The sequence below is a fragment of the Barnesiella sp. An22 genome (assembly GCF_963931395.1).
Classification (GTDB): Bacteria; Bacteroidota; Bacteroidia; order Bacteroidales; family Barnesiellaceae; genus Barnesiella; species Barnesiella merdigallinarum.
This window is the reverse complement of the sequence record NZ_OZ007014.1, coordinates 2672501-2787843: the sequence shown is the minus strand read 5'-3', so window position 1 is coordinate 2787843 and position 115343 is coordinate 2672501. Positions and strand designations below refer to the sequence as shown.

At 55.4% G+C, this 115343-nt stretch carries 102 protein-coding genes, 3 tRNA genes and 1 rRNA gene (1 of these 106 cut by a window edge); 52 read left to right on the top strand and 54 right to left on the bottom strand.

The window, feature by feature from the left end; all coding sequences use genetic code 11:
• The first annotated feature begins 6 nt into the window (after positions 1-6).
• Positions 7-501 (top strand): RNA polymerase sigma factor, encoded by a 495-nt coding sequence (locus ABGT88_RS11595; protein WP_346702243.1) that lies wholly within the window; start codon positions 7-9, stop codon positions 499-501.
• Between the two features lie 157 nt (positions 502-658).
• Here ABGT88_RS11595 and ABGT88_RS11590 read toward each other — a convergent pair whose 3' ends face one another.
• From ABGT88_RS11590 to ABGT88_RS11570, 5 genes are read right to left on the bottom strand one after another with little or no spacing between them, the layout of a single operon-like run.
• Complete coding sequence (locus ABGT88_RS11590) at positions 659-3181, bottom strand: TonB-dependent receptor domain-containing protein (protein WP_346702241.1); 2523 nt, start codon at positions 3179-3181, stop codon at positions 659-661.
• Positions 3182-3226: 45 nt separating this feature from the next.
• Positions 3227-4054 carry a hypothetical protein gene (locus ABGT88_RS11585; RefSeq protein ID WP_298664018.1) on the bottom strand — a complete coding sequence of 276 codons (828 nt, stop codon included), beginning with the start codon at positions 4052-4054 and terminating at the stop codon, positions 3227-3229.
• Positions 4051-4443, bottom strand: coding sequence for a GntR family transcriptional regulator (locus ABGT88_RS11580; RefSeq protein ID WP_087408393.1), 393 nt, complete (start codon positions 4441-4443; stop codon positions 4051-4053). The genes ABGT88_RS11585 and ABGT88_RS11580 overlap by 4 nt, the downstream gene beginning before the upstream one ends.
• Before the next feature lie 2 nt (positions 4444-4445).
• The gene (locus ABGT88_RS11575) at positions 4446-5318 is read right to left on the bottom strand and encodes a hypothetical protein (RefSeq protein ID WP_346702238.1); all 873 of its coding nucleotides are present in this window, start codon (positions 5316-5318) and stop codon (positions 4446-4448) included.
• Between the two features lie 7 nt (positions 5319-5325).
• A complete protein-coding gene (locus ABGT88_RS11570; RefSeq protein ID WP_087408395.1) occupies positions 5326-6174 on the bottom strand; it encodes an ATP-binding cassette domain-containing protein in 849 nt (282 codons plus the stop codon).
• A gap of 178 nt (positions 6175-6352) precedes the next feature.
• On the opposite strand from ABGT88_RS11570, the gene ABGT88_RS11565 reads away from it, so the two are divergent.
• The 3 genes from ABGT88_RS11565 to proS all read left to right on the top strand — a co-directional run bounded on the left by ABGT88_RS11565 (position 6353) and on the right by proS (position 9194).
• The gene (locus ABGT88_RS11565) at positions 6353-6670 is read left to right on the top strand and encodes a hypothetical protein (protein ID WP_258327109.1); all 318 of its coding nucleotides are present in this window, start codon (positions 6353-6355) and stop codon (positions 6668-6670) included.
• Positions 6671-6681: 11 nt separating this feature from the next.
• A complete protein-coding gene (locus tag ABGT88_RS11560; protein WP_087408397.1) occupies positions 6682-7380 on the top strand; it encodes an OmpA family protein in 699 nt (232 codons plus the stop codon).
• 332 nt (positions 7381-7712) lie between these two features.
• Positions 7713-9194 (top strand): proline--tRNA ligase, encoded by a 1482-nt coding sequence (proS, locus tag ABGT88_RS11555; RefSeq protein ID WP_346702235.1) that lies wholly within the window; start codon positions 7713-7715, stop codon positions 9192-9194.
• 160 nt (positions 9195-9354) lie between these two features.
• Here the strand turns inward: proS and ABGT88_RS11550 are convergent, their stop codons facing one another.
• The gene (locus ABGT88_RS11550) at positions 9355-10518 is read right to left on the bottom strand and encodes a hypothetical protein (protein ID WP_346702233.1); all 1164 of its coding nucleotides are present in this window, start codon (positions 10516-10518) and stop codon (positions 9355-9357) included.
• Positions 10519-10826: 308 nt separating this feature from the next.
• Between ABGT88_RS11550 and ABGT88_RS11545 the strand changes: the two genes are divergently transcribed.
• Positions 10827-12194: an MFS transporter gene (locus ABGT88_RS11545; RefSeq protein ID WP_346702231.1), complete on the top strand. Its 1368-nt coding sequence runs from the start codon at positions 10827-10829 to the stop codon at positions 12192-12194.
• Positions 12195-12281: 87 nt separating this feature from the next.
• Here the strand turns inward: ABGT88_RS11545 and gadC are convergent, their stop codons facing one another.
• A complete protein-coding gene (gene gadC / locus ABGT88_RS11540) occupies positions 12282-13916 on the bottom strand; it encodes a putative glutamine/gamma-aminobutyrate antiporter GadC (protein ID WP_258327113.1) in 1635 nt (544 codons plus the stop codon).
• Positions 13917-14023: 107 nt separating this feature from the next.
• Here gadC and ABGT88_RS11535 point away from each other — a divergent pair, with 107 nt between their 5' ends.
• Positions 14024-14728 carry a potassium channel family protein gene (locus ABGT88_RS11535; protein ID WP_346702228.1) on the top strand — a complete coding sequence of 235 codons (705 nt, stop codon included), beginning with the start codon at positions 14024-14026 and terminating at the stop codon, positions 14726-14728.
• A gap of 80 nt (positions 14729-14808) precedes the next feature.
• On the opposite strand, the gene glsA is transcribed toward ABGT88_RS11535, so the two are convergent.
• Positions 14809-15774, bottom strand: a complete 966-nt coding sequence (gene glsA, locus ABGT88_RS11530) for a glutaminase A (protein ID WP_346702226.1) — start codon at positions 15772-15774, stop codon at positions 14809-14811.
• 5 nt (positions 15775-15779) lie between these two features.
• Positions 15780-17222: a glutamate decarboxylase gene (locus ABGT88_RS11525; RefSeq protein ID WP_346702224.1), complete on the bottom strand. Its 1443-nt coding sequence runs from the start codon at positions 17220-17222 to the stop codon at positions 15780-15782.
• Between the two features lie 223 nt (positions 17223-17445).
• Here ABGT88_RS11525 and ABGT88_RS11520 point away from each other — a divergent pair, with 223 nt between their 5' ends.
• Positions 17446-18645, top strand: a complete 1200-nt coding sequence (locus ABGT88_RS11520; protein WP_346702222.1) for an MFS transporter — start codon at positions 17446-17448, stop codon at positions 18643-18645.
• 5 nt (positions 18646-18650) lie between these two features.
• The gene (locus ABGT88_RS11515; protein WP_346702873.1) at positions 18651-19589 is read left to right on the top strand and encodes a DMT family transporter; all 939 of its coding nucleotides are present in this window, start codon (positions 18651-18653) and stop codon (positions 19587-19589) included.
• On the opposite strand, the gene ABGT88_RS11510 is transcribed toward ABGT88_RS11515, so the two are convergent.
• The 4 genes from ABGT88_RS11510 to ABGT88_RS11495 all read right to left on the bottom strand — a co-directional run bounded on the left by ABGT88_RS11510 (position 19572) and on the right by ABGT88_RS11495 (position 23669).
• A complete protein-coding gene (locus ABGT88_RS11510; protein WP_346702220.1) occupies positions 19572-20543 on the bottom strand; it encodes a DMT family transporter in 972 nt (323 codons plus the stop codon). The genes ABGT88_RS11515 and ABGT88_RS11510 overlap by 18 nt on opposite strands.
• 134 nt (positions 20544-20677) lie before the next feature.
• Positions 20678-21766: an aminoglycoside phosphotransferase family protein gene (locus tag ABGT88_RS11505; protein ID WP_346702218.1), complete on the bottom strand. Its 1089-nt coding sequence runs from the start codon at positions 21764-21766 to the stop codon at positions 20678-20680.
• A gap of 10 nt (positions 21767-21776) precedes the next feature.
• Positions 21777-22697, bottom strand: coding sequence for a sugar phosphate isomerase/epimerase family protein (locus ABGT88_RS11500; protein ID WP_346702216.1), 921 nt, complete (start codon positions 22695-22697; stop codon positions 21777-21779).
• Positions 22698-22760: 63 nt separating this feature from the next.
• A complete protein-coding gene (locus tag ABGT88_RS11495) occupies positions 22761-23669 on the bottom strand; it encodes a PHB depolymerase family esterase (RefSeq protein WP_346702214.1) in 909 nt (302 codons plus the stop codon).
• 413 nt (positions 23670-24082) lie between these two features.
• On the opposite strand from ABGT88_RS11495, the gene ABGT88_RS11490 reads away from it, so the two are divergent.
• The 6 genes from ABGT88_RS11490 (at position 24083) to ABGT88_RS11465 (ending at position 29114) form a co-directional block, all read left to right on the top strand.
• Complete coding sequence (locus tag ABGT88_RS11490) at positions 24083-24895, top strand: purine-nucleoside phosphorylase (RefSeq protein ID WP_346702212.1); 813 nt, start codon at positions 24083-24085, stop codon at positions 24893-24895.
• Positions 24896-24956: 61 nt separating this feature from the next.
• Complete coding sequence (gene thiL, locus ABGT88_RS11485; RefSeq protein ID WP_087408409.1) at positions 24957-26000, top strand: thiamine-phosphate kinase; 1044 nt, start codon at positions 24957-24959, stop codon at positions 25998-26000.
• Positions 26001-26213: 213 nt separating this feature from the next.
• Positions 26214-26286: transfer RNA gene (locus ABGT88_RS11480), tRNA-Phe, on the top strand.
• 104 nt (positions 26287-26390) lie between these two features.
• The gene (locus ABGT88_RS11475; RefSeq protein WP_346702210.1) at positions 26391-26714 is read left to right on the top strand and encodes an Arm DNA-binding domain-containing protein; all 324 of its coding nucleotides are present in this window, start codon (positions 26391-26393) and stop codon (positions 26712-26714) included.
• Between the two features lie 165 nt (positions 26715-26879).
• Positions 26880-28265 carry a transposase gene (locus ABGT88_RS11470; protein ID WP_346699851.1) on the top strand — a complete coding sequence of 462 codons (1386 nt, stop codon included), beginning with the start codon at positions 26880-26882 and terminating at the stop codon, positions 28263-28265.
• 225 nt (positions 28266-28490) lie between these two features.
• Positions 28491-29114: a hypothetical protein gene (locus tag ABGT88_RS11465; RefSeq protein ID WP_346702208.1), complete on the top strand. Its 624-nt coding sequence runs from the start codon at positions 28491-28493 to the stop codon at positions 29112-29114.
• Between the two features lie 547 nt (positions 29115-29661).
• Here the strand turns inward: ABGT88_RS11465 and ABGT88_RS11460 are convergent.
• From ABGT88_RS11460 to ABGT88_RS11410, 11 genes are all read right to left on the bottom strand, one after another.
• Positions 29662-30570 (bottom strand): hypothetical protein, encoded by a 909-nt coding sequence (locus ABGT88_RS11460; RefSeq protein WP_346702206.1) that lies wholly within the window; start codon positions 30568-30570, stop codon positions 29662-29664.
• Between the two features lie 3 nt (positions 30571-30573).
• On the bottom strand, positions 30574-30939 hold the full coding sequence (locus ABGT88_RS11455) for a LytTR family DNA-binding domain-containing protein (protein WP_087408413.1): 366 nt from the start codon (positions 30937-30939) through the stop codon (positions 30574-30576).
• Between the two features lie 151 nt (positions 30940-31090).
• Positions 31091-31939 (bottom strand): endonuclease/exonuclease/phosphatase family protein, encoded by an 849-nt coding sequence (locus tag ABGT88_RS11450; RefSeq protein WP_346702203.1) that lies wholly within the window; start codon positions 31937-31939, stop codon positions 31091-31093.
• Positions 31940-31957: 18 nt separating this feature from the next.
• Entirely contained in the window at positions 31958-32800 is an 843-nt protein-coding gene (locus tag ABGT88_RS11445) for a DUF4886 domain-containing protein (protein ID WP_346702201.1), read from the bottom strand.
• A 155-nt stretch (positions 32801-32955) separates the two neighbouring features.
• Complete coding sequence (locus ABGT88_RS11440) at positions 32956-33480, bottom strand: hydrogenase maturation protease (RefSeq protein ID WP_346702199.1); 525 nt, start codon at positions 33478-33480, stop codon at positions 32956-32958.
• Positions 33461-34222 carry a Ni/Fe-hydrogenase, b-type cytochrome subunit gene (gene cybH, locus ABGT88_RS11435; protein ID WP_087408417.1) on the bottom strand — a complete coding sequence of 254 codons (762 nt, stop codon included), beginning with the start codon at positions 34220-34222 and terminating at the stop codon, positions 33461-33463. The genes ABGT88_RS11440 and cybH overlap by 20 nt, the downstream gene beginning before the upstream one ends.
• Positions 34223-34249: 27 nt before the next feature.
• The gene (locus ABGT88_RS11430; protein WP_346702197.1) at positions 34250-35968 is read right to left on the bottom strand and encodes a nickel-dependent hydrogenase large subunit; all 1719 of its coding nucleotides are present in this window, start codon (positions 35966-35968) and stop codon (positions 34250-34252) included.
• Positions 35969-35987: 19 nt separating this feature from the next.
• A complete protein-coding gene (locus ABGT88_RS11425) occupies positions 35988-37169 on the bottom strand; it encodes a hydrogenase small subunit (RefSeq protein WP_087408419.1) in 1182 nt (393 codons plus the stop codon).
• 22 nt (positions 37170-37191) lie between these two features.
• On the bottom strand, positions 37192-38232 hold the full coding sequence (gene hypE, locus ABGT88_RS11420) for a hydrogenase expression/formation protein HypE (protein WP_258327683.1): 1041 nt from the start codon (positions 38230-38232) through the stop codon (positions 37192-37194).
• A gap of 13 nt (positions 38233-38245) precedes the next feature.
• Entirely contained in the window at positions 38246-39334 is a 1089-nt protein-coding gene (gene hypD / locus ABGT88_RS11415; RefSeq protein WP_087408421.1) for a hydrogenase formation protein HypD, read from the bottom strand.
• Complete coding sequence (locus ABGT88_RS11410) at positions 39324-39572, bottom strand: HypC/HybG/HupF family hydrogenase formation chaperone (protein ID WP_087408422.1); 249 nt, start codon at positions 39570-39572, stop codon at positions 39324-39326. The genes hypD and ABGT88_RS11410 overlap by 11 nt, the downstream gene beginning before the upstream one ends.
• A gap of 84 nt (positions 39573-39656) precedes the next feature.
• Here ABGT88_RS11410 and hypF point away from each other — a divergent pair, with 84 nt between their 5' ends.
• From hypF to ABGT88_RS11390, 4 genes are read left to right on the top strand one after another with little or no spacing between them, the layout of a single operon-like run.
• Positions 39657-41942, top strand: coding sequence for a carbamoyltransferase HypF (hypF, locus tag ABGT88_RS11405; protein ID WP_346702193.1), 2286 nt, complete (start codon positions 39657-39659; stop codon positions 41940-41942).
• Between the two features lie 13 nt (positions 41943-41955).
• Entirely contained in the window at positions 41956-42315 is a 360-nt protein-coding gene (locus tag ABGT88_RS11400) for a hydrogenase maturation nickel metallochaperone HypA (protein WP_087408424.1), read from the top strand.
• A gap of 18 nt (positions 42316-42333) precedes the next feature.
• Positions 42334-43083, top strand: a complete 750-nt coding sequence (gene hypB / locus ABGT88_RS11395) for a hydrogenase nickel incorporation protein HypB (RefSeq protein WP_346702191.1) — start codon at positions 42334-42336, stop codon at positions 43081-43083.
• Complete coding sequence (locus tag ABGT88_RS11390; RefSeq protein ID WP_087408426.1) at positions 43080-43709, top strand: trans-aconitate 2-methyltransferase; 630 nt, start codon at positions 43080-43082, stop codon at positions 43707-43709. Before hypB ends, ABGT88_RS11390 begins: the two co-directional genes overlap by 4 nt.
• On the opposite strand, the gene mnmD is transcribed toward ABGT88_RS11390, so the two are convergent.
• Positions 43696-44382, bottom strand: coding sequence for a tRNA (5-methylaminomethyl-2-thiouridine)(34)-methyltransferase MnmD (gene mnmD / locus ABGT88_RS11385; protein WP_346702189.1), 687 nt, complete (start codon positions 44380-44382; stop codon positions 43696-43698). The two genes, ABGT88_RS11390 and mnmD, sit on opposite strands and share 14 nt — an antisense overlap.
• 239 nt (positions 44383-44621) lie before the next feature.
• On the opposite strand from mnmD, the gene ABGT88_RS11380 reads away from it, so the two are divergent.
• The 7 genes from ABGT88_RS11380 (at position 44622) to ABGT88_RS11350 (ending at position 51551) form a co-directional block, all read left to right on the top strand.
• Positions 44622-45269 carry a DUF47 domain-containing protein gene (locus ABGT88_RS11380; protein WP_087408427.1) on the top strand — a complete coding sequence of 216 codons (648 nt, stop codon included), beginning with the start codon at positions 44622-44624 and terminating at the stop codon, positions 45267-45269.
• Between the two features lie 12 nt (positions 45270-45281).
• Complete coding sequence (locus tag ABGT88_RS11375) at positions 45282-46298, top strand: inorganic phosphate transporter (RefSeq protein WP_087408428.1); 1017 nt, start codon at positions 45282-45284, stop codon at positions 46296-46298.
• Between the two features lie 266 nt (positions 46299-46564).
• A complete protein-coding gene (gene hisG / locus ABGT88_RS11370; RefSeq protein ID WP_346702186.1) occupies positions 46565-47416 on the top strand; it encodes an ATP phosphoribosyltransferase in 852 nt (283 codons plus the stop codon).
• A gap of 1 nt (position 47417) precedes the next feature.
• Positions 47418-48734 (top strand): histidinol dehydrogenase, encoded by a 1317-nt coding sequence (gene hisD, locus ABGT88_RS11365; RefSeq protein WP_346702184.1) that lies wholly within the window; start codon positions 47418-47420, stop codon positions 48732-48734.
• A complete protein-coding gene (hisC, locus tag ABGT88_RS11360) occupies positions 48718-49779 on the top strand; it encodes a histidinol-phosphate transaminase (protein WP_346702182.1) in 1062 nt (353 codons plus the stop codon). The genes hisD and hisC overlap by 17 nt, the downstream gene beginning before the upstream one ends.
• The gene (hisB, locus tag ABGT88_RS11355; RefSeq protein WP_346702180.1) at positions 49776-50903 is read left to right on the top strand and encodes a bifunctional histidinol-phosphatase/imidazoleglycerol-phosphate dehydratase HisB; all 1128 of its coding nucleotides are present in this window, start codon (positions 49776-49778) and stop codon (positions 50901-50903) included. The genes hisC and hisB overlap by 4 nt, the downstream gene beginning before the upstream one ends.
• A gap of 162 nt (positions 50904-51065) precedes the next feature.
• Positions 51066-51551: an SPOR domain-containing protein gene (locus tag ABGT88_RS11350; RefSeq protein WP_346702178.1), complete on the top strand. Its 486-nt coding sequence runs from the start codon at positions 51066-51068 to the stop codon at positions 51549-51551.
• Positions 51552-51858: 307 nt separating this feature from the next.
• Here ABGT88_RS11350 and ABGT88_RS11345 read toward each other — a convergent pair whose 3' ends face one another.
• Genes ABGT88_RS11345 through ABGT88_RS11335 form a run of 3 tightly spaced genes read right to left on the bottom strand, consistent with a single transcriptional unit; the run spans position 51859 to position 55421 of the window.
• On the bottom strand, positions 51859-52284 hold the full coding sequence (locus ABGT88_RS11345) for a GtrA family protein (protein ID WP_346702176.1): 426 nt from the start codon (positions 52282-52284) through the stop codon (positions 51859-51861).
• On the bottom strand, positions 52281-53858 hold the full coding sequence (locus tag ABGT88_RS11340; protein WP_087408434.1) for an NAD(P)/FAD-dependent oxidoreductase: 1578 nt from the start codon (positions 53856-53858) through the stop codon (positions 52281-52283). Before ABGT88_RS11340 ends, ABGT88_RS11345 begins: the two co-directional genes overlap by 4 nt.
• A 3-nt stretch (positions 53859-53861) precedes the next feature.
• Positions 53862-55421 (bottom strand): phospholipid carrier-dependent glycosyltransferase, encoded by a 1560-nt coding sequence (locus ABGT88_RS11335; RefSeq protein ID WP_346702174.1) that lies wholly within the window; start codon positions 55419-55421, stop codon positions 53862-53864.
• Here ABGT88_RS11335 and ABGT88_RS11330 point away from each other — a divergent pair.
• The 3 genes from ABGT88_RS11330 (at position 55396) to ABGT88_RS11320 (ending at position 57857) form a co-directional block, all read left to right on the top strand.
• Positions 55396-56301: a hypothetical protein gene (locus tag ABGT88_RS11330; protein WP_346702172.1), complete on the top strand. Its 906-nt coding sequence runs from the start codon at positions 55396-55398 to the stop codon at positions 56299-56301. The genes ABGT88_RS11335 and ABGT88_RS11330 overlap by 26 nt on opposite strands.
• 174 nt (positions 56302-56475) lie before the next feature.
• A complete protein-coding gene (locus tag ABGT88_RS11325; protein ID WP_346702170.1) occupies positions 56476-57084 on the top strand; it encodes a hypothetical protein in 609 nt (202 codons plus the stop codon).
• 38 nt (positions 57085-57122) lie between these two features.
• Positions 57123-57857, top strand: a complete 735-nt coding sequence (locus ABGT88_RS11320; protein WP_346702168.1) for a hypothetical protein — start codon at positions 57123-57125, stop codon at positions 57855-57857.
• A gap of 267 nt (positions 57858-58124) precedes the next feature.
• Here the strand turns inward: ABGT88_RS11320 and ABGT88_RS11315 are convergent.
• A tRNA-Met gene (locus tag ABGT88_RS11315) sits at positions 58125-58199 on the bottom strand.
• A 244-nt stretch (positions 58200-58443) separates the two neighbouring features.
• Between ABGT88_RS11315 and ABGT88_RS11310 the strand changes: the two genes are divergently transcribed.
• Both ABGT88_RS11310 and fabG read left to right on the top strand, forming a co-directional pair.
• Complete coding sequence (locus ABGT88_RS11310; protein ID WP_087408438.1) at positions 58444-59022, top strand: TetR/AcrR family transcriptional regulator; 579 nt, start codon at positions 58444-58446, stop codon at positions 59020-59022.
• Positions 59023-59079: 57 nt separating this feature from the next.
• Entirely contained in the window at positions 59080-59826 is a 747-nt protein-coding gene (gene fabG, locus ABGT88_RS11305) for a 3-oxoacyl-[acyl-carrier-protein] reductase (protein ID WP_346702166.1), read from the top strand.
• A 127-nt stretch (positions 59827-59953) separates the two neighbouring features.
• Here the strand turns inward: fabG and ABGT88_RS11300 are convergent, their stop codons facing one another.
• Entirely contained in the window at positions 59954-62143 is a 2190-nt protein-coding gene (locus ABGT88_RS11300) for an outer membrane beta-barrel protein (RefSeq protein ID WP_346702164.1), read from the bottom strand.
• Positions 62144-62334: 191 nt separating this feature from the next.
• On the opposite strand from ABGT88_RS11300, the gene ABGT88_RS11295 reads away from it, so the two are divergent.
• The 4 genes from ABGT88_RS11295 (at position 62335) to ABGT88_RS11280 (ending at position 64924) form a co-directional block, all read left to right on the top strand.
• On the top strand, positions 62335-63216 hold the full coding sequence (locus ABGT88_RS11295) for a decaprenyl-phosphate phosphoribosyltransferase (protein WP_258327673.1): 882 nt from the start codon (positions 62335-62337) through the stop codon (positions 63214-63216).
• A gap of 1 nt (position 63217) precedes the next feature.
• Complete coding sequence (locus tag ABGT88_RS11290; RefSeq protein WP_346702162.1) at positions 63218-63817, top strand: HAD family hydrolase; 600 nt, start codon at positions 63218-63220, stop codon at positions 63815-63817.
• Between the two features lie 2 nt (positions 63818-63819).
• Complete coding sequence (locus tag ABGT88_RS11285; protein ID WP_289541982.1) at positions 63820-64170, top strand: EamA family transporter; 351 nt, start codon at positions 63820-63822, stop codon at positions 64168-64170.
• Positions 64171-64237: 67 nt separating this feature from the next.
• Entirely contained in the window at positions 64238-64924 is a 687-nt protein-coding gene (locus ABGT88_RS11280) for an RNA pseudouridine synthase (RefSeq protein WP_346702159.1), read from the top strand.
• Between the two features lie 186 nt (positions 64925-65110).
• On the opposite strand, the gene ABGT88_RS11275 is transcribed toward ABGT88_RS11280, so the two are convergent.
• Together ABGT88_RS11275 and ABGT88_RS11270 are read right to left on the bottom strand one after the other, a co-directional pair.
• On the bottom strand, positions 65111-66445 hold the full coding sequence (locus ABGT88_RS11275; protein WP_346702157.1) for a DEAD/DEAH box helicase: 1335 nt from the start codon (positions 66443-66445) through the stop codon (positions 65111-65113).
• Positions 66446-66947: 502 nt separating this feature from the next.
• Positions 66948-68132 (bottom strand): hypothetical protein, encoded by a 1185-nt coding sequence (locus ABGT88_RS11270; RefSeq protein WP_346702155.1) that lies wholly within the window; start codon positions 68130-68132, stop codon positions 66948-66950.
• A gap of 365 nt (positions 68133-68497) precedes the next feature.
• Between ABGT88_RS11270 and ABGT88_RS11265 the strand changes: the two genes are divergently transcribed.
• Positions 68498-70846, top strand: a complete 2349-nt coding sequence (locus tag ABGT88_RS11265; RefSeq protein ID WP_346702153.1) for a PKD domain-containing protein — start codon at positions 68498-68500, stop codon at positions 70844-70846.
• Positions 70847-71065: 219 nt separating this feature from the next.
• Positions 71066-72262 carry a TPR end-of-group domain-containing protein gene (locus ABGT88_RS11260; protein ID WP_346702151.1) on the top strand — a complete coding sequence of 399 codons (1197 nt, stop codon included), beginning with the start codon at positions 71066-71068 and terminating at the stop codon, positions 72260-72262.
• A gap of 405 nt (positions 72263-72667) precedes the next feature.
• On the opposite strand, the gene ABGT88_RS11255 is transcribed toward ABGT88_RS11260, so the two are convergent.
• Genes ABGT88_RS11255 through ABGT88_RS11240 form a run of 4 tightly spaced genes read right to left on the bottom strand, consistent with a single transcriptional unit; the run spans position 72668 to position 75120 of the window.
• Positions 72668-73249, bottom strand: a complete 582-nt coding sequence (locus ABGT88_RS11255; RefSeq protein ID WP_087408447.1) for a Maf-like protein — start codon at positions 73247-73249, stop codon at positions 72668-72670.
• A 22-nt stretch (positions 73250-73271) separates the two neighbouring features.
• A complete protein-coding gene (locus ABGT88_RS11250) occupies positions 73272-73796 on the bottom strand; it encodes an HAD family hydrolase (RefSeq protein WP_087408448.1) in 525 nt (174 codons plus the stop codon).
• Positions 73793-74578 carry a DUF2520 domain-containing protein gene (locus tag ABGT88_RS11245; RefSeq protein ID WP_346702148.1) on the bottom strand — a complete coding sequence of 262 codons (786 nt, stop codon included), beginning with the start codon at positions 74576-74578 and terminating at the stop codon, positions 73793-73795. The genes ABGT88_RS11250 and ABGT88_RS11245 overlap by 4 nt, the downstream gene beginning before the upstream one ends.
• A gap of 11 nt (positions 74579-74589) precedes the next feature.
• Positions 74590-75120 carry a nitroreductase family protein gene (locus tag ABGT88_RS11240; protein ID WP_087408449.1) on the bottom strand — a complete coding sequence of 177 codons (531 nt, stop codon included), beginning with the start codon at positions 75118-75120 and terminating at the stop codon, positions 74590-74592.
• A 256-nt stretch (positions 75121-75376) separates the two neighbouring features.
• Between ABGT88_RS11240 and ABGT88_RS11235 the strand changes: the two genes are divergently transcribed.
• Positions 75377-77791 (top strand): TonB-dependent receptor, encoded by a 2415-nt coding sequence (locus ABGT88_RS11235; protein ID WP_346702146.1) that lies wholly within the window; start codon positions 75377-75379, stop codon positions 77789-77791.
• Between the two features lie 9 nt (positions 77792-77800).
• On the opposite strand, the gene ABGT88_RS11230 is transcribed toward ABGT88_RS11235, so the two are convergent.
• Positions 77801-78316 (bottom strand): DUF308 domain-containing protein, encoded by a 516-nt coding sequence (locus ABGT88_RS11230; protein ID WP_087408451.1) that lies wholly within the window; start codon positions 78314-78316, stop codon positions 77801-77803.
• Positions 78317-78589: 273 nt separating this feature from the next.
• Between ABGT88_RS11230 and ABGT88_RS11225 the strand changes: the two genes are divergently transcribed.
• Entirely contained in the window at positions 78590-79558 is a 969-nt protein-coding gene (locus ABGT88_RS11225) for a diacylglycerol kinase family protein (protein ID WP_346702144.1), read from the top strand.
• Between the two features lie 52 nt (positions 79559-79610).
• Here the strand turns inward: ABGT88_RS11225 and ABGT88_RS11220 are convergent, their stop codons facing one another.
• Entirely contained in the window at positions 79611-80117 is a 507-nt protein-coding gene (locus ABGT88_RS11220; protein WP_289542003.1) for a metallophosphoesterase, read from the bottom strand.
• Between the two features lie 89 nt (positions 80118-80206).
• Between ABGT88_RS11220 and ABGT88_RS11215 the strand changes: the two genes are divergently transcribed.
• Positions 80207-80279, top strand: a tRNA-Gly gene (locus ABGT88_RS11215).
• Positions 80280-80643: 364 nt separating this feature from the next.
• On the opposite strand, the gene ABGT88_RS11210 is transcribed toward ABGT88_RS11215, so the two are convergent.
• The gene (locus ABGT88_RS11210) at positions 80644-82188 is read right to left on the bottom strand and encodes a bifunctional GNAT family N-acetyltransferase/carbon-nitrogen hydrolase family protein (protein WP_258327659.1); all 1545 of its coding nucleotides are present in this window, start codon (positions 82186-82188) and stop codon (positions 80644-80646) included.
• Between the two features lie 251 nt (positions 82189-82439).
• On the opposite strand from ABGT88_RS11210, the gene ABGT88_RS11205 reads away from it, so the two are divergent.
• Genes ABGT88_RS11205 through ABGT88_RS11195 form a run of 3 tightly spaced genes read left to right on the top strand, consistent with a single transcriptional unit; the run spans position 82440 to position 83969 of the window.
• Positions 82440-83099 (top strand): DUF6249 domain-containing protein, encoded by a 660-nt coding sequence (locus ABGT88_RS11205; protein ID WP_346702141.1) that lies wholly within the window; start codon positions 82440-82442, stop codon positions 83097-83099.
• Between the two features lie 14 nt (positions 83100-83113).
• Positions 83114-83659 carry an RNA polymerase sigma factor gene (locus ABGT88_RS11200; protein WP_300132431.1) on the top strand — a complete coding sequence of 182 codons (546 nt, stop codon included), beginning with the start codon at positions 83114-83116 and terminating at the stop codon, positions 83657-83659.
• Positions 83643-83969, top strand: a complete 327-nt coding sequence (locus ABGT88_RS11195; RefSeq protein ID WP_346702139.1) for a hypothetical protein — start codon at positions 83643-83645, stop codon at positions 83967-83969. The genes ABGT88_RS11200 and ABGT88_RS11195 overlap by 17 nt, the downstream gene beginning before the upstream one ends.
• Positions 83970-84060: 91 nt before the next feature.
• On the opposite strand, the gene ABGT88_RS11190 is transcribed toward ABGT88_RS11195, so the two are convergent.
• The 8 genes from ABGT88_RS11190 to ABGT88_RS11155 all read right to left on the bottom strand — a co-directional run bounded on the left by ABGT88_RS11190 (position 84061) and on the right by ABGT88_RS11155 (position 93436).
• Complete coding sequence (locus ABGT88_RS11190) at positions 84061-84822, bottom strand: LytTR family DNA-binding domain-containing protein (protein ID WP_346702137.1); 762 nt, start codon at positions 84820-84822, stop codon at positions 84061-84063.
• An 18-nt stretch (positions 84823-84840) separates the two neighbouring features.
• Positions 84841-85908 (bottom strand): histidine kinase, encoded by a 1068-nt coding sequence (locus ABGT88_RS11185; RefSeq protein WP_346702135.1) that lies wholly within the window; start codon positions 85906-85908, stop codon positions 84841-84843.
• A 37-nt stretch (positions 85909-85945) separates the two neighbouring features.
• Positions 85946-87166 (bottom strand): ABC transporter permease, encoded by a 1221-nt coding sequence (locus ABGT88_RS11180; RefSeq protein ID WP_346702133.1) that lies wholly within the window; start codon positions 87164-87166, stop codon positions 85946-85948.
• Positions 87167-87179: 13 nt separating this feature from the next.
• Positions 87180-87926 (bottom strand): ABC transporter ATP-binding protein, encoded by a 747-nt coding sequence (locus ABGT88_RS11175; RefSeq protein WP_087408460.1) that lies wholly within the window; start codon positions 87924-87926, stop codon positions 87180-87182.
• Between the two features lie 18 nt (positions 87927-87944).
• Entirely contained in the window at positions 87945-89144 is a 1200-nt protein-coding gene (locus tag ABGT88_RS11170) for an efflux RND transporter periplasmic adaptor subunit (protein WP_346702130.1), read from the bottom strand.
• 36 nt (positions 89145-89180) lie between these two features.
• Positions 89181-90524 (bottom strand): TolC family protein, encoded by a 1344-nt coding sequence (locus tag ABGT88_RS11165; RefSeq protein WP_087408462.1) that lies wholly within the window; start codon positions 90522-90524, stop codon positions 89181-89183.
• A gap of 221 nt (positions 90525-90745) precedes the next feature.
• Positions 90746-92422 carry a putative transporter gene (locus ABGT88_RS11160; RefSeq protein WP_087408463.1) on the bottom strand — a complete coding sequence of 559 codons (1677 nt, stop codon included), beginning with the start codon at positions 92420-92422 and terminating at the stop codon, positions 90746-90748.
• A gap of 285 nt (positions 92423-92707) precedes the next feature.
• Positions 92708-93436 (bottom strand): HAD family hydrolase, encoded by a 729-nt coding sequence (locus tag ABGT88_RS11155; protein ID WP_087408464.1) that lies wholly within the window; start codon positions 93434-93436, stop codon positions 92708-92710.
• Positions 93437-93864: 428 nt separating this feature from the next.
• On the opposite strand from ABGT88_RS11155, the gene ABGT88_RS11150 reads away from it, so the two are divergent.
• Positions 93865-94524 (top strand): HAD family hydrolase, encoded by a 660-nt coding sequence (locus tag ABGT88_RS11150; protein WP_087408465.1) that lies wholly within the window; start codon positions 93865-93867, stop codon positions 94522-94524.
• Positions 94525-94766: 242 nt separating this feature from the next.
• Here ABGT88_RS11150 and ABGT88_RS11145 read toward each other — a convergent pair whose 3' ends face one another.
• The 7 genes from ABGT88_RS11145 to ABGT88_RS11115 form a co-directional block, all read right to left on the bottom strand.
• Positions 94767-95525, bottom strand: a complete 759-nt coding sequence (locus ABGT88_RS11145; RefSeq protein ID WP_087408466.1) for a nitroreductase family protein — start codon at positions 95523-95525, stop codon at positions 94767-94769.
• 12 nt (positions 95526-95537) lie between these two features.
• A complete protein-coding gene (gene folK, locus ABGT88_RS11140; protein WP_087408467.1) occupies positions 95538-95948 on the bottom strand; it encodes a 2-amino-4-hydroxy-6-hydroxymethyldihydropteridine diphosphokinase in 411 nt (136 codons plus the stop codon).
• The gene (locus ABGT88_RS11135; protein WP_346702126.1) at positions 95945-98074 is read right to left on the bottom strand and encodes a Tex family protein; all 2130 of its coding nucleotides are present in this window, start codon (positions 98072-98074) and stop codon (positions 95945-95947) included. The genes folK and ABGT88_RS11135 overlap by 4 nt, the downstream gene beginning before the upstream one ends.
• Positions 98071-99261: a metallophosphoesterase gene (locus ABGT88_RS11130; RefSeq protein WP_158096848.1), complete on the bottom strand. Its 1191-nt coding sequence runs from the start codon at positions 99259-99261 to the stop codon at positions 98071-98073. Before ABGT88_RS11130 ends, ABGT88_RS11135 begins: the two co-directional genes overlap by 4 nt.
• Before the next feature lie 83 nt (positions 99262-99344).
• Positions 99345-100511, bottom strand: a complete 1167-nt coding sequence (locus tag ABGT88_RS11125; protein ID WP_300132407.1) for an acyltransferase — start codon at positions 100509-100511, stop codon at positions 99345-99347.
• 73 nt (positions 100512-100584) lie between these two features.
• On the bottom strand, positions 100585-101646 hold the full coding sequence (locus ABGT88_RS11120; RefSeq protein WP_087408471.1) for an RluA family pseudouridine synthase: 1062 nt from the start codon (positions 101644-101646) through the stop codon (positions 100585-100587).
• An 18-nt stretch (positions 101647-101664) separates the two neighbouring features.
• Positions 101665-102243 (bottom strand): PASTA domain-containing protein, encoded by a 579-nt coding sequence (locus ABGT88_RS11115; RefSeq protein WP_158096849.1) that lies wholly within the window; start codon positions 102241-102243, stop codon positions 101665-101667.
• 328 nt (positions 102244-102571) lie between these two features.
• Here ABGT88_RS11115 and ABGT88_RS11110 point away from each other — a divergent pair, with 328 nt between their 5' ends.
• From ABGT88_RS11110 to ABGT88_RS11070, 9 genes are all read left to right on the top strand, one after another.
• Complete coding sequence (locus tag ABGT88_RS11110) at positions 102572-103465, top strand: hypothetical protein (protein WP_087408473.1); 894 nt, start codon at positions 102572-102574, stop codon at positions 103463-103465.
• Positions 103466-103683: 218 nt separating this feature from the next.
• Complete coding sequence (locus ABGT88_RS11105; RefSeq protein ID WP_087408474.1) at positions 103684-105138, top strand: TolC family protein; 1455 nt, start codon at positions 103684-103686, stop codon at positions 105136-105138.
• A 36-nt stretch (positions 105139-105174) separates the two neighbouring features.
• On the top strand, positions 105175-106176 hold the full coding sequence (locus tag ABGT88_RS11100) for an HlyD family secretion protein (RefSeq protein ID WP_258327645.1): 1002 nt from the start codon (positions 105175-105177) through the stop codon (positions 106174-106176).
• Positions 106177-106216: 40 nt separating this feature from the next.
• Complete coding sequence (locus ABGT88_RS11095) at positions 106217-107398, top strand: ABC transporter permease (RefSeq protein WP_346702122.1); 1182 nt, start codon at positions 106217-106219, stop codon at positions 107396-107398.
• A gap of 18 nt (positions 107399-107416) precedes the next feature.
• The gene (locus tag ABGT88_RS11090; RefSeq protein ID WP_346702120.1) at positions 107417-108637 is read left to right on the top strand and encodes an ABC transporter permease; all 1221 of its coding nucleotides are present in this window, start codon (positions 107417-107419) and stop codon (positions 108635-108637) included.
• A gap of 164 nt (positions 108638-108801) precedes the next feature.
• Entirely contained in the window at positions 108802-110853 is a 2052-nt protein-coding gene (locus ABGT88_RS11085) for an endonuclease (protein ID WP_346702118.1), read from the top strand.
• A gap of 66 nt (positions 110854-110919) precedes the next feature.
• Positions 110920-112803, top strand: coding sequence for an endonuclease (locus tag ABGT88_RS11080; protein ID WP_346702116.1), 1884 nt, complete (start codon positions 110920-110922; stop codon positions 112801-112803).
• A gap of 1 nt (position 112804) precedes the next feature.
• Positions 112805-113767 carry a T9SS type A sorting domain-containing protein gene (locus ABGT88_RS11075; protein ID WP_346702114.1) on the top strand — a complete coding sequence of 321 codons (963 nt, stop codon included), beginning with the start codon at positions 112805-112807 and terminating at the stop codon, positions 113765-113767.
• A 258-nt stretch (positions 113768-114025) separates the two neighbouring features.
• Positions 114026-115343 (top strand): 16S ribosomal RNA (locus ABGT88_RS11070); it runs 214 nt beyond the window's last position.

The following is a 115343-nucleotide window of genomic DNA, read 5'->3' as shown; positions in this document are numbered from 1 at the left end:
CAAATAATGATTCAAGAAGATTTTGAGCAGCATGTGGTAAAACTGCAAGGTGCTCTGTTGGGCTTTGCCAAGAGTCTGACCCACAACGACGACGAGGCAAAAGACCTGTTGCAGGAGACGGCTCTGAAAGCCCTGGTAAACAAAGAACTTTATCACGATACGGGGAGTTTCAAGAGCTGGCTGTGCACCATCATGTTCAATCTCTTCCTGAATTGCCGCCGTCTTTCTTCCCGCCAGCAGGCCATGATAGCCGATTTCCAACTGGACGCTGCCGACGACATGGAGGAGGCAATCAATGCCGAATGTGCCATATCGGCCACCGATATTCAGCAGATCATGAATCTGTTGCCGGCCAAGTGCCGCACGCTCTTCTCCCTCTATCTGCAAGGATACCGTTACGACGAGATAGCCCAACGCCTGAATATGCCGGTGGGTACGGTGAAGGTCCAGATATTCCGCATCAAGAACCGGTTGAGAGCCTGCAAAAAGCAGATTTTGTGACAGGCAGGTCCCGCGCTTTCGCCCGTAAGGCCCGACGGTATTTCCTCTCCTCTCGCCCATACGCACCGGTAAAAAAGATAGACCCGCACCTCTTCGCAGAGATACGGGCCTTTTTCGTTTATTTAAATCAGGAAGTTAATACGTCGTATGTCGTTCGTTACATGCCCGTGCCGCTGCCCGAGCCTCCCATGCCGCTGGCTGCGCCGCTACCGGCACCGCTGCCGCTGCTCTTGAGGTCGTCGTTGTTGATACTGCGGCGGGCCTTCTTCACGGCACTCTTCATCTGGCCGAACGAGTAGGTTATACCCAGCCGTACATACTGGCAGGGGTTGTAGTTGTAGCTGTCGATGCGGTAGTCGTCGTTCTTGATGTGCATGACAAACTTGCGCTCTTTCGAGAAGGGGTCGCTGGCCGAGAGGTTCACCTGCAACCGCTTGTTGAAGAACGACTGGCTCACGCTGAAGCCGCAGAAGGCAAAGGGAGCCGTGGTTCCCACCAGCATGCGGAATCCCGAATAGTAACCCACGTTGGCACTGATGGCACCGTCTTTCCAGGCATTCCAGCGGGCACCCAGAAAACCGTTGTAGTCCCACCCCTTGTTGGAGTAACCGGCCCGGGCCGAGCTGTAGTCGCTGTATCCGCCCGAGAGGTTGGTGTAGAGGTTGAGCGTGGGCAGCACGTTGCCCGAGAAGAATACGTTCAGCTTGCCCTCGCGCACCCGGCCTATGTTGTCGTAGGTGACGTTGGCGATACCGTTCTCGTCCATGAAGATGGTCTGCTCGATACCGTTGTTCTGCACGCGGCCGTTCAGCTCGGCGGCCAGGCTCATGCCCGTGGCGGTAAAGAGGGTATATCCCAGCGAGAAGGTGTGCGAAATCTCGGAGTCGAGGTTGGGGTTACCATAGGTCACCTGCATGGGGGTAGAGGTATCCTTGAAGGGGTTGAGTTGCCAGATGCCCGGACGGCTGAGCCGCTGCGTGTAGGAGAGCTTGACGGTCTGCATCTCGCGCGGTTGCCACGAGAGGGTCACATAGGGTACCACGTTGAAGAAGTCGTTGTCGAAGCGGGTCTCTTGTGTACCTCCCTCGGCGTTGTGGTTGGTGGTGCGGCCGTCGTTCCAGGTCGATTCGAGCCGGGCACCCACCTTGCCGCTCCACTTCTTGATCTTCAACACATAGCCGGCATAGAGGCCCAGAATGTGCTGCGTGTAGTCGAGGTCGTTGACCGGCAGCAGCACGTCGCTCCAGGTGTCGGTAGGCTCGTCCCACAGGCTTTGGGTGCGGTTGCCGTCGCTCACGTTGCAGCGCATGATGTACTTGGCGCCGGCTTCGATCTGGTGCATCTCGGTGAGGGGGTCGAAGTAGTCGATCTGTACGGTCTGTTCGGTACCGTGAGCCTTGTTCTTGCTGCGTTCGATGTAGCTGTTCCAGTTGATGAGGCCGTTGCTCTCGGTGGTATAGTCCGAGTTGTTGGGGTTGTATTCAAACTGGTACGAAGCCGTGAGGGTGCGGTCTTTCTTGGCGAACGAGCGCTGGTAGTCGAGCGTACCCGACACCGAACCGTAGTCGCTGCTCGAGCGGGTGAGCGACTGGTATTGGCTGCTGATGTCGTTGGCCCGGTTGTAGTAGGTGTAGTCGAGGTTGGAGTTGGACTTGTTGTTGCCCAGCCAGCCGAAGGCCGAGAAGCTGATGAGGTTGAGGGTGTCGATTTCGTAGCTGGCCTCGATCGAGAGGTTGTGGCCGAGCCCTTCGAATCGCGACTTGCCGTAACCGGCCGAGTGGTTGAACTCGTCGCTGCCGTAGGTCTCGGAGAAGGCTTTCGAGCGGCCTCCGTGGCCGTTGGTGTAGCGGCTGCCCGAGTAGCGGCCCGAGAAGGCAAACTTGCCAATTTGCGAGGAGAGGTAGACGTTGCCGCCGAATCCGCCGCGGTTGTCGGCATTGGCCCCCACGCTGCCCACTATGCCGTTGGAGTCGCGTCGCGACACGGTGACGATGTTGATGATACCGCCCACGCCCTCGGCCTCGTATTTCGACGAGGGGTTGGTGATGACTTCGATATTCTTGATCGAGCTGGCCGGCATGCTCTTGAGTACCTCCTTGAGGTTGTCGCCCGACATGATGGCCGAGCTCTTGCCGTTGAGCAGCACCTTGTAGTTGCTCTGTCCGTTGAGCCGGATGTTCTCCTCGGCATCGACGGTAATCATGGGCACCTTGCGCAGCATGTCGAGGGCGTTGTTGCTCGTGGCCTCGGGGTCGGCCTCCATGTCGTAGGTTATCTTGTCGATGTCGCTCTTGATGAGGGGGCGTTGGGCCACGACGGTTACCTCAGAGAGTTCGGTCCCTTCGGTGAGGGTGAGGTTGCCCAGGGCCTTGGTGCGTTCGCCCGGTTCGATGGCTACCTCTACGCGGTTGGTCGCATAGCCTACCGACGAGATGGCCAGCGTATAACGGTTGCCGGCGGCAGCCGTGGCGGTGAAGCTTCCGTTCACGTCGGAGGCCACGCGGGATAATACCTTGCCGTCGCTGTTTTCTACCCCTACGGTCACGAAGGGGATGGCCTCGCCACTGATCGAGTCGGTCACGGTGCCGCTTATTTTGCAATCGGCCGCAGCGGCGTGGGCCATAGTGAATGCCGAGAGTAGCATTCCCAGCAGAATACCCAGTTTGAAAACTCGTTTCATCTGTTTTAGTCAATTAAAATGTGTGATGAATAGATCGGTCTGTTCTTATTTTTTCTCTTTTTTATCCTTGTCGTCGGAGGTGTATTTCATACCGATGCCGAAACTCACGGCGTCGATACTGTCGTTGTCGATCGACTTCGATAGGTTGAACTCCATGAGGTCGATAGTGCCGGTCACACCAATGTTGTTGCCCTCGATCGACAGGGTGTTGAGCGCCTTGGGAAGGAAGGCGGTGCCTATGTTGTTTTTCGAGAGGCTCAACGAACATTTGTCGTTAAGGTATGCAAATAGTGTGCCGATATTGCATTGCTGGCAGGCAGTCCCACTGTGGCCTATGCTGTCCTGCACGACGAGCATGCCCACGTTCGATTCCCGCACGACCACGTCGCCTTGCGATTGAACGATGAGTTTATCGAAGTTGCTCTCCGAGAAATGGAGCGTGACGTTGGGGTTGTGGTTCTCGACGATGAGTTGGGTATTATGGTCGTAGTCGAGAGTCTGTTTGCCGAACCACGACTGGGGTATCGAGTCGTTTGAGTCGTCGGCCGACGGCTGCTCCAGCCACTGGTCGGTGAGGTGCAGGGTGTCGCCCGTGTAGTTTTCGCCGTTGGCAAAGACGATACCCTTCCGGGAATCTTTCTTGTCGCGGGTCGAGATGAAGATGCAGATGCAGGAGTATACCGAGTCATTGTCGGTATCGTCGATAACGAGGTACCGCACGGGGGCGTTGGCATTTTCATTATAATCCAGCAACTCTTTCAGATTCTTCAATTTCGTTTCGGGCGAGAGGTTGCTGATGACTTTGATGGCGATGATGGGGGCGAATATCATCACGGCCAGAACAATTAACAGGACTATGGTCGAGCGTTTCATGATGCTTGGTTTGAGGGGTTTGACGTGAGGTTTTCGATAAATTCCCGGTACATGGAGTCAATCTCGTCCATGGGGATGTGCAGGGTATAGAGCTGCATGAAGAAGCGTGGCAGTTCGGTCTTGAGGAATTCGTTTCGCCGGTATTCCGTGATTTTGTGTTTGGCGTCGGGCGAGACGAAGAAGCCGATTCCCCGCTTGTTGAAGATGATACCCTGGGTCTGCAAAAATTCATAGGAACGCATCACCGTGTTGGCGTTTACCTCCACGAGGGCCGCGTATTCGCGCACCGAGGGTATGCGGGCCCCAATGGCATAGTGGCCCAGCAGTATCTCGTCGCTGATGCGTTCGGCGATTTGCAGGTAGATGGTTTGGTTCTCTTTGAATTGCATACTTATCGTTTGGTTTCGTTTATTTCGAGTTCTTTCATGCGCATGTATCCGATGTATCCGAACAGCAGATATTCTACGGCGCTGATGCCGTTGAGTATCCACACGAAGTCGTTGTTGTTGAAGCTGTCGAAGTAGTTGCCTACGACCAGGTAGGTGAACATCGACTCCAGCTCTTCCTTACCCAGCAGGGTGGTGTAGAAGATGATGACGATGATGCCCAGCAGGAAGCAGGCGGCAATGGTCTTGAGAAAACTGTTTTTCTGCCACAGCGTAGCTCCCAGCGTGAAGGTAACGATAATATTGATCGTGTAGTTCACCAGGAACGAGGTGCTGTACATGTTGTTGTTCCAGAAGGTGAGCAAGCCTTGCAGCGGTGTGCCCGGGTTGAAGGCTTCGCCGCGTATCATCGACGAGGCTGTCTCCGAGACATACTGGGCCACCAGGATGGCTGCGAAGAAGAGAATGGGGTAGAGCACGATGGTCCACAGCAGGTGGGCGATATACTTCTCGGCGGTCGAGGCGGGAACCACCAGGTAGAGCACCCGTTTGGAGCGGCGGCCTATCTGATCGGCCAGGCTCGAAGCACTCTTGGCGATATAGACAAAGAAGCCGAGCCAGATAATTATCTGTATGCCTGTCGAAGCGATGGAGGGAATCAGTCCCTCTTCGTCGGTCGAGTGGAAGAGGAACATCAAGAGGGTGTAGATGCCTGCCAGCGAAAAGAACTGGAGCAACAGTCCCCGTTTCCACTCGTGTATCTGCTTGGAGCAGTAGCGTCCGAAGCGTTTCAGACTGAAGAAGTTGGAGGCCGTCGGGCGTGAGGCTACCGAGGCGGCTGCCTCTTGGGCGTTGGGGGTTATGTCATATTCGTTCATGGTCGTCTTATTTTACAGGGTTGGCAAATATACGTTCGATTTCCGCCGGTTTTTCGATGGCGTAGTTGAAGAGCATCTCGATGTCGAGCGGCGTCTCTTCGCCCGTGGGGTTGGGCAGGATGGCGCTGTATCCGGCAATGGTCGAGACCGAGTAGAGAGCCCCTTCGATGTCGGCCTCGCCGGCTCCCTTGATAAATCGCAGGTGCGAGGTGATGTCGGCCGTGTCGCTGTCGAGCAGCAGGCGGCCGCCCTCGAGAATGTCGATGCGGTCGATCATGTTTTCGAGGTCGCGCACCTGGTGGGTCGAGATGACGATGCTCTTCTGCTCGTTCATGCCCGAAGCGATGACCTTGCGGAACTGGCTCTTCGAGGGGATGTCCATGCCGTTGGTAGGCTCGTCCATGAGCAGCAGCGGGGTGTTGGTGGCCAGGGCAAAGCTCACCAGGTATTTCTTTTTCTGTCCCATCGAGGTCTTGGACAGGTTCTTGACATTCTCCAGTTCGAAGTCGGCCAGATACCGGTCGAACTGCTCGCGGTCGAAGCGGGGATAGAAGACGCTGTTGCGGCGTACGTAGGCATCGACCGAGATAGGGGGAAGGTCGAACTCCTCGGGTACGAGGAAAATCTTCTCGAGCGTTTCGGGGCGGCGGTGGCGCACCTCCACACCGTCGAGCGTGATGCGTCCCTTGTGGGGAAACATCAGGCCGCACATCATATAGAGCAGGGTCGATTTACCGATTCCGTTTTTACCCAGCAGCCCGTAAACCGAACCCGGTTGTATCGTCAGGCTTATGCCGTTGAAGATGGGGGCCTTCTTTTTGTGATAACTAAATTCAAGATTCTCAATCTGTAACATAGTATTTCGGGATAAAATTGTTTTACTGTTTTGGTGTATTAGTTTAATAGTACACTGCAAATGTAGATAAACTTTTTGAATCTGCAACAAAAAAACTTATTTTTTTTCTGTCGATTTGCAAAAGCCGTTAATGATTTGTACTTTTACCCAATCAAATAACCCCAAAAACATAGAAAAAATGAGCCAAAACGAAGATATATTTGCCTACGACGAAGACAAGGCTGTAGAGTATATAAAGAATGTATTGCCCCAGGAACTGAAAGAGAAGTATAGCTACGACGATATTGTCTACATTACCGATGTCGTGTACGACTATTACGAACAGAAGGGGCTCTTCAACGAGGATGCCGGCGACGAGGTGGAACTCGACGAAGACGACATCATCGACTTTGCCCGCAAGTGTGCCCACAAGGACGGCGTGAAAATCGACGACGAGGATATGCCTTTCCTGGTACGGGGTGAATTGGATTACGAAGAGTCGCTGGGTGTTTTCTGAGGAGGCGAGTGATGAACAGGAAAACAGGATTTATCATATTGCTGGGTGTAGCCGCGTTGCTCCCCGTCGAGGCGGCCTCGCAGAATGTCTTTCAGAAGGCGGCCAACACGGTGTCGTCGTGGTTCTCGTCGGACAAGTCGAAAGGCGAAGTGGCCCCGACCGAGCATATCGACCTCACGCAGTTGACCCTCGACGAGAATATCTCGATACCCGAGCTCGACAAGGAGGCCCGCAAGATACGCACCGCCCAGTCGCGTGAGATGCGCCGCTTGCAGAAGGCCCGTCTCACCGACCTGAAGCTGGTGCGCAACTACGAGGTAATCAAGGCTACCATAGCCGCTTCGAACCTCTTCCTGCCCAACGATACGGTGCTGAGCGAGAAGGCCGACATTTTTCTGCGTCCCTTCCTGGCCGACCTGCGCATACCCGATTACTACCATGTGATGCTGGTCATGCACAGCGACGATACCGGCTCGGAGGCTTACAGCCTCGACCTGACCCGCTCCCGGGTACAGGCCGTGCGCGACTGGTTTGCCCGCAACGGGGGCAATACCGACTTTGTGGTGACGTATGAGGCCGGTGCCTTTTCGCCTATCGCTTCGAATCGTACCATGGAGGGGCGGGCCAAGAACCGGCGGCTCGAAATCTATCTGATACCGGGCGAGAAGATGATCGATATGGCTCGCCGCGGTCAGCTCGACAAGCGGTAACCTTTCGGTTGTAAAACAAGTTCTCGGTCGGGGCAATTCCATTTGGAACTCTGGGTTTCATTTGTTTTTGCTCTCATCTTTCTTGTATCTTCGGATAAGACAGGATACGGTTCGGGATAGTCAAAAACTGAAAAACTCCGTTTTTCTTTTGACTCTCCGCTCACCTTTCACTATCTTTGCACACTGCAAAATAGAATGTGGCCGGGCATGGTCAAACAGTGGAAACGGCTGTTTCCGCTTGACTCTGTACCCGACTTTCGCTATTGGGGCAAATCCTTTGCTTGGGGCAGGGGAGAAGTTTTTTCGTGTCAATAAACAAACAGCATAAAATAATGGCAAAAGAGTTGAAAGAATTGACCAAGCGTGCCGATAACTATTCGCAATGGTACAACGACTTGGTGGTAAAGGCCGACTTGGCAGAACAGTCGGCCGTGCGGGGCTGTATGGTAATCAAGCCCTATGGATATGCAATTTGGGAGAAGATGCAACGCCAGCTCGACGACATGTTCAAGGCGACGGGCCACGTGAATGCCTACTTCCCGTTGTTGATTCCGAAATCGTTCCTGAGCCGCGAGGCCGAGCACGTAGAGGGCTTTGCCAAAGAGTGCGCCGTAGTGACTCACTACCGCTTGAAAACCAACCCCGACGGCACGGGCGTAGTGGTAGACCCCGCCGCCAAACTCGAGGAGGAGCTCATCATCCGTCCTACCTCCGAGACCATTATCTGGAACACCTATAAAAACTGGATTCACTCCTATCGCGACCTGCCCATCCTGTGCAACCAGTGGGCCAACGTGTTCCGCTGGGAGATGCGTACCCGCCTCTTCCTGCGTACGGCCGAGTTTTTGTGGCAAGAGGGGCACACCGCCCACGCTACCCGCGAGGAGGCCGAGGCCGAGGCTCGTCGCATGCTCGAGGTTTATGCCGACTTTGCCGAGAACTTCATGGCCGTGCCGGTAATCAAGGGTGTGAAATCGGCCAACGAGCGTTTTGCCGGTGCCCTCAATACCTATACCATCGAGGCCATGATGCAGGACGGCAAGGCCCTGCAGTCGGGTACGTCGCACTTCCTGGGGCAGAACTTCGCCAAGGCATTCGACGTGCAGTTCATCAACAAGAACAACGAGCTCGAATATGTGTGGGCTACCTCGTGGGGCGTATCTACCCGTCTGATGGGTGCCCTCATCATGACCCACAGCGACGACAACGGTCTGGTGTTGCCGCCGAAACTGGCTCCCATCCAGGTGGTGATTATCCCCATCTACAAGAATGCCGAGCAACTGCACGCCATCGACGTGAAGGCCGACGAAATCGCCGGCAAGTTGCGCGCCATGGGTATCTCGGTCAAATACGACAACGCCGACAATAAACGCCCGGGCTTCAAGTTTGCCGACTATGAGCTGAAGGGTGTGCCCGTGCGTCTGGTCATGGGAGCCCGCGACCTCGAGAACGGCACCGTAGAGGTGATGCGCCGCGATACGCTCGAGAAAGAGACGTTGCCCGTCGACAACATCGAGCAGGTTGTAAAAGGTCTGCTCGACGAGATACAGGCCAATATCTTCCAGAAGGCTCTCAAGTTCCGTCAGGAGCACACCATTACGGTCGACAGCTACGACGAGTTCAAAGAGAAGATCGAGGAGGGCGGCTTTATCCTGGCTCACTGGGACGGCACGACCGAGACCGAGGAGCGCATCAAGGAGGAGACCAAGGCGACGATTCGCTGTATCCCGTTCGATGGCGATACCACGCCGGGCGTCTGCATGGTTACCGGCAAGCCGTCGGCTCGCCGCGTGCTCTTTGCCCGCTCGTACTAATCGAGACGAATACAAGTTCAACCATACTGCACAGGGCGGTTCCGACAGCGGGGCCGCCCTTGTTGTTTGCGTTTGCAGGGAAACAGGGGGGGAGGATGTGACCGCAGACTCTCTCTCTGCGCGGCCGATACGGGAGACTCCGTTGCGTGAGGGGCAGGGGTTAGGGGGTGACAGACGAGCTAGGGGTGGGGTAGTTCCCGTCGGATTGCCGGGCGTCCCGAGCCTGCTCTTTGGGACCGAAGGCCCGGTTCCATTCGATGATTACTCCCTCGCGGCTGAAGTGGAGGGTAAGTACCCCGTTGTCGCCTATCATGGCCTTTACCCCCTCTTTGAGCGGTTTGTGTTCGGCATCGAACCAGGTGACGTCGAAGAGGTTGGCGAGTCCTGTCGGTCGCAGTACCGCCTTCACCATGCCCGCTTGCCATTGGTCGTTGAATCGCTGGGCCCCGCTCTCGTAGACGAGCAGGTAGTTGGTCCCGTTAGCCACCAGGGCCAACCGGTAGTTGCCGCCCAGTCGGGTGTTGAGGCTCGACGAGGAGGCTTGCAGGAATTCATAGACCCCTTCGGTGGGGTCGGTGCTGTGGCGCAGGTACTCGTTCAGGGCTTCGGGTTCCCAGACGACCTGTCGTTCGGGATATTCGCACGGTGTAACCTTCCACGACTTCAGCTCAACACAGGCTCCGCGCCCCACGTAGATACCCGCCCGGTCGCCAAAGAGGCGGTCGTCGCGGCAAAAGCCGATGCGACATTCGCGCTCGTCGCCCAGCAAGATTTCGTATCCGCCCTGGGTAGGGACAATGTGCAGCCGGTTGTAGTCGGTCTCGGGGCGGATGGCCGATGAGGCGATTCGCTGCCAATGGGAGTGAACCAAGGTGTCGCCATCGGCTACGGTCAGGATGGTAAATTGCAGTTCGGGCAGCTGGTAGCCGTAGAAGTCGTCGTTTCCGGCCCGCATCAGTACGGCGTGGTAGTTTTGGTTATCGCGGTATCCCCATACCACGCCCCACACCGGTCTCTTCACCGAACCAGCCCGCCGGCTCTTCCCGGAGTCGTCGACCCGATAGACTGCATACTTTCTGCCCGTTCGGTTGTGGCGATTGGCCAGCTCGACCGTGATGGACGGACGCATTCCTTCGCCCGGAACAATGCCGGTAGATACTACGTTCACCACATCGCCGTCGGCATTGCGGTTACAATCCGATAAAACATCTTTTTGAATTACAGCCCGGCGCAGCGGCTCCTCACCCGTGTACCACGATTGGGCCACGCACGAACCGGCACAAAGCATGGTAACCAGAATAGTAAGGAGGAGATGTACATTCATGGTTTTGCTGTTTGGGGCAACCTGTTTTGCTTGTCAAGGTCACCACTTCAAAGATAAATCAAACCGGGCGAAGAACAAAGGAAAAAGAAGGTTTTTCGTTATCGGTTTGTGTCGTAGCACTCTGCAATCGCTGCATGGAGAAAAAGGTTGCTTATACCTGAGGCTTGGAGAATTGTGTCCGATGAGTATATTTCGAGGAGAAAGATAGCCCGATTGTCAGGTATATTTTTTATATTTGCGTATAAAACGAAACGAAAGCGAAAAGCAACGAAACACACATTATTAAATCTGATTAAAGCGCTAGAGAAATGTTGAAAAAAATGCTGGGAAAAGTCGTCGACTTTTATCGGGCCTTGCCCCCGGCCGAGAGGCCGGCATCGCTTACCGATGAAGAGGCTGCCAAGTTGACGAAGAAATTGAGATTGCAAAGTTTTTTTGCGGGAACCCTGGGGTATAGTTTGTATTATGTATGTCGCACCGGGCTGAATGTGGTGAAGACTCCTATTGTCGAGAGCGGAATGCTCAACGACCAACAGCTGGGCATCGTGGGCTCGGCGTTGCTGTTTGCCTATGCCATCGGTAAGTTTGTGAACAGTTTCATGGCCGACCACTCCAACATCAAGCGGTTTATGGCTACGGGGCTCATTGTCTCGTCCATAGCCAACCTCATCGTGGGGGTGTTGGGCTTGGCCAAAGGTATCATCGGACTTTCGTCGATGGCCTTCTTTGTCTGCTTTTTCATCATGTGGGCCCTCAACGGTTGGTCTCAGTCGATGGGTGCCGGCCCTGCCATCATAGCCCTGTCGCGCTGGTTTTCGCCCAAGGAGCGGGGAACCTACTACGGGTTCTTCAGTGCAAGCCACAATCTGGGCGAGTTTTTCTCCTTCATCTTCGTCGGGTCGGTCGTCGGTTGGCTGGGCTGGCAGGCCGGGTTCATGGGCTCGTTCATAGCCGGGGCGATAGGGGTGCTTATCATCATCTTCTTCCTGCACGACAGCCCCGAGAGCAAGGGGTTGCCCCATGTGGGCAATCCGCCCAAGGAGTCGACCGACAAGGCGCAGAAAGGTGTTCTGCGCAATCCCTACGTGTGGATTCTGGCTCTGGCCAGTGCCTTCATGTATGTGAGCCGCTATGCGGTGAACAGTTGGGGCGTGCGTTTTCTCGAGATGGAGAAGGGCTATTCGCTCGAACTGGCCACGACGGTTATCGGCATCAATGCCCTGCTGGGTATCTTCGGCACGGTGCTTTCGGGGTGGTTCTCCGACAAGTTTTTCAAGGGCAAGCGCAACATGCCGGCCTTTATCTTCGGGGTGCTCAACACCATAGGGCTCTCCCTCTTCCTGCTGGGCGGCGACAGTCTGGTGCTGAATGTCATCAGCATGGTGCTCTTCGGGGTGGCTATCGGGGTGCTCATCTGCTTCCTGGGCGGACTGATGGCGGTCGACATCGTTCCTCGCAACGCTACGGGGGCAGCCTTGGGTGTAGTGGGCATGGCCAGCTACATAGCCGCCGGTCTGCAGGATGTCATTTCGGGTACGCTCATCGAGAACTTCAAAACGGTATCGGGCGATGTGGTCACTTACGATTTCCTGCCCGTATCGATTTTCTGGATAGGAGCTTCCATCCTCTCGTTTGTGCTGGCACTCTTTGTGTGGAATGTCAAGCCGGCCGAGTGATGGCATAAGGATCATTGAACGCATGAAAAGCCGACGTCTTCGAGAAGAGGACGCCGGCCTTTTCGTATGGGTTTGTAGCGAGACCGTTTACGGTTGAGGCGGGGTAGAGCCTTTCGTTCCGGCATTCGGGTCGGTTGTCGGTGCGGTCGGTTTCGAATGAGGTTGTGATGCCGGAGTCGGTTGGGCTGAAGCGGTAGCCCCTCGACCGGATGCCGACGGAGTAGCCCCTGTGGGTTGCGAGTTTTGGGGGTGAGTTGTGGTCGGGGCAGCGGTCTCCTCCCAGTGGAAGGGTTCGAACTGGCTCTCCTTGTTGGTCCAGCTGGGTTTACGCGACGCGTAGATGATGAAGGGGGCAATCACCACGACGAGGGTACCGATAATGAGCACCGAGAACCACACGGCGTTGCTGCCTACCGAAATCTGGCTGGGGGGTATGAAGCTGAGCACGAAGGCCAGCAGGGAGCCCAGGAATCCCAGGCCGCCGATGAACCACATCATGCCGTTGCCTTTGCTGCCGATGCGGAACGGGCGGTTGCTCTTCTTCATGTTGTACCGCAGGTAGATGGCAGCCGAGAACATGAGCATGTACATGATGAGGTAGAGCACCACCGTGAGTTGCGACATGATTTGGTAGAAACTCTGTACCGAAGGCATCACGACGAAGAGCAGACTCAGCAGCGTGACGGCGGCACCTTGCAGGTAGAGGATGTTTTTCTGTACGCCTATCTTGTTGGTCTTCTGGAAGAAAGGGGGCAGATACCCGGCGCGGCCCACGGCAAAGATACCTTTCGAAGGGCCGGCCACCCAGGTGAGCACACCGGCCAGCACACCGAAGGCGAGTGCGATGGCAATGACCGGCGAGAGCCACGAGGCCTTGATGAAGTTGAAATAGTTGTCGAATCCGACCAGCAGACTCTGGGTGAGGTTGATGTCTTTTTGCGGGATGATGATACCCAGTGCAAAGGTACCCAGCACAAAGATGAGCACTGTGATGGCCGAGCCGATGAATACCGCCTTGGGGTAGTTTTTCGAGGGGTTGTTGATGTCTTTCACGTGGATACCGCCCATCTCCATACCGGCATAGAAGAGGAAGATGCTGGCGGCCAGCACCAGGTTGTCGAAGTTGGAGAAGTCGGGCAGGAAGCTCCCCGAGAAGTCCATCTGCGACTTGCCGCCCATGGCCAGATAGACGATGGCCAGAACCACCAGCAGCCCGGCCGGAATGATGGTACCCACCAGACCGCCCACCTTGGCCACCTTGCCTACCCAGTCGAGCCCCTTCAGCGAGATGAAGGTGGCCAGCCAGTAGATGAACAGCACCACCGCCAGGGTGTAGAAACGGTTCGAGGCCAGCAGCATGTCGCCCGTGTGGTCCATGCCGATGAAGGCGATGGCCACGGCGCCGAAGGTCAGTACCGTAGGATACCAGATAGTACTCTCGATCCATTGCAGCCAGATGGCCAGGAAGCCGGCCTTCTTGCCGAAGGCTTCGCCCACCCAGCGGAACACACCGCCCTGCTTGTCCTGGAACATGGCGGCCAGTTCGGCGGCTACCAGAGCCGTGGGAATGAGGAATACCAGTGCGGCAAATAGATAATAGAAGGCCGAGCTTACGCCATATTCGGCCTCGGCCGGCAGTCCGCGCAGCGAGACGACCGCCGTTACATTCATGATAGCGAGCGTAAATACGCCCAGTTTGACAGATTTACCGATGTTTGCCATATACGTTTTGAATTAAGTTTGTCGTGGTGGAGCAGCCACATTCATGCAGATAAACAAACATCGGGCGGTTGTTGTTTTACCGGCATGAAATTATAAAGAAAGAAAAAATGGAAAAACAAACTTCTCCGTCGGGGTGGCGACGGTACGAATCGAAAGTCTACGGCGCCCTGCACATCGCTATTCTGGTGCTGTCGGTGTTTCTCATCATTACCATTTCGGTCGATACGTTTCGCAACCTCTCGTTCCTCAATCAAGGCAGCTACATGACCGTGCAGCTGTGGGTGTGCACCTTCTTCATGTTCGACTTCCTGCTCGAGCTGGTACTCTCGCCTCACAAGTGGCGCTATCTGAAGAGCCACTTTGTCTTCTTCCTGGTATCGATTCCCTATCTCAACATCATCACCTTCATGCACGTCGACTTCTCGCCTCAGGCCGGCTACTTCCTGCGGTTCATCCCGCTGGTGCGTAGCGGCTATGCGCTGGCCATCGTGGTGGGGTGGTTCACACGCAACCGGGCGTCGAGCCTGCTGGTGTCGTACCTCACCATGCTGTTGGCCACGGTCTACTTCTCGAGCCTGCTCTTCTTTGTCATCGAGCACGATGTCAATCCGCTGGTCGTGCACTATACCGACGCTCTTTGGTGGGCCTTTATGGATGTGACTACCGTAGGGTCGAATATCTATGCGGTCACGGCTACCGGCAAGATTCTGTCGGTCGTGCTGGCGGCTCTGGGCATGATGATGTTTCCCATCTTCACCGTCTATGTGACCAACTGGGCCCAGCAGGCGACCCGGCGCAAGGGCGATGCGTAATCCTTTGGCCTTCCTACAAGACAAGAGAGCCGGGTGCCATCGCACCCGGCTCTCTTGTCTTGTAGGAAGGCGATTGCCGGTCAGGCCGAGACAATCACCGAGTCGCCGCTGAATACCGAAAGGCCCAGCTTGTTCATGATGTAGCGAATGGCCAGTTGGGCCTTGACCGAGTTGCCGGCCTCGTCGATAGGCGGGGCAAAGGCCGAGATGCCCATCACGCCCGGCAGTACGCCCAGGATGCCGCCGCCCACGCCCGACTTGGCCGGCAACCCCGACGTGTAGAGCCAGTCGCCCGTGTGCTCGTAGAAACCTACGGTCGAGATGAGCGAGGTAATCTTGGAGGCCAGTGAAGCCTCGAACACCTGTTGGCTCGTCTTGGGGTTGACCCCTTTGTTGGCGATGGTGGCTCCGCAGATGGCCAGCTGTTGGGCGGTGATGCCCAGCGAGCATTGGCGGGTGTAGAGGTCGAGCGACAGGTCGGGGTCGTCGTAGATGCGACTGTAGTTTTTCAACAGCCAGGCGATGGAGCGGTTGTTGAAGTTGGTGTCCGACTCCGACTTGTAGAGCTCGTCGATCAGGACGGGAGCACTGCCCGAGAGTTGAGTGATGTTCTCGACGATGGCCTCCCACTTGGCCTGGGCGTTGCCGGTCGGCTGCACCATGCTGCACGCCGATATGGCACCGGCGTTGACCAGCGGGGTAGAGGGGTGGTCGTTCTCGAGCAGGATGGCCACAATCGAGTTGAAGGGCAACCCTGTGGCATCGGCCCCGATCATCGAGAGCAGTTTGTCGGCCCCGTACTGGCGCAGCACCAGAATGGCGGTGTGTACCTTCGAGACCGATTCGATGCCGAACCGGTACTGGGTGTCGCCCACCTCGATGAGGTGCCCGTTGGTGAGGCACACGCTTATGCCGAACAGCTGGCTGTCGATGCCGGCCAGATAGGGAATGTAGTCGGCATTCTTGCCGTCGTGGTTGTTGCGGTAGAGGTTGTGGGCCTCGTGCAGGGTTTGCTCGATTTGAGCTATCGAAATAACCTTTTTCATAACCGTTACTTTTTGGATTTGCGGCGATAGCCCGTGTGGGTGAACATGGTGCTTTCGATCTCGATATTTTTCTCCTGGGCGATGCGGGTGGGGGTAGGATACTCGAGTTTCTCGAGGTCGGCCACGGCGTCGCAGATGTCTTTGAGCAACATGTCGGCCATGTCGCGGCTGAAGCCCTGGCGCACGACGATACGCATGACCACGTAGCTCTCTACGCTCTTGGGCAGCGAGTAGGCGGGTACCATCCAGCCGCTTTGGCGCAGACGGTCTTGCAGGTCATACAGGGTCCACTTGGCATTCTTGGCATAGTCGGGGTGCATGTACCAGATGAAGAGCGGGTTCTCTACCCGGTCGCTGTAATTGACAAAGGGTTTCATCTTGCCGATTTCGTCGTGCAGGTATTGGGTAATCTGAATGCTGTTGTACTGGATGGCCTTGTAGCCCTGGAATCCCAACCGGATGAACTGGTAGTACTGGCCCAGAATCTGTGCGGCGGGACGCGAGAAGTTGAGCCCCACTTGCGTGATGTCGGCACCCAGGTAGTTGACGCTGAACGACATGTCGTCGGGCAGATACTTCTTGTCGCGCCATACGACCCAACCCAGACCGGGATAGACCAGGCCGAACTTGTGGCCCGAGGTGCTGATGGAGAGTACCCACTTCAGGCGGAAGTCCCACTTCTTGTGCGGTTCGAGGAAGGGCAGGATGAATCCGCCCGAGGCGGCGTCGACGTGTATGGGGATGTCGTAGCCGGTCTTTTTGTTATAGGCGTCGAGCAGGTGGTCGAGTCGCTCCACGTCGTCGTTCAGGCCCGTCCAGGTAACTCCCTCGATGGGCACGATGCAGATGGTATTCTCGTCGCACATCTTGAGGGCCTCTTCCGGGTCGAGGGTAGGCTTGTCGAGCGTGAGCGGAACCTCGCGCATCTCGATTTGCCACAGTTGGGCAAACTTCTCCCACACAATCTGGTAGGCCGATGAGATGACAAAGTTGGGCTTGTCGGTGGGTTTGCCCTGGGCCTGACGTTTCTTGCGCCAGCGCAACCAGGCGGCCACACCGCCCAGCATACAAGCCTCGGACGAACCTATGGCCACGGCGCCGCTTTTCCATTTGGCCTCCTCGGGCGAGTTCCACAGGTTGGCCATGATGTTGATGCACTTGGCGTTCATCACGGCAATGCGGGGATACTCCGTCTCGTCGATGTAGTTGATGTTGATGGCCTCGTTCATCAGCTTGGTGGCATACTTGTCCATGTAGGTGGTGACGAAGGTGGCCAGGTTGAGGCGGGGTTGAGTCTGGGCAAAGGTCTCGTCCTTGACCATCTGGTAGGCGATTTCGGGGGTGGTAGGTGCATCGGGTATGCGCTCTACGGGCGAGGGTTTCAACATTTCGTCGGACCCGAAGATGCTTGTTTTGGCATCTCCTTCTCTTAAACTAAAATCTCTCATTGTATAAAGTTTTTAATGAATTAAACCTGCGAAACCGGCACTCCCGGGGAGGACGGCTTCTGCATGAGACAACAGTCCCGACCGGGTGAATGTTTAGTGCGCGGGGGCAATTCCTGCACAATTTGGCACTTGTTAAAAAAGGGGGCGATAAACTTTCGGGGGTGTAGATTGTTCTCACCCTGTAAACGGGTCGGCAGGGATGCCGACCGAAAACTGCAAGACTATGAAAATTGAAACCGGGCGGGGTACGATTCCGCTCATTACACTGTTGGGGATATGGTCCATATCGGCCTTGAGCGCTTTGCCGGGGCTGGCGGTTTCGCCCATTCTGGGGCAGTTGTCCACCATCTTTCCCCACGCGTCCGAGTTTGACATACAGTTGCTCACCTCGTTGCCTTCGTTGCTGACGATACCCTTCATCCTGCTCTCGGGCAAACTCACCGAGCGGGTGAACAACGTGCTGCTGTTGCAGGTGGGGCTGGTGGTCTTTGCCTTGAGCGGGGTGCTCTACCTCTTCTCGGGGCAGATGTGGCAGTTGATTGCCGTGAGTGCCCTGCTGGGTATCGGGGCGGGCATCATCGTGCCGCTCTCGACAGGCCTCATCTCGCGCCATTTCACGGGGCGATACCGCACGCAGCAGTTCGGGTTGAGCTCGGCCATCACCAACGTCACGCTGGTATTGGCCACGATGCTCACCGGCTATCTGGCCGAGGTGAACTGGCACTTGCCCTTTGTCGTCTATCTGGCTCCCGTGCTTTCGCTGCTGCTCTCCTTCTCGCTCAAGGGCGATTCGACTTCGGCCCGGCCGGTGGCCCAGAGCTCGACCGGACGCATCGACACGGGGCGGCTCGTGGGGCTGATGGCCTTCTATGGACTCATCACCTATCTGGTGATTATCGTCAGCTTCAACCTGCCCTTCCTGATGAAAGAGTACCATTTCGATACGGGGGCGTCGGGCTTTATCATCTCGCTCTTCTTTCTGGCCATCATGTTGCCCGGCTTCTTCCTCAATCCCGTGTTGTCGTTTCTGGGGTCGCTCACCAAGTTTACGAGTCTGGTCAGCATTGCCATAGGGCTGTTGCTTGTTCTGCTGTCGTCCAGCGAGTGGGTATTGGCCGTCGGGGCGGTATTCATCGGGTTGGGCTATGGGGTAATGCAACCCGTCATTTACGACCAGACTACCCGGGTGGCCGATGCCTCGCGGGCAACCTTTGCCCTGGCGCTGGTCATGGCCATGAACTACCTGGCCATACTGCTTTGCCCGGTGATTATCGATGCCCTCCAGTCGCTCTTCCACATTCGCACCCAGCGGTTTGCCTTTGAACTCAACCTGGGTATCACGCTGCTGGCGGTGGTGTGGGCCTATTGGAAACGGCACTCGTTCCTGTTCGACGATGCTCCCGCTAATCCCATACAGACATGAAGATGATGCGTAGTAAAGTAGCGATGGCCAACTGGGCCATGGTGGTGTCGAAGGTCTTCGGCGGCTTGAACGTGAACGCCCTGCACTACCTGTTGCCCCTGTGGCTTGCCCCGCTTACCGGGGCTACCTTCCGGTGCGTGTTTGCCGCCGTGGCTTTCTGGATTCTCGGCTTTTTTGCCCGGCCCGAAAAGGCCTCGACCCGCGACAAGTGGATACTCTTCCTGCTGGGAGCCGTGGGCATCTATGGCTACATGTTTTCCTATCTGATGGGGCTGAGCAAGACTACCCCGGTCTCGGCCGCCATCTTTACCTCGATGCAGCCCATCTGGGTCTTCGTCATATCGGTGCTCTTCATGCACGAGCGCATCACGCTGCTCAAGGTGGTGGGTATTCTGGTGGGGTTGGGGGGCGCCATGCTCTGCATCCTCACCCAGAAGAGCGACGACCTCGCCTCCGATGCGTTGGCCGGTAATCTCTTCTGCCTGATGAGCTCGGTCATCTATGCCATCTATCTGGTGTTGAGCAACCAGTTTCTGAAGCGCACGGGTACCTATACCCTCATGCGCTACACCTTTTCGGGGGCGGCTGTGTCGAGCTTGATTGTGATGGCCTTTACCGGCTATGATGCCCCGTTGTTCGAGTCGCCGCTTCACCTGTGGCCGCTGGCGGCGTTGCTGTTTGTGCTGATATTCCCCACGGTGCTGAGCTATCTGCTGGTGCCCGTCGGGCTGCGGTATCTGAAGACGACGGTGATCGCCATCTACGGCTATCTCATTCTCATGGTGGCTTCGATTGTCTCGTTTCTCACGGGACAGGACCGTTTCAGTTGGACCCAGATTCTGGCCATGGTGCTCATCTGTGTCGGGGTTTACGCGGTAGAGATTGCCGAGAATCGCGGCAGCCGTGCCCCCACGTCGCATTTGCATTCATCGCCTCATGCGTGACGACCCTTTGCGGAACCATCGCGGGGCCCGTTGCCACACCTTTTTCAGCTCTTCGGGATTGCGGGCCACGATAACCGTGGTGACGGCCACGAGTATGATGCCGATACCCCAGTCCTGCACACGGCTGCAACTCTCGCCCAGGAAGAGGATGCCCATGACCACGGCGGTGAGCGGCTCCATGCAGCCCAGCACGGCGGTGGTGGTAGAGCCTATATGTTTGACGGCCAGGATGAGGGTGAGGTTGGAGATGAGTGTGGGCACCAACGCCAGCATGAAGAGGTCGATGCCGCTCTTCCACGACGGGATGGGAGCCAGCCCTTCGCCTCGCACCAGCAGGTTGACGAGGAAAAAGAGACTCCCGGTCGAGAGGATGTAGAAGGTGAGCTTCAGGCTGTCGATACGGCCGATGCTCGAGCGGTTGAGCCCCACGATATACGAGGCGTAGGTGAGTACGGTAGTCAGCGCCAGGGCCATGCCCGTAGGGTTCACCTCACTGCCGTTGCTCCCGCTCAGCAGGTAGATGCCGCCCAGGGCCAGCAGCGTGGCCACGGCAACGGGCACCGAGAGCCGCTCCTTGAAAAGAACGACCATCAATATCGTCACCAGCACCGGGTAGAGAAAGTGCAGCGTGGTAGCCAGTCCGCTGGGTATGTAGAGGTACGACTGCGTGAGCAGGAACGAGGTGGCGGCATAGAGCAGGGCAAAGCCGGCAATGACCGGCAGTTGCCGCTTTGCGATACGGAAGCTCTCGCGTCGGGCCAGCAGCACGAGCCCTACCAGCAGGGCCGATATGGCAAACCGGTAGAATACTACCGAGTTGACCGAAACCCCGGCCTTCAAGGCAGGTATGGCAAAGAGGGGCACAAGTCCGAATGTGGCCGACGATACCACGGCATAAATCAGACCTCTGATCGATTTTCTCTTCTCTTCCGTCATCACGCTATCTTTAAGCATCTGAAATAATCTTTTTGTCGGGCGAACGATGATGCGGGGCCGCATGGAAAACCGATGTTTCCGATACGGCCCCGTATGTTTAGAAACTCATAATCCGCTACAACGGTTCACGACCGCAGGACGGCGGTGGGGAATCACCTCCCCAGGCACTCGTCGATATAGGCTTTCATGGCTGGTACGGCAGCCTCGGCACTTTGCAGCAGCTTGAACTGCGCGCGGGTACGCACCAGGTTGTGGTCGGGATACTTGATTTTGTAGTAGGTATCGCCGTTGATGTAGTCGGCGAGGAACCGCACGGCCTGCATGTAGGGGAAGAGGGTGGCGGCGTAGGGCAGGTTGTCGATTTCGACATCGATCAGGAATACGCGAGCCGTCTCCAGGTAGCCCTTGGTGAAGGCCTTGAAAATCTCCATGTTGAAGTTGACGTGGTCCAGATTCTTGTCGTCCTCCTCGCCGGTGTTGGCGGCGGTGCGCATGAAGTCGCCGAAGTCGGAGAAGATGTAGCTGGGCATCACCGTGTCGAGGTCGATCACGCACAGCACCCGGCCGTTCTCGTCGAACATCATGTTGTTTACCTTCGTGTCGCAGTGGCAGATGCGCTTGGGTAGCTTACCCTCGCGGTGCAGACGCTCGGCCAGACACATGGCGTCGGCCCGTTTCTCGATTTCGTCGAGCAGCGGACGTACCTCGGCTACGCGCCCCACGGGGTCGGCGGCTACGGCTTCGCGCAGTTGCTTCAGGCGGAACTCCATGTTGTGGAAGTCGGGAATCGTCTCGCCCAACTCGACTGGTATGTCGGAGAGCATGGCCTGAAAATCGCCGAAGGCTTGGCCGGCATAGTAGGAGTATTCGGGCGTGACAGCCTCGTAGCTCTTGGCGTTGTGGATAAAGATGAGCACCCGCCAGTAGCTCTCGCCGTCGAAGTAGTAGAGCTTATGGTCTTTCGTGGGGATGAGGGTGAGCACCTTGCGGTCGATATCGGTCTCGCCCCGGGCTTCCAGTTTGTGACGGATATGGGTCGTCACCTGGTAGAAGTTGTTCTGGAGCATATCCACGTTGGTGAAAATCGTGTGATTGATGCGTTGCAGCACATAGTCGGGAGCCTCGGGGGGAGTGGTCGTCACTTTATACGAGTCATTGATGAGGCCCGCACCCAGCGGTTTTATTTCGGCAACTTTGCCTTCCAAGGCAAAGTGCGACAAGATGCTGCTCAAATCTTTCATAGGTCGTTATTTATTGTTTCTGTTGAATCGATTCGATGAACGCACGATAGAGCATTTGGTAGCACTCGTAGAGCTCTTGCGGATTGTTGTACTCTTTTGAGTTGACCTCGTACATGAAGGGCCCCGTGTATTCGGCGTTATAGAGAGCCTGTTGTATCAGGTTCCAATCGTTGTCGCCTTTCCCGCTGCAGGGGTTGGGCATGTAGTGGCATTCGGCCCGGCCGTTCCCGTCAGAGACATGTAGAGTCTTCACCCGGTTGCCCATGGCTTCGATGAGCCGTTCGGGGTTGTCGATGTGGTTCATGTCGACGGCCGAATAGACATCGCTGGGCATCTGTTTCATAATCAGCTCTACCTCTTCGACCGTACGGCACAACGGACGTTCGTATTTCTCGTTGCGAAGCAATTCGTGACCGAGCATATTCTCGATGACCATGATGGCGCCGGCTTCTTTGACCAAGGGGTTAAGTTCGTTGACCGAGCGCAAGAGTTGGGCGATGCGTTTGGGGCGTTCGTTGAGTCCCAAATACCAGCTGGGGTGAAAGAGGATAACCCGGGGTTGCAGTATCTTGCAGAACCGCAGAATACGCCGTTGCAAGGCTACGGTGCTTTGTCTTATCGACTCGTCGCTTTGCGAGAGGTCTATCTCTTTGCCGAAGGGCATGTGTATCGACCAGATTTCGATACCGGCCGAGTCGGCAGCCTGTCGGGCGCTCTTCATGCGGGCCGTAATCTCTTCGTCGCTTTTCTCCTTATTGGTAAAAATTCCGGCACCCAACGATATCTCTATACAGTCGATGCCGGCCTCTTTCATGGTTTTGAGACGGTTGTAGTCGACTGCGTTGAAACCGATGGAACAGCCCACCCGCAAGGGGGGATATTTCTCTTTCCCGCTGGCCGGAAGGGATAGGGAAAGAACGGCTAAAAGCACAAATAAGCATTTGATTTTTGTGAACATGATGAATTTTATTTAAGAATGATAATTGAATAGTCGTTAGCGTGTTGCCGGCTGGGGTACTGCCGTTTTTTCGGGTTCGACAAAGCGGCTGAAGAATTGCCAGATGTGTTCGCCCGTGACCAGGTCTTTCTCGCCCCATGAGTGGGTGCCGCCCGTGATTTCATAGAGCCACACCTCGTGGTTGTCGGTTCCGCCGACATATCGGTGGCGAACAATCGAATGTCCCGACTCGGGATTGAGCGAGGCAATCGTGTCGGTCTCCTCGTGGGTGCATCGGTTTTGGGCCGCCCAATAGCCTACGGCCAGGGGTACGGCAATGTATTCGCCCCAGCCGCCTCGGTTCTCGGGGTCGCCGTTCCACATCGAGGTCTTGTCTTTCGTCCCGTGAATTTCGAGCAGGGGGACAGGAGTGTCGGCAGCCAGCTCGCGGTACATCCATTCGAGTGTGAGTCCCGCAATGGGAGCCACTGCCTTGAATACCTGAGGGGCCTTGTAGGCCAGCAGATAGCACATTTCGCCACCGTTGGAATAGCCTGTGCAGAAGGTGTTGCGGGCACTCAGTCGATAGGTTTGTTGCAGGTGTTGTGCCAGTTCGCACAGAAATGCCACGTCGTCGATGGTCATATCGTCCTGAAAGGGGTAGCCCACATTCCAGCATGTCTTGCCCCGCTTGTCGCGCTCGCCTTGGGGATAGCACACGGCAAACCCGTATTTGTCGGCGATGGAATCCATGCCGAATCTCTCGGGGTCGGCACTGCCGCCGTAGCCGTGAAGCACGAAAACCAGCGGTGCCCCGGGCGATAGATGGGCCGGGCGATAGAGTTTGTAACTGCGATTGATGCTTCCCGATTCGAATTGTAATTCGGTCAGTGTACCGCCCATGCTGTCGGCAAGGAGTATATGCCCCCATATCAGGGCTACGAGACCGAGTAGAATACGTTTCATCTTCGATGGTATTATCTTTATGGAAGATAGAAAGCGGCTTGGCAGAACAACTCTTGAATTACGGCGATTCTCTCCTGTTTACACCCGCTTTTCACTATCTTTTGTAAAGATAGCGAGAAAAGACTTTATCCGGTGATTATTTATTGAAATTTAAGAAAAAAGAGAATCGGGTCTCTTCAAAAACATCGCCGCAGGCGTTATGTGGGGAGCGAAGAGTCCTCTGTCTTTTTTTGCAAAATCAAGGAACGTCGGGCTTTGCTGTGCTCATTATTATATATGTAGAGGATATGGAATCTCGTTTAAAATCCGATTTGGAGGGAGCACGAAATTTGAAAACCTGTTATTCTATTTGTCTTTGCGCTCACCATTCACTATATTTGCAATCTTGGTTATTTATTAAAATAGTTACTGCGATGATTGAAAAGATTAAAGAAACAGCTGCCTACATTGCCTCGAAGGTGCAGGTACTGCCTAAGACCGCTATCATATTGGGTACGGGGTTGGGCGAGTTGGTAAACCATATTACCGACAAGACCGAAATTCCCTATACCGAAATCCCCAATTTCCCCGTGTCGACTGTCGAGGGGCATCAGGGAAAACTTATCTTCGGGAAGCTCGGTAAAAAAGATGTGATGGCTATGCAAGGCCGTTTCCATTTCTATGAGGGATATGACATGAAGCAGGTGACTTTCCCCGTGCGGGTGATGAAAGAGTTGGGCATCGAACACCTCTTTGTCTCCAACGCGGCCGGAGGCATGAACCCCGACTTTGCCATCGGCGACATCATGATTATCCGCGACCACATCAACCTCTTCCCCGAGCATCCGCTGCACGGCCGCAACTACAACGAGCTGGGCGTGCGTTTCCCCGACATGAGCGAGGCCTATTCGCATCGACTCATTGCCAAGGCCCTCGAGATTGCCGAGAAGAACGGCATCAAGGTACAGCAGGGGGTCTATGTGGGCACGCAAGGTCCCACGTTCGAGACACCGGCCGAGTATCGCTACTTCCGCATCATCGGCGGCGATGCCGTGGGCATGAGCACTGTGCCCGAGGTAATCGTGGCCCGTCATGCCGGTATCGAGGTATTTGCCGTGTCGGTCATCACCGACCTGGGCGTCGAGGGCATTGTGGAGAAGTGCTCGCACGAGGAGGTGCAGAAGGCCGCCGCTGCCGCTCAGCCCAAAATGACCTTCATCATGAAGGAACTGGTAGAACAATTTTAAGTATCAACCGATAAAAACAGAGCAAAGCCCATGAGCATCGTGGGCTTTGCCGGCTATACCTATGGAAGAAAAACGAACCGAAATAGCTACGTTGGGCGAGTTTGGACTGATTGACCACCTGACGAAGCAGATACAACTCAAAAACGCCTCGTCGCTGAAAGGGGTGGGCGACGATGCCGCCGTGCTCGACTATGCGGGCAAGCGCGTGCTGGTCACCACCGACCTGCTGCTCGAGGGGGTCCACTTCGACCTCACCTACGTGCCCCTGAAACACCTGGGGTACAAATCGGCCGTAGTCAACTTCTCCGACATCTACGCCATGAACGGGACCCCGCGGCAGATAACCGTCTCGCTGGGCGTGTCGAAACGCTTCTCGGTCGAGAATCTCGAGGAGCTCTACGCCGGCATACAACTCGCCTGCGACATCTACGGAGTCGATCTGGTGGGCGGCGACACCTCGGCCTCGATGACCGGCCTCACCATCAGCATCACCTGCATCGGCGAGGGCGACCCCGATAAGATTGTCTATCGCAACGGCGCCCGCGAGAACGACCTCATCTGTGTGAGCGGCGACTTGGGTGCCGCCTACATGGGGTTGCAACTGCTCGAGCGCGAGAAGCGCGTCTTTGCCGGCGAGACCGATTTCAAACCCGCATTCGAAGGTCACGAATACCTGCTCGAACGCCAGTTGAAACCCGAGGCCCGCAAAGACATTATCGAAGAGCTCGACAAGGCCGGAATCGTGCCCACCGCCATGATGGACGTCTCCGACGGCCTCTCCTCCGAGCTACTCCACATCTGCTCGCAGAGCCATGTCGGGTGCCGCATCTACGAAGACCGCATCCCCATCGACTACCAGACGGCCACCATGGCCACCGAGTTCAACATGAACCTCGTCACCGCCGCCCTCAACGGAGGCGAAGACTACGAATTGCTCTTCACCGTACCCCTCGAGAAGCACGACACCGTCGCCGCCATCCCCGGCATTCGGGTGATAGGCCACATCACCAAGCCCGACTTGGGCTGTTGCATGATTACCCGCGACGATGTCGAGATAACCCTGCGGGCTCAAGGTTGGAATTCGCTCGCCGAAGAGGAAGAGTAAGCCATACCGGCCGCTGTAAAATATACCCGGGAGAAGAGGCGAGATTAAAAACTTACGCTCTTCTCTCGGTACTGTTATAAGACTGATAAACAGATTATAGGCTCGTTCTTGTCTTCCTTTTAGTGCCCTGTGGTTTCGCTTTTCGATAGAAAAGTAAACGATAAATTTGGTAGATTCAAACAAATCCATTACCTTTGCACACGCAAAAATAAAGGTGCCATAGCTCAGATGGTAGAGCAAAGGACTGAAAATCCTTGTGTCCCCGGTTCGATTCCTGGTGGCACCACTTGAAAATCAGAGAGTTACAGCAATGTAGCTCTCTTTTTTGTTGTTTTTACCCCCTTGATTTCGCCCCAATATACGCAGTCTGTGTAAACCAGCGTGTAAACCGTGGGAATTACAGTAAAAGCAGTTTGTTACAAGTCTAAGGTACTTAGTAACAATGAATCACCTCTAATGTTGAGGGTGACAAAAGACAGAAAACGGAAATATGTCAGTCTTGGCATATCCGTAAATCCTGCACATTGGGACTTCTCCAAGAATGAACCAAAGACAGATTGCCCCAATCGTGAGTACATTGAAATGCTCATAGCGGATAAAATCAAAGAATACTCCGCTAAAATCATTGAGCTTAAAGCAACCAATCAAGAGTTTACCTCCACCTCTCTTGTGGAGAAAGTCAAGGATCAACGTAAAAACCTGAGGGATTTATAAGATTAAGCATAAATTTTAGCTAGGGACTGTCGTAAAAAGAATAAAACTTTATAACGAATTGATTGCCAATGTAATATAAAATTTGTATCTTAGCTAAAGATAAAAAGAATACCTCCAATTGCCCTAGAAAAGCCAAATTTGGAGGTATCGCAAAAATTAATCTGCATGGCTAAGGTACAAAATTTCTCTGAAATATCACCCGATCTTCCTTTCACGGAGTTCGATTTTTATGAATTGTATAGGCGGACGTTCGAGACTAGCGAGCTGGGAAAAATCAGGAAGAGGCTGCCGCTTGGTGAGATGGCAGAGAACTTTGGACTGATAAGCAAGAGCATGAGAGCGAAGAAAGGGCGAAAAACATACTTCACCCCGGAGGGCAAGGTTGCGCTGATGTTCCTGAAGATGTACACAGGTCTGAGCAGCCCGAAGTTGATGGAGCATCTTAACGGCAACGTCCACTATCAGCTCTTCTGCGATGTGAGAATAGACCCGATGCATCCTCTGACGAACTACAAACTTCTGGACGACGTGTTTTCGGAGCTGGCCCGCGGGCTGAAGATCCAACAGCAGCAGGAGATACTGGCAAGAGCCTGGAAACCGTACATGAAGGACCTGGATACGATGTATACGGATGCGACCTGCTACGAGAGCGAGATGCGCTATCCTACGGATGCGAAGCTTCTGTGGGAAGGAATAGAGAAGTCATATGAGATAATGTGCACTCTGAGTGCCAAGCTGAATGTGCACCGTCCGAGGACGAAGTACGTAGACGTAGAGAAGGCCAACCTGTCGTACAGGAAGCGGCGCAGGCATACGAAAGTCCAGACCAGGAAACTGACCAGACGCCTGCTCAACCTTTTGGGGAAGATACTGAAGGAGACCCGCACACTGGAGAGGGAGAATGCAGGCGCGGAGAAATTGCTGACAGCCAGACAGAAGAGCGATATTGAAATCATCACAAGAGTGTACCGCCAGCAGAAGGCCCACTTCGAGAACAACAATCCTCGCGAGAGTGTCAAGGACAGGATAGTGAGCATCAGCAAGCCGTATGTGAGGCCAATCGTGAGAGGCAAGGAAGTGAAGAGCGTAGAGTTCGGTGCGAAGTGCAACAACATCCAGGTTGACGGACTCTCATTCATCGAGAAGCTGTCATTCAATGCCTTCAACGAGGGAACCAGGCTTACGCACTGCCTGAAGATGCACCGAAAGCTCTTCGGTGTGGACGCGAAGAAGGTTGGAGGAGATGCAGGCTATGCCGGCAGCGCCAACAGGGGGTACTGCAAGGATAGAGGAATACAGACGTCATTCGTCAAGCGTGGCCGTCCGTCCTTGGAAAAGAAAGAGAACGACATCATCCGCAACGAGCTGGCGAGGGTGAGGGCAACGAGGATGGAAGGCTCGTTCGGAACGCAGAAGGAACACTATGGCCTGAAACGCATCAAGGCAAGGACGAAGTTGACCGAAATCCTGTACATCTTCTTTGGCATCCACACGGCGAATGCAGTACAGCTCGTCCGGCGGGAAGTCAACGAAATTGCTCAGGCTGCCTGATGTTCGAGGTGAGTGAGAAACGGCCCTTTCACTGGAGTATTGGCTCCAGTTGGGTCCAAAAATGAAAAAAGGGGCTCCGAAACGGAGCCGAAAATATAAAAAGATGAGTTCGATCGGAAAAATTACCGGGACAGTCTGCCGATTGACTCATAATGACGGAATTAAACGACTGTCCCTAAATTAGCGATTCAAACATCTTCTTTTGTCGAAAAGTTGACAATGCTTTTGAAATATACAATATATTTTCCCCTAAACTCTCCATATAATCAGATTACTTATAGGAGCATTCGTATTATTGATATTAGAGAGATGCCTAAAGGTTGGAAGTCTAATATTGATGATGTAGAATCTTTTTTAAAAAAAACGCGTTCTTCCTATATAAGTGTTACTTGTTTCCCTGAAAATAGGTATATGCCAATTTCTGCATTGAATGAGATTCAAACCGCTCTTAATAATTATGATAACTTGAATGAGGAAATAAAGGATTTAATGGCTGTTCATAATAGTGCTGTAGAAGCAGATGTGCGTTCCTGTTTTCTTATATTGGGTAAGGTTATAGATATGATTAACTATTTATATCCATTGAATGGCTCTCTTCGTAATAAAAAAGATACAAGAATTGACGAATATTTCCCAGAATTACATCCTTTCTTTGGTGAGACAACGATAAAAGACTTGATGAGTATTGCAAATAACAGAAAGGAGACAAGGCATTACAATAAGGGAAAGGATCAGGTTCACGAATCGTTAAATGGGAAAGAAGCAGAATTGTATTATCAGAGAATAGATATTTTGGCTACAGAAATTATAAGGACGGAGCTAAAGTTACCACCTATTGTTGCAAGTTAGAGTCTTATTAGAGATTTTATTTCCTCTCCTCGTACCGATAAAGCGGGGGTGCGACCCCGGTGTGGAGTGCGCACCCCGCTGCTGACTCGAACGAGGGCCCCCGGTGGAATGGGGGGCGTAAACAGGTAGGATAAGTGTAACATCCTCGAGTTCGAGTCGAGGTCCCCTCTGGACTCTTTTTTATGAATAGACGTTGCGTGAGTTGTCGCTCAGTCCCCTTTTTTATAGCCCGTGTGCCGTGCCGGTTGCTGCCGGAGGCGGGTGGCGGGCTTGTTTTCTCAGTCGTTTGTTGATATAGAGGCGTGAGGTGGATGATTTCTATCTACCCCCGGCCGATTTTTATTTACCGGAATAGCGAAGGGTGTGGGCAAAAGCGCAAACGGGGTGGCGCTTTATGCCGGGCCGAATCCTGTCGTCGTGACACAAAGATGATAAAAAGATGACCGATGGAAAAGTCGGTGAAAGGGGAGTGTATGAAATGGCGGCGGGGGTGTATGAAATGGACCTTCGCCTGGCATTTGATACAAGGGGTGCGGGGTGGTGCGGATTAGCGTTTGCGCCAGAGGATGTAGCTGGTGTTGGCGGGCATGCGGTACGACTTGCGGCCGAAGGTGTGGCGCTGCCCTTGGGCATCGGTGCTCCAGCCGTAGGAGAGGCTGCCTACCAGGTAGATGGCGTGGGTGACGCCGAGGTCCTCGAGGGCTTGGGCGAAGTCGTGGAACGACTCGTTCGAGAGGGTCTCGACGACCATGATTTCGCCGTTGCGGTCGCACAGCGAGCGGCGTATCGATTTGTTTTTGGGCTCGTTGTCGACCAGTTTGCCGTTGTCGACGAGCGGATATTGGCGGAAGAAGTAGCCGCCGGTCTCGGTGGCCCGCTCGAAGAGCGGGGAGTTTTCGGCCACGCCTACGGTGATGGTGTCGTGTATGATGGCACAGTAGCCGATTTTGGCTTTGCCCCAGGCCAAGGGTTCGCCCTTGAGCACGAAGGCGCCCACGATTTTGCGGTTGTCGCGACGGATGTCGGCGGCCTGGGCTACGAAGATAATCGACGAATCCCGTTCGTTCAGAGCTCCTACCTGCAGCGAGGGGATGGCCCCGTGGGGGATATGGATGCGCAGCGGGATGTCGTTGATGGTGGTGTCGATTGTCTGGGTGTAGGGCGTGGCGAGGGTATCGGGGCAGGAGCCCAGCCGGTCGACCGCCCGGGGTTCGGGCACCGTGGCCGTGGAGGGCTGTTGCTCGAAGTAGGAGATGTCCTCTTCGTCGGCCTCGGGGGCCTCATTCCCGGGCGAGAGCAGCAGAAGCAGCGCAATGACCACCCCGATGAGGATAACGATGGCAATCACCCAGCGCAACCATCGGCTGTCGTTTTGGGGACCGTTGGGGGCCGTGGCTCCCGAGTCACCGATAATCCGTATTTCGTCGTCTCTGATATTGTCTTTGAAGTCTGTCATCTTTTATTCCCTTTCCGATTCAACGAGTTCTTTCAACTGTTTGAGCGCCTCGCGCGAGGGCGTCACCGTATATTTGTTCGAGCTGTTGTCCGACAAGATTAACTGCTGTTTGGGCAGATTGATGTAGTAGATATACCTGCGATTGATAATCAGTTGCTTACCTATCCTGATGAAGGCTTTGCCCGACGAACTACCCAGTTGTTCGGCGATGAGTTTCTCGATTTGCCCCAACTGGTAGGTCACTAACCGGGCCTCCCCGTCGGCCAGAATCAAGGTAGAGTAGTTCCCGTCCGACGAGATATAGATGATGCGGTCTTGTGCGATGCGCACCAGATCGGTCGAAGTCGATATGATGAGGTAGTCAGACATCTCTCTTTCGTCGAGAACAAATGTAAAGAAGAATTTTTTTCGGGACAAACGAATCGGTCGCGAATGTATCAACCGCGGGGTGGAGTGTATGAAATGGCCCCTCGGGCGGACGAAATGGCCCGGAGCGGTCGCGCTCCCCCCCGATGTCGGGCTACTCGGTGGGGAGTAGCTCTACATCGACGTAGATGGGCAGATGGTCCGATGCCTGGGTGACGTCGCCCGAGTGGAATCGGGTGGCGATTTGTGAGTCGGTCACCCGGCAGGGCACGCCGTTGTTCAGTTGCAACACGTAGTCGATGCACATCTTCGGCTCGCGCGACGAGTAAGTATTGCCTTCGACCGAGAGCACCGTCCAGTGCTGCTTGAGGGTCTGCAGGGTCGGTGAGTCGGGCTGTGCGTTCAGGTCGCCCAGCAGGAATACCGGCTTGTTGCTCTCTCCGTATCGTTCGGTAAAGATTCGGTTGATGTATTCGGCTTCACGCACCTGGGTCTCGGCCTGCAGGTCGAGGTGGGTCGAGGCTACGATGCAGTCGTCGAGCTCGACAACCGCCACGGTGCGAGGTTCGCCGCCCGGCGGCAAGGCGATGGTGTAGTGGTGGCCGATGCGATTGCGGCACACCACCCCGATACCGTACGAGCCACCCCGGTAGGGCATGGCGGGGGCATAGGCATAGTGCCACCTCATGAGGCGGGCCAGACGGTCTATCTGGAAGATGCCGCCCGTGCGGGTGGTGCAGCTGTCGAGCTCTTGCAAGGCCACGGCGTCGGCATCGAGCTCCAGCATCATCCGGGCTATCGAGGCGTAGCTGCCCGAGGTGTATTTGGTGAAGGCCCCCACGTTGTAGCTGACGAGCCGTATTGTGTTCGGGGCTTTGGGGTAGAGTGCGGTGGCTTGGGGGCTGCCGGGGTTCGCTTTGTGCACTTCTTGGGCCTGGCCCTGCAGCGGGAGAACGAGCAGCAGAGCCAGCAGGAAGGCCATCCGTATATCGGTTGTTTTCATGGTTGTACGGGTAGGGGGTTAATAGTTCGACATGTCGGTGACGGCCGTGGGGCAGAGTATGGCGGCGTGGGCGGCGTGCTGGGCAATGGCGGCCTGTTGCTCGGTAACTCCGTCGGGGCGATAGGCGATGCCAATCGACGATTCGCCGAAGAAGGTCTCGAACCAGGCACAGGCAGCCGTGTAGCGGCCATACTTCAGATTCAGGTGGTAGCCGTCGCGGCAGAGGGTGTCGCCCAGGCTGCTGCTGCGGGCATTCTGTATGGCGGTGCCGGTGGGGATAACGATGGTTATGTGCAGACGCTTGGCCACCTGGTCGTAGGAGAATACCACGTCGTCGTACATGGCCTGCTGGTTCTTACCATAGCGGAAGAATCCCGGGTGTGTCGAGTTCTTGGCGTAGGCCCAGGTCTGCTGCAGGGCATATTGTACGTGGGGGTTGGTCGCATGGGCACGAACGTAGTCCATGAGTTCGGCCAGGTCGGGGAAGTAGGTGCTGTACTGCCCGGCCAGGGAGCTCACCTGCTGGAATACGATGTAGTCCCACTCCTCGTCTTTTAGGGCTTCGAGTAGGGTTGTGCCACGTTCTTCGGAGTATTGACCGTCGACATTTTTGCGGTAGTGATAGGCGGGGCGGTCGTGGCGGGCGTTGTCGAGGTGGCGCTCGATGGAGCATCCGCCTATGTAGGTGTTGGCCACGATGATATGTTTCCCGGCCGAGCGGGCTACCTCGTCGAGGTACTCGATGCCGTCGTCGGCAAAGCTGTTGCCGATGGCCAGTATCTTTACGGTGTCGTTTTGAGCCTGAAGTGCTGCCGACAGGAGCAGGCACAAGGCGAGCAGAAGGGTGTGTTTGGTTTTCATAAGTGATGAATGTGTTTTATTGGATTTCGGGGAGCCAAATTACACAATTTTTTTGTCACGACGATACAAATGGACCCAATTTTTGAACCGAAAAAAGCGCGGCGTACCGGAGTGAGAGTCGTTGTCTTGCGGGTGCGGGCGAGTGCGATTACGCATTATCCCAGCGTAATCGAATAGCGGCCGTGACGCAGGTCTTTGATAATCTCGAAGACCAGTTGCAGAATCTGGGGAATGGCTCTCCTGATTTCGGGCGAGAGGTGCATGCCCAGGCTGTGGCAGTTGCGCACGCTCACGGCCAGCAGTTCGATTTGCGGAGCCTCACCCAGGAGCAGCATGGCGTCGATCATCTCTTTCAGTCCTATTTCGTGGGCGCTCAGCAGGGGCGGGTAGTCGCGGGAATATCGGGGAGAGAGTCTTCGTATGGTCCCGACCGGACTGTTGTCGAGGGCTGCATCTACGAGAATGATGCGAGGATAGCTTTGCAACGTCTCCAGCAGGGCCAGTCCCCCGGTCCCCCCGTCGAGGACATCGACGCCGAGAGGCATCTCCATTTGGCTGAGGGTATGTACGATGTGTATGCCTATCCCCTCGTCGTTGAGCACGAGGTTTCCTATTCCCAGCACGAGGATAGGTTCGCTGTCGGGGGCCGTTTGGCGGGGCCTATTTTCGTTTCGTTTCATGGCTTATCTCTTCTTTTTGTCGGTGTATCTGTTGTTGCTGGTTTTGCTCGGTTTCATACTCCTCGGCCAAATCTTCCCGGATGAACTTCCACCCGCCGATAATCGATGAGGCGATGCCGTTGCGCTCGATGTAGTCGTGGTAGAAGACCAGATAGATGTGTGCTATGGAGAAGAGGATAAAGGCCCACATGGCCAGGTGGTGAATCTGCCGCACGACGAAGAATCCGCCGCATAGTTGGAGTATCCACGAGAAGAAGGGCTCCATCACGTTGTTGGTCGATACGCAGAACATGGCCAGACCGGTGACAGTCTGGATGATAAACAGCACGAATACCCCGAAGTAGGTAAAGGCGGCCAGGCTGTTGTGTCCGATGTCGTAGAGGGGTTTGGGCGAGAGTAGCAGCACGTCGACCTTGGTCGTGTCGCGTATGCCCCGCCACTGCTTTCGGGTGAGGGGCAGGTAGTTGTTCCAGCGTGCAAACGAGTTGCCGGCAAAGGCCCAGTAGAGGCGTACGAGAAAGTTGAGGATAAAGACAAAGGCGGCTACGAAATGGATAAACCGTACCCAGCCAAACCAGTAGTTGGCCTCGGGGGGCGTGGCGTGCTGGATGGCCGGTGGATTGCCTATGAGGTAACCGGTCACACACAGTACGACAATGGCGACTGCATTGGCCCAGTGGAAGATACGCACGGGTAACTCCCAGACGTATATCTCGCGTAAGGATTTTCGACGGCTTATCATAACAGTTTCTTTTTTTTGAGGTTATCGTTATATCAGTTCACAGCGGTGTATGTGTTCGCCCCGCTCGTCGTAGAGATGTACGGCGCAGGCCATACAAGGGTCGAACGAGTGTATGGTGCGTATGATTTCGAGCGGAGTTTGCGGGTCGGCGACCGGGGTGCCGATGAGCGAAGCCTCGAAGGCCGACCGTTGGCCGCGAGTATCGCGGGGCGAAGCGTTCCAGGTGGTGGGCACAATCATCTGGTAGTTCGACACTTTGCCATCCTTGATGTTTACATAGTGGGCCAGCGAGCCGCGGGGAGCCTCGGTGAGGCCTACGCCCTGTGCCGTCTCGGGCCAGGTGCGGGGTTCCCACTTGACCCCGTTGAACATGCGGTAGTCGCCGTTCTTGATATTTTGCAGCAGGGCAGTGTAGAAGTCGGTTTGCCAGTCGGCCAGCAGACTGGCTTCGATGGCTCGGGCCAGGGTGCGACCTGCGGTGGAGTACATGGCTTCGTAGCCGACTCCCAGCTGGTCGAGACATCGGGTGGTGATGGCTCGGTAGGTTTCGTCGCCGCAGGCGTGTGCCACGATGTTGCGGGCCAGGGGACCTGTCTCCATGGGCATGCCTTTGTAGCGGGGGGTTTTTATCCAGCTGTAAGGCTGGTCGCGATCGAGGTACTGGTAGGGGGGTGTGGCTCCGGTGTAGTCGAGATGCGTTTCGCCTACCGAGGGGTGCAGGCCCACCTCCTTGCCCTGCGAATAGGAGTACCACGAGTTGTTCACAAACTCGAGCAGACCGTCCATGGCCCAAGGGTCGAACTCGACAACCCGCGACAGGTCACGGTCGACGACGATACCTCGGGGGCTCTTGTAGGTCGACAATTCGCCGTAGTGCCCCATGGGGTAGTCGCCGTAGGCGATGTAGTTGTGCAGGCCTCCACCGATGCGGGTCCACTCGGGATAGTAGGAGAGGATGGCCAGCACGTCGGGCAGGTATACCTGTTGCACGAAGGTCTGAGTGCGTTCGATAATCTGGGCTACGTAGTTGAGCCGCTCCATGTTGAGGGCGTTGGGGTCGTTGATGTTGATGGCACAGGCCATACCTCCCACCAGGAAGTTGGGGTGCGGGTTCTTTCCGCCGAAGATAGTCTGTATCTTCACCATCTCCTTTTGCACGTCGAGAGCCTCGAGATAGTGAGCCAGAGCCACGAGGTTGACCTCGGGCGGCAGTTTGTAGGCGTGGTGTCCCCAGTAGCCGTTGGAGAAGATGCTGAAGCGGCTGGTCTCGATGAACCGCTCGATGCGTTCCTGTATCTCGACAAAGTAACCTATCGAGTTCTTGGGCCAGGGCGAGAGGCTTTGGGCCACCTCGGCCGCTTTGCGGGGATCGGCTTTCAAGGCCGACATCACATCGACCCAGTCGAGAGCCTGTAACTGGTAGAAGTGGGTCACATGGTCCTGTATGGTTACGGCCGACTGCATGAGGTTGCGCACCTGCTCGGCATTGGGGGGTACGACGATGCCGAGGGCATTCTCGACCGCCCGTACCGAACAGAGCGAGTGTATCGAGGTGCATACGCCGCACACGCGCCCTACATAGGCCCACACGTCGCGGGGGTCGCGGTCTTTGACAATAATCTCGATGCCGCGTATCATGGTGCCCGAGCTGAAGGCGTCGGTGATGACGCCCCCTTCGATGTCGGCCTCGATGCGCAGGTGGCCTTCGATTCGGGTGATGGGATCTACAACAATTCGTTTGGTCATGGTTCGGTGTTTTTAGCGGTTAGTCTTTCTCCTGTTCCAGGTGGTGCGCCTTCCGTTCGAGAGTTCTCTCCTGTTGCTCGATTTGCCGTTCGTCGGCGGCGAAAGCCTCGCGGTTGGGTTCGTCGTTGTCCATCTGGTTTTTAATGAGTTTACGTTTCTGTATATTGGTTACAACGGCATGAGCCGCCACACCGGCCGCAGCTACGGCGGTGAGCCCCAGTCCTATCTGGTCGGCTGTGGCTTCGATGCCGAATCCGTTGACATCGGGCAGGTGGTGATACAGGGGTTCGGCATCCCAGAATCCGGGTTCGGCACAACCGATGCAGCCGTGTCCCGACTGGATGGGATAGCTTACCCCCTCGTTCCATTTGATGACGGCACACGAGTTGAAGGTGTTGGGGCCTTTGCACCCCATCTTGTAGAGGCAATACCCCTTCTTGGCATTCTCGTCGTCGAAGGCTTCGACAAAGAGTCCGGCATCGAAGGCTGGCCGGCGGTAACAGGTGTCGTGTATGCGGCGTCCGTAGAAGGTGACGGGTCGCCCCATGGCATCGAGTTCGGGTAGTCGGTCGAAGGTGAGGATGTAGGTGATGACCCCGGCCATGACATCGGCGATGGGCGGACAGCCCTGCACGTTGATGACCGGTTTGCCCGATATGATTTTATGCACGGGTTTCGTATCGGTGGGATTGGGATAGGCACCCTGCACGCAGCCCGACGAGGCACAGTTGCCCCAGGCGATGATGGCGCTCGCTCCTTGGGCGGCCTCGTCGAAAATCTCTTTGGCCGAACGGCCGGCAATGGTGCAGTAGCCGGGATTGCCCAAGGGTATGGAACCTTCGACAATCATAATGTATTTGCCCCAGTTGGCTTTCATGGAGCGGTCGCGCACGGCTTCGGCCTGGAAGCCGCTGGCCGCCATGAGGGTGTCGGAGTAGTCGAGCGAAATCATCTCGAGCAGAATTTGCCCCACGAGCGGATGCGACGAGCGCAGAAACGACTCGCTGCAGCAGGTGCACTCCTGAAAGTGAAACCAGAGTACCGGTTTGCGGGGCTTGGACTGCAGGGCATCGACCACCTGGGCCAGACCGCTTTGCTGCAGTCCCAGCATGGCTCCCATGATGCCGCAGAATTTGAGAAACTGGCGGCGGGTATAACCCTTCGCCTTCAGCTCTTGGTAGAATGTTTTTTCTTTTCCCATGACAGATAGGTGTTTGGTCGTTTCAACAAATGCGCGGCAGTTGCTCACCGCTCAGCATATCGAGAACCCGGGTTTGCCCCAGGGCAAGTTGCAGTAGTACTTCGGGCCGACGGTCGTCGGTCACGTGGCCGATGAGGCGGGCCTCCTTCCCGTGCGGGTCGTTGTGGATGAGGCGCAGGGCCTGTTCGCTATACTCGTCGGGCAGGAATACGAGCAGAATGCCTTCGTTGGCCACATAAAGGGGATCGAGCCCCAGCAGGTCGCAGGCCGCCCGTACCGACGGGGCAATGGGCAGAGCCTCTTCGTCGAGGGTGATGGTTACGCCGGCCCCCTCGGCTATCTCGTTGAGGGTGCTCGACAGGCCTCCCCGGGTGGGGTCGCGCAGCATGTGCACGTCGGGGACTCCGGCCAGCAGGTTCGACACGATGTGGGTGAGGGCGGCCGTGTCGCTCTCGATGGTCGTCTCGAATCCCAGATTTTCGCGCGTGGAGAGAATCGACACCCCGTGATTGCCTATCGGGCCGGTCACGATTATGGCATCGCCTTTCTTCACTCGGTGAAGGCCTATTTCGATATTGCCGGGTACGACGCCTATGCCCGAGGTGTTGATGTAGAGTCCGTCGCATTTGCCATGCTCCACCACTTTGGTGTCGCCGGTGACAATCGACACTCCGGCTCGTAAGGCAGCCTGGTGCATGGCTTCCACGACTTTCCGCAGAGTGTCGAGGGGCAATCCCTCTTCCAGGATGAAGGCGGCCGAGAGGTAGAGCGGCGTCGCTCCACAGCAGAGCAGGTCGTTTACCGTGCCGTTTACGGCCAGGTCGCCAATGTTACCTCCGGGGAAAAAGAGGGGCGACACCACAAACGAGTCGGTGGTGAACGCTATGCGAGGTGAGGCGATGGTGAGGGTGGCTCCGTCGTGAGCCTGCTCGAGCCAGCGGTTGGCAAAGGCCGGATAGAAGAGGGTCTCGATGAGCCGGCCGGTCATGCGTCCGCCCCCGCCGTGAGCCAGGGTAATGCAGTCGTTGGGCTGCGTGGGTAGAGGGCAATCGGGTATATTCATATTCTTCTTTTTTTTAAGCGGTTCGGTAGCGGTAAAATGCGGCGCAGGCACCTTCGCTCGATACCATCGAGGGGCCCAGCGGGGAGTCGGGGGTGCAGCCTCGACCGAAGAGCGGACATTCGCAGGGCGAAATCTGTCCCTTCATGATTTCTCCGGCCCGGCAGGGCGAGGTGTCGGCAGAGTTTTGTATCGCACAGTGAAAACGGTTTCGTGCTTCATATTGTTCATAGGCTGGGCGCAGTTTCAACCCGCTGCCGGCAATGGTTCCCAACCCTCGCCAACGGGCATCGCAAGGGGTAAAATAGCGGGTTGTCTCGCGGCGGGCACGCACGTTGCCCTGAGGGGCGACAGCCCGAGGGTAGGCGTTGACGACCCGGGTCTCTCTCCGGGCCCGGAGTTGTACGGCCCGGTAGATGCCGTAGAGCAGATCGGCCGGTTCGAAGCCGGTAACGACGATGGGACGTCCCGTCTGCCGGGCCAGTTGCCGGTACTCTTCGAGGCCGGTAATCGAGCAGACGTGTCCGGCCGCGAGCAGGGCGTCGATACGGCATTCGGGATCGCGGGCCAGCTGTTCGATTGCAGCGGGCAGGGTGAAGAGCGAAGTGAGCAGCGAGAGGTTATCACGTCTGTCGGCGATGGTTTCACTCAGCAGCAGGGTGTAGAGCGGGGTAGTGGTCTCGAAGCCGACAGCCAGAAATACCACTTGTCGGTGCCGGTTCTCGCGGGCAATCTTCAGAGCGTCGAGCGGTGAGTAGACGATGCGGATGTCGTGCCCTTCGGTACGCAGATGTTGCAGGCTGATGCCCTCGGTATCGGGCACACGCATCATGTCGCCGAAGGTGCAGAGTATCGTGTCGGGCATGCGGGCTATGGCCAGCGCCTGAGCTACGGTCTCGGCCGGGGTGACACATACGGGGCAGCCCGGGCCGTGAATCATCCGTACGGTATCGGGCAACAGCTCTTCGATGCGGTAGCGCGACAGGGCATAGGTCTGTCCGCCGCACACCTCCATGATGCGGATCGGCTGTACGGCCTCCTGCCGGATGGCCCGAAGCAGGGCAGTGAGGTTGCGGGGATCCCGGAAGGGGCTGTCATACCACATGGCTCTCGGGGTTCAGGTGACGGGCCAGTGTTTCGAAGTCGGCCAAGGTGGCTTCGGCCTCCTCCCGGTCGAGCCGGGCAATGGCCATACCGGCGTGGGCCAGGATGTAGTCGCCTGTCGAGACGTCGGTATATTGAATGCAAATCTCTTTGTACACGCCGCCGAAATCGACGGTTGCCATACGCAGGGTGGGTGAGTTGTCGATGGCGACAATCTTCCCGGGAATAGCCAGACACATGTTCGTTCGTTTTTTCGAGTATGCCCCATGAACAACTTACCGGCCTCGATTGTTTAAGGAGGAGTCTGAAAAAAACATTTGCAGATGAATCAGTATCACATACATGTCAGGGGGCTTGTACAGGGTGTGGGATTCCGCCCCTGCGTCTATCGCCTGGCTACCGAAATGGGTTTACACGGCTATGTAGATAACAGCAACGACGGTGTACTCGTTGTATTGCAGGCGACCGAGGAGCAGAAAGATTGTTTCGTGAGGGCGTTGCCCGAAGCGGCTCCGGCAGTCGCTACCATCGAGCGAATCGATGTCGAGACTCTTCCGGCTACTACGACGTACGATTGCTTCGAGATTGCTCCCAGTCGCAGCGACGGCAACGAGATTACCCGCATTAGCCCCGATATAGCCATCTGTCCCGAGTGTTTGCAAGACCGTCGTCGACAGCCCCACCGTATCGATTACCCCTTTATCAACTGTACTCACTGCGGCCCCCGCTTTACTATCATCAAGGCTCTGCCCTACGACCGTGGGGTGACCACCATGAGCGACTTCGAACTGTGCGACACCTGTCGCCGCGAATATGCCGATGTGAGCGACCGCCGGTTTCACGTCCAGCCTATTGCCTGCAATCGTTGTGGCCCCGTGTATACGCTGCGCGACTCGAGCGGAGAGCTGGAGCGCGACTACCGTCGTCTGGTAGAGCGTGTGGCATCGACCCTGTCGGGCGGTGGACTGGTTGCCCTGAAGAGCATGGGCGGGTACAACTTGTTGTGCGATGCCGACAATGCGCAGGCGGTGGCCCGCCTGCGCAAGTTGAAGGGGAGGTACGCCAAACCGTTGGCCGTGATGTATCGCGACGAGGCTACCGCCACCGACGACCTGGCCCTCACCGACGAGGAGCGTCGGGCCCTGACTTCGTGGCGCCGTCCCATCGTCGTGTCGCACGAACGGGCTCACCATGCCTCCTGGCTCAACGAGGGGTATCGCTCATTGGGAGCACTTTTGCCCTATATGGCCATTCATTACGACCTGTTCGAGGCGGCCCCCCGGTTGCGGCGTATGGTTGTTACCAGTGCCAACCTGAGCGGAAATCCTATTGTCATTGCCGATGGTGAGGCTCATGACCAGTTCGACTCGCAAGTAGAACTGGTGGTGTCGTACAATCGCGAGATTTACAACCGGATAGACGATTCGGTGGTGTGCGAGTATGACGGCTTGTGCCGTCCCGTGCGTCGGGCCCGGGGGTATACGCCCGAACCGTTGCACAACCTGCAACCCACCGAAGGCATTCTGGCCGTGGGGGCCGAGCAGGTTTCGAGTTTTGCCGTGGGCAAACACGACGATATTCTGCTGGGGCAGTACATTGGCGAGTTGTCTTGTCGCGAGAATCTTGCCTTTTTCGAAGAGTCGTTTTCGCATTTTGCCACGCTGTTTCGTTTCACACCCCACTGTGTGGTGTGCGACCTGCACCCCGACTATGCGGCTACGATGTGGGGCGAACGGTATGCCGCCGAGCAGCATATACCCCTCTATCGGGTACAACACCACCACGCTCATGCCGTGGCCGTGATGGTCGAGTATGACCTCGAGGGCGAGGTGTTGGCCTTGTGTCTCGACGGCACGGGTTACGGCGACGACTGTACGATTTGGGGCGGGGAGCTGTTGCGCTGCTCGCGTACCCGATACCGCCGTCTTTCGCATCAGCCCTATTTGCCTATGCCGGGAGGCGATGTGGCTGCCCGTGAACCGTGGCGCATGGCCGTGTCGCTGCTCTATTCGCTCTACGGCGAGGCGATGCCTTTGCCTCCCGATTTCGTGGAACGGGTAGGAGCCGACCGTATCAAACTGATAAGTCGCCTGATAGCCCGCCGTATCAACACCCCGCTGAGTTCGGGTGCGGGCCGGCTCTTCGATGCCGTGGCTTCGCTTCTGGGGGTAGCCGATTACAACCGCTATCAGGCCGAGGCTCCGCAGAAGCTGGAGCAGTTGGCCGACGAGTCGGTGACGAAGGTCTATCCCTTCGACCATAATAATCCTCTCGATATCTCGTGGCTGGTGGTGGCTATGGTGAACGACCTGCGTAACGGCGTATCCCGGGGTGAGATAGCCATGGCCTTTCACAACACCTACGCCGCCATGTGGTGTGCCGAGGTGGCCCGGCAGGCTGCCCGGCAGAAACTGTCGCGGGTGGTTCTCTCGGGAGGTGTTTTACAAAACAGGCTCTTGACCAATCGGCTGATGGCCCTGTTGCGTCAAGTAGGGTTGCAGCCCTATTTGCCGGCTCTCGTGCCATGCAACGATGCCGGTATTGCCGTGGGGCAGATGGCTGTCGCTGCGGCGTGGCTGGAGCGGAGTGCGATTTTGAAAACCGATTGAAGAGGGTGACGTTATGCACGAATTGTCGTTGGCTTGCAGTGTGGTCGAGTTGGTCGGTAGCGAGTTGTGCCGGCATGGCGGCGGTACGCTACGAACCGTCGAGGTGACGGTGGGCGAGCTGTCGGGGGTCGATAGTGAGGCTTTTGCCTATGCCCTGCAGATGGTACTCGATCGCAGTGACTATGCCGGTGCCCGGGTGGCACTCACCCGGGTGTCGCCCCGTTCGCGATGCCGGGCTTGCGGTGCTGTTTTCGCTCCCGCATCGCTCTATGCGCCTTGTCCGCAATGCGGTGGCTACGATACCCGGTTGGAGGCCGGGCAAGAGTTTCGCCTCACGTCGTTGACGGTCGAGTCTGATGAAGATAAACCTTAAAAACAAAACAATAAAACTATGTGTACCACTTGTGGTTGTGGCCATCGGGAGATGAGCCACGAAGAGATGCACCGTCGGGGGTTGCCTCATGGGCACGACACGGCGGTCAATATTGCCGTAGAGCAGGATATATTGAGTGACAACAATCGGGTGGCCCGGCAAAATCGGGCTCGCTGGAGTTCGATGGGGTGTGTGGCCATCAATCTGGTCAGTTCGCCGGGATCGGGCAAGACCGCATTGCTGGAACAGACCCTCGTCCGTCTGGACGAGCGGGGATTCCGGCGAGTGGCAGTTATCGAGGGCGACCAACATACCGACAACGATGCCGGCCGTATCCGTCGACTGGGTGTTCCCGCCGTCCAAATCAATACCCACAACGGTTGTCACCTCGATGCCCGCATGGTGGCCGAGGCGTTCGACGAGCTGCAAGTCTCCGACTCGCTGCTCTTTATCGAGAATGTAGGTAATCTGGTCTGCCCCGCCATGTTCGATTTGGGTGAGCATCTGCGGGTTGTCTTGCTGAGTGTAACCGAGGGCGACGACAAGCCGCTGAAGTATCCCTATATGTTTGCCGGGGCCGACATCTGTGTAATCAACAAGATCGATTTGTTGCCCTATGTCGATAGTCGTATAGACCGGCTGAAAGAGAATGCCTTGAAAATCAACGCAGATATTCGGTTTTTTGAAACATCGGCCACTCGAGGAACGGGGCTCGACGCGTGGTGCGACTACCTTGGCTCGTGTCTCGAGAGAAAGGAGGCAATATGAATTTCTTCGACGAGATGGCCGGCGTGTGGGACCGCACCAGTCGCCCCGATGCCGCAAAAATAGCGTCGTTGCTGTCGCTCTTGAGGCTTTCGCAGGGCGAGACGGTGCTCGATGTAGGTACGGGTACAGGTGTGATGATACCCTATATTCGTGAACGGGTAGGCTCCTATGTGCCGATTGTGGCCGTAGACAGTTCGGCCAAGATGTTGCATGAGGCTTCGTTGCGCTATGCCGGCGAAGGTGTACATTTTATTCAGGCCGATGTGGAGCGTGACCGGTTGGCCGGTCGCTTCGATGCCATTCTGCTCTATTCGGTTTTTCCACATTTTCGTTATCCGGTCGACACGATAGCCCGGTTGGTAACCGACAATCTGCGTTGCGGCGGGCGTCTGCTCATTGCTCATGCGCAAGGGCGTCGACATCTCAACCAGATACACGAGCGACTCGTCTCGCAGGTCTTTTCGCGCAAGCTACTCCCCGTAGCCGAGCAGGTCGAGCAGTTTACCCGGGTGGGACTCACGGTCACCTCGTTCGATGAGACCGACGAGAGCTATCATATCCTGTTGCAACGGGTGGGAGTAGGAGATGAGTTGAGTGTCTCGGTGGCCGAGGCTATTTATGAGTAGGTCCGTTAGGTTTGCTGGCTCGCAATATCTCCCGCTTGCCGTGGGGTGGGCCCGGCAGTCGCTCGACGGTGAAGCCGATGGACTGCAACCGTCGCCTGATTTCGCCTTTGGCGCAGTAGGTGGTGAGTATGCCGCCGGGAGCCAGATGGTCGTAGAGGGTGCGGAATATCGACTCGCTCCACATCTCGGGCTGTTTCTCGGGGGCGAAGGCGTCGAAGTAGACCACGTCGTAGAGCCCATCGACCGGGGTGCGGGTGAGGTCGGCGTGACGTTTGAGCAGGGTGAAGTTCGGAGCAATTTCGACCGGGCGGTCCCACTCGCAGCGGTGCAGCCGGGCAAAGGCCGGGCTCTGTTGCGGGGCGATGCGGGCGGGATAGTCGAGTCGGTCGGCAACCTCGGGGTCGAGCGGATAGAGCTCAAATGCGGTGTAGCGGATGTGCAATCCTCGCTCCTGGGCCTCGAGCAGAGTGAGCCAGGCATTCAGGCCGGTGCCGAATCCCACCTCGAGCAGGTCGATATTGCGTTTGTCCCGGGCCCGCAGAGCCATGTCGATGTAGACGTGGCGCGCCTCGGTCAGGGCCCCTTTGGTCGAGTGGTAGTGCTCGTCCAGCCCGGACAGGTAGAGGGTAGGCACCCCGTCGTCGGTCGTTTGTATGACTATCGTGTCGCTCATCGGTCGGTTGTGTACAGATGTGGAACAAAAGTAAGACAATCTTTCCGATAAAGCGAGCCGGAGAAAAAAATTTAGGTAGTGTAAAAATTTAAAACAAATGTAATATCCTGTCTATCTTCGACCAGCTATCTTTGTAGCGGACAATCATACAGCGAGTTTTCGCCCTCGCTTTGTCTCGAAGGGTATCGACCGATGCTCTCTTGAACATAGACAGTGTTAAATATCTATACAATACGACGATGAAAAATTCCTTTTTTAGCCGATTCACCCCCAAAGAACCCAAGTTTTTTCCTTTGTTGAAACAGTTGTCCGAGGTGCTGGTTGCCTCGTCGGCCGTACTGGTGGAGAGTATGGACCACGACAAATCCGACGAGCGCGATGCCTACTACAAACGTATTAAAGACTTGGAGCGTGAGGGCGACCGCCTGGCGCATCGTATCTTCGACGAACTGGGTACCACCTTCATTACCCCCTTCGACCGGGAGGACATACAGGCGTTGGCTTCGCACATGGACGATGTAATCGACGGCATAAACAGTTGCGCCAAACGTATCTCGATTTACAACCCGCATGCCATTGGGGCAACCGGCAAGGAGTTGAGCCTGCTGGTACAGCAGGAGGCCGATTGCATCTGCAAGGCGATGGACGAGCTCGAGCGTTTCCGCAAGAACCCCACCCGGTTGCGCGAGTACTGCTCCCGGTTGCACGACATCGAGAACCAGGCCGACGATGTGTATGAACTCTTCATCAAACGGTTGTTCGAGGAGGAGAAAGATTGCATCGAACTGATCAAGGTGAAAGAGATCATGCAGATACTCGAGAAGACTACCGACTCGGCCGAGCATGTGGGCAAGGTGTTGCGGACGTTGATTGTGAAATATGCCTAACGACCGGGTGCCATGGAGTTGCTGATTATTATCATAGTTCTGGCGCTGTTGTTCGACTTTATCAACGGCTTTCACGATGCCGCCAACTCGATAGCGACCATCGTATCGACTAAGGTGCTCACCCCCTTTCAGGCGGTGTTGTGGGCGGCCTTCTTCAACTTTGTTGCCTTCTTCATAGCCAAGTACATCATCGGCGGATTCGGTATTGCCAACACCGTGTCCAAGACGGTAGTCGAGGAGTTTATCACCCTGCCTATCATTCTGTCGGGTGTCATTGCCGCCATCATCTGGAACCTCTTCACCTGGTGGAAAGGCATCCCCTCCTCGTCGTCGCATACCCTTATCGGCGGCTTTGCCGGGGCGGCCATCATGGCCAGCGGCTTCGGGGCCATACAGCTCAACATCATTCTCAAGATAGCTGCCTTCATCTTTCTGGCTCCTTTTATCGGTATGGTGGTAGCTTTCGGCTTCACGATACTGGTGTTGCATATTTGCCGCCGGGCCAATCCGCACAAGGCCGAGGTGTGGTTCAAGCGGTTGCAGCTGGTCTCGTCGGCCATGTTCAGCATAGGCCACGGCCTGAACGACTCGCAGAAGGTGATGGGTATTATCGCCGCCGCCCTCATTGCGGCTCACTCGCTGGGGCTGGGTGCGGGTATCGACAGCATAGCCGACCTGCCCAACTGGGTAGCCTTCTCGTGCTTCACGGCTATCTCGCTGGGTACCATGTCGGGCGGTTGGAAGATTGTCAAGACCATGGGTACCAAGATTACCAAGGTGACCCCGCTCGAAGGGGTGGTAGCCGAAACGGCCGGAGCCTTTACCCTCTACCTGACTGAGTTCCTGAAGATTCCGGTGAGCACGACCCATACCATCACGGGTGCCATCATCGGCGTGGGTGCCACCAAGCGGCTCTCGGCCGTGCGTTGGGGTGTGACCAAGGACCTGTGGGTGGCCTGGATTCTCACCATCCCGGTGAGCGCCCTGCTGGCTGCCGGCATCTATTGGGTGGTCTCTCTCTTTGTGTAGTGGCAAATATTGCAGATATTCGAATATAAATTTACAATTTGAATAAAAAGTTGGAAAATAATTTGCATTTTGTTTTTAAAGCGCTATATTTGTCGTGAATTATAATTGAGCATTATGTTGTTTCTATCGTTGCATCATCACCATCATTTGCATATTCCTCGCAGAGGGGTACGGTGAGTCGTGCATGTAGAAATGGCATGGAGAATATTTATATAGGCTTACCGTAGTTGCGGTAAGCCTTTTTTCTTTTAAAAAAGAGTTGAAGCATGTTGCGAATTGCCATTCAGTCGAAGGGGCGCCTCTATGAAGAGTCGATGGCCCTGTTGGAAGAGGCCGGCATCAAGTTGCCGGGCGGAAAGCGAACCCTGTTGGTCTCGGCGCGGAACTTCCCGGTCGAGGTGTTGTTTTTGCGAGACGACGATATACCCGAGTCGGTCGCCTCGGGGGTAGCCGATGTAGGTATCGTGGGTTTGAACGAGGTGTTGGAGAAACGCTGTCCCGTAGGGGTGCTCAAGAAGTTGGGCTTTGGACGATGCCGCCTTTCGCTGGCTATCCCGCAGGACGTGGACTACCCGGGCCTCGGTTGGTTTTCGGGGCGCAAGATAGCCACCTCGTATCCCGGTATCCTCTCCGATTTTCTGCACCGCAACGGCATCGAGGCCGATATTCACGTGATAGCCGGGTCGGTCGAGATTGCCCCCGGCATTCGCCTGGCCGATGCTATTTTCGATATAGTGAGCTCGGGCAGTACGCTGGTGAGCAACCGGCTGAAGGAGGTAGAGCAGGTGGTCGAGTCGGAGGCGGTGCTTATCGGTACCGATTCGCTGTCGGACGAAAAACAGGAGATTCTCGACGAGCTCCTCTTCCGTTTCGAGTCGGTGCAGGCGGCCGATGGCAAGAAGTATATCCTGATGAATGTGCCGCAAACGCGGCTGGCCGACGTGCTTGCCGTGTTGCCGGGCATCAAGAGCCCCACGGTCATGCCTTTGGCCGATCCGTCCTGGTGCTCGGTGCATACGGTACTCGACGAGAAGCGCTTTTGGGAGATAATCAACCGTTTGAAGGGCGCCGGTGCCGAAGGTATCGTGGTGCTCGATATTGAAAAGATGATTTTGTAGTATGGCAGTAAAGATATATGACAACCCGCCCCGCGAGCAGTGGGCGGAGATTGTGGCCCGGCCGAAGATTGACCTGGCCGACTTGTCGCGTGCCGTGGCCGAGGTGTTGGAGGCGGTGCGGGTCGAAGGCGACGAAGCGTTGCGGCGTTACGAGCGCCGGTTCGACGGGGTGGAGTTAGCCGGTTTTCAGGTAACTCCCGATGAAATCGAGGCGGCGTCGGCCGCCGTGTCGCCCGAGCTGAAGGCGGCCATCGGGCAGGCTATCGACAACATTACGAAGTTTCACGCCTCGCAGGCCGTGGCCCTGCACAAGGTCGAGACTACACCCGGGGTATGGTGCTGGCAGAAGGCCGTAGGCATCGAGCGGGTGGGCATCTATGTGCCGGGGGGCACGGCGCCCCTCTTCTCGACGGTGCTGATGCTGGCCGTTCCCGCCCGGTTGGCCGGGTGCCGCGAGGTGGTGATGTGTACGCCGCCGGGACGCGACGGACGCGTTGCCCCGGCTATCCTCTATGCCGCTCGTGCCACGGGGGTAGACCGCATCTTCAAACTGGGGGGTGTGCAGGCCATCGGGGCCCTGGCTTTCGGTACGGCCAGCGTGCCTGCGGTGAGCAAGATTTTCGGGCCGGGCAACCGCTATGTGATGGCGGCCAAGCAACAGGTGCAGATGCAAGGCGTGGCTATCGACATGCCGGCCGGACCGTCGGAGGTGATGGTGGTGGCCGATGCCGGGGCCGACCTCCGTTTCGTGGCGGCCGATTTTCTGTCGCAGGCCGAGCACGGGGCCGACAGCCAGTCGGTACTGGTGACGTCGTGTCGCGACCTGGCCGACCGTTTGCCGGACGAAATCGAACGCCAGGCTTCCCGGCTTCCCCGGTACGAATGGATAGCCAAGTCGCTTGCCCACAGCTCGATTGTGCTGCTCGACGACGACCGGGAGCAGCTCGACCTGGTCAATGCCTATGCCCCCGAGCACCTGATTGTGCACCGGGCCGATGCCGAGGCGTGGGCCGCGGGTGTGGTCAATGCCGGCTCGGTATTTCTGGGCTATTACTCTCCCGAGAGTGCGGGCGATTACGCCTCGGGTACCAACCACACGCTGCCCACGAGCGGATATGCCCGGGCTTACAGCGGGGTCAATTTCGACAGCTTCACCCGCAAGATAACCTTTCAACACATCTCGCCCGAGGGGCTGAAGAATCTCGGCCCCGTCATCGAGACCATGGCTGCCGCCGAAGAGCTGGAGGCTCACCGTCGGGCGGTGACCATACGTTTGCAAAACCTGAATAAAGCGAATGACCATGACAACCCCGAGTAAATCCATAGAGCAGTGGGTGCGCCCCAACATCCGTCGGTTGCAGCCCTACTCGTCGGCCCGAAACGAATTTTCGGGCGAGGCTTCGGTGTGGCTCGATGCCAACGAAAGCCCTTTCAACACTCCCTACAACCGTTATCCCGACCCCTTGCAGTGGGCCGTGAAGCAGCGCCTGGCCCGGCAACGCGGCGTAACGCCTCAGCAGATTTTCCTCGGGGTGGGGAGCGACGAGGCCATCGACCTGCTCTACCGCATCTTCTGCACGCCGGGCAGGCACAATGCCTTGTCGATAGCTCCCACCTACGGCATGTATCGGGTGTGTGCCGACATTAACGACGTGGCCTATCGCGAAGTGCCCTTGAATGCCGACTTTTCGCTCCCGGTCGAGGCTATTCTGGCTGCGGCCGATGCCGACAGCCGGCTGCTCTTCGTCTGTTCGCCCAACAACCCCACGGGCAATGCCTTCCCCGAAGAGGAGATTGAAAGGCTCCTGACCGGTTTCGAGGGTATCGTGGTGGTCGACGAGGCGTATATCGACTTCTCGTCGCGCCCTTCGTGGCTCGGCCGGTTGGCCGAGTTTCCCAATCTGGTGGTGCTGCAAACCCTTTCGAAGGCGTGGGGCAGTGCCGGGGTGCGGTTGGGCATGGCCTTTGCCGCGCCGGTGATTATCGACTATTTCAATCGGGTGAAGTATCCCTACAACCTCAGCGCGCCTGTGCAGCGCTATGCCCTCGAGATGCTCGACCGGGCCGACGAGGTGAGCCGCTGGGTGGCCGATACGCTGGCGGTGCGCGACCGTTTTGTCGGGCAGTTGGCTGCGTTGCCTCTGGTGCAGCGGGTCTATCCCAGCGATGCCAATTTCGTGCTGGTGCGGGTCGACGAGGCCACGGCCGTGTACCGTTGGCTGCTCGACGAGGGCATTGTGGTGCGCAACCGCTCGTCGGTGCGGCTGTGCAACGATTGTCTGCGCATCACCATCGGCACGGCCGACGAAATGAATCTGTTGTTTCAGGCGCTAAGCCGTTATCCTAAAAGAATGAGTCTATGAAACGAGTGCTTTTTATCGATCGCGACGGCACGCTGGTAGTCGAGCCGCCCGTCGACTTTCAAATCGATTCGCTGGAGAAGCTGGAGTTCTGTCCCCGGGTGTTCCAGAGCCTGGCCTATGTGGCGGCCCGTCTTGATTTCGAGTGGGTGATGGTGACCAATCAGGACGGTATGGGTACCCCTTCGTTCCCGGCCGAGACCTTCTGGCCGGCGCAGCAGAAAATCGTGCAGGCCCTGGCCAACGAGGGTATCTGTTTCGACCGGATCTGTATCGATACCTCGCTGCCCGAGGAGAACCGCCCCACCCGCAAACCGGGCACGGCCATGCTCACCCGCTATACCACGGGCGAATATGACCTGGCCCACTCCTACGTCATTGGCGACCGTCTGACCGATGTGCAACTGGCAGCCAACCTGGGTTGCCGGGCCATCTATTACGCTCCGGCCGAACGGGGCGTGGCCGAGGTCGAGACAGCCGGTCTGGCCGGGGTGTGCGAGGCGGTGACCGACGACTGGTGGCAGGTGGCCCAAGTGGTGTGTGCCGCTACCCGACGGGTGACGCTCGAACGCCGTACGGCCGAGACCGAGGTGCGGGTCGAGCTCAACCTCGACGGGACGGGCCGCACCGATATTCACACCGGCCTCGGATTCTTCGACCACATGCTCGACCAGTTGGGTCGCCATGCCGGGGTCGACCTCACGGTACACACCCGAGGCGATTTGCAGGTCGACGAGCACCACACCATCGAAGATACGGCCATCGTGCTGGGCGACGCCTTTGCCCGGGCGTTGGGCGACAAGCGGGGGATTGCCCGCTATGGTTTTTCGCTGCCCATGGACGACGCCTTGTGCCGCGTGGCCCTCGACCTGGGCGGGCGTCCGTGGCTGGTGTGGAAGGCCGATTTCCATCGCGAGAAGATAGGCGACATGCCCACCGAGATGTTCCTCCACTTTTTCAAATCGTTCAGCGATGCCGCCCGCATGAATCTGCACATCGAGGCCGAGGGGGTGAACGAGCATCACAAGATCGAAGGCATCTTCAAGGCCTTTGCCCGGGCATTGAAGATGGCCATCCGGCGAGACCCCACCGACGACCGGCTGCCCTCGACCAAGGGCATGCTGTGATGGAGCCTTTGCGTTGCCGGGCGGAGGTGAGGGAAAATATCTTTTTTAACAGGTAAGATTGAGACAGTCAATGTGGTTTATTTGTTACTTTTGCATTATCTTCGCAGCGTGAAGTAAAATCGAAAAAATAGAACAAATCTTTAAAACAACTTATAAAGTCCTATGAGAAAGAATTGGATTTGGGCTTTGTCCCTTTTGTTGATTGGCGGTATGGCTTCGTGTAAGTCGAGCCAAAGCGCCTATCGGGCTGCCTATGAAAAGGCCCAGGAGAAGAAAATCGAAGAGGCTGCACCCGCACCGGCCGAGACCGTGGTAACGACTCCCTCGACAACCACTACGACTACTCCCTCTTATTCCGCACCCGTGCGCGAGCAGAGCGAGCGCATCAGCGCCGTCGACGGCAACGATGCTCTGCTCAAAGAGTACAATGTAATCGTGGGCAGTTTCCGTCAACGTCTCAATGCACAGAGCCTTTGCGAGCGTCTGCGCGCAGATGGTTATCCCGCTGTGTTGGCACAGAATGCCGCCGGTTGGTATCGTGTGGTAGCTTGTTCGTTCGACAATCGTCCGTCGGCCGTTCAGGCACGCGAGGCTTTGCAGGCCCGCTATCCGCAGTTTACCGATGCCTGGTTCCTGATTAACAAGTAAAAAACGTATTGAATCGACTGTTGCAGGGGTGCTGCCCGTTGGGGCGGCTCCCCTGTTTTGTTTTCGGGTCACTCTGCCGTTCTGTCACCCCGCACAACGATGCGGGGTCCAGTGAGGGGAGGCGTTGTAAACTGTTGCGGGTACTCCTGCCCGGGTATTCCTGGATACCGCGTCGTAGCGCGGTATGACGTACGTGTCACCCCGCACAACGATGCGGGGTCCAGTGAGGGGAAGGCGTTGTAAACTGTTTCGGGTACTCCTGCTCGGGTATTTCTGGATACCGCGTCGTGGCGCGGAATGGCGTGTATTACCGAAATACCAGATATTTGCGGGCGAAGAAGTTCCACAGGTAGACCATGGCGGCGGCTACGATTTTGGAGAACATGTAGTGGGTGCCGATGCAGTCGGTAAAGAGCCAGATGAGGGCGTCGTTGAGTGCCAGCCCCACCACGCCGATGGCGGCGAAGAAGAGAAACTCGACCAGTCGGTTCTTGAATTTCGAGCCGTTGAATACCCACAGGTAACTGATGATGTAGTTGACCAGCAGACCCGCAATGAACGAGAGGGTGGCCGAGAGCAGGTAGTGCAGCCTGGCATACTCGGTGAGGATATAGAGCAGCCCGAAGTCGACGACAAAGGCAAACCCGCCGACAAAGAAGTAGCGCACGAACTGAACGAGCAGCTTGTCGGTAGAGCCGTAGAAGAGCTTGTGGAACAGGTCGGTTACTTTCATTTGCTTTCGTGATATTCTTCTTCGGTGTTGACCGACCACACGGCACTCTTGTCGGGGTTACCGGCGGCAATGTGGTCGACGGCTACCATGGCGGTCATCATCGAGTGGTCCATGTTGTTGTAGCGGTGCTGTCCGTTACGGCCGATGCACCACAGGTTTTCGATGCCGTCGAGGAACGCCTTCACCCGGTCCAGTTCGTAGTAGCTGCCGAAGTAGGAGGGGTAGGCCTTTTTCACCTTGATACGTACCGAGTCGAGCACGTCGGCCGGGTCGATGATGCCAATTTTGGCCAGTTCGCCCACCGCCATGTCGATAAACTCCTTGTCGCTCATCTGCCAGAAGGCATCGCCTTCGGTACAGAAGTATTCGAGCCCTATCCACACGGTGTTCTCGTAGTCCTTGACCAGGTAGGGCGACCAGTTGTTGAAGACCTGCAGGCGGCCAATGCGCACGTCGCGCTCCTGTATGTAGATCCAGGTATCGGGTATGCGGTTGGCAAAGGTCTTGATTTTGGTCTGGTTGTCGATGGCGAGTTTTTTCATCAGCAGCCCCACGGTGATGAAGTCGCGGTAGGGCAGCCCCTCGGCGATACGTTTCACCTCGTCGGGTACCTCGATGCCGCGAATCGACCGGACGAGGTCTTTGAGGGGAAGCGATGAGAGCAGGTAGTCGCAGGGCACGTCGCGACGGCCCCGGGCATCCTCGACGGTCACGTGGGTCACGCGGTTGTCGGCGATATGAATCTCTTTCACCGGGGTCTCGGTAATCACCTCACCCCCGTGCCGGCGCACCTCGTCGGCCACGGTCTCCCACAGTTGGCCCGGTCCCAGTTTGGGGTAGACAAACTGCTCGATGAGTGAGGTCTCCACCTCTTTGATATTCTCTTTCTTGGAGAAACTCTTCTTGAGCATGTCCTTGAGAATGGCAAATACCGACAGCCCCTTTACCCGCTGGGCACCCCAGTCGGCCCCAAGTTTCGAGGGGTGAACGCCCCACACCTTTTCGGTGTAGTCTTCGAAAAACATGCGGTAGAGCGGTTTGCCGAAACGGTTGATATAGAAATTCTCGAGCGAGGTCTCGGGCTTTTTGAAGAATACCGACCACAGGTATCCGCAGCCCGCTTCGATGGTACGCACCAGCCCCATGTTGGTGAAGGTTTGCAGCTTGAGCGAGATGGGATAGTCGAAAAACTTGTGCAGGTAGAAGATGCGCGAGATGCGGTTGCGCACCAGCATCACGCGGTCGGTCGTCTCGGGGTCGGGACCGCCGGGGGCGAAAGGTTTGTCGGTGGTGTGCAGCAGCCGGTCGTCGAGCGAGGGCGAGCCCTGCAGGGGCATAATCTCGTTCCACCAGTCGGTCACCCGCTGGCTCTTGGAGAAGAAGCGATGCCCCCCGATGTCCATGCGGTTGCCGTGGTAGCGCACGGTGCGCGAGATACCCCCGATTTCGTTCGACTCCTCGAATACGACGGGGTGAATATCGGTATGTTTCAGCAGTTCGTATGCGCCGGTAAGTCCCGCAGGACCGGCTCCGGCAATGACTGCCTGTTTGGATTTCTTGTCGGTTGCACTCATGATTTAGGGGTTGGTTTGTGACAGTTTCTTACGGGCCGCCTCTCGGTCGAACTTCAACAGATAGGTGTCGGGGGCGGGTATGTGAGAGGCGACGAAAAAGAGGTCGTCGTTCTTCTGAATAGCCGGGTAGAGGTAACGGTAGGTCGAGCTGTATCCCAGTTGGTCGAGGATGACATACTCCACCCCGTCGTCGAGCATCTTTTGTATCACGGCCCGGTCGTCCTGCGAGAAGGCGTAGCCGGTAACCCGTGTTCCCGAGAACATGTAGAGCAGTTCGCCTTTGCGCGAGGCTACCACCGTCTCGGGCGATACATGCTCCTTCAGCACGGCTCCCATTCTGAAAAAGTTCTGATAGGCCGGCGGGAAAGGCATCCGGTTCATGGCATGCAACTCCTTGATGTTGCCCACGCTCGTGAGCAGCAGCAGGGCGAGAATCCAGGGCGAGAAGGCCAGTTTCGAGCCCATGCGGCGCAGGGCCCAGACGACAACCTCGTAGAGCCCCACGAGCAGACCCATGTTCAGGAAGGGGATAATGGAGGTGAGGTAACGGTTTTCGCTGGGGGTGCTGAAGATGGAGATGAGGCCGAAGGTGAAGACCGTGTAGCCGATGAGAACCCAGCGGTATTTACCGAACGACCAGAAGCCGCGCACGATGAGGGCCACGAGCACGATGGCTGCGACCCACAGCAGGAATCCGGCCGAGACCTCGGGCGTGTAGTCGACCTTGAAGTAGGGAATCACCGAGTTGGGCAATGCCTTGGATACCAGCATGGCCAGCGTGTCGAAGAAGCGGCCGACGATACCTCCCAGGTCGAGCGAACCGTCTTCGGGTCGCCACGGGTTCACCTGAGCAATGGACTCGAAATAGCGGCTCTGTCCCAGGCCCAGCGCCTTGTTGCGCAACACCCACGGCAGGCAGCCCACAACGAATCCCGCCACCGTACCCGCTGCCTCCTTCCACTTTTTGGAGCAGAGGAAGAAGAGCACCACGGCGGCAAACAGGGCAACTCCCTGGGTACGTATGTGGTAGCAGAGCAGTACCATCACCAGCATGCCGTAGAAGGCCCAATCTTTATAAAAAGGTTTCTCCTCCTTCATCAGCGTCAGCAGATAGATGGCCGCCGCCGAGACAAAGAAGCACGACATCTCGCTCATCATCATGGTCGAGAAGTGGAGCACCCGGTCGCTCAGGATAGCGGCACAGGCCCCCACCAGGGCCAGACTGTCGGGCAACTTGCGTTTGACCATCAGAAAGAAGAGCAGCAGCGCACCCCCCAGCAGGAACAACCCGTTGAGCACCTTTTGGGCCACGACACTGTCGGTGAAAAAGCGCAGCGGCATCATCAGCAGCGGGTATCCCGGCGGAAATGCGTTGGTGGGGTGGGGTGTAGGAGCCGAGATGTCGGTATACCCTTGACCCGTGGCCAGAGCCGTCGCATAGGTGTAGTAGCGGCAGTTGTCGCCGTTGACGTCGATCTTGGCATTGAAAATGTAGAAGTAGGCAAAGGCCCACACCAAGGCCACCACTCCTATGTATATGGCGCGATTTTTAGGCATTTTCATAATTGTCGTAAATAATATTAAAAACAAAAATAAGCTATTTTTCTTACTGTATGAAATTTTTCGATGGAATTATGGAAATGCCTGTTATAATAGATTGATAAATAGGAGTTTAAATTGTTTTAAATCAATTGTTGTCGTCGTTGTCATTCGGGATAACCGAATCCTTCGGGTCGTTTGTATTCTCTTTGTTCATCCAGATACGGATGGCCGACATGCGCGGCAACAGACGTTTTACCGGCAGACGGGAGTGCTTGAAGCCAACGTGCGGCAGTTGCAGACCGAGCGGCAACAGGCGGAACGGCAGCTTGACGAAGTGCGGAAGGAAATCAAGTCAGAGAAGCTGGAAGCCGCCAAGACCGAGGCAAAAGCGGCACTTGTGGCAAAGGTCGGTTCTCTTTTGGGCAGCAATAAGTTGAAAGTGGAAAGGGAAGAATTGCAGCAACGCATATCCGCACTTGAAAGGCAGAACGAAATGTTGGTACAGCATATTGAAACAATGGAACAGGAACATAAGGAAGAACGCACCAAGTTCAACGAGTATATAGACAAGATACAGCGGTATTTCCCTTATGTGGAAAAGCTGTTACCGTTGATTGACTTCTGCCGAAATACCTTGAAGTTCTCTGAAAGAGTAATCCTAGAGTTATGCAAGTTGAAGAAGGTTAGATTAAAAGGTGATTTCTATTCCCCCGAGTTCAACCGAAAGTTCCGTGATGAAAATGCAACTTTCTCATTTGAAGAGGACAAGAATAGAAAAGGGCACTACCACATATACGTGAATGATATTCCGCTTGTGCAGTGGTTTAAGGAGAAAGCACATGAATGGAGAAAGGGATTAGGCTTTATATCCACTAAACATGGTAAAGGGTTGAAAATATAAAATACACTCTAAAATCCATTCCTAAAACAAATAAAGACATTAGAAGATAGGGGATTATCACAAAAATCCCCTATCTTTGTAATCGAATTGAGGCAGCATTCGTGTATGACTCCGTGTCCATGTATTTCTGCAAAGTAAATATACGCCTACTGTTGATTAATATAACAAATTGACATGATTAGAAATTATACATTTTATCAACATAATGAAAATGAGATTGGTTATAAGAAAGGAAAACCTACGAGAGAAGATCGTCTATATGAAAATATAGAAGCTTCCCTGAAAAGAATAGACAGTAAGTTAAGTCTATTTGATGAATCATATGAATGGAATCTTTATACATCATATGGAAAGGGTTTTATGCAAACTGGTGAAAATAAACATGAAGGTTATGAGTACGAGAAAAGTTGGGATTATAATTTGATAATCATAGAAAGAATAAAACCATCTCGCTATTTTGGAGAAACGCAAAAAGATTGGTTTATCTTTCAAAATGGTGGATATTCGGAACTTTATCCAGAATTAAAATCTTATGATGGCTGTTTCCAATGGTCTTCAAAAGAGTATTCAGAAAAAGATATAATTGTAATTGCTAAAAAAATAGCATCATCAATTAATGATTTTTATATCCAAAGGGAGAAAAATTATAGAGAACAAATGGCATTTGAACAAGAATGTTTTGATAATGAAAATTTCTATGGCGGGCGGTCAAATTGGGATGATGAGAACCGTGAATTTAATGACATGATGGATGATTTTGACGCTTGGGGAAATATTGATTAGTCATTATTACGCGTTTTGACTTTTAATACAAAAGTCTTATGATTGATTTAGAAAAGGCATATATCGCAATAAAAAAGCGAGTTGAAGAAATTGCTGTAATATTAATGTGTCATGAGGACAAAGACTTTTGTTTAGCACAAGTTGCCCCTCAATCTTGGCGATTCATTTCATATAAGATTGAACAAAATGTTGAAAACTATTTTGTTATAGTTCCGAGTCCTGCTTTCTGTCGTTTTATCCTTAATCGAGAGTATTTGAAAATTGTAGATTTACATCCTGAATGTTTTGGACAAAATGATGACAGATTAATTGTTAGGGCATTAAAAGAATACGACAAACATAAATTAATACGAGAATATACAGACGAAGAATTCTTAGAATACCTTCGAGGAGAAACCATGGCATATGTGTTCAAGGTGGAAAAAGACAGTTCTATTTCTAATCGAATACTCCGACTTGATTTGTGTAGAGGCATTAATGAAAGCTATCAGTTTCAAGGGGGAATATTTCATGTCCTCAAACATTTTACCATTGAAGGATATTCAACCTTATCAAGTAATAGAAAAGAGTTTCAGGTAGAAAATTGGTCTGAAATCTATAAATATATCATTTTGAATTTCTTCATAGGTAAGACGGAAAACGACAAGAGGGAGAATTATTATATTGCTACGTCTTGTTTAAAAGATGGACATATATTAAGAGGGGTCTATTATAAGGAAAATGATATTCCTGTTTCATTCATTAGTTCGATGCGTATAGATACCCCTAAATGAACGATATTTAAAATATTCTTTTTATTTTTGCATCCGTAAGAGTTACCCGAACAGGCAAAGCGATGCAGACCACAGCAAATTGAACGGTTGCCAACCCATTACCCAAAAACGAAGTAAATTCTCTAACCATCTTAATTTCAAGCAGGTATATTCCTTTTGCAGAATTACGGAATAATTTTGTATCCTCTGAATATTTTCGGGAGGCCGACATAAGAGAAGGGGGAGGGGTAGATACGAAAAAAGGGTCGCTGTTGCGACCCTTTGTCTTGGTTGCGGGAGCCGGACTCGAACCGACGACCTTTGGGTTATGAGCCCAACGAGCTACCACTGCTCCACCCCGCGGTGTTTGTGAGTGCAAAGGTACGGAGAATAATTGAAAAAGCAAATGTTTGGATATATTTTTTTTGTCTGATTCGATGATTTTGAATTAAAATATTGTGTGTCAGATTGTTATTGTTATGTTAAAGTTTTTAGCACTTCGTGCGGTTTGAAAAACGAAGTGCATACTTTGGTTTTTAATAATAAAAATATGTAATTTCGCACACGTTTTGCACGATTGTGCAACTGAAAAAAAAGAGACAGGTTTATGGTTCGTACGCGTGAATTGCTTATCGATGTGGCTCGCCAGTTGTTTGCCCGCAAAGGGGTGGCAGCTACGACGATGAACGATATAGCCGAAGCGTCGGGGAAAGGGCGTCGCACGATCTATACCTATTTCAAAAACAAGAACGAAATCTATTGGGCCGTGGTCGAGGCCGAGTCGGAGCACCTGTATGCTCGGCTCGAGGGGCTTGCCAACCGCGACTTGCCGCCCGAGGAGAAGTTGCTCCACTACATCAACACCCGGCTGGAGGCGGTCAAGGAGGCGGTGGTGCGCAACGGTACGCTGCGGGCCGAGTTCTTCCGCGACATCTGGAAGGTGGAGAAGGCCCGGCGCAGCATCGACATCCGCGAGGAGGCGCTCTTGCGGAGCATCCTCACCGAAGGGGTCGAGCAGGGGGTGTTTCATATCCCCAATGTGACGGCTACCGCCTCGGTGCTGCACTATGCGTTGCGGGGGCTCGATGTGCCCTACATTCGCGACAACTTTGCCGAGTCGGGCATCGAGCGGTCGCGGCTGAAGGATTACATCCTGGATTTCATCTTGTACGGGATAAAACGATAATTTTATTAACCGAGGGCGGCGAGGCGACTTGCGGCCCTGCATATAAACAAGAAAATTATGAAATTACTGGAAGGAAAAGTTGCTGTCATTACTGGTGCAGCACGGGGTATAGGAAAAGCTATCGCCCTGAAATTCGCTTCGGAAGGAGCTGATATTGCATTTACCGACCTCGCCATCGACGAGAACGGAAAAGCTACCGAGCAAGAGATTGCCGCTCTGGGTGTACGTGCCAAAGGGTATGCTTCGAATGCCGCCAACTTCGAGGAGGCTCACAGCGTGGTTGCCGAAATCGTGAAGGACTTCGGCCGTATCGACATCCTGGTAAACAATGCCGGTATCACTCGCGACGGTCTGATGATGCGTATGACCGAGCAACAATGGGATATGGTTATCAACGTAAACCTCAAGTCGGCTTTCAACTTCATCCACGCCGTTACGCCCGTTATGATGAAACAGAAGGGCGGAAGCATCATCAACATGGCTTCGGTGGTAGGTGTATCGGGTAACGCCGGACAGTGCAACTACTCGGCATCGAAGGCCGGTATGATTGGTTTGGCCAAGTCGATTGCCAAAGAGCTGGGCTCGCGTGGTGTACGTGCCAACGCTATCGCTCCGGGCTTCATCATCACCGACATGACGGCCGCTCTCTCCGACGAGGTGAAAGCCGAATGGGCCAAACAGATTCCTCTGCGTCGTGGCGGAACGCCCGAAGATGTGGCCAACGTGGCTACGTTCCTCGCATCTGACCTGTCGTCGTATGTAACGGGTCAGGTTATCCACTGCTGCGGTGGTATGAACATGTAATTCGGAAACCTGCATAAAGAACGGGGCTGTATCGCGCAAACGATACGGCCCCGTTTTGTTTCTGTTGGATGCCAGGCCGGGAACCTGTTGGCCGCGGGGGGGGAGGGGCCGGCCCGACGGACAGGGGTTATTTGCCGGCGGCATTGACACCACCGCCGCCTATCGCGTTGTTGATGCGCTGCTCGCCAGCCTCGTATCGGCGGCCCCAGTTGAGGTTCCAGCTCACGCTGACGACAACCAGTTGTTTGACCATGTTCGAGGTCATTGTCTGTTGGTATCCGGCGTAGCGGTTCCAGTTTTCGCTTTTCACTTTGTAGTCGTTGACGAAGGGGTCGAACACCATCACCCCGAAATTCCAGTCCTTGTAGTTGTAGGTGAGTTTGAGGGTGTGTACATTCTCCCCGCCATTGAGTGTTTCGCCCCAGAACCGGTTGAAGTTGGTCTCGAGCATTCCCTCGAGCGAAAATCCCCAGTGCGACAGCTCGAAGGTGGCGTAGCAATAGAAGTTGTTGTAGACGTGGGTGTAGTTGTTGCCCCGCATCCAGTAGCGGTGCCAGGCGGGTCCGACGCTGAGGGTGAGCCAGTTGGGGATGGCCGTTACCCGGGTATCGAGGTAGAAACGCAGCTCTTCGGCATTTCGCTGGTTGTTGTAGCGGGTGAGAATTTTGTCGCCTACCCACACCTTTTCGGGCATGATGGCACCCGGGGCATGGGTATAGAAGGCTCCCAGTTTGCCGTAAAAGATACCGCGGTTGTACTGGTATTGCAGGTCGTATTTGTAGGTGGCATAGGGCTTGATGTCGGGGTTGCCGGTCGATTGCTGTATGCCGTCGACGTCCTGTACCACGGGGCTGAGCATGTCGAGGCTGATGACGCTGCCCATACGCACGAAGTTGAACCGCAGCGACGAGTGGTCGTCGATGGTGTATCGGGCCGAGATACGGGGGCGCCAGATGGAGTAGAGGTGCGACTCCCGGTCGCGCGGCACATAGGAGTAGAGGCTGTAACCGACGCCGGCCGAGAAGTCGAAATGTTTTCCCAGCCGCATCCAGTATTCACCGAAGATGTAGCTGTTGCCCTGGTTCATGTGGTCGTCGACGCCCTGCGCCACGTAGTCGTTGGTAATCCACGACTGCGTGTGGCGGATACCGGCCGTCACGCGGCTGTTTTTCCACCTCTTTTCATAGTCGACTTCGCCCAGTATCGAGTAGGTGCGGCTCTTGATGAGGTTGTCGATGTCGACCAGCGACGAGCCGGTGGTAAAGCCGTTGTCGGTATAGATGAGTTCGTCCTCGGTATAGATGCGGTGGCTGTTGGGTCGCTCGTAGCTGGCCACGACGTTGGCCATGAGCAGCTGGTCTTTGTCGAAGTTGTATTGATAGTAGAGGTTAAGCGAGGGCCTGATACGATGCGTTTTCGAGTCGTCGAGCATGAGGCTGGTCGTGCCGCCGGGCGAATGGTCGGTGAGGATACCTCGGTAAAGGTTCTCTTGATGACCATAATAGAAGTTGAGCGAGGCATTGAACATCTGCTTTTGAGGGTCGAGGTAGTTGTAGTTGAGCGAATGGCCGTTGGTCCACTGTTCGAATTTGTTCCCGTCGAGACTCTCCTCGGTGCGGGTATAGCGGGTGCCGTCGGGCAGTTCGTAGTGTTCGGTATTGTCGCGCAGCATCTCTATATTCCAACGGGGCGAGCACCAACCCGAGTAGGAGAACTCAGACTTGCCGCTGTTCACCTTGGCTGCGAGCCAGTATTCGCCGAATCCCCGGTTGACGCTTTGGCTGATGTCGCCCATGAAGCTGCCGCCCGAGGTGGGGTTCTTGACGATGAAATCGATTACGGCACCCACCTCGCCGTAGCGCACGCCGGGATTGTCGATGTACTCGACGCGTACAATCTGCTCGGGCGAGAGGGCCTGAATCTCCTTGTTGTCGGCGGGGCGGCCGTTGATGCGCAGGCTCACCTCACTCTTGTCGGCCAGGGCAATGCTTTGGTCCGAAGGGTTTATGATGACGCCGGGAATCTGCAACTTCTGGAGCAACTGCAAGCCGTTGCGCGATTGCTTTATCTGCTGGGCGTTGGGAAATAACAGGTTGCGGTCGGCCTTCTGCACCCACGACGATGCCTCGACAGTCACCTCGTCGAGGTCGACCTGCTTGAGCGAACTTTCGATAGAGTCGACATTCAGGCCGGTGGTATCGGCATAGACTACGGCGATGGAATCGTCTGCATGAGTCGAAGTTTCGGGGGTGGCACCGTGTGCGCACAAGGTAGAGAGAGCCACCGCAAGCAGGGTGGCCGGGATCGTCTGTTTCATTCGGTATCGTCTTTTCTCATATAGACGTAAAAACTTCGAGTTTCGTTACAAAAAACGGCTTGGAAACGAAACTTTTTTTAGGATGGATATGACAATGTGTTGTAAATAATTCTTGCAGATAAAGAAGGTGATATTTGTGACTGTAAAATTTTACATATACTTTTGTTTTTAGTCTAAATATTTTTTTGAAGATGAAAGATTTTATTCTTCTACTGCGGCCTCACCAATGGATAAAAAATGGATTTGTTTTTCTTCCCTTGTTCTTTTCTGGGCAAATTCTTCATTACGACTATTTCTTGGCAACAGTGGTTGCTTTCTTTGCATTCAGTTTTATGGCAAGTTCGATTTACTGTTTCAATGATATATGGGATGTTGAGGCAGACCGAAGGCATGCCAAGAAGCGCTTTCGTCCTATTGCTTCGGGGAGAGTCTCGAAGAATATGGGTTATTGTCTAATGGGGGTAATGGCAGTTCTATCCATATTGTTGACTTGCATTTATTTCCCCCAAGCTCTTTTTTATAAAGTAGCAGGGGTGTTATTGACCTATTTTATAATGAATGTCGTCTATTGCATAAAACTTAAAAATGTAGCAATAGTCGATGTTTTTATCATTGCTACAGGATTTGTTTTGAGAGTCTTGTTGGGTGGATTGGTTACGGGTATATGGATTTCACATTGGATCATATTGATGACATTCCTGTTGGCTCTCTTTCTGGCTTTTGCCAAGCGTCGTGACGATGTAGTGGCATTTGAAGAAACCGGAGTAGTATTGCGGAAAAATGTGAGCAGGTATAATTTGGCTTTTATAAACCAAGTCATAACCATTCTGGCAACCATAATTATGGTGTGTTACATCATGTACACGGTGTCGGAAGAGGTGGTTTCTCGTATGGGAACTCCCTATTTGTATGTTACGTCGGTTTTCGTGTTGGCCGGACTTATTCGCTACTTGCAGCTGACAATTGTCGATGTAAAAAGTGGAAGCCCTACTCGTGTATTGATGCACGATCTGTTCATCCAACTCTGTGTTGTGGGATGGATACTTTCTTTCTTTGTAATTATATACATCTGATATGAAAAAGAGGACTGTGGCGACGTTCGATTTCGATGGAACGATTACTCGCAAAGATACCTTATTGGAATTTATTAAATTTGTAAAGGGTGCACCTGCTCTTTACGGAGGCCTGTTGTGGCATGCCCCTCTATTGGTGGCTTATAAATTGAGGATGTATCCCAACTGGAAAGTGAAGCAGAAGTTTTTTTCTCATTTCTTCAAAGGAATGTCGTATGATGAATTTTGCCGTTGGGGCGAATGTTTTGCCGATACTGTAGACCAGATGATAAAGCATTCGGTTTTTCAAAAGTTGTTGCAGCATCAACGACAGGGCGATACGGTTTATATCGTCAGTGCCAGTGTGAAAGAGTGGATTTTGCCATGGGCACGAAAGTCGGGTATATCTCATGTGATTGCGACCGAAGTGGAGGTCGATGACCAAGGTCGGTTGACGGGGCGATTCTCTTCTCGGAATTGTTACGGGCAAGAGAAAGTAAACCGATTTCTGGCAGAGGAACCTCGGCGGGAGAGCTATTGTTTATATGCCTATGGCGATAGTCGGGGAGACCGGTATATGTTGGATTTGGCCGATCGGGCTATCTGGTGTAAAAAGATGTAAGTATGATTTATCTGTTGGCCTTTATCAGTATTTTGTTGGGAGCCGTTGCCCAGTATTTTTTGAAGATGGGCATGACAAATTGGTCCTTGAAGGGTTCTGTGGTTGAGATGCTCCGGCTCCTTTTTCACAATTATTACCTGTGGAGCGGCATTCTTTGCTATGGCGTGAGTATGCTCTTTTGGCTTTATGTGCTGTCGCGAATGGAGTTGAGCAAGGCCTATCCGATGGTGAGTCTGGGGTATGTTATTACGTTGCTGATAGGATATTTCTTATTGAATGAGCCGTTGAATGTCCCTAAGGTAGTAGGCATATTGCTGATTGTTGCGGGCGTGTGTTTCATAGCTCGAGGTTAGCGTTTTCTCGGGTTGCATGCTTGGGAGGTTTGCACTATCTTTGTGCCGGAAACAAAACGGGATAACTATGGAGGTACTCTACGAAGACAATCATGTGATTATCGTCAACAAGACCTGCTCCGAAATCGTGCAGGGCGACAAGACGGGCGACATGCCGCTGAGCGAGATGCTGAAGGCTTGGCTCAAGGAGAAGTACAACAAGCCGGGCAATGTCTTCGTGGGGGTAACTCATCGCCTCGACCGCCCCGTGAGCGGTGTGGTGGTCTTTGCCAAAACGAGCAAGGCACTGGCCCGGTTGAACGAGATGTTCCGCAACGGCGAGGTGAAAAAGCAGTATTGGGCTATCGTGAAGCATGCCCCCGAGCAGGAGAGCGGCGAACTGGTGCACTACCTGGTGCGCAACGAGAAGAGCAACAAGTCGGTGGCCTATGACCGGGAGCGGCCGGGGGCCAAACGGGCGGTGCTCGACTATCGTGTGTTGGCTCACAGCGACCGCTATACGTTGCTCGAGGTGAATTTAAAAACGGGGCGTCACCACCAGATACGCTGCCAGCTGGCCAAGATGGGGTCGCCTATCAAGGGCGATTTGAAGTATGGGGCCGAACGCTCCAACCCCGACGGCGGCATCTCGCTCCATGCCCGCCATGTCGAGTTTGTCCATCCCGTGTCGAAACAGCTCATCAGCGTAACGGCTCCCGTGCCCGACGACAGGTTGTGGAAGGCTTTCGAGCAGATGGTCGAGGCCGGTAAATAAAGGGGAAATACCTGCAAGACTTATTGCTGAAGATTGTCTCTGGACCCCGCATTGGAGTGCGGGGTGACACGCACGTCATACCGCGCTGCGACGCGGTATCCAGGAATATGTGCAAAGGAGAATTCCCCCAAGAGGCACTTTGCAGGACTCCTTATCGGGGAGTGGGGGCAGAGGGGCGTGGAGCCATCAGTAGCTGAACGAAATCTTTACCTTTTTGCCTTTTATCTTTTCGTCGCGAAGGCGGCGCAGCGTTTCGTGTGCCTTGTTGCGCGCCACGGCGGCGTAGCTGTAATGGTCTTTTACCTCGATGAGTCCTATCTCGTCGGCCGTCAGTCCGCCCTTCTGGGTAAGGAATCCCACGATGTCGCCCTTGCTTATCTTCTCCCTCTTGCCGGCGGCAAAGTGCAGGGTGGCCATCGGCGGCGTTTGCAGCCAGTTGGCCTTGGGGTCCAGCCTGAAGTCGGTCGCTTGATTGGCATACTCGGGCAGTTGCTCGGTGGGGCCCACAATCAGGAAGGCCTCGCCCTCGGCGTGCATGCGGGCGGTGCGGCCGTTGCGGTGGGTGAAGCTCTCGAGGTCGACAGGCAGGTGATAATGGATGATATATTTCACCTCGGGGATGTCGAGGCCGCGGGCGGCCAGGTCGGTCGAGATGCAGATGTAGCTGCTGTGGTTGCGGAATTTACAGAGGGCCCGTTCGCGGTCGGCCTGCTCCATGCCGCCGTGAAACGATTCGGCAATGATACCCCGGTCGGTGAGGAATTGCTGCACCCGCTCCACGCTCTCGCGCTGGTTGCAGAAGACGAGCGTAAGCCCCGGCTTCAGGTTGCGCAGCAGGAGCAGCAGGGTGTCGAGTTTGTCCTTCACGGGCGAGTCGATGCGGTAGAGTGTCAGCCGCTCGTTCGTGCTCTCCTCGCTCCGTTTCGAGCCCAGAAAGTCGAGCTTCACCGGGCGGCGCAGGGCGGTGAATGCCGGCAGCGATTCGCTGTCGGTAGCCGAGGTGAGAATCTTTTTCTTCACTCCCTCGAGCGGAGCGATAATCTCTTTCATCTCGTCGTGGAAACCCAGGGCGAGGCATTTGTCAAACTCGTCGAGTACCAGCGTATCGAGGGTGTCGAGCGACAGGCGTCCGCGGCGCAGGTGGTCGGCAATGCGGCCCGGAGTCCCCACCACGAGGGCCGGAGCCACCTCGAGCGACTTGCTCTCCTCGCGCACCGAGTGGCCTCCGTAGCAACATACGATTTTGATGCCTGCGGCAATCTTGCGCAGCACGCTCTCGATTTGCAGCGCCAGTTCGCGCGACGGTACCAGCACCAGCGCCTGCACACCGGCAGCCCGTGGGTCGATGCGCAGCAGCACCGGCAGCAGGAAGGCCAGTGTCTTGCCCGACCCGGTGGGCGATAGCAGGATGATGTCGTTGGGGCGTTGCGCCGTCTCGAGCATTTGTTTCTGCATGCCGTTCAGCGAATCGATGTTCAGGTTGCGGCACGCCTTTTCGATGAGTGACTGTGATTCTTTCATGGCTGCAAAGATACGACATATCGCCACACCGTGCAAACCGCCTGACGTTTGCCTCTTACTGCAAGGAGTAAAAATGGTTTGCCGCATCGTTGGTTGGTTTGTCGATACTTAAATAATATTAAATCGGTATGAAATATGCTTGAAAATTATGTTGTATAACAGAAAGTGCCTATATTTGCACTGTGTTTTTCATAGTATTAGATTAAGATTAAGGTTAACAAAGATTGGTTGTCGTGAGACAATCAATTTTTTTTTGTACCTGTTCGAACCCTTTTCTCGATATGTAATCAGTTTATATACAATTGTTTATGTCTTAAATTTGCGTAGCTGGGCCTCGTGATGTGTAGCCCGGTAGATTGTCTATCGTCGGTAGTTTTGTGGGTATTCCTGGATACCGCGTCGTGGCGCGGTATGACGAGGGTGTCACCCCGCACTGTGATGCGGGGTCCAGAGATGTGTAGCTGGGTAAAATCCTTTTTGCTGGTAGTTTTGCGGGTATTATTCATCGGGCATCAAATTCGATGCAGGCGCGGTATTGGCTGTCGGGTAGAACCGGGGTAAGGGCAAAGTATCCGCCGGCGAAGCGGCCGTCGACAATCCGGGCGGGGTGTTGGTGGAGGCGCTCCAGGTGGTCGCGATAGAGGGTGCCGGGCCGGGGGAAATAGTCGATGCGGTAGTGCCCCTCGTAGCCCGGAGCCACGAAGCGGTCGGCGATGCGGCGGGCCACCACGCCCATATTCATGCGCAGGTTTATTTCGACGAAGGGGTGCAGCCGGGTTGTGCCGTCGGGGGCGAGGTAGGTCATCATGTCGACCCCGAGGTAGCCGGTATAGACCGGGGCAATGCGTTCGGTGAAGAAGCTGGCAAGGACCTCGCGCACGGCCGTGACGACGTGGGTGCCGACGGCCGCACTGAGCTCCTTGTGCAGGCGGTGATCGGTGGTGAGCCGGTTCTCCTTGTAGGCTCCGTGGTTGTCGGTAAGGAACGACGAGTATCCGGCAAAGGTCACGCGGGTGCCGTCGCTGTAAAACTCCATGGCCCAGTCACGCTCTTTCTCGTAAAAGGGTTCGCCCATCAGTACTCCCTGCTTTTGCAACACGCCGTTGCTCCATTGTGCCAGCGAGGTATCGTAGCCGTAGAGGTTCCAGTAGAGGCCGCGTCCGCTGCCCGACCAGGGCGCCTTGAGTACCTTGCGGTCGCTCTGCTCGGTAAAGGCCTGCACCTCGTCGGGTGTATGCAGCTCGACCGGCAGCGGGGGCATGGGGTAGTCGATGTGCGAGGCGAGGTATCGGCCCGCCTCGGTAGCCAGGCGGCGATGGGCCAGGCGGCGCAAGTGGTTGCACTGTTCGGGCGAGGGGAGCAGCCGATTGTCCACGCCGGCCTGATGCAGGTGGTGAGCCAGGGCGAGGTTCCACCCCCACACCTCGATGCGGTCGAAGGACAGTTCGCCGATTTGCTTGAACGCGACGGTCGAGACCGCGAGCCCCAGCGGCTCGAGGCTGCGGCGGAAGTCGTCGGGCGCCGGCTCGGCAGAGCATATCGTCGTCTCCTCCCCCTCGCGGGCATACCACAGCGGCAGCAGGGCCAGCTCGCGCGCGATGCGTTGGGCGGCAGGGGGCGGCGTGTAGTTGATGCCGCCGAAGGCCAGGGCCAGGTCGTTCTCGGGGTTGAAGATATAGAGGTTCACAGTGGGCGATATTTTCGAGCGACAAAGGTAGTAAATGTATGCACCCGGTGCAAGCGGGTAGAGTATGGAGTGCAGGAGCTTATGGAGCGAGTTGCAGGGCAGAGAACAAATTGCCAGAATAAGATGCAAAATCTATTATATTTTTTTAGAATGTAATCCTATTTTATTTTCTAATTAAAAAAATATCGTCAATAATATTTTCAAATTGTAAATTTTTACTACCTTTGAGTTTTGTAGTCCTGCCGATATTAGATAGCTATGAAAAAACTTCATCTACATATTATGCCATACGGCCTGCTGGATAGCGGGTGGGAGATTTTGCAACGAATCAAATTCATCCAATAATTTTTTAATCGTGTAAGTGTATGAAAAGCGTTATTGTAAACCTGATCTTGACTACTGCGCTCTGGGCCGTTTGCCCGGTGGGAGCGCAGCAATGGGCCAACGAACGGGTGCACGATCGGGTAGCCCCGACCGAAGAGGCACCGCACATTTCGTTTGCCGGGAAACAATCGATGAAGAAACAGCTGTTCCGTTCGACCTCGGCCAGTGTGACGGCCGACTTCAGTTGCCAGAGTACAGGTAGCGCCGTGACCGTGTGGGAGGAAGACTTTGACGACGGAGCAGAGGGCTGGACTCTGACCGATGCCGAGTCTTTCTCGTGGGAGTTGAAAAAGATGACCGGCGACAAGAGTTTCACGGCCATCGACCCCGACGACACGCAGTCGCTTTTTATCGAAGGCCCGTATAAAGTATTTAAACGAGGCATTGCCACGGCTACCAGTCCGCAACTCGATGTGCCGGCCAACGCCATGCTGAAGGGTTATGTGGGCTTCAGCCAGAATATGGATAACTATTGCCGCTTGCATATCTCGGTATCGACCGATGCCTTTGCCACCTCGGAACTGCTGTGGAACAGTGGCGACGAGAACGGCGAGAAACCCTGGCGCTGGCACGAGTTTGCCGTATCGCTTGAGAAGTATGCCGGCCAACAGGTGCAGATACGCTTCACCTACACCGCAGGCTCTGACGACGATATGAACGTGGGCGGCTATATGGGCGACTTTGCCATCGATGGGTTGCAGATAACGGGTGTAGAAGCCGTTGACCAGGTAGAGGTGGCTACCGGCGAGGAGATTGCCTTTGCCGACATGTCGACCGGCGACCCCACGGCCTGGCAGTGGTCGTTCCCCGGTGGCACGCCGGAGACCTCGACCGAGCAGAATCCCCGGGTATACTATACCCGCGACGGCGTGTATGACGTGACCTTGACGGTGAGCAATGCCGACGGCAGCGATACCAAGACCCGCACCGCCTTTGTCAAGGTGACCGGTGTGGCTCCTGTAGCTCACATTCTGCCGCCTGCCACCTTCCGGTACAGCGAGACGCGTCTGCCCATGGTGGCCCCGCTGGTGGGTGTGCAGTATCACGACAACTCGACGGGGTATCCCACTTCGTGGCAGTGGACCTTCGGCGGTGTGAGCCCTGAGTCGTATGCCCAGGTAACCTCGAACGAAGAGAATCCCGTGGTGGCCTATAACTTCCTGCACCAGCAATCGGTGAATCTGCAGGTGGCCAACGAGCACGGTGAGTCGGAAGATGCCACCGATGTATCGGTCGAGTACAGCGGACTCATTACCAACTTCGAGCCGGGCGACCAGCCGACCACCTTCGACATGGAAGACTGGGGTACCTTCCCCGGTACCAATACCATAGGCATTACGGCCTACGCCGAGAAGTTCTCCAAACCTTCGCGTCCCATTTTGGTATTCGGGGCCTATGTCTATTTTGTTACCGCTTCGGCTACGAGCCTCACCGACCAGATTGCCGACGTGGGCGTGCACCTCTATACCAGCGAAAACGGTCTGCCGGGCAAGAAACTCGACTCCACCTGGTGGCGTGTGTTCGAGCTCGATACCCCTTCGGGCAGTACGATGGTAGGCACTGCCTTTGAGTTCAACCCCAAGGTCATCGACGACGAGTTCTTTATCGTGGTCGATGGTATCCCCGAGAAGAACGACAGTGTAGACGTGTCGTTTGCCATGGCCGATTTCCGCGACCACGGCAACACGGCCTATATGTATAAAGATGACCAGTGGGTCGATGTGAGCACCTATTTCCCCGCCGGAGCCAACCACACCTCTTATCTGATTATGCCCTCGATCGTGCACTCGGTGATGTCGCCCATCCCGACCGACCGCGGTCCGCTGGTGGTAGGCAAAGAGGCCGGTACGAGTAAGTATCCCTTCTTCTCGATTTACGGCTATGAGACCCCTATCGAGAGCAGTGCCGACTGGTGCCGCGTGGTAGGTCAGCCCAACGGGCTTACCCTCGACACGCTGCTTGTCTCGTACGACCGTCTGCCCGACGGCATCGACGAGCGGGTGGCTACCCTTACCATCAACGACAGCATATCGACCTACGACATCAAGGTGACGCAAAGCGTGAATGGCGTGAGTGCCGTCGAGGCTGTAGCTCAAGCTCCGGCCACGCTCTGTCCCTCGGTTTTCGACCAGGAGGTAACGGTGCAGTTGCCCGAAGATTCCCGCCGGTTGATGGTAGTCGACGAGAAGGGTCGCGAATGGTATAGCCGCGAGTTGAGCGACGTAGAGCGGCAAGTGACAGTCGACGCTTCGGGCTGGGCCCCGGGAACTTACTTCTTCCGGGTGCTGGGCAATCGCGAGGTGATTGTCGTCAAAGGTGTGAAACGATAACGACCGGGCAAGTGTGAAAGATGACGAGAGGTGTGTCGTGGGGAGAGAGACCCGTGTCGCGCCTCTCTTCTATTGTGGTATCGCCCCGTACGGCGATGCGGGGACCAATAGGATAAACGCTATTTGTCTAAAAAAAACGAGAAAAAGTTGTAACAAATACGATATATTTGCGTCTCATCTATATACGAACAAACATAATACGAACAAACATACGAGTCTATGAAACGATTTTTGTGGCTGTTGCTTTTGCCCCTCTGTTTCGGGAGCTGGGCTGCCGAGAGTGAATGGAATACCGATAGCGTGGTGGTTTATTACGAGAACCAGGTGATACCTGTGATTCAGAAGAGTTGGAAGAACTACAATTTAGTCGAGAAGACCTACCGGCAGTTTTTCGACCGTTGCAAGTCGTTGCCCGACTCGGTGGTCAATCAGTGTTCGTGGTGTTTCTCCGACTCCTATTACAACCTGGCCTGCTGCTATTCTCTTAAAGGTCGCAAGCGGGCGGCGGTCGATGCCTTCGAGCAGGCTATCCGGCATGGTTACTACGACTATGCCCATGCCCGGCAGGATACCGACCTGGACAATATCCGGGGCGACAAGCGGTTTCAGCGGCTCCTGGCCCAGTTGCGCGAGGTGGGCGATTTCAACTACATACTCCGCAAGTCGCCCGGCTATGACAACACCGCCTCTACCGACTCGCTGCCGGCCTTTACCTATATGGCGCCCAACGACAGCAACCTGGTGCGGGTGCGCCGCTACTTCAACCTCGACAGCATTGCGGGTGCGGGCGACGAAATCTCGAAAATCAAGAACTTGCTGTTGTGGGTACACAACACCATCCGTCACGACGGGTCGTCATACAATCCCAAGGTGAAGAATGCCATTGCCATCTACGAAATCTGCAAGCGCGAAGACCGGGGTGTCAACTGCCGCATGATGGCGCAGATGCTCAATGAGTGCTATCTGGCCATGGGCTTCAAGTCGCGCTATGTCACCTGCCTGCCCAAGAGCTATATCAACGACTGCCACGTCATCAACGCCGTCTACTCCTGCACCCTCGACAAGTGGGTGTGGGTAGACCCCACCTGGGGCGCCTATGTGATGGACGAGGAGGGCAATCTGCTCGGCCTCTCGGAGGTGCGCGACCGGTTGAAAACGGGCCAGTTCGTCACGGTGAACGAGGATGCCAACTGGAATCATCAAGTGGCTTGCACGACCGATTACTACCTGAACTACTACATGAGCAAGAACCTCTATTATCTGCAATGTTCCGATATTAGCGGTTTCGACAACGAGACCCGTATCGAGGGAAAAGTGATGCCGCGCTACGTCACCCTCTCGCCCGAGGGCGAACCCTATGACAACTCGTTCAGCACCTCGAACGAGGCTTGGTTCTGGGCATCGCCTTATAAATGATGCGGCTAGTTGCCCCACATCGAAATACGGGGGCCAGCTTTTGGAATATGGAGAGGTGAGTATCTCTTGCCGGTATTCCTGCCCGGGTATTTTCTGGATTCCGCGTCGGGGCGCGGAATGACGTGTGTGTCACCCCGCACCGTGATGCGGGGTCCAGAAGGTGAAGTCGAGGGAATAGGCTTTTGCCGGTAATTTTCGGTTATTCCTGAATACCGCGTCGTAGCGCGGTATGACGTGCGTGTCCCCCGCACCTCGATGCGGGGTCCAGAAGGTGAAGTCGAGGGTATAGCCTTTTGCGGGTATTTTCTGGATTCCGCGTCGTAGCGCGGAATGACGTGTGTCACCCCGCACCTCGATGCGGGGTCCAGTCGAGAGCCGTTTGTAGGTATTTCTGTGGAATAACTCTTAGAATCTCTTCAACTCGGTGTAGAGCCGCTGGATAGGCAGCCCCATTACGTTGTAGTAGCTGCCGTGCAACCCGGTCACACCGATGTAGCCAATCCACTCCTGCACGCCGTAGGCGCCAGCCTTGTCGAGCGGGCGGTAGCGGTCTACGTAGTAGTCTATTTCGTCGTCGGTGAGGGGGGCGAAGTCGACCTCGGTCGATACGGCAAAGGAGATTTGCTTTTGCATCGAGGTGAGCGTAACCCCGGTGATGACGGTGTGCGTCTTACCCGAGAGGGCCCGCAGCATGGCTTTGGCATCGGCCAGGTCGTGCGGCTTGCCATAGACCCGGCCGTCGAGCCAGACGATGGTATCGGCCGTGATGAGCAGCGTGTTCTCTTTCATCTGGCTGCGATAGGCGGCCGCCTTCTCCTGCGAGATGTAGAGCGGAATCTCTTCGCCCGAGAGGGTAGCGGGGTACGACTCGTCTACCTCGGGCAGAGCCGTTACGCGGTATTCGATGTCGAGCCCGGCCAGGAGCTCGCGGCGACGTGGCGAGTTGCTCGCCAGCAGTATTTCGTATTTCTGGAGATTCGATAACATAGTCAATCGTTTTTTCTGAGGTTTACCAGCCGAACGCCTTTTCGTCGGCCATCCATTTGCCTTGGGCGCGCAGCACCTGTTCGATGATGTCGCGGCCACAACCCATCCCGCCGCAGAAGGGCGAAACGTAGCGGGCAATCTGTTTGATTTCGGGTGCCGCATCGGCCGGGCAGGCGGGCAGACCGGCCACACGCATCACCTCGTAGTCGGGAATATCGTCGCCCATGTACATCACTTCACTCGCTTGCAGGCCGCACTCGGCGAGCCACTGTTCGAATATCTTGATTTTCACGGCCACGCCCATGTAGACGTGCGAGAGGCCCAGCCCCTCGAAGCGTTTGCGCACCGCCTCGGTGCGTCCGCCGGTGATGATGGCCACGGGGTATCCCAGTTTGGCCGCCAGTTGCAAGGCATATCCGTCTTTGATGTTGATGACCCGCATGGGTTCGCCCGAGGGGTGCAGGGGTATGGAGTCGGACGACAGCACGCCGTCCACGTCGAAGGCAAAGGCTTTTATTTTTGTCAGGTCGAAATCGGTTCGGCTCATGGTTGTTGGGTTTTATCGGGGTTATGGATTTCGTGAATGCTGCGGCTCATCAGACTGTAAATCTCGCGCATCGTGGGGTCGGAGAGCAGCGCCTCCTGTTTGGCGATGATGTTGCGGTCGTATCGGATGGCTGGGCCCGTCTGGGCATCGAAGGGCGACATGTCGGCCACCTTGTCGGCCGTTTCTCGGATGAGGGGCAGCATCGCCTCGAAAGGCAGTCCGTGTTCCTGCAGGATGCGGTCGCACAGCACATAGAGGTGGTTGGTGAAGTTGCAGGCAAAGACGGCAGCCAGGTGCAGATACTTGCGTTGCTCCGAGTCGGCCCGGTAGACGCGGCCCGAGAGCCGGGCGGCCAGGTGGTACAGCAGGTCGGCATCGGCTTCGCTGTTGGCCTCGATGAAGAGGGGAATGTTGTCGAATGCCACCTCGCGCTCCTTGCTGAAGGTCTGCATGGGGTAGAAGACCCCGTAGCGGGCCGAGTAGGGGTGGAATATCTCGCAGTCTACACTGCCGGCCGTGTGTACCCACAGCCCGTTGTTGGCCGGCATACGGGCAAGCAGGTCGGGCAGTACCGAGTCCTTCACGGCGAAAATATAGAGGTCGCCGTCGGCAGGCAGACTGTTGAGGTCGGTCGTGTAGCGGCAGCGGGGCAACTGTTCGCCCAACCGCCGGGCCGACTCTTCGGTGCGGCTATACACCCACGCCGGGGCAAGGCCCTTTTCCCGCAACGCCAGTGCCAGCCGCGTAGCCAGGTTACCGGCACCGATCAGGATTATCTTCATCGCTGCCTCGTTCATTCCCATTTGCCTATATGCACCTTTTCCCACATCATCTTCTCTTCGTCGAAGGGTTTGCGCTCCTCGTCCTTGTGACCGATGGAGAGGATGCAGAGCACGCCCATCGTTTCGGGTATGCCCAGTATGCTGCGCACGATGTCTTCGGCCGGTTCGTCGTCGGCCCCGAATCGGTTGCGCACCTGAATCCAGCAGCTGCCCAGCCCCAGGTCGGCCGCTTGCAGTTGCATGAGTATGGCGGCAATCGAGGCATCCTCGACCCAGGTATCGGTAAGGGTCATGTCGGCCGTCACGACGATAGCCAAGGCAGCCCCTTCGACAGGCTTGGCTCCGGCCGTCTTGCAGGCAGCCAGGCGGGCCAGCACCTCTTTATCTTCGACGGCGATAAACTCCCAAGGGGTACAGCGTTTCGACGAGGGGGCGAGCAGCCCGGCCTCGAGAATCAGCTTCACCGAGTCGGGCGACAGCGGTTGGTCGGTATACTTGCGGATGCTGCGGCGGTGCATCAACAGATCGTGCAGATTATTCATAAGGGTAATGTTTTTACGGTTTGTATTTCATGAATTGGAGGAGGTGACGTTCGGCCCCGGCTGTGTGGCGTACAGACGAGCGGGGACACGAGCCTGCATCTCTTCCAGTAGCAAAGATACAAAACCTAATGCTTACGCGGGGAATCTGCGAAAACTTTTTTCGCTACTTTTCGGCGGGCCGCATACTGAACGACGCTTTTTTGCGTTTATTAAATGTGCCTCTCGACAAACGGGGCACGGTGTGTATAGAATCCCGATGAAATACAAGATATTACTCCTTTTTGTCGCGATAGGTGCGGTGCTCGAGCTGGCGGCGCAAGGGCGTGTGAAACTCACGGGCCGGGTCTACGACAGCGACAACCAGCCTATCGAACTGGCTACGGTGCGTGTGGCGGGGACGACCATGGGCACGATGACCGACCTCAAGGGCGAGTATCAGCTCTCCATACCGGCGGGCGACTCGATTGTGGTCATCTACTCCTGCTTGGGCTACCGCGAGGAGCAGCGGCAGCTGCTCAACCTCACGAAAGACGTCTCGCTGTCGGTGCGGCTGAACAAAAACTCGAAGATGCTGAGCGAGGTGGTGGTGGCGACTCACCGCCGGCAGACCAGCACGTTGCAGACCATCGACACGAAGGACCTCAAGCTGATGCCCGATGCTTCGGGCGGCAGTATCGAGGCGATGCTCACCACCTTTGCCGGGGTCAACTCGAGCAACGAGTTGAGTTCGCAATACTCGGTGCGGGGCGGTAACTTCGACGAGAATATCGTCTATATCAACGGTATCGAGGTGTATCGTCCGCTCACGGTGCGGTCGGGACAGCAGGAAGGGTTGAGTATCATCAACCCCGATATGGTGGGGGCCGTAGGCTTTTCGTCGGGCGGTTTCTCGGCCGAGTATGGCGACAAGATGTCGTCGGTGCTCGACATCATCTACAAGCATCCCGAGGCTTTCGAGGGGTCGGTGTCGGCCAGCTTTCTGGGAGCCACCGCCTCGATAGGGCAGAGTACCAAGAAGTTCTCGCAACTGCACGGCATCCGCTACAAGACCAACTCCACCCTGTTGAGCTCGCTCGATACCAAGGGCGAGTATGAGCCGTCGTTCTTCGATTATCAAACCTATCTCACCTATAAGTTCGCCCCCAAGTGGGAGGCTTCGTTTCTGGGCAACATTGCCATCAACGACTACAAGTTCACCCCCCACGAGCGCAACACCTCGTTTGGTACGGCCACGAATGCCAAGCAGTTCAAGGTCTATTTCGACGGCGGGGAGCGCGACAAGTTCGAGACCTATTTCGGGGCTCTGTCGCTGAACTTCTTCCCCGACAAATATACCCAGTGGGCCTTGATGACCTCGGCCTTTGTCACCAACGAACTGGTGACCTACGACATTTCGGGTCAATACTGGCTCGACGAGCTGGCCGATACGGGCGACGGCGAGGGCAGCGAGAATACCGGCGCGCTGGGCGTGGGCACCTATCACGAGCATGCCCGCAACCGCCTCAAGGCCTCGGTGATTGCCACCTCGATCAAGGGGGCTACCAAGTTGGGACAGAACGAGCTGAAGTGGGGATTCACCCACCAGTACGAACAGATTTACGACCGCGTGCGCGAGTGGGAGATGCGCGACTCGGCCGGCTATTCGCTGCCGCATACCGGGCAGTCGGTCGAGATGATTTACAACCTCTTTTCGAAGCAGGACATGGAGAGCCACCGCCTCTCGGCCTATCTGCAGGATACCTATCGGATGCGTACCCTATGGGGGCGGCTTATCTTCACCGGCGGATTGCGCGCCTCGTACTGGGGCTTCAACAAGGAGACGCTGGTGAGCCCGCGGGCCTCGATTACCTTCATTCCGGCTGCCAACGAGCAGATTACGGCCCGCCTGGCCGGCGGTCTCTATTACCAGGCCCCCTTCTACAAGGAGTTGCGCGACACGGTGTGCGATGCCTCCAACAATTACGTGGTGCAGTTGAACCGCAACATCAAGTCGCAACGCTCGATACACGTGGTGCTCGGCGGCGACTATTCGTTCCGGGCGTTGGACCGTCCGTTCAAATTCACGGCCGAACTCTACTACAAGAAACTCGATAACCTCATTCCCTACGAAATCGACAACCTGCGGGTGTGGTACAGCGGGCAGAACGAGGCCAAGGGCTACGCCGCCGGTATCGACCTGAAGCTCTTCGGGCAGTTTGTGCCCGGGGTCGACTCGTGGCTCACCTTCTCGCTGATGAAGACGCAGGAGGAAATCGGCGGCATCAAACTGCCCCGACCTACCGACCAGCGGTACAGCGTGGGGCTCTACTTCCAGGACTATGTGCCCCGCTTCCCCAAATACAAATTCAGCCTGCGGGCTATCCTGGCCGACGGTCTGCCGGTGGGTTCGCCCCGCAAGGGACGTCAGGCGGGCTACTTCAGGGCCCCGGCCTACAAGCGTATCGACATCGGAGCTTCGCGTCTGCTGGTGGGGGGCGAAGACAAACTCCTGCAGCGGGGTATCTTCCGCAACCTGAAAAGCGTGTGGATTGGTATCGACGTGTTCAACCTCTTCGACATCAGCAACGTGAACTCCTACTATTGGGTCACCGACATTACCAATGCCCAGTATGCCGTGCCCAACTACCTTACCCGCAGGCAGATAAACCTGCGTCTCTCCATCGACTTTTAATCGACCCGATTACCGCAGGCGAATGTAGTACATCAGGTCGGTGATGCCGTAGAGCAGTGTGGCCGCACCGAAGGTGGCGACAATGATGCGCTCGGTCGCTGAGAAGGGATTGACCAGAATCTCGATGCCGATAAGCAGAACAATCACCGGCAGTAGATAGGAGAGCCACCCCGCCTTGCGCTTGATGGTCTTCTTCAGTGTGAGCAGATAGAGCAACTGGTAAACTCCGATTAAGATGAGTGCACCCCCCAGCACGTAGATGGTCACCCCGATGTACCAACTGGGCACCAGGATGAGCGAACACCCGAACAGCAGCAGGATGGCCGACATCACGGGGAACGGCAGATCCTTCTTGTGGTTGCCGCTCAGCAGATAGGAGAGGATGGTGTAGAGACTGGGTATCCCCACCAGGATACCGATAATGAAGAGTATGGTGGGCAGGGCGGCGTTGGGATAGAATATCAACAGCAACCCCACGGCGATAGAGGCGATGATACGGACCAGCGGATTTTGAAAAGCATTCATAAAACAGTATTCGAGATTAGTTGTTTGTATGTGATGTAACAACAGCAAAGGTAGCAAGATGTTTGTGAATAGCCTCGATAGTGAAACGCTATTTAACAGCCTTGCCTGCAGAAGCCGCGGCCTGAGTGTGTGAAATAGGGAATATTTATTATCTTTGTCCCCGCTGTGGTAAATCGCGGTCGAGCCGGGTCGCTCGGATGCGGCTGTGTCGACATCGATGCAAGAGGCTCCACACGAGCGGTTTACCTCTATGTTCGAAACAAAAAAGATGCTATGCCTGCACCGAAAAAAATCTTAGCCATCATAAATCCCATTTCGGGAACCAAAGATAAAGAAGAGCTGCCCGCCTTGATCGACGAGGTGATAGACCCGTCGAAATACAGCGTGGAGTGCCGCTTCACCCAATATGCCGGCCATGCGGCCGAGATGACCCGTCAGGCCGTTGCCGACGGGGTAGATGTGGTGCTCTCGGTCGGGGGCGACGGTACCTGCAACGAGATTGCCCGCGAATTGATAAACACCTCCACGGCGCTGGCCATCGTGCCGGTGGGCTCGGGCAACGGGTTGGCCCGCCACCTGGGTATCTCGATGGATGCCCGCAAGGCGCTCGAGATTGTCAACGATGGGGTAATCGCCGACCTCGACTACTGCACGGCCAACGGCCGCCCCTTCTTCTGTACTTGCGGGGTGGGGTTCGACGCGCTGGTGAGCCTCAAGTTTGCCGAGGGAAAACGTCGCGGCAAGCTGGCCTATGTGGCCAAGGCGCTCACCGAGTACCTCAAGTACAAGTCGGAGACCTATCAGATTGAGATGCCCGACGGTACTGTCACCGAGAAGGCCTTCCTCATTGCCTGCGGCAACGCCTCGCAATATGGCAACAACGCCTATATCGCCCCCCATGCCAGCATGCAGGACGGCAAAATAGACGTCACGGTGCTCATGCCCTTTACCCCCTTCGACACGGCGGGGTTGGCCCTGTTGCTCTTCACCAAGCATATCGACCAGGATGCCAACATCAAGAGCTTTACCACCGAGTCGCTCGTCATCAAGCGCGAGAAACCGGGGGCCATGCACCTCGATGGTGAGCCTGTCGAGATGGGTACCCGCATCGACATCCGCTGCTTCAAAGGCGGCCTGCGCGCCCTCATTCCGGCCGAGGACCCCAAGCGCTCCATCATCGAGCCCTTCGCCTCGGTATTCTGGGAATTTATCGAGACCGTGCGTCAGGAGTTGAATATCTGATAGTTAGTTGTTATTCCATGAAGATGTGATTGTCGAGCGGCCGCAGACCGTGTTAGCCACCCTGCCTACGGTCGGCCAGTTCGATGATTTCGAGGTCTTTGATTTCGGCCCCGTCGATGACGAAGCGCACGAGGGTGCGTTTCTTGTGGAATCCGTACAGACCGGCGGCTCCGGGGTTGATATGAAGGCATTTCAGGGTTTTGTCGTAGAGTACCTTCAGGATGTGCGAGTGGCCCGAGATGAAGAGTTTGGGCGGATGAATGTAAATCTGGGGTATCACCTCGCGGGCATATTTGCCGGGGTATCCGCCGATGTGGGTCATCCACACGTCCACCCCCTCGATGGTAAACCGCTGGTGTTGCGGGTAGCGCAGGCGCAATTCGTGACCGTCGATGTTGCCATAGACGGCCCGGAAGGGCTTCAGCGCCTCGAAGCGGTCGGCCAGCTCGACCGAGCCGATGTCGCCCGCGTGCCAAATCTCGTCGCACTCGGCAAAATATTTCGCGTAACGGTCGTCCCACCAGGCGTGGGTATCGGATAACAGACCAATCTTTACCATGACTTCTTTTCTCAATTTAAGGGTAAAAGTACGGCAATAATTTGTAAAGTCGAAAAAAAACGTCTACATTTGTCCCCACAGAAACAGATGCGGTAGTAGCTCAGTTGGTAGAGCATCAGCTTCCCAAGCTGAGGGTCGCGAGTTCGAGCCTCGTTTGCCGCTCTTCGAGAAGCCGGTTTGCATGCAGCAAGCCGGCTTTTTTTATATATTCATTCCGCCTGTCAATTCATAATTTTATGAATTGAGACGAGATATTGCCAATCTGGGGATTCATTTTTATATTTGTTGTGATTTTTCTTACGTTTAGTTAATATAATTAACAGTATAGTCACAATCTAAATATGACGTTGAACGGAGTTTCGCAGACTTCTGTCCTCAATTATATGATACGGGACAATAAGTTGTATCTCTCGCAAGGCGACGAGACTGTCGTGTATGTAAGGCAATAAACTTTGATCCGGAATATAGCAGCAGGGGATAGAATCGACGTTCTATCCCCTGCGTGCATATACTGGAAACACCGTGGTTATTCCTGACTTACCTTTTTCATCTTCACCTCGTAGAGGTCGCTGCGGCGGTCCTTGAGGTTGCGCACGCTGCCGTAGGTGTGGAGCTCGTTGAGCAGGTCGAGGTCGACGTCGGAGATGAGAATCATCTCGGTGTTGGGGGTAGCCTCGGCGCGGCGTCCGTCGGTGGGGAAGGCGAAGTCGCAGGGGGTGAAGACTCCCGACTGGGCATACTGGATGTCCATGTTGTGCACCTTGGGCAAGTTGCCTACACTACCGGCAATGACCACGAAGCACTCGTTCTCGATGGCGCGGGCCTGGGCGCAGACGCGCACGCGCGAATAGGCATTCTGCGTGTCCGTGAGGAAGGGGACGAAGAGTATTTGCATGCCCTCGCCGGCCATGATGCGCGACAGCTCGGGGAACTCGACATCGTAGCAGATGAGCACGCCTATCTTGGCGCAGTCGGTCTCGAAGGTGCGGATGGCTTTGCCGCCGTTCAAGCCCCAGCACTTCATCTCGTCGGGGGTGACGTGCAGCTTTTCGTACATCTCGTAGGTACCGTCGCGACGGCACAGGTAGCCGATGTTGTAGAGCAGTCCGTCCTCTTTGATGAGGGGCATGCTGCCGGTGATGATGTTGATGTTGTAGCGGATGGCCAGGTTGATGAACCGCTCGCGTATCTCGTCGGTGTACTGGGCCAGACCACGGATGGCTTCCGATTCGCTCTCGTCGTTGAAGCGGGCCATGAGGGGGGCGTTGAAGTACTCGGGGAAGAGAACGAAGTCGCTTTGGTAGCTGCTCACCGAATCGACGAAAAACTCGACCTGTTCGAAGAGGTCGTCGAGCGTTTTGTAGCTGCGCATCTGCCATTGCACGAGTCCCACCCGCACGGTCGTCTTGGGCGAGATATACTCTTCGGTAGGCTCCTGGTAGTAGATGTTGTCCCACTGGAGCAGGCAGGCGAAATGTTTCGACTCCTCGTCGTTGGGCAGGTAGTTGCGCATCACCTTGCGCACGTGGAAGTCGTTGGAGAGCTGGAAGAGCAGCACCGGGTCGAATATCTCGCGCTTGCGCACCTTGTCGATGTACTCTTTGGGGCGCATGTGGTCGGCATACTTGTGGTAGTTGGGCAACCGGCCGCCAAACATGATGGCCTTGAGGTTGAGTTTTTCGCACAGCTCCTTGCGGTATTCATACATACGGCGGGCGAGCCGCAGGCCGCGGTAGTCGGGGTGCACGAATACCTCGATGCCGTAGAGGATGTTACCCTTGCGGGTGTGGGTGTTGAAGGTTTCGTTGCCGGTCACCTGAGCATAGGTGTGGTCGTTTTTCACATCGTTGTAGTTGACGATGATCGAGAGGGCGCATCCCACGATTTTGCCGTCGACCACGGTCACGATCTGCCCCTCGGGGAAGATGCGGATAAGTTTGTCTATCTGTTCGGGAGTCCAGAACACGTCGCTGCCGTCGGCATAGACGCGGGTGAACGAGTTGGCCAACTGGTCGTAGTCTTCGCGTTGCAGATTACGAATCTCGACTTTATTGATTTCTTTGGGTTTCATAGCTTCGTTATTTGTTTCGCGGTGCAAAATTACCGCTTTTTTGCGGGCATTGGTTGCTTGTGGCCCTATTTTCTTGGATTATGAGTAAATTTGTTGTGCCTCGGGCGGGGGCTGATGCCCTGTCGAGAAATTTTTTTGAAAAAAATCGGGGGTGTCTGCAACCTGCCGGGGGGTGACTTGCGTCTATGGTTGAATTTCCGGAAAGAGAGATGAACAAAAAAATGATACATAAATTAAAAACAGATAGCAAGATGAAACGATTTGTAATGACAGCGCTCCTTTCACTCGTGTTGTGGACGGGCGCAACTGTAATGGCACAGACCGGGAATGCTGCCCCGGCAACGAAACAGGCTACCGCCGAGGTGGCCGATAGCGATACGCTCGATGGTATGACCGGGAGCGAAGCCTACCGGTTGCGCATGGCCGAGCTTCAACTGGAACGGGACAGGACATTTTATACTACAGAGGCCGATGCCGAGGATATTCTCGATGCGATTGTCCCAGTGTTGGGCATAACCGTTCCCTTCCTGTTTGCCTTCCTGATTATCTTCTTCTTTATCTACTACCGCAACAAGAAGCAGAAGGCCCACTATCAGGTTATCGAGAAGGCCATCGAGGCCGGGCGTGAGTTGCCCGACGGATTTTTCGAGTCGCCCCGGTCGCGACAGGCTCGCCCCGACAAGCTGGTGACCCTCAACCAGGGCTTGGTATTCCTGGGTATCGGTTTGGGCTTTGCCATCTGGAGCATTGTGTTGTGGAGTATCAACGGTACCGAAGAGTTTGGCGATGGCGTGGGAATCTTCCTGTTGGGTCTGGCCGCTATCTTTATTCTGGTGGGTGCGGGCAAACTGATACTCTATCGGGTATCGTCGCGCCCCGATAACGATCACACCGATAATCAACCCGAATAACCGGACTCGACACGATGGAGAAGACCGAGGATATGATGTGGGTGGCACGTTGCGCCCTGCTGGACGACCGCAAGGCTTTTGCCTCGCTGGTCGATAAATACCAGGGGCGAGTGAAGCGCTTCTTTCTGAGCCTCACCGGTGGCGACGAATCGCTCAGCGATGACCTGGCGCAGGAGACCTTCATCAAGGTCTATTACCACCTGCGCAGCTACAAGGGTCTCTCCTCGTTCTCGACCTGGCTCTTCAGGGTGGCCTACAACCTCTACTACGACGAGTTGCGCAAGCGGGGCGACCGCTACTTCGAGCCTTTGGACGAGGCGGCGACGATACCCCAGTCGCCCGAGCCGGTAGACCGCCGGCTCGACATGACCCAAGCTCTGTCGATACTGCGTCCCGAGGAACGTACGGTCGTTACCCTCTACTTCGTCGAGGATATGGCCATCGCCCGCATCGCCGCGGTGACGGGTATGCCCGAGGGGACCATCAAGTCGTACCTCTCGCGGGCCAAACAAAAATTAGGAGAATATTTAAAGAAAAACGGATATGAAAGAGTGGAATGACGACCAGTGGCGGGAGCTTTTCGACCGACACACTCCCCAACCCCGGCGCGACCGGTGGTTTACCCGCCGGGTGATGAACCGACTGCCGCGCAAGCGGTGGAGCCTCGAGACGAAAATTTCGCTGGTGGTTCTGGTGCTGATATTGCTCATCTGCACGGCCTTGTGTGTAGCTTTTGCCCGCGAGCTGACAGCGAACCCCTGCTGGAACTGTGCCGGTACCTGGGTGATGTATGGAGCCCTGACGGCGGCCTGTATCCTCTTCGCCGCGCAGCTGAACTCTTTCTTCCGCTCGATTTACGACGCTTCCTGAAACTGAAATAAATTTAAGTAAACAAGCCAAGGAGCAGACGTCCCGTTGCCGGGGTGCCTGCTCCTTGTGTGGTTTATGGCGTGCATCGTGTTCAGCCTTGCGGCTTGCCGGCGATGGGCGAGTGGCGGGCTATGAACTCGGCAAACGACTCCTTGTAGGTGTCGGAGATGGGGATATACTCCTTGCCGAAGACGATGCGGTTGCGGTCGATCATCTTGATTTTACACCCCTGCACGATGAACGAGCGGTGCACCCGGATGAACTGCCCCTCGGGCAGCATCTCTTCGAGCGACTTGAGGCTCAGCAGCGAGAGGATGGGGTGCGGCTCGCCCTCGAGATAAATCTTCACGTAGTCTTTCAATCCCTCGATGTAGAGAATCTTGTCGAGAGGTATCTGCTTGAGCTTGTAGTCGCTCTTGACAAAGATGTAAGGAGAAGCAGCCGAGGTTTCGGCTGGAGTGGCTGCGGCGTTGGCTGTGGCACTTCCCTCCGACAGCTCGAACCATTGCAGCGCCTTTTGTGCCGCCTTGAGGAAATCGGCATAGGCGATGGGCTTGAGCAGGTAGTCGATGGCGTTGACCTTGTAGCTGTCTACGGCATACTGTCCGAAGGCGGTGGTAAAGACAATGCGGCTGCGCCCCTCGATCATGCGCGAGAACTCCATGCCGTCGAGCTCGGGCATCTGTATGTCGAGGAAGATGAGGTCGATGTCGCCCCGCGAAACCCGTTCGACCGCCTGCACGGCCGAGTTGAACGAGGCTTCCAGTTGCAGGAAGGGGGTACGCTTGACATAACTCTCCAGCAGTTCGATGGCCAGGGGTTCGTCGTCGATAATGCAGCATTTCAGTATCATAGTCTCCACGTATTTGGGTTAGTTCAAGTCGATGGTGAGCGACGAGCGGTAGACCCGTGCATCGCTCTCGGCATGCAGCGTGTACTTGCCGGGATAGAGCAGTTCGAGCTGTCGCGAGAGGTTTTTGAGCCCGATGCCCGAGCCGCTTTTGTCGTTCTCGTCTTTGGGGAAGCAGCTGTTCTCGATGCGGCACTCGATGACACCGGGCGAGGGTTCGCGCATGACGATGGTCACAAACGAGGGTTCGGTGGCGCTGGTGCCGTGCTTGAAGGCATTCTCGATGAGGGTGATGAAGAGCAGCGGCGCAATCTGGTATCCGCGGCACAGCCCCCGGGGCATATCTACTTCGACCTTCACGTGGCGGGCGAGCCGAAGCCGCATCAGCTCGATGTAGTTGTGGTTGAACTCCAGCTCTTTCTCCATGGGTACATAGGGTTGGGTATTCTCATAAAGCACGTAACGCAACATCTTGCTCAACTCGAGCACGGCACTCTGCGCCCGGTCGGGGCTGATGGCGATGAGCGAGTAGATGTTGTTGAGGGTATTGAAGAGGAAGTGCGGGTTGAGCTGGTTCTTCAGGTTCTTCAACTCGGCCTCGGTGCGCTCCTGCTCCAGTTGCTTGCGCTCTTTCTCGGTGACAATCCACTTCTGCGTCATCTTGATGGCTACGCTCAATCCCACCATCAGAGCCAGGGTGATGGAATCCTGCCACTGCATGAGCCCCGGCCGTGGAGGACGAGGTCCGCCCGGCCGCCTGAACAGGAACTCGTCGGGGATAATCATGCGGTGTACCAGATAGATGGCCACATTGGCTACCACGATGAGCAGCACGTTGTGGAGGATAAACTGTACCGGCTTTTTACGGAACAGCACCCGGTCGATAAGCCACAGATAGTTGATGTAGAAGATGACCGCGATGCAGATGGGCTGGATATAGAACTTCATGAGGCTGAAGTTGCGTATGCGCCCCATACTCTCGAACCGCTCGATGAAGAGGAGCGGGAAGAGAAAGACAATCGTCCATGCAATGGCATGGATGAAGAGGGGATTCCATCGGAGGCGTATATGTTGCCGGTTGGGTGTCATGGTACAAAGATAAAGATTTTGAGTATATGAATGTCGATTATTCATAACGAATAGCTTCAATGGGGTCGAGGTTGGCGGCTTTGCGGGCCGGGTACCAGCCGAAGAATATGCCGGTGAAGGTACATACCAGGAAGGAGAGTATCACCGAATAGGCCTGGATGTAGACCGGCCAGTTGAATACGAGGTTGACCACCATCGAGGCTCCTACGCCCAGCAGCACCCCGATGATACCGCCCGTGACGCTGATGAGCACCGCCTCGATGAGGAACTGGGCCAGGATGTCGATGCCCCGGGCTCCGATCGACATGCGCAGCCCGATTTCGCGGGTGCGCTCCGTTACCGATACATACATGATGTTCATGATGCCGATACCGCCCACCAGCAGCGAGATACCGGCGATACAGGCGAGCAGGATGGTCATCATGTCGGTAGTCGAGCTCATCATCGAGCTCATCTCCTCTTGCGACCGTATTTCGAAGTCGTCGTCTTCGCCCTCCTTGATTTTGTGATTCTTGCGCAGAATCTGGGTAATCTCGTCGATAGCCTGCGGGGTGAGTTCCTCGGTCAGGGCCGAGCAGAAGATGCCTTGCAGGTAGGTGATGGCCAGTACCCGCTTCTGCACCGTGGTGTAGGGGGCCAGCACCATGTCGTCCTGGTCCATGCCCATGCTGTTGTAGCCCTTGGGGGTGAGTGTGCCCACAATCTTGAGCGGTATCTTGTCGAATCGTATCACCTTGCCGATAGGGTTCTCGCCGTTGGGGAAGAGGTTGTCGATGATGGTTTGTCCCACCAGGCAGACTTTGGCCGAGGTGAGCACGTCTTGCGGGGTGAACATGCTGCCCTCGTCGATGGAGAATTTGCGTATCTCGAGGTAGTCTTCGGTCACGCCGTAGATGGTGCTGGGGTAGTTGTTGGCCCCGTAGATGAACTGCCCGCTGCTGCTGACCGAGGGCGAGCAGGCCGACACATATTCGGTGCCGTCGAGAATGTCCTGGTAGTCGTTGAGCTTGAGGGTCTGCATCGACGAGGCATCCTGCCGCACGCCGCCCCGCTCCATGTTGCCGGGGTGAATCATAATCATGTTCGACCCCATTTCGGCAATCTGGGCCCGGATGCTCCGCTTCGACCCTTGCCCGATGGCCAGCATGGTAATCACCGACGCTACGCCGATGATGATGCCCAGCATCGTGAGGAAGCATCGCATCTTATTATTGTTGAGCGCCTTGAGCGCTATCTTGGTGAGATTGGTCAGATTCATAGTCGTTTGTTCCTTAATCGCTTTCTACCGGTAGTTTTTTCAGCATCTCCAGGGCCGAGGCCGGATGGTCGTTGGGGGTGTCGCTGATGATTTTCCCGTCGCGCAGCACGATGTTGCGGCTGCTGTAGGCCGAGAGTTCGGGGTTGTGCGTGACGAAAATGATGGTGCGTCCCCGGTCGTGCAGCTCCTGGAAGAGAACCAGAATCTCGAACGAGGTGCGGGTGTCGAGGTTACCGGTAGCCTCGTCGGCCAGAATGATGACCGGGTCGTTGACCAGCGCCCGGGCAATGGCCACACGTTGCTGCTGTCCGCCCGACATCTGGTTCGACTTGTGGTTTTTCCGTTCGGCCAGTCCCACGGCATCGAGTGCCCTGGAGGCCAGTTCGTGCCGCTCGCGGGCCGAGATGGCCGAGTTGTACATGAGGGGCAGCTCCACGTTTTCGAGGGCGGTCGTCTTGGGCAGCAGGTTGTAAGACTGGAATACGAAACCAATCTTGCGGTTGCGCAGCACCGACCGCTCGTTTTTGCCCATGCTCCGTACCGGGATGCCGTCGAGGTAGTATTCGCCCGAGGTGGGGGTGTCGAGGCAGCCCAGAATGTTGAGCAAGGTCGACTTGCCCGAGCCGCTGGTGCCCATGATGGTCACGAACTCGCCGGCGTTGATGGTGAAGCTCACCCCCCGCAGGGCGTGTACCGTCTCGTTACCCACGATAAAGTTGCGCCGTATGTTCTCCAGACGTATGATCTCTTTTGTTGCCATGCTGTCGGTTTCCTTTCTTTATTTCTTCTTTCCCGGCGGTTTGGGCATGAAGGGGCTCTCCTCCTTGTTTCCCGAGAGCTGAGCGGCCGGCAGGCCGCCGTTGCTCTTGCGGTCGATGGCTACGGTTTCGCCTTCGTTCAGCCCCTCGCAAATCTCTACATTCACGCCGTTGTCCATACCCACTTTTACCTGCCGGGGAGTCCAGGTATTGTTCTCTTGTACCCAAATAGTCTTGAGGTTGTCGTTGCCCGGCTTCTGGGGCTGCGGTTGCGACTCGGCTGCCGGAGCTTGTCCCGAAGGCATATCGGGGACGAAGCGGAGTGCCTTGAGTGGAATGTTGATGACGTTGCGCCGCTCGGCGATGTAGATGGTGACGTTGGCCGTGAGGCCCGGTTTCAGTTTCAAATCGGGGTTGTGGGCCGAGATGACCACCTCGTAGGTAACCACGTTGCTCTCTTCGGTAGCCTCGAGACGCACCTGTGTCACGGTGCCCTCGAAGGTGTCGTTGGGGTAGGCGTCGACGCTAAATTCGACCCGTTGCCCCTCTTTCACGCCACCTATGTCGGCCTCGTCGACATCGGCAATCACCTGCATCTGGGTGAGGTCGGCGGCAATGGTGAAGAGGGTAGGCGTTTCGAATCCGGCGGCAACGGTCTGTCCCTCCTCGACGGCGCGGCTGATGACCACCCCGTCGATGGGCGAGGTAATGGTAGCGTAGGCCAGGTTACGCTTGGCCTTGGCCAGATTGGCCTCGCTGCTCTCGTAGGCACTCTTGGCCTTGGCATAGTTGTAGGTCGACTCCTCGAACTCGGTGTCGCTGATGAGCTGTTTCTCGTGCAACGCCTTGTTGCGCAGGTAGTTCTTCTCTTGATACTCGTACTCGGCCTTGGCACCGTCGTAGGTGGCCTGTTGCGAGGTGAGTTCGCTTTGCAGGGTCACCTTATCCATCTCGGCGATGAGCTGTCCCTTGGTGACAATCGAGTTGTAGTCGGCATACAGTTTGTCGATGATACCCGATACCTGGGTACCCACCTCGACCTTGGTCACCGGCTCGATGGTACCGGTAGCCGTGACGGCCTCCGATACGTCGCTTCGGGTGGCCGTGGCCGTCTCGACGATGTAGCTTGTGCTGTTCGATTTCCGTCCGAAGATAAACCACAGGATTATAATCACTGCGACTATCGACACGGCGAGAATGATGATTTTTTTTCGTTTCATATCGTGATGATCAGTTTATTATTCGAGATTGTCAAATCAATCGAGCGTAAGCGGCTTGTTTTCGTAGTAGTCGAGCAGCTTGAGGTTGAGCAGCGCCATGAAGCGCGATTGCAGCTCCTCTTGCTGGGCCGAGAGCCAGTTGTTTTTGGCGGTGAGCATCTCGACGGTATTTTTCATGCCCAGGTAGAATTGCTCTTCGGTGAGCTCGAACGATGTCTGTGTGGCATTGAGCTGCTCGCGGGCGGCCAGGTATTGCGACTGGGCCGACGAGGCGTCGAGCCAGGCGCTCTCGATTTGGTTGAGCAGATTTTTCTCCTGATTCTTGAGGTCGAGCTCGCTGATTTTCTGCTGTATACGAGCCCGCTCTACGGCCGACTTGTTGGCCCGGCGGCTGTAGATGGGAATCGACAAGGTGAGCCCGATCGACTCGTTGAGACTCTGTTTCAGTTGAGTACCTATACCGCCGTTGTTGTCGGTGTTGTGTCCGGTGCCTATGCCGGCATTGAGCGAGAGGTTGGGGTAGTAGCCGGCCTTGGCGTTGGCTATGTTGAGTTCGGCTACCTCGAGTTCGAGCTTGCCGCTCTGTATCGAGGGGATAAATCCCAGCGCCGTGGCATAGACCGTGCTCTTGTCGGGCAGCGGCACGAGCACCTTGCTCTCGTCGATGGGCGGCAGAGCCAGGTTCATCTCTACGTCGATGTCGAGTTCGAGCAGTTGCTTGAGGTTGAGCCGCAGTTGGTCGCGGTTGGCTTCGGCCGATACCAGTTGGTACTTGTCGTTGCTGTATTGGGCCTCGAGTTGGGCCAGGTCGCTCTTCGAGATAGAGCCGGCGGCCAGCAGTTCGCGCGACCGCTCGACTTGCCTCAGCGATACCTCGACAGTCTGCTTGCAGATATTCACGGCCTCCTCGGCATAGAGAATTTGCAGATAGTCGGTGAGAATCTCGATTTGCAGGTTGTCGAGGCTCTCTTGAAAGGCATATTGCTGTTGCTGCTCTTGCAGCTGGTTGCTCTTGATGGTATTGCGGCGCTTCCCGTCGAAGAGGGTCCACGAGGCATTGAGTCCGTAGGTGCCGGTGTAGACGTTTTTGCCGGCCTGGCTGCCGTCGGCCAAGGGGTAGTTGCCGTAGTTGTGCGACGTGGAGAAGTCGAACGAGGGGAAAAGCTGGGCTTTGGCCTCCTTGGTATTGACCGAGCTCTCCTCGATCGACAGTCGGTTCTGTTGCAGCGTGATGCTGTGGTCGTGGGCGTAGTCGAAGCAATCCTGTAATGTCCACACTTCGGGCATCGACTCTTCCTGGCTCACCTGAAGTTCCTGAGCATGCAGCGGCGAGTAGCAGAGAAGCGTTAAAATGCCGGTGGATATTATTAAATTTTTCATAACCGATACGTTAAATTCGAACTCAAATTTAACACTTGGCGAGCCATTAAGAAAAATGTAATAGAGAGAGTTCCCTTTTTTGTGGATAAAGCGGTCTCTTTTATCGATAAAACAGGGGTGTATGGTTATGCGTTTTCCCTTATGGAGAGAGGCTGGTGAAAAAACGAGGGGAACCCGTGTGGATTCCCCTCGTGAAGATAGTTTCGAAAAGGTATGCTTCGTTAATAGAAGAGCAGGATGAGCAACTGCGCCGACAGAACTCGCAGGAACATGGTGAGCGGGTAGACGGTCGAGTAGGCTACCGACGGTGCATCGTTACCCGAAACCTTGTTGGCATAAGCCAAGGCGGGGGGATCGGTGCAGGCTCCCGAGAGCAGACCCATGATTGAGCAGTAGTTGATCTTGTAGTGAGCCCGGGCGATAACGGCAATGACGAGCAGGGGAATGACGGTGATGAGGAATCCCCACCATACCCACACGAGGCCGCCCGACATGATGGTATTGACAAACTCGCCGCCGGCCGAGATGCCCACACTGGCCAGGAAGAGGCAGATGCCTACCTCGCGCAGCATGAGGCTGGCGCCTGTCGAGGTGTAGGTAACCAGGTGTACCTTGTGACCGAAGCGGCCCAGCAGAATGGCAACGACCAGAGGACCACCGGCCAGACCCAGTTTCATCGGCACGCTCATGCCCGGTATGGCGATAGGAATACTACCCAGAATGATACCGAGGAAGATACCCACGAAGAGGGTTACCATGTTGGGCTCGTGCAGACGTTTGGTCGAGTTGCCCAACTTTTCGGCCAGACGGTTGATGTCTTCGATACGGCCTACTACGGTGAGGCGGTCGCCGATTTGCAGCTCCAGATTGGGGTTGGCCAACAGGTCTAAACCGGCACGGTTCACGCGGGTAGCGTTCAGGCGGTATCCCATGCGCAGCCGCAAGCTACCGATTTTGCGCCCGTTGATTTCGGGGCGGGTAACCAGAATACGGCGCGAAACCACCGGTGCCTGAATGGCTTCCCAGTTCATCTCGACGGGGCGTCCGATGAAGGCTTCGAGGGCGCTTTCGTCCTGTAGCGAGAGAACCACCAGCAACAGGTCGCCCTCTTGCAGCAGCGTGTCGGAGTTGGGAATCATCACCTCGTCGTTGTGCTTGATACGCGACACCACGAAGTTGCGGTCGATGAGCTTGGCGAGGTCGTCGAGCGTTTTACCTACGATGAGTTTGTTTTCTACCTGGTAGGTAACCACGTGGGGCACGAGTTGGCTCGACTGGTTTTCCTCCTCGATTTGCTTATTTTCCTTGTCGAGCTTCACCTTGAAGATGGCCCGAATCACCAGCATCGAGGCGATGATGCCGATTACACCCAGCGGATAAGCGGCGGCATAGCCCAGGGCAATCTCGGGGACTTCGGTGATAGAACCGTCGAACCGCAGCTGCGACAGGGTTTGTTGTGCGGCACCCAGTCCCGGGGTGTTGGTAACGGCACCCGAGAGAATACCCACCATCATGGGCATGCTCACCTGGTCTTCGTTGAGGAAGTAGATGCCGAGCGCCACAGCAATGTTGAGAACTACAATACCCACGGCCAGCATATTGAGGGTGAGCCCGCCTCGCTTGAACGAGGAGAAGAAGCTGGGTCCCACTTGCAGACCGATGGAGTAAATAAAGAGAATTAAACCGAACTCCTGTACGAAGTGGAGTATGTTTTTCTCGGCCGAGAAGCCGAAGTGCCCGGCTATCAGCCCGACGAAGAGAACAAACGTAACTCCCAAAGATACTCCGAAGAACTTCAGTTTGCCCAATGCTACTCCCACCGCAATGACAAAGGCGTATAGGATTACGGTATGGGCTACCGATGCGTCATTAAATAGCAGACTTTGTATCCAATCCATTTTAGACAAACAATACTTTTTATTTTTTGTGCAAAGTTAGCAATATTCTCTATAAACAACTCTTGTCGGTATAGTTTTTCTTGTTGCCGAAAAAGGATATGGCGAAAAAAAAGGTCCTGGACATCGCGCCCTGGACCTTCCATCAAGTCAATACACTTTTTATGCTAAGAGCCTTCCTCGGCTATACTCGCGCACAGCGTTCGGAATATTTAGTTAGATTTGTTTTTCACAACACAGTATTCAATTCAATAGTAAGCAGTTGTTTCCTTTTTTCGTATTCCTACATTATGTATTGCTTTTTGAATATAATAGTGCATTAAGGTCTGTTAAGGAGGTTATATGATAGTTCGATACCCGTTTGGCCGGAGGTACCGGGCGCAGATTCAGCCAAGCCGTTTGGCAGCCGATGCCTTGTGCGGGCAACAGGTCGTTGTTGAGCGAATTGCTCACGCACAGTGTCTCTTCGGGGGCAATGTGCAGGGCATCGACCGAGAGTTTGAAAATGGCTTGGTCGGGCTTGTTGAGGTTGACGGCACTCGATTCGATCACGTCGGTAAAGTAGGGGGTGAGCCCGAAGTCTACCAGCATGGCCGGTAGGTTGCCGTACGACTGTGCTACGATACCCAGTCGATATTGCTTGACCAGTTGTTCGAGAATCAATTCGTTTTGTCTCACGTGCATGATGGCCCGATTGTAGCAGAGGGTAGCCAACTGCTGCGGATACTTGCGGGTGCATACGTTGTCGGATAGCAGTCCTTTGTCGATGAGATATTTGATTTGCAGCGAGAGTTTGATGTAGAGCATCTGATATAGATTGAACCCGGGCTCGATGAGATTACATTCCGAAATCTGGGCTTCGGCATATTCGTGGGCACACAGGTAGTCGCTCTTCGATACCGGAATACCGGTCTCCCGATATTTCCGCCAAATGAGGTCGAACCATTCGCATCCCTCGGTGTCGATTGTACCCGAAAAGTTAAACAGAATGCCCTTTATGTCGTGTGTTTGTTCCATATCCTTTTGTTAGAAAACAGTGCAAAGTTACCTTGTGACAGGCCTCTCCACAAGGTCGTTATGTATATATATTTGTTCTAAAAGTCGTATCTGTGAAAATGTCGGCCGGCCCCGTCTGTTTGCTTGTCGAGGGGCGGCAGTCGGGTATTTGTGCACAAAAAATAGGGCCATGGATTCACGAAGGCTGGGGATGTTGCGACATAAAAATCAAGCGGGCTTGTTTTTCTGCCTTCGAGTTTCACTATCTTTGGATAAGATAGGATTCGGTTCGGTATAGTCAAATATTGGAAACTATGTTTCCTATTTGCCTCTGCTCTCACCTTTCACTATCTTTAGATAAGATAGGATGCGTCTCAGCATAAAAATCAAGCGGGCTTGTTTTTCTGCCTTCGACTTTCACTATCTTTGCACGGATAAAAGGAAAAAAGATGAAACAACTGGTTATTTTTGATTTGGATGGGACGTTGTTGAACACGATAGCCGACTTGGCTGCGAGTACCAACTATGCTTTGCGGGGTTGTGGCTACCCCGAACATCGGGTAGAGGAGTATCTCTATTTCGTGGGCAACGGCATCACCAAACTGTTCGAACGTGCCTTGCCCGAAGCGGCTCGCACGGCCGAGAATGTGGCTCACATGCGCACTCTCTTTCTCGAATATTATACCGAACACAATACCGACCACACTCGCCCCTACGACGGTATAGTGCGTCTGCTCGATGAGTTGTCGGGCCAAGGTGTAAAGCTGGCGGTGGCTTCGAACAAATATCAGGCGGGTACCGAGAAGCTGGTTGCCCACTACTTTCCCCGTGTGCCGTTTGTAGCCGTACTGGGACAGCGCGAAGGGGTGCCGACGAAACCGGCTCCCGATATTGTCTACGACATCATGCAGCGTGCCGGGGTGGAGAAGGTCGATACGTTGTATGTAGGCGACTCGGACGTAGACATGTGTACCGCCCGTGCAGCCGGGGTAGAGTCGGCCGGCGTAATCTGGGGATTCCGGGGGCGCGACGAGTTGAGCCGGGCCGGTGCTACCCATCTGGTCGATACGCCCGACGATATTCTGCATCTGTGCGGCATCGGGGTGTGAGCCGTAGAAAAAAAAGTAGCAACCTCGCTTCTCAGCGAAATTGCTACATAACCAAAATATATAGAATAGTTAATCGAAAAAAATAGTCTGTAATATTTACATAGGGCGATTAATTAATTGTGATACAAATGTATGTCCGCAGCCGGGCATATCAAAACCATATCGACAAAAGGCTGAAAAATATCGCCTAACCGCCCCTTTTTCCGTTGGAACATTACCTTGTCGATAACCGAAAATTGTCTCTATTTTTTCGGTACGAAGGGTAATTTGCATCCTTGTTTGTTGAGGTAACCCTCCATGTCGTAGTCGAGAGCGATGCGGTAGTAGTCGAGTATGTGGCCGCACCAGTCGTTTTCGGTGGTAGTGCCGCTGCGGTGGCGGTTATACTCCGATATGGTTTGGTCGTATTGCTCGAGGTCGGCGCTCATGTCGTCGGTGCGATAGTGGTTGTGATGTACCACGAGCGAGAGGGGTTGCTTGGGTTTCAGATCGGGCGATTCGCGGGGAATACCCAGCGTGAGGGCGCAGATGACAAAGGTGCCCTGAGGCAGTTTCAGAATTTCGGCAATCTTCTCGGGATTGGCGGTGCGGGCATATCCCACGCAGCAGCTGCCCAGACCGGCGGCCTGTGCGGCCACTACGGCATTCTGCATGGCCAGGGCGGCGTCGATGATACCCACCATCACCCCGTCGAGCGTGTTTTCGAAGTGGGGGTTGTCTATTCCCTTCTTTTGGGCCAGCACGTCGATTTTGTGGAAATCGGCGCAGAACATCAGCAGCGTGGCGCAGGTTTTGATCTGCTTTTGGTTGGTGATGGCATAGAGCTCCTCCTTGATGGCCTGGTCGTCGATGGCGATGACCGAGAATTGCTGACCGTTGTAACTGGTGGGGGTGTTGGCAATGGCCCGGTAGATAAAGTCGAGAGTCTCGGCCGGTATCTTGTCGTATTCGTAACGGCGTACCGAAGTACGTTTGAGTAAGGTTTCTTCTACTGTTTTCATATCGAATCGTATTTAATGTGAAACAATCGGGTGGGGTTGTTGGTTCTCAACAGGTTGTATCTCGTGCAGTCCGGTCTTGAAGTAGTCGCGCTCGTAGTCTTGCGGGCGCAGGGTCTCACCGTTCCACACGACGATGTCGATGTCGAGCGGAATCTCGCCGCTCAGTTTCGACTGGGGGGTGCGGCCGTGGGCTCGCTCCATCTCCTTGAGGGTATCGTAGAGCACCGGGTATTCGGCCGCAGTGCGGATGCAGGCCACGGCGTTGAGGTAGTTGGGGTGTCGGGGATTTCCGTAAGGGGCCGTCTCGTAAATCGACGACGACCGGGCCACGATGCCCATGGCCCGCAACTCGGCAAAGGCCTGTTCCATCTGTTCCCGTTTATCGGGCGAATTGGAAGCCAAACTGATTAAAGCGGTATTCATGATACATCTTTTAATGAGAGTTGTATGCGTTTGCGTTCGCGGTCTATCCCGATGACCCGTACCCGCACGGGCTGGTGCATCGATACCACCTCGGCGGGGTTGGCGATGTAGCGGTCGGCCATCTGCGAGATGTGTACCAGGCCGTTCTCCTTGATGCCGATGTCGACAAAGCAGCCGAACTGCGTAATGTTGGTGACGATGCCGTTGAGCACCATGCCCTCTTGCAGGTCGTCGATGCCCTTGACTTTGGCGTCGAACTCCATCATCTCGATATAGCGGCGGGGGTCCCGCCCGGGTTTGTCGAGCTCGGCCATGATGTCGGTGAGGGTGGGCATGCCCACGTCGCCCGCGATGTATCGCTTCAGGTCGAGCTGCTTTTTCAGCTCTTTGTTCTCGATGAGTTCACCTATGGTGCAGCCCAGGTCGGCGGCCATCTGTTCGACGATGGCGTAGCGCTCGGGGTGAACGGCCGAGTTGTCGAGCGGGTTGGCGGCATGAGGTATGCGCAGGAATCCGGCCGACTGCTCAAAGGCCTTGGCACCCATGCGGGGCACCCGGAGCAGGTCGCTGCGGCTCATAAAGTCGCCGTTGGCTTGGCGGTACTCCACGATATTCTGGGCCAGCTGAGGGCCCAGTCCCGAGATGTAGGTGAGCAGGTGCTTGCTGGCGGTGTTGACGTTGACGCCTACCGAGTTGACGCAATACTCCACCACACGGTCGAGCGACCGCTTCAGCTTCGTCTGGTCCACGTCGTGCTGGTATTGCCCCACGCCTATCGACTTGGGGTCGATCTTCACCAGTTCGGCCAGGGGGTCGATGAGCCGCCGGCCTATCGACACGGCACCTCGCACCGTCACGTCCTGGTCGGGGAACTCCTCGCGGGCCACCTTCGAAGCCGAGTAGATGGAGGCCCCGCTTTCGCTCACGACAAAGACCTGTATCTTGCGGTCGTAGCGCAGGTTGGTGACAAACTCTTCGGTCTCGCGTCCGGCGGTACCGTTGCCTATGGCGATGGCTTCAATCTTGTAGCTCTCGACCAGTTGGGTGAGTTTGCGGGCCGCCCCTGCGCGGTCCTGCCGGGGCGGGTGGGGATAGATGGTCTCGTTGTGCAGCAGGTTGCCCTGGGCATCGAGGCAGACCACCTTGCAGCCGGTACGGAATCCGGGGTCGATGGCCAATACCCGTTTCTGCCCCAGCGGAGGGGCCAGCAGCAACTGCTTCACGTTCTCGGCAAAGACGGCGATGGCCGCATCGTCGGCCTTCTCTTTGGACGAGGCGGCAAATTCGCTCTCAATCGAGGGTCGCAACAGTCGTTTGTAGCTGTCGGTCACCGCCTCCCCTACGAGGGTAGAGGCTTCGCCTTCGCCCTTGACAAAGAGGCGTTGCAGGCGAGTGAGAGTTTGTTCGTCGTCGGGGGTAATCGATACCCGCAGGATACCCTCCTTTTCGCCGCGGCGCACGGCCAGAATCTTGTGCGAGGCACATCGCCGCAGCGGTTCGCTCCAGGCAAAGTAGTCGCGGTATTTATCGCCCTCCGTCTCCTTGCCCTTGACCACTTTGGCCGCGATGACACCGCTCTGCTCGAAGCTGCGGCGCACGGTGTTGCGGGCCCGTTCGTTCTCGGCCACCCATTCGGCCATGATGTCGCAGGCTCCCTTGATGGCGCTTTCGGCGTCGGGCACCTCGGCCGTAATGAATCGCGAGGCGCTGGCCTCGATGCGGTCGTTGCGTTGCGACATGATGATTTTGGCCAGCGGTTCGAGACCGCGTTCGCGGGCAATCTCGGCGCGAGTCCGTCGGCGAGGCTTGTAGGGCAGATATATGTCTTCGAGTTCGGTGGCGTTCCAGCACGAGTCGATGCGCTGGCGCAGCTCGTCGGTGAGTTTGCCCTGCTCGTCGATGGTCGATAGTATCGATTCTTTGCGTTTGGCCAGTTCGCACAGTCGGTCATAATCCTCCTTGATGCGGCCTATCTGCACCTCGTCGAGCGAGCCGGTGGCCTCCTTGCGGTATCGGCTGATGAAGGGGATGGTGGCCCCGCCCTCGAGCAGTTCGATGGTTTTGGCTACCTGGGGTTCGGCGATACCCAGCGACTGGGCCAGGATTTTTGGGAACGTCGTATTCATGGTTCTTTCTTTAGCGTGATGACGGTAATCTCGGGGCGGGCGCCTATGCGCATGGGCAGGAAGACGCATCCCATGCCCTCGTTGACGTAGAGTTTGTGTCGTCCGTCGGGAGCGGTGTAGAGACCGCTCCATTCGGGGTACATGGGTTCGGCCAGCGAGTATTCAAACCCTTTCCACCCCAACTTCAACTGCATGGCGTGGGTATGGCCCGAGAGGGTGAGGTCGATGTTGCTCTGCGGAATCACCTCGTGGCGCCAGTGCAGCGGGTTGTGCGAGAGCAGTATCTTGAAGGTCGAGTCGTTCAGCGCGGGGTAGGCTTCGGCCAGCCGTCCGTATTGGGGGAAGGGGGGCATGCCCCAGTTTTCGACCCCGATGAGGGCGATGCTGTCGTTGCCGCGGTGCAGCCATACCGACCGGTTGTTGAGCATGTGCCACCCCATGCGGCCCTCGTCGGCGATGAGCTGTTGCAGGGTTTTCTCCTGTTCGGCAGGCGAGCTCCAGTGATAGTAGTCGCCATAGTCGTGGTTGCCCAGCACCGAGTAGACTCCGTCGGTAGCCGAGAGCCGCGAGAGCTCAGGCATGTAGCGGGGCAGTTCGCCGCCCTGCCGGTTCACCAGATCGCCGGTAAAGACGATGAGGTCGGGGTGCAGGCTGTCGATGTCGGCCACCCATCGGGGCAGGTATCGCCCGGCCGAGCCGAGCGTCTCGATGTGGAGGTCGGAGAATTGTACGATGCGGTATCCGTCGAAGGCTTCGGGCAATCGGTCGAATGTAATGGTACGGTAGTTATATACCGGATGCTGGCGGGCATAGAATGCACCGTAGAGCATGCTGCCCATGACGTAGAACGACAGCGCGAGACCCACGAAGTGGCCCCAGCGTCCCCGCCGTTTGTGCCACAGACGGGGCAGGTAATCGAACAGCGAACAGATGGAGTAGAACCATTTGGGCATGTAGACGAGGAAAAAACCATAGAATATCCACATGGCCACATTGATGTCGATTGTCCCCCTGAATTTGAATTGGAAAAGCACGGCCACGAATACGGCTACGAGCACGACGGCCGTGACAGACCACCAGAGTATCTTGACCCATCGCGATCGGTTTCGCAGGTTTCGCCCGTAGATATAGGCGTCGGTCGTGAGGGCCAGGAGCGGCAGCAGAATGAGAAGAAGAGGTAACCGCATAGATTTTGTTTTGAGTTTGAGAAGAAAAACGATGAGCCGTTTTGTACGGAAACCACTCATCGTTTTGTCTTATACGTTTTTTGTCAGGCTTCTTGCCCGGTTGCCACCAGTTTGTTTTTCAGCGGGTTGGCATACATCAGCAGAATGCACCGCTCGAGGAACTCCCGATTCTTTTCGTCGTCCGAGTCGGGTATCTTGGCCAGTTGCGAGTGCAGGTAGTTGGTAAAGGTGAGCGACTCTTTGCGAGTGTAGCGGTCGGCAAACCGGTTGGTGCCGTTGAGCATGTCGTAGGCGACGTAGTTGCCGGGGTAAATCATGTAGCCCGAGTGGATGCCCTTGTCGATGATTTTGAGTATCCGGGCCAGAATTTCCGATTTTTCCTCGAGATGCGAGAGTTTGTCGAGCTCGTCGTTGATGCAGGGCGATATTTCGAAATGAACGCGGCCTTTGTAGCCGAGCAGCCCGATTTCCATGCTGTGCAGGTCGTCCTCTTGCGACTTCTTGAAGTCGGGGTTGTCGCGTTTGAGCAGGAACTCTTGGGCCTTGAGGTAGTCGCACGGGTCGTATTCGTAAGAGATGGATACGGGCACGAGGTTTATCTCCTTCAGGTTGTCGATGAGGTTGCCGTTGCCGGCCAATCCCAACATCTTGATGAGCGACTCCTGCGTGCGGTCGTCCGAGTCTTTAGACCGGCCTTCGCGTTGGGCAATCCAGACCGACTCCTTCTTCTGGGTGATGGCAAAGTGGATATACCCCGAGAGTTGCCGGGCCGCTTCGAGCATCTGTCGTACCCCCACGTCGCGTTTCACGATAAAGCTTTTGTTGAGCCGCACCAGGTCGGATATCCAGTCGAAGATGAGCAGATTGTTTCCGATGGCGATTTCGCTGGTGTTGAAGCCATGGCGAATGAGCAGCAGGTTGAGCAACGAGGCATCGAGAATGATGTCGCGGTGGTTCGACATGTAGGTATAGTTCTTGGTCTTTTCGAGCAGGTCGAAGTTCTTCTCGGAGAGACTTTTGGTCGTCTTCTTGGTGAGCACTTCGAGAAAGGCGCGCATGACGAGCAGTTGAAAATCTTTCTTGTTGTCGAGCGAGAGCAGTTGCTGGCACAATACGTCGTAGTTGACATCGCGCAGCACGTAGCGCACGGCGTGTTCGAATTTTGGTTCTTTGACCAAGACTTTCATCTTGTCGTGGAATTCGCGGTCGTAAAACGGCCTGATATCGTCAAATTCTTTTGGGCATTCCATAACTCTTGTTTTTAAGGTATAGAACCGTCTTTTATTGATTGGTAGTTCTTTTTCTCTGGGTTTATAATATCTCCTATATATCTCGATTGGCGGTGTAGTTGCGCCATTTGTCAAACAACTGAGTCATATCCTGAGGAATAGGCGAGTCGAAAAACATCTCTTCTCCTGTGACGGGATGTTTAAAGCCGAGTGTCTTGGCGTGCAGTGCCTGTCGGGGGCAGATGTCGAAACAGTTCTGAACAAACTGTTTGTATTTGGAGAAGGTTGTCCCCTTGAGTATCTGGTCTCCGCCATAGCGCTCGTCGTTGAAAAGCGTGTGGCCTATGTATTTCATGTGTACTCTGATTTGGTGTGTGCGCCCGGTCTCGAGTCGGCATTCGACAATCGAGACATACCCCAGACGCTCCAGGGTTCGGTAATGGGTGACGGCGTGTTTGCCCTGATCGCCGTCGGGGAATACGGTCATTTGCAGCCGGTCCTTGAGGCTGCGGCCTATGTTGCCCTCGATGGTACCCTCGTCTTGTTCCATCAATCCCCACACCAGCGCCACATATTTGCGCTGGGTGGTTTTGTGGAAGAACTGCAGTCCCAGGTTGGTCTTGGCCTCGGGAGTCTTGGCGATGACCAGCAGACCCGAGGTGTCTTTGTCGATGCGGTGTACCAGTCCCAGCCGGGGGTCGTTTACGTCGTAGTTGGGGGTGTTGCGGAAGTAGTAGGCCAGGGCGTTTACCAGCGTACCGCTGTAATTGCCATGCCCGGGATGTACCACCAGTCCGGCCGGCTTGTTCACCACCAGCACGGCATCGTCTTCGTAGACGACGTCGAGGGGAATATCCTGAGGTATGATTTCAAATTCGTAGCGGGGGCGGTCCATGACGACCGAAACGACGTCGAGCGGCTTCACCCGGTAGTTCGACTTGACGGGCTTGCCGTTGACCAGTATGCAGCCGGCCTCGGCAGCCTGTTGCACCCGGTTGCGCGACGAGTTTTCGAGGCGGGCCACCAGAAATTTGTCTACCCGCAGCAGGCTCTGCCCCTTGTCGGCAACAAACCGAAAGTGCTCGTAAAGCTCCCGTTCACCCTCTTCGGCAACGATTTTATCGTCGGCTTCTATGTCTTCGTCGCAAAAGTTCATTCTTGTCGCATCGTCTGTTTAGTTAAACCAACTTTCATCGGTCAGCGATTCGGTATCCATGGCTTGTGGAGCCTCTTCGTCGGTGGTCGAGTCGGTGTAGACTTCGGGTACACCGTTACCCACGAGCAGTGTCAATGAGCTGCCGGCGGGTACTTTGTCGCCGGCTTGCAAGGTTTCGCCTTGATATTGTAGCCCCATGACCAAATCGGGGTACTCCGATGGAACCTCCTGGATGCGTACGTCGTTCAGGCCCCGGCTCTCCAGCAGCGAAAGCGCCTGGCGCATCGACATGTCGACCACTTTGGGGCAGGTAATCATGCGCGGGGAGTAGGCGTTTATCGAGATGTAGACGATACGTCCCTCCTTCACTTTGCTGCCGCCGGCCGGAGTCTGCTCTACGACCGTGCCTGGCACGGCTTCGTCGATAAACAGCGAGTCGATGATGTCGTATCTGAAGCCTTCCCGGTCGAGTATGCGCAGGGCATCGGGCAAGGCCATGGCCTTTACGTCGGGCACGAGCACGGCTTTCCCGTGTCGTGTATATAGTTTCAGCCCGTAGAGGGTGATTCCGATTAACAGAAAAAAGACGATAACCATCTGTACTAATGTTTTGATTATCGGGTGCTTTTTGAAAAATTCGATCAATTTTCCCATCATTGCTTAGGCGTATAACTGTTCTAAGGTTTCACAAAGATAGGGAAAATCGTTTGCAATAGGTGTTAACTTAATTATTTTTATGAGAAAAAGATTTTGTGAGCCGGGCTTACTTTCTTTTTGCCGACAGGGTCGCCGCCGTTGCTTATCTACCTGTGGGTGCCGCATGAATAGACTATTTTAACATTTATAACTTAAATAATCTGTTACACCTTGGCTGGTTGGCGAGAATGCGTTACTTTTGCAGAAAAATAATAGCTTCTGATAAACTATGAAAAGAAGTAATCTGGTAGTGATTATTATTGCCGTGTTGGCTGTCGCTCTGATAGGGACAGGTATTTTCATCTATATACAGCACAAACAGATGTCCGACTTCAAGGAGCAGGTCGAGATTGACAAGCAGCGTAGCGAACTCGAGAAGGAGTATAGCGACCTGGCTGCCCAGTACGACCAGTTCGAGGGGCAAAAGATGATGTTCAACAACGACTCGCTCATCGAGAAACTCGATGCCGAGAAGGTGAAGGTACAGCGCCTGCTCGAAGAGTTGCGCACGGTGAAGAATACCAGTTCGGCCCGTATCGAGGAGCTGAAGAAAGAGCTGGCTACCCTGCGCGGTATCATGCGCCACTATGTGATGCAGATCGACTCGCTCAACGTCGCCAACAAGCAGCTGCGCGAAGAGAATGCCCAGGTGACCCGCCGCTATCGCGAGGTATCGGCTACGGCCGACCAGCTGAAACAGGAGCGTGAGGAACTCACCGAGAAGGTGACGCTGGCCTCGAAGCTCGATGCCGTGGGCGTGGTGGTTACCCCCATCGACTCGCGGGGCAAGGTGGCCAAGCGCATCAAAAAGACCGACAAGATAAAGATTACCTTCTCCATAGCCAAGAACGTGACGGCCGAGGTGGGCGAGAAGTATATCTATGCCCGCATCGTGAAACCCGACGGCGACGTGCTGGTCAAGGACCGGGCCGACGTCTTCCCCTTCGAAGATCGCGAAATCAACTATTCGTGCCGCAAGCTCATCGAGTTTACCGGCGATGAATTGAACGATGTGACCATGTACTGGGCGGTCGAGGAGTTCCTCTATCCGGGTGAGTATCGGGTCGACATCTTTGCCGACAACTACAAGATAGGCACCCGCTCGTTTACCCTGAAAGAGTGAGTCGGGCACCTTCGTGGCCTGCTGTCGACGGGGTGGGGTGAGACTCTTAAAAAAAAGTAAAAATAGAAAACAAACTCATCAAATATTTGTTTAATGCTAAACTCGGCGTATTTTTGCGGGGTAATGCCGAGGGCATTATTTTTTTAAGATATAAAATTGTTTAGGCAACTATAAGCATGGCAAGTATTAACCCTGCAACGTGTAAAAGGTAAAAAGATATGAGAATCAACCGAACTTTAGGGGCGGGAAGAGTGCTGGTCGCCCTCTTTCTACTCTCTTTCCTGGCCGCTTCGGCGCAACAGCCCGTGTCGCTCGACTCGTGCCGCCGCATGGCTTTGAAGAACAATAAGCAACTGCGCATTGCCGAGGAAAAGGTCAAGGGTGCAGGCTATACCAAGAAGTCGGCTCGGGGAGCCTATTTCCCGGGAATCGATTTCAGCGGTACCTATATGTATAACCAGAAATCCATCTCGCTGCTCGAGGAGGATCAGTATCTGCCCACCAAGAGCTTCGACCTGGCTACTCAGGAGTATAAATATAATGTGGTGACCAACCCGATGACGGGTGAGCCCATCTTGAACAACGGGCAGCCCATTCCCCAGACCGTAGCGCTCATCCCGAAAGAGGCTTTCGAGTTCGATGTGCACAATGTCTACGTCGGTCTGGTTACCCTCACGCAGCCCATCTTCATGGGCGGTAAAATCAAGGCGTTGAACGACATCGCCAGCTATGCCGAAAAACTGGCCGTCACGCAGCGCAACACGGCCGAGAAGGAGATTGTCTATCAAACCGACGAGGCCTACTGGCAGGTGGTATCGCTTGTGCATAAAAAGCGGTTGGCCGAGAGCTACACCGCCCTGCTCGACACCCTCAACCGCCACGTGCAGGATATGATCGAGGAGGGGGTAGCTACCCAGTCCGACGGCCTCACGGTAGCCGTGCGGCTCAATGCCGCGCAGATTACGCTGGCCAAAGTCGACAACGGTCTGGCCCTGTCGCGCATGGCGCTGGCCCAGATTTGCGGGTTGCCGGTAAACTCGGTATTTACGCTCGAGGACGAGTCGCTCGAGCGGGTAGAGCCGCAGGAGCAACCGCTCGCCTACGATATGGACGAGGTGTTCAGAAACCGCAACGAGGTTCTCAGTCTCGACTATGCCGCCAAGATTTACGAGAAGAAGAAAAACCTGGCTCTCTCCGACATGTTGCCCAAGCTGGCGCTGGTCGGCACCTACTCGTTCTCCAATCCCAACGCCTTCAATGGCTTCAAGAACGAGTTCAACGGCATGTTCAGCGTGGGGGTTATGCTCAACATTCCCATCTTGCACTGGGGGCAGAACTACAACAAGATACGGGCGGCCAAGAGCGAGGCTGTCGTAGCCAAGCTGCAACTGGCCGACACGAAAGAGAAAATCGAGTTGCAGGTCAACCAGGCCGCCTTCAAGGCTTCGGAGGCTTACCGCACCTACCGCATGGCGGTGAAGAATCTCGAGAAAGCCGACGAAAACCTGCGCAATGCCCAGGTGGGTTTTGAAGAGGGTGTGCTTACCACGACCAACGTGCTCGAGGCCCAGACTGCCTGGCTCGAAGCCCAGTCGGAGAAAATCGATGCCGAAATCGACACCCGCCTGTGCGAGGTCTACCTGGCCAAGGCTTTGGGAACCATGAGATATTGAAAAAGAAAATAAAAAAATAGCAAAACAAGATTTACGATGGAAAATCTAAAAGAAAAGAAAGAACGCAGTTTGGTCGTTGGACTCATTGCTTTGATTGTCATTATCGTTGTTTTGGCCTTGATCGGATTGTTCCTGCTCAAACCCGAACCCCAGATTATCCAGGGGCAGGCCGAAGCTACCCAGGTGCGGGTGTCGGGCAAACTGCCCGGGCGCGTGGTCGAGTTTATGGTCGAGGAGGGACAGCATGTGAAGGCCGGCGATACGCTGGTGCACATACACTCGTCGCTCGTCGAGGCCAAGCTCTCGCAAGCCGAGGCCATGGAGTCGGTGGCTCAAGCCCAGAACAAGAAGGTCGACAAGGGTACCCGCATCGAGTTGCTCAACTCGGCTTACGACATGTGGCAGCAGGCTCAAGCCGGTCTTACGATAGCCAAGAAGACCTATGACCGCATGGAGTCGCTGTATAAGAAAGGTGTCATTTCGGCACAGAAGCGCGACGAGGCCGAAGCCTCGTACAAGGCGATGGTCGCTACCGAGAGTGCCGCCCGCTCGCAATACGAGATGGCCAAGGCCGGAGCACAGGTCGAAGACAAGGCTGCTGCCGCTGCCATGGTTGCTGCCGCCCGAGGCAGTGTGGCCGAAGTGGAGTCGATACTCGACGACTCTTACCTGACGGCTCCCACCGATGGCGAAATCTCCGACATATTCCCCAACGTGGGCGAGCTGGTGAGCCTGGGAGCTCCTATTATGAATGTGTTGAAACTCGACGACATGTGGGTTTCGTTCAACGTGCGCGAAGACCTGCTGAAGGACCTCACGATGGGGGCCGAGGTGCGTGCCGTCATTCCCGCACTCGGCAACAAGGAGGTTACTCTCAAGGTATTCTACATTCGCGACATGGGCTCCTATGCCGTATGGCGGGCCACCAAGGTGACGGGGCAGTACGATGCCAAGACCTTCGAGGTGAAGGCTCGTCCCGTAGAACCGGTCGAGAACCTGCGTCCGGGCATGTCGGTACTGTTGAAACGCAATAAGTAAGCCGGATTCCGGCACACGTTTAACGTCGGGAGATTGTTATATGACAGAACAAACGGAAAATAGAACAGGCTTGTGGGCAAGCATCGTCAGGGAGATGCGGCAGCTCGTGTCGCGCCCCATCTATGTGCTGTGCATGGTGGTGGCTCCGCTGTTTTGCTGCCTCTTCATGTTCTCCCTGATGCACGAAGGGCTGCCCCACAAGATACCGGTGGCCATTGTCGATCAGGACCACTCCAACTCGTCGCAAGACTTCACCCAGCAGTTGGGTGCTCTGGAGTCGGTCGACGTGCTCTACAAGCTCAACAGCTTTACCGAGGCCCGCGAGTTGATGCAGTCGGGCGACATCTTCGGCTTCCTCATGATTCCCGAGGGGTTCGAGGCCAAGGCTACGGCCGGACGTCAGCCCGAGATTTCGTTCTACACCAACAACGCCTATTACATACCCGCTTCGCTGCTCTACAAGAGTTTCAAGACCATGTCGGTGTTGGCCTCGGGGGCGGTCGTGCGGCAGGTGCTGCTCGCTACCGGGGTAGAGGAGTCGCAGATTATGGCCAAGTTGCAGCCCATTGCCACCGATATGCACGCACTGGGCAACCCGTGGATCAGCTACTCGGTCTACCTCAACAACTCGTTCCTTCCCGGTCTGCTGCAGTTGATGATTCTGCTGGTGACGGTCTTCAGCATCGGGTCCGAAATCAAACGCTCCACCGCTCGCGAGTGGCTGCGCACGGCCGACGACTCGATTATCGTCGCCATTACCGGCAAGCTGGTGCCCCAGACCATCATCTTCTTTGCCATGGGGCTCCTCTATCTGGCCCTGCTGTACGGCTACCTGCACTACCCCATGCAGGGGAATATCTGGCACATGATTGCAGCCATGTTGCTGCTGGTGGTATCGACCCAGAGCTTTGCCGTCATCATCATGAGCATAGCCCCCTCGTTGCGCATCGGGTTGAGTGCCGCCGGTCTGGTGGGGGTCTTGTCGCTCTCCATTGCCGGCTTCTCGTTCCCGGTACCGGCCATGTATCTGCCTTTCCAGGCCATGTCGTATGTGTTGCCCGTGCGCCATTACTTCTTGATTTATGTCGACCAGGCACTCAACGGCATACCGCTCTACTATTCGCGTTGGCACTATGTGGCGCTCATTCTCTTTGCCGTAGCGTCGACCCCGTTGTTGCCCCGGCTCAAAAAGGCCCTCATGCGGCAGGTATATGTACCGTGATGTAAAAAACAGATTGCTATGAAATTTTTCCACTCCATAAGAATAGGATTGGCCGACATCTACTACATCTGGCGGCGGGAGTACCGTGCCGTCTTTCAGGATTTCGGGGTTATCCTCTTTTTCTTTGCCTTGCCCTTTGTCTATCCCATCGTCTATGCTGCGGTTTATAATCCCGAGGTGGTACGCGATGTACCTATGGTGGTGGTCGACAATGCCCGCACCCCGTTGAGTCGGGAGTTGGCTCGCGAGATGGATGCCACGCCGAACGCCCGTATCGTCTCCTACTGTGCCAACATGGATGAGGCCAAGCGCATGATGCACGAGAAGAACTGCTACGGTATCTTGTTTATCCCGAGCGACTTCAGCCAGAAGATCGAACGGGGCGAGCAGAGTGTCGTATCGTTCTATTCCGATATGAGTATCCTGCTCAATTACAAAGGATTCCTCATTGCACTCACCGATGTGACCATGAATCTGGGCGGCCGGTTGCAAACCCAGTCGTTGGGCGGTGCCACGCAAGAGCAGATCAACGTAGCCACTCAGCCCATTCCCTACGTCTCGGTCAACCTCTACAACCCCGAGTCGGGTCTGGCCTCTTTCCTGCTGCCCGCCATCCTGATACTCATCCTGCAGCAGAGTCTTATTCTGGGTATCGGCATGCTGGCCGGGGGAATCTACGAGCACCATCAGCTGCACCTCTTTTACAGCGGACGCGAGCACATGCACAACAACGTGCTGCATCTGGTCATAGGCAAAGCCTTGTGCTACTTCAGCCTCTATGTGTTGTGTACGGCCTACATCCTGCACTTCATACCGTGGCTGTTCAAGTTCCCGCAGATAGGCAGTCAGGTCGAGATCTACTCGTTTGCCGTGCCATTCCTGCTGGCCTCGATATTCTTTGGCATGACCCTCTCGGTCTTTGTGCGGGAGCGCGAGAGCTCGTTCCTGCTCTTTGTCTTCACCTCGGTCATCTTCCTCTTCATTTCGGGTATCACCTGGCCGCGCTACGCCATGCCCGAGTATTGGCAATGGCTGGGAGCCATCATCCCATCGACGTGGGGTATCGAAGGCTTTGTGCGCATGAATACGGCCGGGGCCGGTATCTATGACGTGCGCCATGCCTACACGATGTTGTGGATACTCACAGGAGTCTATTTCGTTACTACCTGTCTGGTCTATCGGTACCAGATATGGAAAGACAAGAAGCGGGGCCATTCGGGTGTACTCGAATCGGAATAACTCGCTTGGCGAAAGTAACTCCATCACGGCGGGCTGGCTTCTCTGGTAGAAGTCGGCCCGCTGATTTTTTTATAAAAATGGACGGTTCTTAAGCAGATTTTGATAAATTATCATTACCTTTATCACCCTTTTCCAAAAACAAGAAAACTTAAATAAAACAATTTATGAATCGTATTTCACACAATCGTTTCGGGCTTGCCTTGGCAGCCTGCCTGTTTTCTCTCTCGTTGTGGGCCGAAGTGCCTGCCGGATATTACGACGCAGCCGTCGGCAAGAGTGGCGAAGAGTTACAGAAGAGCTTGTCGACCATCATCAACAACGCGACCGATGTGGGGTACAGCGGTTTGTGGGATCTTTATCGTACGACCGACAAGCGTCCCGACGGGAAGGTGTGGGATATGTATTCCGATGTAACCGATTTTGTATTTGGAACCGATCAGTGTGGTACCTATTCGAGCGAAGGCGACTGCTACAACCGGGAGCACTCGGTACCCAAGAGCTGGTTTAGCGAACAGTCGCCCATGAAGTCTGATGTGTGGCATGTCTATCCCACCGATGGCAAGGTGAATGGTATGCGCAGCAACAATCCCTTTGGCGAGGTTGGCTCGGGTGCTTCGAGTTCGAAAAACGGTTTCTCCAAGTGGGGCAAGTGTGTAACGCCCGGATATTCCGGTACGGTGTTCGAACCCAACGACGAGTATAAAGGCGACTTTGCCCGTACCTATTTCTATTTTGCTACGCGCTATCAAAACCGTATCAACAACTGGGGCGGTATCTTCGTGTCGTCCTATCCGCATATCGTACAGTGGCAGCTCGACATGCTGCTCCGCTGGAACGAGCTGGACCCCGTGAGCCAGAAGGAGATTGACCGCAACGAGGCCGTGTATGCATCGAAGCAGGGCAACCGCAACCCCTTCATCGACTATCCCGAACTGGTCGATTTGATTTTCGGCGACCGTCGTAACGAGCCTTTCTCGCCTGCGGGACAAAACTCGCCCTATATCGAGGCTCCTCAAGGAGGATCGACTATCGACCTGGGCATTGCTTCGGTCAATGTATCCGACCCCGTCACCATGCAGATTCAGGTGAAGGGCCGCAATATCGAGGGTGAAGTGTCGCTCGAGATTGGCGGAACCGACAGCGAGTGCTTCTCGGTCAATCCCCGTACCCTCACGGCCGATGCCGTCAACAACGGAGCTACGGTCGAACTCTCTTACCACTCTACGGTAGTAGGCTCGCATCGGGCTACGCTCGACATCACGGGTGGAGGCATCTCGTCGGCTGTGGTAGTCAACCTCACCGGTCAGGCCATCGACGACTTTGTGGCTCTGCCGGCCAAGGAGATAGGCAAGACCTCGTTTGTGGCTGCGTGGACACCCAAGTCGGGAGCTACCAACTATGAACTGAATGTGTGGTACGACGACTACTCGTCGAGCGCTCCCGAGAAAGAGATACTCAGCGTCGTATTCTCGTCGAACCCCGATACCTGGACCTACGAAGGGTATACGGCTGTCGAGAATGGGAAACTGCGTTTAGGCTCGGGCAGCAAGGCCGGCAGCGCCACCTCGCCCGCACTCGACCTCTCGGCCGGCGATGTCTCGATAACGGTGGTTGCCGAGCCTTATAAAGACGACCAGTCGGTAATCTACGTTTCGGTCGATGGTCAGGAGATTGGCCAGATTACCCTCAATGGTACCACTACCACCACTATCCCCGTGAAGGAGGGGACGGCCTCCTCGAAAATCACCCTGATGGCCGAGAAAGACCACCGGGCCTACTTGCACAGTGTGGTAGTGAAGAGCGGTGGCGGATTTACACAGGTTACCCTCGACGGCTATCCTCGTCGCGTGGGCAATGTGACCGAATACGAGGTGATCGACCTCACCCCGGCCGTACAGTATCACTACACCGTCACCCCCTATGTGGGCGACGAGGCACAGACAGTCTCCAATACCGTATCGGTAGCCACGTGGTCGGCCGCTGTCGATGAGGTAGCCAACGACCATATCCTTGTCTATACCTCGGGTACGACGCTGCATATCCTCAATGCCCCCATGAATGCCGTAGCCCAATGGTACACGATGGACGGCCGCTTGTGCGGTTCGCGTGTGCTGCACGGCGAGGAGGCCGAATGGGAGTTGCCCGAGGGTATCTATATCGTGCGGGTGGTATCGCGTGCCATGCAGAGCACGGTGCGGGTACGCAGCGCTCAATAAAAACGACTTGAAACAGGGGAGGGCTTCGGGCTCTCCCGCTTTTCCTTAATTTTAATCTTGACAGCCATGAAAAATAGAAAATTTATCCAGATAATTTTAGTGGCAATGGCAATCTTCTCCCTTGGGTCTTACCTGAGGGCCGAGGTGCCTGCCGGCTATTATTATGCCGCCGACGGCAAGAGTGGAGCCGAGTTGAAAACCGCCTTGCACCAGATAGTGAGTGCCATGCACACCCTCGACTATGGCAGTGGCGAGGGGGCTACCTGGGAGGGCTTCTCGCGCACCGACCGCCTCGACGACGGCCGTGTGTGGGACCGTTACTCCTCCGAGGTGCGCTATTTCGATGGCTACAAGGCGGTCGACGGCATGCACATCGAGCACTCATTCCCCAAGAGCTGGTGGGGTGCCTACGAGAACAACGCCTACCGCGACCTGCATCACCTCTATCCGGCCGACGGCTCGGCCAACTCGTCGAAGAATAACTTGCCGCTGGGCGAGGTTACGGGTACTCCGGGCTTCGACAACGGCGTTTCCAAAATCGGGTATAACGGTTTCGGTACCGACTATACCGACCGCTGCTTCGAACCGGCCGACGAGTACAAGGGCGACTTTGCCCGGGCCTACCTCTATGTGGTCACGGCCTACGAAAATCTCTACGACTATTGGCAATCGCCCATGGTCGACAACAATACCTATCCGGTGTGGAAGAATTGGGCCCGCGACCTCTTGCTCGAGTGGCATCGGCAGGATCCGCCGAGCGAACGCGAGATGGCTCGCAACGATTCGGTCTACGCCATACAGGGCAACCGCAATCCCTACATCGATTACCCCGACCTGGTCGAATATGTGTGGGGCGACCACATGGGCCAGGCTTACGCCTTCCCCGAAGAGACGGCTCCCTTCCTGGCGATGCCCCGCTACGGCGAGTCGGTCGACATGGGGGTGATTCTGGCGGGCGACAGCCGCTCGGCACAACTCGAGATTCTGGGCGACAACCTCACCTCTGCCTTAAGTATCGCTTGGACTCAAGGCAATATATTCTCCTTGTCGGCCACGACACTTTCGCCGCAACAGGTGAGCGACGGGTATAGCCTCGAAATCGCTTGCGACCGCCCGGCACAGGGCGAATATCGCGACACCTTGACCATCGTGGGTGGAGGTCTCGAGCGGCAATATCGCATCCCCGTGCAACTGATTGTGGTACCCTCGTTCATCGTTATTGGTGCTACCGACATCACGGCATCCGAAGCTACGGTGCAATGGGTCAACTACCCCTCGGCTACCGACTACCGGGTATCGCTCTGGCGGGGCAATACGTCTGCCGGCGATCTCATCATCTCGGCCTATGTCGAGGGCTCGAGCTACAACAAGGCCATCGAACTCTACAACGGCACGGGCGCTCCCGTTGACCTCTCGGCATACAGCCTGCGCATCGAGTCGAACGGCGGCGGCAGTTTCTACAACGATACCCCGCTGGGCAATGCCGTATTGCAGAATGGCGAGACCTGGTTGCTGCTGAACGAGCAGTCGACCGACGCCACGCTCCGCGCCAAGGCTTCGCAGATGATTCCCGGCGGAGAAGATTCGCCGCTCAATTTCAACGGCAACGACGCTGTGGCACTCTGCCGCAACGGCATCATCATCGACGTGGTAGGTTTTGCTGGCGAAATAGCCTATTGGGGACAGGACAAGACCCTCTATCGCCAATCCCGCGTTACGCACCCCTCGGCCGTATACGACCCGAGCGAATGGACCGAAGCACCCAAAGACGACTTTTCGCAACTGGGCAGCTTTGCGATGCAGTTCGATGCAGAGCGCGAATACATCTGTGACGGAGAGTCGGCCGGCCTCGGTCTGGAATATCGTTTCACCGGACTCCGACCGTTGACGCGCTACACCTATCGGGTCGATGCCGTCACCCCCCTCCGCTACCGTTGCTGCGGCATATAGCATGCAGTTTGTTACCGATTCTCTCGAGACGCCCCAACTGCTCGATGCCTCCGAAGTGACCGATACCTCCTTCCGCATCAACTGGGAAGAGGTGCAGGCCGCCGACGACTACGAGGTGCTTTGCTTTACGCAGAGTGGCGAGCAGCACACCGTGACCGAAGGTTTCGACAACGTGGGCTCCAAGGGCGAACCTTTGCCCGACGGCTGGAGCGGCAATGCGAGCGGCAACTACACCTCGGCGGCCAGCAGTGGCCAGTCGGCACCCTCGGTAGCCCTGAAGGCAACGGGCGAATACCTGTGTACCCCCACCTATCCTCAGGGCATCGTCTCCTTCTCGTTCATGTACCGCTTCGCCTCGTCGGGTTCCGGCTCCTATGTGGTGGTCGAGAAACAGGTGGGCGGCAACTGGGCGTCGGTCGATACCCTGCGCTACGTCAATACGTCGAAATATTATCCGAGCTACACCTTCTCGATTGACGAGGGGGTAACGGCCATGAAGATAACCTATGCCCACAAGGCAACCGGCAACGTGGCTATCGACGATGCCACGATTGTCTATGGCGACTATCTCAATACCGTCCACACGCAGGAGCGGGTAGGGCAGGTCACCTCGTATGTGGTTCACGATCTCGAGCCGTTGAGCGAGTATCACTATCAGGTGCGGGCTCTTTGCGACGATGTGGTTTCGCCCTGGTCGCCGGTGCAGAGGGTGACGACGGCCGAATTCTCGGGCATGGCCCGACCTCAGGCCGATACCCCGCGAGTCTATGCCGCCGACGGTCGGGTGGTTGTCTCCGGTCTATCGGGCTGTGGGCAGGTTACCGTATACAATCTGTCGGGGCAGCTTCTCTATTCCGGTTCCGTAGATGACCGTGGCGAGATAGTTGTCGGATTGAATCGAGGCATCTATTTGGTGCGCGTGGTCGACTGCAATCAAATATACAATTATAAGGTCGGTTTGTAAAATGCAGACCAATAGGTGATTGATGGCATCCTCGAAAATTTTTTAGAAAAAAGTCGTCAAAAAATTTGGAGGGAATATATAAAAACGCCTACCTTTGCATCGCTTTTCGAAAGAACACCGGGTCAACCGGAGCGAAAACGGAGGGCACAGTTCATTGACAAGACTGAAAAGAAGCAAGTGTAGTACAAGAGAAAAGAGAGAACGAAGTCAATTCGGCCGGGAGTCCTTCGAAGGTATAAAATAAGAAAAACAAGATATACAACGAAGAGTTTGATCCTGGCTCAGGATGAACGCTAGCGACAGGCCTAACACATGCAAGTCGAGGGGCAGCGCGGAGGTAGCAATACTTCTGGCGGCGACCGGCGCACGGGTGAGTAACACGTATGCAATCTGCCTGTAACAGGGGGATAACCCGGAGAAATCCGGCCTAATACCCCATAACGACGAGATCTCGCATGGGGATTCGTCTAAAGAGAGCAATCTTGGTTACAGATGAGCATGCGGTCCATTAGCCAGTTGGCGGGGTAACGGCCCACCAAAGCGACGATGGATAGGGGTTCTGAGAGGAAGGTCCCCCACATTGGAACTGAGACACGGTCCAAACTCCTACGGGAGGCAGCAGTGAGGAATATTGGTCAATGGTCGGCAGACTGAACCAGCCAAGTCGCGTGAAGGAAGACGGCCCTAAGGGTTGTAAACTTCTTTTGTCGGAGAGTAAAGGTCTTCACGAGTGGAGATTTGCAAGTATCCGAAGAAAAAGCATCGGCTAACTCCGTGCCAGCAGCCGCGGTAATACGGAGGATGCGAGCGTTATCCGGATTTATTGGGTTTAAAGGGTGCGTAGGCGGCATGACAAGTCAGCGGTGAAATGCCCGGGCTTAACCCGGGAGCTGCCGTTGAAACTGTCGAGCTAGCGTGCACAAGAGGTAGGCGGAATGCGTGGTGTAGCGGTGAAATGCATAGATATCACGCAGAACCCCGATTGCGAAGGCAGCCTACTAGGGTGCAACGGACGCTGAAGCACGAAAGCGTGGGTATCGAACAGGATTAGATACCCTGGTAGTCCACGCAGTAAACGATGAATACTAACTGTTTGCGATATAATGTAAGTGGTACAGCGAAAGCGTTAAGTATTCCACCTGGGGAGTACGCCGGCAACGGTGAAACTCAAAGGAATTGACGGGGGCCCGCACAAGCGGAGGAACATGTGGTTTAATTCGATGATACGCGAGGAACCTTACCCGGGCTCAAACGCAGGGGGAATATGGGTGAAAGCCCATAGCCGGCAACGGCCGCCTGCGAGGTGCTGCATGGTTGTCGTCAGCTCGTGCCGTGAGGTGTCGGCTTAAGTGCCATAACGAGCGCAACCCCTATTGACAGTTACTAACGGGTCAGGCCGAGGACTCTGTCGAGACTGCCGGCGCAAGCCGCGAGGAAGGTGGGGATGACGTCAAATCAGCACGGCCCTTACGTCCGGGGCGACACACGTGTTACAATGGCAGGTACAGAAGGCAGCCAACCAGCAATGGTGAGCGAATCCCAAAAACCTGTCTCAGTTCGGATTGGAGTCTGCAAC

Bases quoted from the DNA above. Each gene is read 5' to 3' on its own strand.
- ABGT88_RS11125 (WP_300132407.1), bottom strand. From the start codon at position 100,511: ATGGAATGCCCAAAAGAATTTGACGATATCAGGCCGTTTTACGACCGC.
- proS (WP_346702235.1), top strand. From the start codon at position 7,713: ATGGCAAAAGAGTTGAAAGAATTGACCAAGCGTGCCGATAACTATTCG.
- thiL (WP_087408409.1), top strand. From the start codon at position 24,957: ATGGAAGAAAAACGAACCGAAATAGCTACGTTGGGCGAGTTTGGACTG.
- ABGT88_RS11190 (WP_346702137.1), bottom strand. From the start codon at position 84,822: ATGATACTGAAATGCTGCATTATCGACGACGAACCCCTGGCCATCGAA.
- ABGT88_RS11115 (WP_158096849.1), bottom strand. From the start codon at position 102,243: ATGGTTATCGTCTTTTTTCTGTTAATCGGAATCACCCTCTACGGGCTG.
- ABGT88_RS11235 (WP_346702146.1), top strand. From the start codon at position 75,377: ATGAAATACAAGATATTACTCCTTTTTGTCGCGATAGGTGCGGTGCTC.
- hisB (WP_346702180.1), top strand. From the start codon at position 49,776: ATGAAACGAGTGCTTTTTATCGATCGCGACGGCACGCTGGTAGTCGAG.
- ABGT88_RS11580 (WP_087408393.1), bottom strand. From the start codon at position 4,443: ATGCAATTCAAAGAGAACCAAACCATCTACCTGCAAATCGCCGAACGC.
- ABGT88_RS11510 (WP_346702220.1), bottom strand. From the start codon at position 20,543: ATGCTTAAAGATAGCGTGATGACGGAAGAGAAGAGAAAATCGATCAGA.
- ABGT88_RS11175 (WP_087408460.1), bottom strand. From the start codon at position 87,926: ATGGCAACAAAAGAGATCATACGTCTGGAGAACATACGGCGCAACTTT.
- ABGT88_RS11440 (WP_346702199.1), bottom strand. From the start codon at position 33,480: ATGAAACGAAACGAAAATAGGCCCCGCCAAACGGCCCCCGACAGCGAA.
- ABGT88_RS11570 (WP_087408395.1), bottom strand. From the start codon at position 6,174: ATGTTACAGATTGAGAATCTTGAATTTAGTTATCACAAAAAGAAGGCC.
- hypB (WP_346702191.1), top strand. From the start codon at position 42,334: ATGTGTACCACTTGTGGTTGTGGCCATCGGGAGATGAGCCACGAAGAG.
- ABGT88_RS11400 (WP_087408424.1), top strand. From the start codon at position 41,956: ATGCACGAATTGTCGTTGGCTTGCAGTGTGGTCGAGTTGGTCGGTAGC.
- hisC (WP_346702182.1), top strand. From the start codon at position 48,718: ATGACAACCCCGAGTAAATCCATAGAGCAGTGGGTGCGCCCCAACATC.
- ABGT88_RS11320 (WP_346702168.1), top strand. From the start codon at position 57,123: ATGATTGATTTAGAAAAGGCATATATCGCAATAAAAAAGCGAGTTGAA.
- ABGT88_RS11430 (WP_346702197.1), bottom strand. From the start codon at position 35,968: ATGACCAAACGAATTGTTGTAGATCCCATCACCCGAATCGAAGGCCAC.
- ABGT88_RS11410 (WP_087408422.1), bottom strand. From the start codon at position 39,572: ATGTGTCTGGCTATTCCCGGGAAGATTGTCGCCATCGACAACTCACCC.
- ABGT88_RS11545 (WP_346702231.1), top strand. From the start codon at position 10,827: ATGTTGAAAAAAATGCTGGGAAAAGTCGTCGACTTTTATCGGGCCTTG.
- ABGT88_RS11145 (WP_087408466.1), bottom strand. From the start codon at position 95,525: ATGAAAACAGTAGAAGAAACCTTACTCAAACGTACTTCGGTACGCCGT.
- ABGT88_RS11590 (WP_346702241.1), bottom strand. From the start codon at position 3,181: ATGAAACGAGTTTTCAAACTGGGTATTCTGCTGGGAATGCTACTCTCG.
- cybH (WP_087408417.1), bottom strand. From the start codon at position 34,222: ATGATAAGCCGTCGAAAATCCTTACGCGAGATATACGTCTGGGAGTTA.
- ABGT88_RS11205 (WP_346702141.1), top strand. From the start codon at position 82,440: ATGAAACGATTTGTAATGACAGCGCTCCTTTCACTCGTGTTGTGGACG.
- ABGT88_RS11155 (WP_087408464.1), bottom strand. From the start codon at position 93,436: ATGGAACAAACACACGACATAAAGGGCATTCTGTTTAACTTTTCGGGT.
- ABGT88_RS11160 (WP_087408463.1), bottom strand. From the start codon at position 92,422: ATGGATTGGATACAAAGTCTGCTATTTAATGACGCATCGGTAGCCCAT.
- ABGT88_RS11560 (WP_087408397.1), top strand. From the start codon at position 6,682: ATGAACAGGAAAACAGGATTTATCATATTGCTGGGTGTAGCCGCGTTG.
- ABGT88_RS11185 (WP_346702135.1), bottom strand. From the start codon at position 85,908: ATGACACCCAACCGGCAACATATACGCCTCCGATGGAATCCCCTCTTC.
- ABGT88_RS11525 (WP_346702224.1), bottom strand. From the start codon at position 17,222: ATGAGAGATTTTAGTTTAAGAGAAGGAGATGCCAAAACAAGCATCTTC.
- ABGT88_RS11130 (WP_158096848.1), bottom strand. From the start codon at position 99,261: ATGCGGTTACCTCTTCTTCTCATTCTGCTGCCGCTCCTGGCCCTCACG.
- hisD (WP_346702184.1), top strand. From the start codon at position 47,418: ATGGCAGTAAAGATATATGACAACCCGCCCCGCGAGCAGTGGGCGGAG.
- ABGT88_RS11300 (WP_346702164.1), bottom strand. From the start codon at position 62,143: ATGAAACAGACGATCCCGGCCACCCTGCTTGCGGTGGCTCTCTCTACC.
- ABGT88_RS11345 (WP_346702176.1), bottom strand. From the start codon at position 52,284: ATGAAAGTAACCGACCTGTTCCACAAGCTCTTCTACGGCTCTACCGAC.
- ABGT88_RS11275 (WP_346702157.1), bottom strand. From the start codon at position 66,445: ATGAAAGAATCACAGTCACTCATCGAAAAGGCGTGCCGCAACCTGAAC.
- ABGT88_RS11335 (WP_346702174.1), bottom strand. From the start codon at position 55,421: ATGAAAATGCCTAAAAATCGCGCCATATACATAGGAGTGGTGGCCTTG.
- ABGT88_RS11200 (WP_300132431.1), top strand. From the start codon at position 83,114: ATGGAGAAGACCGAGGATATGATGTGGGTGGCACGTTGCGCCCTGCTG.
- ABGT88_RS11240 (WP_087408449.1), bottom strand. From the start codon at position 75,120: ATGAATAATCTGCACGATCTGTTGATGCACCGCCGCAGCATCCGCAAG.
- ABGT88_RS11380 (WP_087408427.1), top strand. From the start codon at position 44,622: ATGAAAAATTCCTTTTTTAGCCGATTCACCCCCAAAGAACCCAAGTTT.
- folK (WP_087408467.1), bottom strand. From the start codon at position 95,948: ATGAATACCGCTTTAATCAGTTTGGCTTCCAATTCGCCCGATAAACGG.
- ABGT88_RS11165 (WP_087408462.1), bottom strand. From the start codon at position 90,524: ATGAAAAATTTAATAATATCCACCGGCATTTTAACGCTTCTCTGCTAC.
- hypF (WP_346702193.1), top strand. From the start codon at position 39,657: ATGAATCAGTATCACATACATGTCAGGGGGCTTGTACAGGGTGTGGGA.
- ABGT88_RS11220 (WP_289542003.1), bottom strand. From the start codon at position 80,117: ATGGTAAAGATTGGTCTGTTATCCGATACCCACGCCTGGTGGGACGAC.
- ABGT88_RS11150 (WP_087408465.1), top strand. From the start codon at position 93,865: ATGAAACAACTGGTTATTTTTGATTTGGATGGGACGTTGTTGAACACG.
- ABGT88_RS11550 (WP_346702233.1), bottom strand. From the start codon at position 10,518: ATGAATGTACATCTCCTCCTTACTATTCTGGTTACCATGCTTTGTGCC.
- ABGT88_RS11255 (WP_087408447.1), bottom strand. From the start codon at position 73,249: ATGTTATCGAATCTCCAGAAATACGAAATACTGCTGGCGAGCAACTCG.
- ABGT88_RS11375 (WP_087408428.1), top strand. From the start codon at position 45,282: ATGGAGTTGCTGATTATTATCATAGTTCTGGCGCTGTTGTTCGACTTT.
- ABGT88_RS11180 (WP_346702133.1), bottom strand. From the start codon at position 87,166: ATGAATCTGACCAATCTCACCAAGATAGCGCTCAAGGCGCTCAACAAT.
- ABGT88_RS11245 (WP_346702148.1), bottom strand. From the start codon at position 74,578: ATGAAGATAATCCTGATCGGTGCCGGTAACCTGGCTACGCGGCTGGCA.
- ABGT88_RS11575 (WP_346702238.1), bottom strand. From the start codon at position 5,318: ATGAACGAATATGACATAACCCCCAACGCCCAAGAGGCAGCCGCCTCG.
- ABGT88_RS11110 (WP_087408473.1), top strand. From the start codon at position 102,572: ATGAAAAGAAGTAATCTGGTAGTGATTATTATTGCCGTGTTGGCTGTC.
- ABGT88_RS11100 (WP_258327645.1), top strand. From the start codon at position 105,175: ATGGAAAATCTAAAAGAAAAGAAAGAACGCAGTTTGGTCGTTGGACTC.
- ABGT88_RS11490 (WP_346702212.1), top strand. From the start codon at position 24,083: ATGATTGAAAAGATTAAAGAAACAGCTGCCTACATTGCCTCGAAGGTG.
- ABGT88_RS11105 (WP_087408474.1), top strand. From the start codon at position 103,684: ATGAGAATCAACCGAACTTTAGGGGCGGGAAGAGTGCTGGTCGCCCTC.
- ABGT88_RS11515 (WP_346702873.1), top strand. From the start codon at position 18,651: ATGCGTAGTAAAGTAGCGATGGCCAACTGGGCCATGGTGGTGTCGAAG.
- ABGT88_RS11455 (WP_087408413.1), bottom strand. From the start codon at position 30,939: ATGTCTGACTACCTCATCATATCGACTTCGACCGATCTGGTGCGCATC.
- hisG (WP_346702186.1), top strand. From the start codon at position 46,565: ATGTTGCGAATTGCCATTCAGTCGAAGGGGCGCCTCTATGAAGAGTCG.
- ABGT88_RS11090 (WP_346702120.1), top strand. From the start codon at position 107,417: ATGAAATTTTTCCACTCCATAAGAATAGGATTGGCCGACATCTACTAC.
- ABGT88_RS11595 (WP_346702243.1), top strand. From the start codon at position 7: ATGATTCAAGAAGATTTTGAGCAGCATGTGGTAAAACTGCAAGGTGCT.
- ABGT88_RS11565 (WP_258327109.1), top strand. From the start codon at position 6,353: ATGAGCCAAAACGAAGATATATTTGCCTACGACGAAGACAAGGCTGTA.
- ABGT88_RS11310 (WP_087408438.1), top strand. From the start codon at position 58,444: ATGGTTCGTACGCGTGAATTGCTTATCGATGTGGCTCGCCAGTTGTTT.
- ABGT88_RS11265 (WP_346702153.1), top strand. From the start codon at position 68,498: ATGAAAAGCGTTATTGTAAACCTGATCTTGACTACTGCGCTCTGGGCC.
- ABGT88_RS11350 (WP_346702178.1), top strand. From the start codon at position 51,066: ATGAGAAAGAATTGGATTTGGGCTTTGTCCCTTTTGTTGATTGGCGGT.
- ABGT88_RS11260 (WP_346702151.1), top strand. From the start codon at position 71,066: ATGAAACGATTTTTGTGGCTGTTGCTTTTGCCCCTCTGTTTCGGGAGC.
- ABGT88_RS11390 (WP_087408426.1), top strand. From the start codon at position 43,080: ATGAATTTCTTCGACGAGATGGCCGGCGTGTGGGACCGCACCAGTCGC.
- ABGT88_RS11080 (WP_346702116.1), top strand. From the start codon at position 110,920: ATGAAAAATAGAAAATTTATCCAGATAATTTTAGTGGCAATGGCAATC.
- ABGT88_RS11210 (WP_258327659.1), bottom strand. From the start codon at position 82,188: ATGAAACCCAAAGAAATCAATAAAGTCGAGATTCGTAATCTGCAACGC.
- ABGT88_RS11505 (WP_346702218.1), bottom strand. From the start codon at position 21,766: ATGAAAGATTTGAGCAGCATCTTGTCGCACTTTGCCTTGGAAGGCAAA.
- ABGT88_RS11450 (WP_346702203.1), bottom strand. From the start codon at position 31,939: ATGAAAACAACCGATATACGGATGGCCTTCCTGCTGGCTCTGCTGCTC.
- ABGT88_RS11445 (WP_346702201.1), bottom strand. From the start codon at position 32,800: ATGAAAACCAAACACACCCTTCTGCTCGCCTTGTGCCTGCTCCTGTCG.
- ABGT88_RS11170 (WP_346702130.1), bottom strand. From the start codon at position 89,144: ATGAAACGAAAAAAAATCATCATTCTCGCCGTGTCGATAGTCGCAGTG.
- ABGT88_RS11495 (WP_346702214.1), bottom strand. From the start codon at position 23,669: ATGAAACGTATTCTACTCGGTCTCGTAGCCCTGATATGGGGGCATATA.
- hypE (WP_258327683.1), bottom strand. From the start codon at position 38,232: ATGAATATACCCGATTGCCCTCTACCCACGCAGCCCAACGACTGCATT.
- gadC (WP_258327113.1), bottom strand. From the start codon at position 13,916: ATGGCAAACATCGGTAAATCTGTCAAACTGGGCGTATTTACGCTCGCT.
- ABGT88_RS11520 (WP_346702222.1), top strand. From the start codon at position 17,446: ATGAAAATTGAAACCGGGCGGGGTACGATTCCGCTCATTACACTGTTG.
- ABGT88_RS11280 (WP_346702159.1), top strand. From the start codon at position 64,238: ATGGAGGTACTCTACGAAGACAATCATGTGATTATCGTCAACAAGACC.
- ABGT88_RS11535 (WP_346702228.1), top strand. From the start codon at position 14,024: ATGGAAAAACAAACTTCTCCGTCGGGGTGGCGACGGTACGAATCGAAA.
- mnmD (WP_346702189.1), bottom strand. From the start codon at position 44,382: ATGAGCGACACGATAGTCATACAAACGACCGACGACGGGGTGCCTACC.
- ABGT88_RS11460 (WP_346702206.1), bottom strand. From the start codon at position 30,570: ATGACAGACTTCAAAGACAATATCAGAGACGACGAAATACGGATTATC.
- hypD (WP_087408421.1), bottom strand. From the start codon at position 39,334: ATGTGGTATGACAGCCCCTTCCGGGATCCCCGCAACCTCACTGCCCTG.
- ABGT88_RS11095 (WP_346702122.1), top strand. From the start codon at position 106,217: ATGACAGAACAAACGGAAAATAGAACAGGCTTGTGGGCAAGCATCGTC.
- ABGT88_RS11230 (WP_087408451.1), bottom strand. From the start codon at position 78,316: ATGAATGCTTTTCAAAATCCGCTGGTCCGTATCATCGCCTCTATCGCC.
- ABGT88_RS11135 (WP_346702126.1), bottom strand. From the start codon at position 98,074: ATGAATACGACGTTCCCAAAAATCCTGGCCCAGTCGCTGGGTATCGCC.
- ABGT88_RS11585 (WP_298664018.1), bottom strand. From the start codon at position 4,054: ATGAAACGCTCGACCATAGTCCTGTTAATTGTTCTGGCCGTGATGATA.
- ABGT88_RS11470 (WP_346699851.1), top strand. From the start codon at position 26,880: ATGGCTAAGGTACAAAATTTCTCTGAAATATCACCCGATCTTCCTTTC.
- ABGT88_RS11250 (WP_087408448.1), bottom strand. From the start codon at position 73,796: ATGAGCCGAACCGATTTCGACCTGACAAAAATAAAAGCCTTTGCCTTC.
- ABGT88_RS11295 (WP_258327673.1), top strand. From the start codon at position 62,335: ATGAAAGATTTTATTCTTCTACTGCGGCCTCACCAATGGATAAAAAAT.
- ABGT88_RS11290 (WP_346702162.1), top strand. From the start codon at position 63,218: ATGAAAAAGAGGACTGTGGCGACGTTCGATTTCGATGGAACGATTACT.
- ABGT88_RS11330 (WP_346702172.1), top strand. From the start codon at position 55,396: ATGGCGCGATTTTTAGGCATTTTCATAATTGTCGTAAATAATATTAAA.
- ABGT88_RS11075 (WP_346702114.1), top strand. From the start codon at position 112,805: ATGCAGTTTGTTACCGATTCTCTCGAGACGCCCCAACTGCTCGATGCC.
- ABGT88_RS11325 (WP_346702170.1), top strand. From the start codon at position 56,476: ATGATTAGAAATTATACATTTTATCAACATAATGAAAATGAGATTGGT.
- ABGT88_RS11225 (WP_346702144.1), top strand. From the start codon at position 78,590: ATGCCTGCACCGAAAAAAATCTTAGCCATCATAAATCCCATTTCGGGA.
- ABGT88_RS11195 (WP_346702139.1), top strand. From the start codon at position 83,643: ATGAAAGAGTGGAATGACGACCAGTGGCGGGAGCTTTTCGACCGACAC.
- ABGT88_RS11340 (WP_087408434.1), bottom strand. From the start codon at position 53,858: ATGAGTGCAACCGACAAGAAATCCAAACAGGCAGTCATTGCCGGAGCC.
- ABGT88_RS11120 (WP_087408471.1), bottom strand. From the start codon at position 101,646: ATGAACTTTTGCGACGAAGACATAGAAGCCGACGATAAAATCGTTGCC.
- ABGT88_RS11085 (WP_346702118.1), top strand. From the start codon at position 108,802: ATGAATCGTATTTCACACAATCGTTTCGGGCTTGCCTTGGCAGCCTGC.
- ABGT88_RS11285 (WP_289541982.1), top strand. From the start codon at position 63,820: ATGATTTATCTGTTGGCCTTTATCAGTATTTTGTTGGGAGCCGTTGCC.
- fabG (WP_346702166.1), top strand. From the start codon at position 59,080: ATGAAATTACTGGAAGGAAAAGTTGCTGTCATTACTGGTGCAGCACGG.
- glsA (WP_346702226.1), bottom strand. From the start codon at position 15,774: ATGAAAAAGGTTATTTCGATAGCTCAAATCGAGCAAACCCTGCACGAG.
- ABGT88_RS11425 (WP_087408419.1), bottom strand. From the start codon at position 37,169: ATGGGAAAAGAAAAAACATTCTACCAAGAGCTGAAGGCGAAGGGTTAT.